This window comes from Planktomarina temperata RCA23 (assembly GCF_000738435.1).
GTDB classification, from domain to species: Bacteria; Pseudomonadota; Alphaproteobacteria; order Rhodobacterales; family Rhodobacteraceae; genus Planktomarina; species Planktomarina temperata.
The window spans coordinates 230687-343838 of the sequence record NZ_CP003984.1 but is presented as its reverse complement, the minus strand read 5'-3'; the positions used below and the strand labels follow the sequence as shown (position 1 = coordinate 343838).

The window sequence follows — 113152 nt, the reverse complement described above, 5'->3', positions numbered from 1 at the left end:
CTGATTTTGAAGCCTGCTTTCTGGCCTTGCTGACAGCGAAGCGGGAAGACAGCCCTGATGTGGATGCCATTGTCGCAGATATCATCGCAGATGTGCGCGCCCGCGGAGATGACGCGGTCATTGAGCTGACCGAAAAATTTGACCGGCTTAATCTGACGCCTGACACTTTGGCGTTTTCGCGCGAAGAGATTATGGCCCATTGCGCAACCGTGCCCACCGTCGAACGCGAGGCGCTGGAGCTGGCCGCAGATCGCATTCGTGCCTATCACGCCCGGCAACTGCCTCAGGATGCCCAATGGGAAGATGAAACAGGCGCAGAATTAGGCTGGCGCTGGACCCCCGTATCGGCAGCGGGTCTTTATGTGCCCGGCGGGCTGGCCTCCTATCCCTCTTCTGTGTTGATGAACGCAATTCCGGCCAAAGTGGCTGGGGTTGAGCGCTTGGCGATTTGCGTACCCACGCCAGACGGGGTCACAAATCCGCTGGTGCTTTTGGCCGCGCATATCGCCGGGGTCGATGAGATTTACCGCATTGGCGGGGCGCAGGCCATTGCGGCGCTGGCCTATGGCACCGAGACGATCGCCCCAGTCGACAAGATCACCGGGCCCGGCAATGCATTCGTTGCCGCAGCCAAGCGGCGGGTCTTTGGTAAAGTCGGTATTGATATGATCGCCGGACCCTCCGAAATCCTCGTAATCGCCGATGGGGATAATGACCCGGCCTGGATCGCAACAGATTTGCTCAGCCAAGCCGAACATGACGAAAGCGCGCAATCCATTTTGATCACCGATGATGCGGAATTTGGTGAGAAGGTGATGCAAGCCGTCACCCGGCAGTTGGAAACTTTGGAACGCCGCGTGATTGCGGGTGCATCTTGGCGCGATTTTGGGGCGGTGATTGTGGTCAATGATATGGCAGAGGCCGCGGCCCTGTCCAATCGGCTCGCGCCTGAGCATTTGGAGCTCTGCGTCGCGGATCCCGACGGCTTGGCGGCGCAAATCACCCATGCAGGCGCAATTTTCCTTGGCGCTTGGACGCCAGAGGCAATCGGGGATTACATTGGAGGGCCCAATCATGTGTTGCCAACGGCACGGTCCGCGCGATTCTCCTCCGGACTCTCTGTCATGGATTTCGTCAAGCGTACCACTTTGACCAAAATGACCCCGGCCTCATTGGCTGCCATAGGTCCTGCCGCTGAGGTTTTGGCCATTTCAGAAGGCCTTGAGGCGCATGGATTGTCAGTGCGCGCTCGGTTAGATAAACTGAACAGATAATGAGCTACATTTCAAAAATATCCCTGGACGACAGCAATCTCTCGCCCCCCACTCCTGAAATTGATCAAGAGCGGAAGGTGGCAATTTTTGACCTCTTGGAGGGCAACAGCTTTGCCTTGCCGGCCCGCGACGAAACCCCGCCACCCAGCGGGCCTTATGAGTTGGAACTGTCAATACGCGACCGGCGCCTGGTTTTTGATCTCACCACAGAAGATAAAGAGAAGGCCGCTGAATTTCACCTGTCCCTTGGCCCCTTTCGCCAAGTGGTAAAAGACTATTTTCAAATTTGCGAAAGCTATTTTGAAGCTGTGAAGACCCTCCCGCCCAGCCAGATTGAAACCATCGATATGGCCCGGCGCGGAATTCACAACGAAGGCGCGCGGGTCCTGCAAGAGCGCCTCAATGGCAAAGCCGATATTGATGAGCAGACGGCGCGTCGCCTGTTCACCCTTATTTGCGTTTTGCATTTCGGGGGATAGTTTAGATGTCGCGGCTTCCCCAATCTGTTTTGTTTTGCTGCGACCACAATGCCGTGCGCTCTCCGATGGCGGAAGGCCTGATGAAGAAATTCTACGGCCATGAAACCTACGTACAATCGGCGGGTGTTTTGGCCGATATGGATGTCGATGGATTTGCCATTGCCGTTTGCGCTGAACTTGGGATTGAGCTGGCACGCCACAAGACGCGGTCCTTTGATGAAATGCAAAAATTGGGCGATGAGCTCTCTTCTTTTGATCTCATCGTCGCGCTCTCCCCCGCCAGCCAACGTGAAGCAAAAGAGATTACACGCTTTTACGCGCTGCAAGTCGAATATTGGCCGATCACGGATCCAACCGCGACGGGCGAGACCCGCGATCAAAAGCTCGAAGCCTATCGTCAGGCCCGAGATCAGATCATTGAGCGACTGATTGCAAAATTTGGGGCCCCCAAAGAGGGTATCTAGGCACCATGACAGGCGATGATTTGCACCGATTTAGATGATTCTTCATCTTTGCGCCGCCCCCAAACGGGGTAAACCGGCCAAATTCACGCCTCACAGACGCGATTTCACAGAATTTACGCGGAATCTGACTTGAAAATTTGTGCAACTCCGCTCATTTAGGGGCACGCTTGGCATTAGGTCAGGCTTTTTTGAAGGAGAGACCATGGCGAAGGAAGAACCACTCGAATTTCCCGGTGTCGTAAAGGAGCTCTTGCCTAACGCGACGTTTCGGGTTGAGCTGGAAAATGGCCATGAGATCGTTGCAACAATGGCAGGCAAAATGCGCAAAAACCGAATTCGGGTTTTGACTGGCGATAAAGTACAAGTTGCGATGACCCCCTATGATTTGTCTAAAGGACGGATCAATTACCGTTTCAAGTAAACAACTGATCTTGGGATCAGGAAGCCCCCGCCGGCGTGAATTGCTGGCGGTCTTGGGCCTGCACCCGGCTGACGTGCGCGCACCGGATGTGGATGAAACCCCACGAAAGGGTGAATTGCCGCGCAGCTATTGTAACCGCATCACGGCATCCAAGGCCGAAGCTTTGCCTGCGGCTGCAGATGAGGTCATCCTCTGCGCAGACACCACGGTTGCGCTGGGGCGCCGCATCATGGGAAAACCCGCCGATAGAGACGAGGCGCGCGCCTTCCTGCAAAAGCTCTCCGGGCGTCGCCATAAGGTCATCACCGCCGTGGCCGTGAAAACCACTGAGCGTATTTGGCAAAAAGATGTGGTCTCAACCGTGCAGATGAAACCCCTCTCGCCGCAAGAGCTTGAGGGCTATCTGGCTACTGAGGATTGGCAAGGCAAGGCTGGCGCCTATGGCATCCAAGGACCTGCGGGCGCCTTCATCCCTTGGATTTCCGGCTCCTACCCTGCGATCATGGGCTTGCCCCTGCCACAGACCGTGCATTTACTGCAGGCCGCAGGGCTCAATATTTGGGGGCAATTATGAAGGGCAAGCAAGTTGTTCTGGGCCACATTGGCAAGACCAAGGTCGCAGCGCTTTTGGTCGATGGGATCGTGCAGGACGTTCTGGTCGAAGATCTTAATCGCCTGCCCCTCGGCAGTCTTTTACGCGCTGTGGTCGATCGCCCGGTGAAAGGCATCGGCGGCGTGATCCTTCGCCTGCCCAATGGCACAGGGTTCCTGAAGAAGGCCAAGGGATTGGCACCCGGTCAGACCCTCATGGTGCAAACTTCAGGTTTTGCCGAAGAGGGCAAAGCCGATCCGGTCACTCAAAGAATTTTATTTAAAAGCCGTTATGCGATTGTCACTCCGGATCAACCCGGTCTGAATATCTCGCGGCAAATCTCCTCTGATGATCTGCGCGATGCGCTCACGCTTTTGGCCAAATCCGCAATGAGCGGCTCCGATATGGGGCTTATCATCCGCAGCGCGGCGGCGGCAGCAGATCTTGAAGAGATTGGCGAGGACATTCAAACCATGCGCGCCACCGCTGAGGCCATCGCCGCGGAAACGGGGCCAGACCCCGAGGTTCTGCTCGAGGGCGATGATCCACATGTGCAGGCTTGGCGCGAATGGTCGGATGTGACAAATGTGCTGACCGCCGATGATGATCTCGAAGGCAGCGGAGCTTTGGATCAAATCGAGGCTGCACAGGAGGCTTGGGTGCCGCTGGGCAGTGGCGGCATGTTCATTGAGCGCACACGCGCCATGATCACCGTAGATATCAACACCGGCACTGACCTCTCACCTGCAGCGGCGCTTAAGGTGAACCTGGCCGCAGTAAAAGATCTGCCCCGCCAATTGCGCCTGCGGGGCTATTCAGGACAAATTGCACTTGATTTCGCACCAATGAGCAAACGAGATCGCAAACCGATCGAAGTGGCCCTGCGTGCCGCGCTGCGCAGCTGCCCTGTCGCCACTGAATTTGTCGGCTGGACTCCCCTTGGCCATGGCGAGCTGAAGCGTAAACGCGAGCGCCCTGTGGTGCAAGATGTCCTGATATGAGTTGCCCCATCTGCAAAAAGCCGACCGAACCAGAGCACCGGCCCTTTTGCTCTGCCCGCTGCAAAGACATCGACCTCAGCAAATGGTTGATTGGCGGCTATGTGATTGCAAATGATGATGAAAGCGATGGCTCTGAAGTAGAACCCGAAGCCGGCGACCCGGAGGTCTAGCCCCGCAGTGTAACCGGCCGAGGCAGAGGCCAGAGCATTTTAAATCCTGCAAATTTCATTTTCGACCTTTTTGCAAAGAAAATCCACGGAATCAGCTGGACAGTCCCAAGCGGGTCGCCTAAATACGCCTCAGCCTCGAGGAAGATCCTCACCCATGCCCGGGTAGCTCAGGGGTAGAGCAGTGGACTGAAAATCCTCGTGTCGGTGGTTCAAATCCGCCCCCGGGCACCACAAAATAAAACGAAAATAGACGTTTAACCTAGGTGGTCACACCAAGTTGTAGCTAGGTTATTCTGTCTAAATATAACCTTTTTGTCAAAGGGTGTGTGACCAGTGTGTGACCGTGAATGTGCGGACGATCACGGGCAGTGTGGGTGGGGTTACTGTGCCCAACCCATGCAATTGAGCCGCAGGACCACGGACCGGGGGCCCCTATCCCAGGGCCCCGCGCCTCGGACCACGGGGCTTTAGTATTAGCGTTGTAGATTCATTGAGGGGGAGTTTTGTTTGGTAACTGGATCGCCACTCACGCATCAATTTTAAGTTAAACCGTGCCGCTGCTCTCTCTGAGTGGCGTCAATTATTGAGCGCATAGAGTTAAATGTTACCTGCACTCCGAAGCGTGGTCTTATTAGTTTGACAGCAACTTTCACTTAATCCACTAAAGGCTCTATGGTTTGTACTTGCGGTTTTGTATTTAAAAATGATGGCCTGTCCTTATGGATTACCCAATACTTTTCCAAATTTGGGTATTTTGTCTTCCAATTAAATTTTATGAACCTTAAATCAAGATATTCTAAGCACGAAAACGCACACACATCTGCAATGTTAAAATGACCTCCCACAAAATATTTTTTATTACCAAGATGATCTGAAAGATATTTTGTTCCTTCATAAATCTTTTTTTCTTGCCTTTGAACCCAGTCATTACTGCGCAATGTTTCATTCCTAGAGTTTTCAAGAAAAACTAAAACGATTGCATCACAAACGCCATCTGCCACAGACTCAATCAGCCTTGCGCTGATATTATCTTGTGGATCTTTAGGGTACATGAGTTGGGCTTCGTTAATATGATCGAGGTATTGAACTATAACTTTGCTATCGAATAATGGTTCTTTGTTTTCCTCAATAAGAATTGGAATTTTCCCTAGTGGATTGAAGTTTTTCGTTATAGTACCCTTGTTCCAAGGAACATCTACGACCTCATTAAATTCAATATTTTTTTCACGCAGTGCGACCCGTACTTTACGTGCAAATGGACTTGGTGTGGCAATAACAAGTTTCATAAAAAGGACCTAAGTGGTGGCTGCATTCACGGTAGTCTAGCCGAAACTAACTAGGCATCAACCCGCAGTATGCATGTTGGCATGGGCAATATTGTCTTTTATGAGAACAACCGTGCAAAACAATGAATTTGCCTCGTTGTTTTTAATTTTTTTGTCTATTCTCGATGCGTGGTCCATAGCGGCATCATTAAGTTCCAAAACCGCATTATAAGCTTCATGCTGCTTAATACGATAAACATAAAACTGTACTACCTCTTGGCACGAGTAGTCTCCTGCGCTTATCCCCGATTGGATGGCCTCAATATTTGCATAGGCTAATGCGGGTTCCAATTCCTGATACCGATTGGAAAAATCATCAATACCAAAGGTATGAATAGTCTAATGAGCGTTTGTATTTTGAAATCTGTTCGTTGTCATGTTGAAGCGTGACTTGATCCAGATATTTATAATAAAAAACATAGCCAACACCTAAGATAACAAGAATTAATGCCAAGGTAGTTGATAGAAGAATTTTGAATATTTTTTCATGTGTCAATGCAACCTATCTACAGTCTGCTTTGTATTTTAGAGCTATTTAAATTAGCTTGAGCGTCGCAACCTTCGAATTGATAAAGGAATTGGTTAAGGTAAGTCTGAAATGGTCCTGCTTTTTAGGACAGCCTAGCGGCGTTGCTAGGATGTATCCGTTGGTTGATCATACCGCTATTTTTTCCTTTTCACCAGCAAAAATCCTTGATCTGGGGTTCGTTTTGCAAGGGCTGTGGGTGGGCGTTTGGCGTCGGTTGTCCCATGCTCAAAGAGACCTGATGTTGGCTTGTTTGGATGCGCCTGCCAAATTTATGTCTAGGATCGGGGCAGAGAAAACTCTAACATGTGCCTGACACGATGTGCGTAAACGGTTTCATGAAAGACAAATTCATATGAAAAAATTGGGGCTCGATGCTACGGATATCCGCATATTAAGTGCCGTTCAACAGCATGGACACCTGAGCAAGACGCGCCTTGCGGAGCTTGTGAACCTCTCACCAACCCCGTGTTGGGCACGGCTTGATCGTTTGAAATCCGCAGGTCTCATTCGCGGCTATCACGCAGATCTTGCCCTGGAGCGCATCATAGATTTCACCCAGGTTGTGGTGACCGTCGCGATGAGCTCGCACCGCAAAATTGAATTTGAACGCTTTGAGCTGTATATTCGAAACTTAGATGAAGTGACCCATTGCATCGCAACCGGCGGCGGAATGGACTATGTCATGACGGTCATAACGCCCAGTTTGGCCGCGTTTCAGCGCCTCATGGAAGAGATGCTCTCAGCCGATCTGGCGATTGAGCGCTATATGACTTACATCGCAACTCGCCAGGTCAAAAGCAGCTATCCTAATCTCGCAAAACTCACCACTGCATCTTAAATTCCCGGGCAAAAGACCAAATGGTCTAAGCCGGGCAGTAAATCAGTCTAATCTGCCGCATTCGGGTGGATTATCGGACTGTGAGCGTGACGGTATCGGATTAAATCTCAAGCAGAATTCACTTTTTCCTGGCCCGATTGGCCAGCAGTTCAGAGGGCGCAAAATGACACAGGCAGATGATTTTGGCTTCGGTACACAGATCCGCAAATCCCCTTACTTTGACGCAACCGTCCGATGGGGGGCACAGGGTTTTTCGGTCTATAACCACATGTATATCCCGCGTGATTTTGGGGACCCGGAACAGAATTTCTGGAACCTTGTGGATCAAGCGATCCTCTGTGACGTTGCCGTGGAACGTCAGGTTGAAATTACAGGGCCGGATGCCGCAAAATTCACACAGATGCTGACCTGCCGCGATCTGTCAAAGATGGCCGTTGGCCAGTGCAAATATATCCTGATCACCAATGCGGATGGCGGTATTTTGAACGATCCGATACTGCTGCGGTTGGCGGAAAATCATTTTTGGATTTCCCTGGCGGACAGCGATATTTTGCTCTGGGCACAGGGTGTGGCAGTGCATTCCGGCCTCAATGTACAGATCAAAGAGCCTGATGTTTCACCGCTGCAACTGCAGGGCCCGAACTCAGGCCTTATTATGCAAGAGCTCTTCGGAGACAGCATTACGGATCTAAAATACTACTGGCTGCGCGAGTTGGAATTGGAGGGGATCCCCCTGGTCGTGTCTCGCACAGGCTGGTCCAGCGAGTTGGGCTATGAGCTTTATCTGCGCGATGGGTCAAAAGGCGATCAGCTTTGGGAATTGATCATGGCTGCAGGCGCATCGCACGGGTTGAAGCCCGGTCATACCTCCTCGATCCGTCGGATTGAAGGCGGAATGCTTTCCTACCATGCGGATGCAGATATTGACACAAATCCCTTCGAGCTGGGATTTGATCGCCTCGTCAACCTCGATATGGATGCAGAGTTCATCGGCAAAGCTGCGCTGCGCAAGATCAAGCAAGAGGGCCCGATGCGCAAACAGGTCGGGCTGGTCCTCGACTGCGCCCCGCTGACCGGACCAAACACCACCTTCTGGGCCATCCAACAAGATGGCGCGACCATTGGAAAAGTGACCTCCGCAGTCTATTCCCCGCGCTTAAAGCAAAACATTGGCTTGGCAATGGTTGCCACCGATGCGGCCATTATGGGAGCCGAAGTGGAGGTTTTGACCAATACCGGAGCGGTGAAAGCCACTATGGTGGAGCGCCCATTCTATGATCCCAAAAAACAGATCGCAGCCGCGTAACATGCCATCGGCGGCCTGTCCTTGCATGAGTGCGGCAGGCCACCCATCTTTCCTATTTAAAACGAGATAGCCCTATGTCTGATCTTTCCATTGAGCTTCATTGGCAGCGCAAAACCCCTGTGTTTGCCACAGGAACCTATTCAAATTCTCACATCGTACAAATGAATCGATTGCATGAAATTGACGTGGATTCAGCTCCAGATTGGGGCGGTGATCCGGCGCATACCAATCCCGAGCAAGCTTTGGCCTCTGCCCTGTCCAGTTGTCACATGATGACCTTTCTCGCATTGGCGGCCAAAGCCGGATGGCCGGTGGCCAGCTATCATGACTATGCAGAAGCCCATCTGGGAAAAAACCCCAAAGGCCAGATGTCCGTCACCCGCATTGATCTGCATCCGGTCGTGCGCTTTGATACTGGTTTTGCGGTGGCCGATGAGAAATTGGCAGAGATGCAGGACCGCGCGCATCGCTATTGCTTTATTGCAAATACCCTGGCGGACAGCGTGGAAATCAATATCCGCTAAGTCTTGGCACAGAGCGCATATAGGCTCGGGCCACTTTTGGAATAATGAGGGGGGCTTTGAGCATCATCAAAGCCCCCGACTGTTTAGCCGAACATATCCGCGGTGATGCCTGCATACCAACCTTCGGATTCCTCGTAGGTGGCTTTGCGCACTTCGGCGGTCTCGCCAGTTGCTGAGATGAAACCATCGACCTTTGCAATCTTTTCATCGGTGGCTTCATAAGTTGCACCGACTTTCACACCATCATTGGTGTCAATCAAAGACCAGCATGTGTTCGAGAATTTCGCTGGGAAAACGCGAGATCCCGTCAACGCCCCGCGCACGGCATTGGCGCAGACCTTGGCTTGGCTATTTGCAGAGAAGCCTGACTTTGGCATGTCGCCTTGTTGAGAGGCATCGCCCAGAACATAGACATCCGCATCCGCTTTCGTGGACATGTCAATCGCGTTGACCGGGGCAAACTTGCCGTCGGTCACACCAGCAAGCTCGGCGATACGGCCCGCTTTCATGGCGGGGATCACGTTGCAGACGTCAACTTTGGTCACTTCACCATCAATTGTCACCGTCATGGCGCCGGGGTCCACCGAAACGTTTCCGCCGCCGAAATCATCGCCAATCCAATCGATCATCCCGCTGTAATGTTTGCCCCAACCTTCTTGGAACAAGCCTTGCTTCGAGAATTTCGGTTTCGGATCTGCCACAATGATCTTTGCGGTCGGATTATTAGCCTTCAGATAATGCGCCACCATTGAGACCCGCTCATAGGGCCCAGGAGGGCAGCGGTAGGGATTGGGCGGCGCGACCATGGCGAATGTGCCACCCTGGGGCATCGCGGCGATTTGCGCTTTGAGCAATTCTGTTTGTGAACCACCTTTGTAGGCATGAGGCATGGCGTTTTGCGACGACAGATCCCAACCGGCAACAGCCCCGTCGACAAAATCAATCCCAGGAGAGAGAATGAGCTTGTCATAAAGCACAGATGCACCACCGGCCAATGTCACTGTTTTCGCATCGCGGTCCACGCCAACAGCCCAATCATGCACGACGTTCACACCGCCGGCGGCCATTGTGCCGTAAGAATGTCCAAGATCATCAATGGTTTTGATCCCACCGAGATAAAGGTTCGAAAAGAAGCAGGTGTAATACATGCGAGAAGGTTCGATCAAGGTGACGTCAACCGCGCCTTTGCTGTCTTTGGCGATGTAGCGCGCCGCGGTCGCACCGCCGGCCCCGCCGCCAACAACCACAACCCGCGGCTTTCCATGGCCGCCGGCGAAGGCCATGGGCGCTGCCAAAGCGGTTGCCGCTGCTGCACCACTGCCCATAAATACACGTCTATTCAGTTTCATGTGTTCTCCTCCCAGAGTTTTGCCCGTTATTCCAGGTCACTAAAATACGCCGCAAGTGCTGCGATCTCTTCATCAGACAGACGCCCTGCCATCATTTGCATGACAGGGTGTGATCTAATTTTTTGTTTGTAGGCATGCATGGCGATCACAAAATCTTCTGTTGGCCAAGCGGTGATTCCAGGGATGCCATCATTGGACCCGCTGCTTTGATGACAGGTCAAACATTCGCTGGAGAGATATTCACCATATTCTGCGTCTCCCACCATGGCCAGTACCGAGGGATCAAGCTTTATGTCGATCCCCTGCCCTGTCTCTTGCATGTTTGACGCACCGATCGGACCGTTAGAAAACGACCGCAGATAAGCTATCAGATTTGCCCGATCTTCTGGATCCTTAAGGCCTCGGAAACTCATCCGAGTCTTGGCCACCAAAGATTTTGGACTCTCAAGAAAGCTGTCCAAAGTATCTTCAGACCAAACCAGCCCATCTTTCCCGGCTTGGATCATACTTTTCGAGTATTTGGCCCCTTCCAGCCCGCCGGCAGTGCGTCCCAAAATATCATTCAGTTGCGGGCCCACACGGTTTTTCGCCTGGTCGCCAACTTGATGGCACGATTGGCATTTCTTAAAAACAGCCGCGCCCAGAGCCGGATCTCCCATGCCGCTGGCCTGAGCCATTCCGGTTAAAAAGAAAGCCGCAAGCACAAAAAATGTTCCACGATTGAGGTGCAGGAACCCGTCCTCCCTTATTTACACCTGAACAGGAAACAAGAAACAAGCCAATAATGCAATCATAAATGCGCATGTATGAATGTAATATTATAAGAACTCTGCCCTTTGATCTATGACCCAAACCCTTCCTTTGAAAATTCGGTAAAATTTACAGGGCTTGTCAATCGCCGCATTTTGCATCTTCCTAAGCTGGCGTAAACTCACACAGGCTGCAATCCAAAGGGCCAGATTGGACAGAGATGACCGATAACATTCGCGGCATCGCGCTGAAAGTAACAGCGGTTTCGATATTCACCTTTATGATGGCGCTGATCAAAGCCACGTCGCAAGAGGTGCCGACCGGGCAACAAGTGTTCTTTCGGGCATTCTTCACGCTTTTGGTGGTGATTGGCTGGCTCTCGATACGCGGGGATTTTCCAAAGGCGCTGCGCACGTCCAATATTTTGGACCACACATGGCGCGGCCTGGCCGGCGCGGCCTCTATGTCCTTGCGATTTTTCGCTCTTGGGGTGCTGAGCTTTCCAGAGGTGGCCGCCCTGGGCTTTACCACGCCTTTGATTCTGACAGTTTTAGCCGCGTTGATCTTGGGAGAGACCGTGCGGGCCTTCCGCCTCACGACGGTGGCTCTGGGCTTCATTGGTGTGCTTATCGTCCTTTGGCCGACCTTAAACATGGACGGCGCGCGCAGCACATTAGAAATTATAGGTGCCACTGCAATCTTAGGATCGGCCGCTTTAGCGGCCTTGGCGCAAATTTTCGTGCGGCGGATGGTGGCAACAGAGGGGACCGCGCAGATTGTCTTTTATTTCTCTCTGCTCATCACCGTGTTGTCCTTGTTCACCCTGCCGTTTGGCTGGGTCAAACCCTCCTTTGAAGCAACCGCCATGCTGATCACCGCGGGTGTGATCGGCGGGATTGGACAGATTTGCCTCACCGCTGCCTATCGCAATGCACCCGCCTCAGTGGTGGCGCCTTTTGATTATACGTCGATGCTGCTGGCCTTGGCATTGGCCTATTTCTGGTTTGGCGAAATCCCAACCGCTTGGACCATAACCGGCGCCTTGGTCATCATCGCCTCCGGCGTGGTAATCCTCTGGCGCGAGCAGCGCTTGGGCCGCAACCGCAACCGCGGACAGGCCCCGCTATAGGCCAATCTAAAGCATAATTCCCGATCAAAAAAAATGTTTCGCATACCACGGTATACCATCGACCTTTGCATTCTTATTCGCTATGAGAGGGCAAATCTAGCCGCAAGGAATGCACAATGACTGATATTATTTATACAAAAGTTGACGAAGCGCCGGAGCTTGCCTCCGCATCCTTCCTCCCGATTCTCCAAAAGTTTTCCGCTGCAGCGGGCGTGACCATCGGCACCAAAGACATCAGCTTGGCTGGGCGCATCCTGGCGGCCTTTCCAGATTACCTCAGCGAAGAGCAACGCCAACCCGATGATCTGGCCGAGCTGGGCCGCTTGGTGAAAACGGCCGATGCCAATGTCATCAAACTCCCAAATATCTCCGCATCCGTGCCGCAACTGGTTGCAGCCGTGAAGGAATTACAAGCCAAAGGCTATGCGTTGCCTGACTATCCTGAAGCGCCGCAAACGGACGCCGAAAAAGCCGTCCGCGCAAAATATGATGCCCTCAAAGGCTCCGCGGTCAATCCGGTTCTGCGCGAAGGCAATTCTGATCGCCGTGCGGCCAAGGCCGTTAAGAACTTCGCACAAAACAATCCCCACCGCATGGGTGATTGGTCCGCCGACAGCAAGACACGCGTGTCCTCCATGAACGGTAACGATTTCTTTTCCAATGAAAAATCTGCCACCCTACCGGAAGATACCACCGCAAAAATCGTTTTGGAAACTGCCGATGGCGAAATCATCCTGAAAAATGATATCCGCTACACCGCCGGAACCGTGGTTGACGCCACCTTCATGAGTGCCGCGGCTCTCAAAGAATTTTTAGCGGCAGAAATTGAGAGCACAAAATCTGACGGCACTTTGTTCTCATTGCATCTGAAATCGACGATGATGAAGGTCTCCGATCCAATCATTTTCGGCCATGCGGTCAAAACCTTCCTCGCCCCGGTTTTCCAAGCCCATGGCAGCGCGCTTGCTGAGCTCGGCGTGAACCCCAATTTCGGTTTGGGTGACTTGCTCGAGCGCGTCAAAGACAATGCGGACATTCTCGCCGATATCAACAGCTGCATCGCCGCACGCCCGCCTATGTATATGGTCGACAGCGACAAGGGCATCAGCAATCTGCATGTGTCCTCCGATGTCATCATCGACGCCTCCATGCCCGCGCTGATCCGCGCAGGCGGCAAAGGCTGGGGTCCAGACGGGCAGGAATCAGACACCAATTGCGTCATTCCTGATAATTCCTATGCCCCAGTCTACGACGAGACCATCAAATTCTTTAAACAGAACGGCAAGTTGAACCCAGCTACCGCTGGCACGGTGCAAAACGTTGGCCTCATGGCTCAAAAAGCCGAAGAATACGGCTCACACCCGACAACCTTTGAAGTGCCAGAGGCCGGCACGGTCAAAATGATCCTGGCCGATGGAACCGTATTGCACGAACATACCGTCGAAGCTGGTGACATTTGGCGCTCGGCCTCAACCAAGAAAGCACCGATTGAAGATTGGGTAAACCTCGCGATTTCCCGGCAAAAAGCCGAGAATTGTAACGCGATTTTCTGGCTTGACGCCGACCGCGCCCATGATGCGGAATTGATTGCCTATGTCAAACCACTCTTGGACGCCAAGGGCGTGGCAGATAAGTTCGACATCATGACGCCACGCGACGCCACCAGGGCATCGCTTGAAATCATCACGAAGGGCAAAAACTCCATTGCCATCACCGGCAATGTTTTGCGCGATTACCTCACCGATCTGTTCCCAATCTTGGAATTGGCCACATCCGCAAAAATGCTATCGGTTGTAAAACTGATGAACGGTGGCGGTTTGTTTGAAACTGGCGCGGGCGGCTCTGCGCCCAAACACGTTCAACAGCTCAACGAGGAGAACCACCTACGTTGGGACAGCCTGGGCGAATTCTGCGCCTTAGGCGAAAGCTTGACCTTCCTGGCTGAAGCAAAAAACAACAGCAAAGCCCGTGTTTTGGGACAAGCCGTTGATGCGGCCACCCAGTCCATTTTGGACGAAAGCCGCTCGCCCTCCCGCAAGGTTGGTGAGCCTGACAACCGCAACAGCCATTATTGGTTCGCGCGCTACTGGGCCAATGCGCTTGCGACGCAAAACAGTGATGCAGAGCTCGCAGCCCATTTCGCGCCGATTGCAAAAGCTTTGACGGAGGGAGAGGAGGCCATTTTGGCGGAACTTGCAGCGGTTCAAGGTACGGCGGCGGATCTTGGCGGATATTATCGGACAGATGCCGATAAAACCGTTGCGGTGATGCGCCCTTCTGCCACGTTAAACGCCATCATCGACTAAACACGCAAAGACGACCGAGCGGGGCATGCATCCCGCTCGGCACAGCTTCAATTTTTCTCATCGCCTCCGGCGACCACAGCGGTCGGCTTTCGCATCAGGCGGCACTTCTGCGAACAATATTGCACCTCATCCCATGTCTTCGCCCATTTTTTGCGCCATACATAGGGCCGCGCACAGGTTCGGCAGATCTTCGAGGGCAGATCTGATTTCTTTTGCATTTTCATTTGTAATGCGCCCGCCGGCTCCCAAAATCATGCACCCTTTTGCGCCAGGCCCGGTAGCTGCCAGCTTTCAAAGTCTTGCGCATCAACAGCTTCACCTCTGCCTCGCGCAGCCCATGTAGGTTTCGGATATCAGAAAAAGACACATGGTCAGACAGGGCCATTTCAATAACCTCGCTGATGTCTTTTTCACTCAAAATCTTCGATGGGGCGCCCACAGTGTTTTTGTCCTCGTGCTTCACTTGAACGGTTTTAACTAAGATGCATCCGTTGAAAGAAAAGCCCAAGCGCAAAAGACTTTGAGATTTCAACATTGAGCGAAGCCTATGAAACCACAAGGATTTTAAAGTATTCCATTGTATTCCTTTACTTTTTACGACTCATCTCTAGTTTAACGGTCAACGGAAGCAGAAAAAAGGGACCGCAATGACAGTTCAGAACGCGCACCGCCTCGACCATACCGAAATCGACCGCATCGCTGCGGTGATGAATGACCGCTTGAAACACCTGACCTTTAAGAGCCGGAATTTAGACAATGCCTCAGCGATGAAACGTATCAATTCTGAGGTCTGCGAGATCAGTGTGCTTCTTGGCAAGCTTGACGCCCAGAAACAGGTCGGCGTGTAACCTCGCCCGATTTAGACACGCCCCCCGTGAGAGGACAGTACATGACAAAACCAAATGAAACCTTCACCCTGTCGGTCCGCGACTTGGAGATCATCGAAGACGCGCTTGGCGCAAAAGTGTCGCGCCGATCCCAGCGCATGATCGAAGCCGCAACGTCGCCGGACGCGTCTTTTCCTGACGAGATTAAGTCTGAGATCACCGAGTTGCGCGATTTGCTTGGACGTTTGTGGAACCAAAAAACCTTCTATCGCCCAACCGACCGTTTCGTTGGCGGCGGCTGAACGCGGCGACGCTTCGGCAGCGCGGCCGACAGGCCCTAGGGCGAGTGATCGATCAACTCAGCGTCGCAAGATCGGACAAGATTGGGCACGTGGGGCGGTCATCGCCGGCGCAGGCTTCGATCAGATGCGATAGGGTGTTGCGCATGGCCTGCAATTCTTTGACCTTGGCATCGATGCGCGTCAAATGTTCCTGGGCAATTTGCTTCACATCGGCACTGGCGCGCGTGTCATTTTCATATAATTGCAGCAAGGCCCGGCAATCTTCGATAGAAAACCCCAAAGACCGCGCCCGGCCCAGAAATGCCAATTTATGCACATCGCTCTCGCGAAAGCTGCGATATCCATTGGCGCTGCGCTTGGGCTGAATAAAGCCAATTTCTTCATAGTAGCGAATGGTTTTGATCGGCAAGTCCGCCATTTTTGCCACTTCACCAATATTCATATCGCGACCCTCCGTCTTAGCAATCCCTCACCTGGCTGCGCGAACATAGCGCAAGCGCAGCGCATTGGCCAAAACAAAGATGGACGACAGCGCCATAGCCGCTGCTGCAAGGATGGGCGAAAGGAGCATGCCAAAGGCCGGATATAGCGCACCGGCTGCCACTGGGATCAACGCCACATTATAGCCAAAAGCCCAGAATAGATTTTGCTTAATATTGCGCAGGGTCAGCCGCGACATCTCAATCGCGTTGACCACACCCAAAAGATCACCCGACATTAAGACGATATCAGCACTCTCAACCGCCACATCTGTGCCTGTTCCCAACGCAATGCCAATGTCTGCCGCCGCCAGCGCCGGAGCATCATTGATGCCATCCCCCACGAACGCCAATTGGCGGGCCTTGGTTTTCAGCTCCGCCAAAACGCGGCTTTTGTCAGCAGGAAGCAATTCTGCATGAACCTGATCGATGCCCAAATCTGCCGCGATTTGCAACGCGGCGTCCCGGCGGTCACCGGTCAACATAACCACCGTGATCCCGGCCGCTTTGAGCTGCGCAATCGCCCCTTGCGTCGACGGCTTCAGAGCGTCGGACACACCCGCAAGCGCAATCACCTGCCCCGCGCGCGCCGCGAAAATCACTGATTTGCCCTGGCTGGCCAAAGCCTCCGCCGAGCCATGATATCCCTTCACATCAATCCCGCGCTCCCGCATGAAGCGCTCTGTGCCAAGGATCACCTCCTCACCGGCAACATGGGCCGATAGGCCGAGACCCGCATAGGTTTGCCCGTCCTGGATTGGGAGCAAATCAAGGCCCTCTTCAGCTGCGGCCATCACGATTGCCCGCGCGATGGGATGATCTGATCCCTGTTCCACACTGGCCATCACCTGCAAGGCCGCACGGCGCCCAAGGCCATCTGCCACATCGAGATCTGTCAACACAGGTTGGCCGCGGGTTAATGTGCCGGTTTTGTCAAAAGCGATCACGTCCACATCTGCCAACAGCTGCAAAGCATCCCCTTTGCGAAACAAGACCCCCATTTCAGCCGCGCGGCCTGTGCCCACCATGATTGACGTCGGTGTTGCCAACCCCATGGCACAGGGGCAGGCGATGATCAGAACGCAAACCCCCGCCACAAGCGCATAGGGAAGCGCCGGTGCCGGTCCCCAAATCATCCAAACCGTGACGGTCACAAATGCCAAGGTCAAAACCATCGGCACGAACCAAAGGGTCAGACGGTCGACCAAAGCCTTGATGGGCAATTTCGCGCCCTGTGCTTGCTCCACCAGCTGGATGATCTGCGAGAGCGTTGTGTCGTGACCGACGCGGCGCGCCTCATAGATCACATGTCCCATGCCGTTGACTGTGCCAGCGGTGAGTGCGGCCCCCGTGGACTTCTCCACCGGTCGCGGCTCGCCGGTAATCATGCTTTCATCTATATAGCTTGAGCCCTCATGCACCACACCATCCACCGCCACACGCTCACCGGGCCGCAGGCTCAAGACATCCCCAACAACAATCTCTTCAATGGGACAATCCACAAATTCTCCCGCCCGGCGCACCTGCGCAGTTTTCACGCGCAGACCCAAAAGACTTTGAATGGCCTTTCCCGTGCGCCCTTTGGCGCGATTTTCGAGATCACGGCCAAAAAGGATCAAGACCACAATCAGGCTCGCAGGTTCATAATATACGCCCGACACCCCTTCGGGCAAAATTTGCGGCAGAAAGGTGGCGATGAGTGAAAAAGCATAGGCCGCACCCGTGCCCAGTGCCACGAGGGAATTCATATCAGGCGCCCCGCGCCAAAGCGCTGGAAATCCGCGGCGATAAAAATCCAACCCAGGCCCAAAGAGCACAGCGGTTGCAAAGATGCATTGAATGATCCAATTGGCCTTTTGGCCGATCACATCGGCAATCAACCTCTCAAAGCCCGGAAGGATATGACCACCCATACCGAGTATAATCACCGGTGCGGCCAGAAACACAGCCAGCCGGCTGCGCCGGCCATAGGCTTCGGCGAGCTGTTGTTTGCGCGCCTGCACTTGCCCATGGCTGTCCTCGGAATGCTCTTGCGCTGCATAGCCCGCCGCAGTGGAGGCCGCGATAAAATCGGCGCGACTGGCCAGATCTGGCGTATAGGTCACCTGTACCGTCTCGGTGGCAAGGTTCACATCTACCGCCAAAACGCCGGGCAATTGCCGCAAGGCTTTATCCACCCGCCCGGCGCAGGACGCGCAGCTCATGTTACTCACAGACATCACTAATGTATCAGGCGCGCGCATAAATCTCTCCTAGCTTCACCCCTCCTAAAGCCTCCACCCACTGGAGGGTCAAGCGAAACCTACACGCCGTTTAGCAAAAACAGATATGCGCTATTGCGCGGTCCATCCTCCGTCAATGGGAATGCTTGTACCTGTAACATTATGGGCAATCGGAGCGCAGAGCCAAACCGCCAAGGCACCAATCTCCGAAGGATCTGCGGTGCGCGCGGACGGTTGCTTTTCGGCCACCAATTCCGCCTTTCCTGCGGCCCGGTCACCACCATATTTCTCAGCCCGCGCCATGATCTGCGGTTCAATCAAGGGGGTATCGGTCCAGCCGGGGCAAATACAATTCACCGTCACCCCGCCAGTCTCAGCACTGCCCACAGCCGCATATTCCAATGCGGCCACTTTCGACAGGCCAACCAAGCCAAATTTCGCAGCCACATAGGGCGCTTTTTCTTTGGAGGCCACCAAACCATGTACGGATGCAATATTTATCACCCTGCCATAACCACGCCGCGCCATATTCGGCAAAGCCTGCCGCATCGTATGCAGGGCACCTGAGAGGTTGACCGCAATAATCGCGTCCCAGGTCTCGCGGGTCAAATCTTCTAAGCTAACAGTGCGTTGAATGCCTGCGTTATTGACCAATATATCCAAGGGGCCCCAATCCTCAACATCGGAGACCAAGGTTTCGATGGCATCGGGATCGCGCATATCCCCCTCAAAGAAGCGCACGTCACCTGCGCCAGCCGCGCGGATGATCCGGCTGGCCTCGGCAATCTGATCGGCATCCGCAAGCCCATGAAGCGCAATCCGCGCGCCTTGCTGGGCCAAAGCCGTCGCTATGGCCAGCCCAATGCCCTGAACAGAGCCTGTGACCAGCGCAACCCGTCCTGTAAGATCGTTATTCATCACCTTCTCCATTTTCCAATATAGTCCGAAGTTTTGTTTTCAAGATTTTTCCGTAATTGTTCTTGGGCAGCTCTGCCACAAACCGGTAGTCCTTGGGCCGCTTGAACCTTGCGATCTGCGCAATGCAATGCGCATCAAGCTCTGCGCGGGTCACCGCTTGCCCAGCCACCGGCACAACGAAGGCCACCACCACCTCGCCCCAATCGGCCTCCGGGCGTCCAACCACGGCCACCTCTGCCACATGTTCATGCTCCAGCAAGACCTCTTCGACCTCACGCGGATAAATATTCGAGCCACCAGAGATGATCATATCTTTCGAGCGATCATGCAGGGTGACAAATCCATCCGCATCCATCGCCCCCATGTCGCCGGTCCAAAGCCAACCCTCCCGGATCGTCTTGGCGGTGGCCTGCGGGTTTTGCCAATACCCGCGCATTACGATGCTGCCAGACACCAAAATTTCGCCAATTTCGCCAAAGGGCAGCGTTGCGCCCGCCGCATCAGCGATACGCACCAAAACCGGGCTCTGTGCCACGCCCACCGACCCCAAGCGCGCCTTCCAATTGTCATGGCTCCGGTCACTGACAAATTCACGGCGCAGGGCGGTGATGCCCATGGGACACTCCCCTTGGCCATAGACTTGCACAAATTTATCGCCCAAGACTTCGACCGCCTCCATAATATCGGCCATATACATCGGACCGCCGGCGTAGGTGATGGTCTTGATCCCCTCGCCTAGGCTGCCAGAGGCACGGGCCTGCGCCACCAAACGCTTGACCATAGTGGGGGCCGCAAACATCGAGATGTGACCAATGCGCGGGGCCAATTGCAAAATTTCCTCGGCGTCAAAGCCTTGGCTTTCAGGCACCACATGCCGCGCGCTTTTGATAACATGCATGAAATTATAAATCCCAGCCCCATGCGACATCGGCGCGGCGTATAGGATGGCATCCTGTGCGTGCACCTCATCGACGTCACTGAAGTAAGCAAGAGACATCGCGGTGATATTGCCAGCGGTGATCATCACACCCTTGGGCCGTCCCGTTGTGCCCGAAGTATAAAACAGCCAAAGCAGCTCATCAGCGCCAATCACCTCTGGTGCAGGCTGCGGGGTTTGCTGGCGCAGCTGGGCAAATCTGCGGCCCTGCACATCAAGCAGGTTTTTGAGGCAAGCAGGTGCGACCTCTTGCAACCCGGCCCCAGTATTTCTGGTGACAAAAACCAGCTCCGCCTGCGCATCTGCGATAATCCAAGCGGCTTCCTTGGCGTGTAATTTTGCATTGATGGGCACAGCCACAGCGCCGATGAACCAAATCGCATAGAGCGCTTCGAGATATTCGGTGCAATTGCTCATAAACACCGCAACCCTATCGCCCTTGCTGATCCCATATTGCGCCCGCAACCCGCCGGCTAAAGCAGCCACCCGATGCAAAAATTCCGCATAATCGGCCTCAAGCCGCGCGCCTTTGAACAAGGCCGGGGCCTGTGGCGTCAGCAGGGCCGTGCGGACAAGCCATTGCGCAGGGTTCATGGATAGAACTCCTGGACAAATATCACCTTTGGAAAATCTTGCATCTTACACCTCCGATGCATGAGCGCCGAAACTGGCCATCAGACCGCGCAGCTCGGCCAAGCCGCGCATACGCCCAATCAGCGGATAGCCCGGCGTGCTATGCCCGCCAAGATCACTGAGCAACTCTTGGCCATGATCCGGTCGCATTGGAATTTGCCAATCCGCACGTCCCTCGGCACGGCGGCGTGTTTGTTCGGCCATCAAGGCCCGCACGGTACCCACCATATCCGTATCACCCTCAAGATGGGGTGCCTCAAAGAAATCTGGCCGCGCAGCATCTGATCCGGCGATGCGTTTGGTATTGCGCAAATGGGCGAAATGGATACGCGGCCCATGGGTTTTGACAAAGGCGGGCCCATCAAAATCTTCCGCAACCCCCAAGGATCCAGTGCACAGCGTTGCACCATTGGCAGGCAGATCCACCGCGTTTAAGACCAAGCTGTAATCGGCACAAGAGGACATCACCCGCGGCAGGCCCAACAGAGAAAACGGCGGGTCGTCCGGGTGACAACACAGGCGCAGACCCAGCGCCTCGGCGCAGGGGGCGACTTCCGACAAAAAATCGATCAAATGAGATCTAAGCTGTGCCCGTGTGATGCCCTTGTAGCTGTGCAATAACGCGCGCACATCGCCCAAGCTCCAGCTGTCATTGGCGCCCGGCAACCCCGCGATAATATTGCGCTGAAGCTGTTTTTTCCCGTCATCAGAAAGGGCGTTGAATCGCTCCGCAGCCGCAGCGCGCTGGGCCTCACTATAGCTTTCAACTCCCTCTTCGCGCTGAAGAATATGCAAGTCGAAGACGGCAAAGTCGATCAAATCAAATCGCATCGCGGCGCCCCCATGGGGTTGCTTGGCGCGCAGATCGGTCCGGGTCCAATCTAAGATTGGCATGAAATTATAGCAAATGGTTGTGATGTTTGCGGCCGCGAGCGCTTCAAGGCTGGTCTTATAGGCCGTGATATGCGCCTGCATCTCAGGTCCTTGCGTTTTAATGGCTTCAGAGATCGGCAGGCTCTCCACGACATCCCATTCATAGCCCGCAGCCCGCAAAATCCTTTGCCGCTCGGAAATCTGAGCCGCGCTCCAGACCGTTCCCGGCGGCCTCTCATGCAGCGCGGTGACAATCCCTTCAACGCCCACTTGATGCAGTTCATCCAAGGGAATTTGATCCCCAGGCCCAAACCAACGCCAACATTGCTTCATGGCAACCATCCTTTGTAGAGCTCATGGCTCGGATCAAGTGGTAACTCCACCCGACGGCCGGTGCGGGCACTGTGGTAGATCGCCGTGACCAGCGCAACGGAGGTCGCCCCGTCTTCGAATGTCACCGCTTGGTTTTCATGGCCCGCCAAATCCAAAGCAATCTGCGCAAAAAAACCCTCAAAGCCAATCGGCTCATGCGGTGTTGTGCTCAAAGCCGCATCCAATTGCGCCTGCCTGTGTGGCGCGCGGGCCTGAAAGCTCCAGGGCTCGGCACCCGGCGCATAGGGGGCGGTGCCAGAGGTGGCTGTGAGATGCTTAAAGACAAACCGCAGCCGGGTTTCATCTGTGGCCGCGCCAAGCGTGATGCTGCTCGTGGCCAATGCACCTGAGGTCATGGCAAAGCTGATGCTGGCGCAATCTTCGGTTTCGATCTCATTGACACGCGTGGTGGTTAGAGCCGAAAGGCAGGCAATATCACCGGCGATATGGGTCAAGAGATCGTGATTGTGAATGGCATGTCCCAAAACCGCCCCACCGCATTCGCCTGCCCAGGTGCCGCGCCAAGGCACTGCATAGTAGTCCGCGCCCCGCGACCAATGGGTTTCAAGCGCAGCCACCTGCAGCTGTCCAGTCAAACCGCAAGTCATAAGATGGCGCAACTGAGCAAGCGAGGGGCCCCAGCGGTATTGAAATACCGGATAGACCTTGCGATCTGCAGCCTGCGCGGCCCGGCGGATTTCATCCACATCTGCCAAAGAGGTGGCCAGGGGTTTTTCACAAATGACATGCTTGCCAGCAGCTAAAGCCCGCTGCGTCACAGAGGCGTGCAAATGCGGGGGCAGGCAAATATCGACAACTTGCACCTGCGGATCCGCCAAAGCTTGATCAATGTCCTTCAACGCTCGAAAACTGTCGCCGTCTTGCCGGATGTCCTCTACCCGCGCCAGGTCTTGGTCCACAACAGCCCTGACGGTGAACCTGTCTTTCAAAGCGCGAAAGGCGGCCAAATGTTCCCGCCCAATGCCCGCGCCTAAGATGGCCACATTAATCATAACTCATCCGCCATCTGTTGCGCGCGCAGCGCCAATTCCATGACGGTGAAACAATGGGCTTGACGCATTGCTGTCTCACTGCGGTTCTCAATATCATAGGCCAAACGCGCAAAATAGGGCAGGCCCGCAGCGGAGGCATCGATTTTCTCACATCTGTCGCCATTGACCAAGATCACGTGATCCGTGCCTTTTTGCCCACCCACATCCACATATTTGCGCAGTTCAATATAGCCCTGCGTGCCCAGAATTGTCAGCCGCCCGTCGCCCCAATTGGGCAAGGCATCCGGCGTGAACCAATCCACACGAATATAACCCGTGCCCCGGTCACTGCGCAGATTGATCTCGCCAAAATCTTGCACCTCAGAATCACCGGGGTTTGCGTAATTGGCGGTGAACGCATGGGTCACTTCGGCCGTATCTGAGCCGGTGTAATGCAAAAATTGGTCAATCTGATGCGAGGCTATATCGGTCAAAATGCCACCAAAACAGGCCTTCCGAAAAAACCAATCGGGGCGTGTGGCGCGGTTGAGCCGATGCGGGCCCAGCCCCACGGTTTGCACCACCTGTCCAATCGCCCCCGCGGCCACCAGTTGCGACGCAAGAGTGCTGGCGGGGGTCTCGAAGCGTTCCGAAAAATTCACAGACCAAATCCGTCCGGTCTGCGCCACACAGGCTTTGATCTGCTCCAATTGCGCCAGCGTCGTGCAGCCGGGCTTGTCACTCATCACATCCATCCCCTGCTGCATCGCCTTGACTGTCAGCTGCGCGCGGTCAGATGGGATGGCAGAGATCAGGGCCAAATTGGCGCCGCATTCCAGCGCCGCTTGCAGGCTCTCAAATCGCGGCAAATGTGGAAATCTCTTGCGAAACCCGGGCAGGGTCTCAGGATCACCTTCGGTCCAATACCCTAGGCAGGTGACCCCGGCCTTGGCCATGTTCTCTATCATGCCATAGATGTGACGATGATCCAGCCCCAACGCGACGCATGTTAACCCCATTGCTGCACCTGTTGTTTCTGGCCGCTCTCACTGGACCGTTGCATTGCATCAATCACCGCGTGAGCTGCCAGCGCGCTTTGCCCAGTGGCCAAAGGTTGCCCCCCGCTCCGCAGAGCCTGGGCAAAGTCTTCGATCACGCTTTGGTGCCATTCATGGGTAAAGGCCATCGGATCTGCACCGCCGCCGGTGGCGCCCTCTGCTCCAACCCGCGTCTTGCGGCCGTCAAGATAAGAGATCTCAAGCACACCAGAGCCAACATGCGCCGCGGCTTTTGTGCCCTGCAACGCAATCGTCTCCGCCCCACCCGGATAGGCAGCCGTCGTCGCCAGAAGCGTACCAAAAGCCCCGCGTTGCATGTCAAATAGCGCGCCGGCCCAATCCTCCGCCTCTAAGTGGTGAAGTGCGGTTTGCCGCATCATGGCTTGCACCGCACTGATGGGGCCCAGCAACCAAATGGCCAAATCGAGCGTATGGATCGCCTGCGAAATCATCACGCCGCCGCCATCGCGCGCATAGGTGCCGCGGCCCGGTGCGTCGTAATAGCTTTGCGCCCGCCACCACTGCACGCGCAGATCCACGGTGCAAATTTCGCCCAACTCCTCGGCATCTAGGGCCGTCTTCAGGGCTTGGCTGGCCTCTCTGGCGCGGTGTTGCAGCATCATCGCGAGCGGAACGCCCGCCTGCGCGCAGATCTGCACAAGATCGGAGGCGGCTTGAACATCCCGTTCAATCGGCTTTTCCATCAAGATCGGCTTTCCCGCCGCCGCCAGCTCCTGCACAATATCGCGCCGGGCATTGGGGGGCGTGGCCAGAATAACAAAATCAATCGCCGGATCTTGCGCAATCTCCTGTACCGAAGCGAAGGCCCGCGTTGCATGACGGGCGGCAAAATCGGATGTTTTGGCTGAATCTCGGCCCCAAACACCGCTCAAATGCAGCTTTTCGGCGCTTTGAACCGCCTGAACATGCGTGGCGGCGACCATCCCCAAACCTATCAATGCAATATTCATCGCCCCCCCTGTCTTCCTTTAATTTTGACCCATTGCGCTGCAAAGATGCAAGCTGCAATATAAAGTCCAAAGGCAAATATCGCCGCCCGGGGGATGGACATGACAGGCACTCTAAGCACAACCGCTGAGCGACTGTATCTCAGCATGAAAGAGCTACCAATTGTGTCCCCCCATGGGCATTGCGATCCCAGTTGGTTTGCGCAAAACCAACCTTTCGCCAATCCTGCTGCGCTTTTGGTCACGCCAGATCACTATGTGTTTCGTATGCTCTATGCCCAAGGTATCCCCATGGCAGATCTTGGGATTGGCGCGCCTGGCGCTGAGGCAGATCCACGCGAGGTATTTCGCCTCTTCGCCGCGCATTGGCACTTGTTCCTCGGCACACCCACCCGGCTGTGGATGGAGTATGTGTTGAGTGAAACATTACAAATCTCGCAGCCCCTCACTGCGCAGACCGCAGATGCGATCTACGACGACATCTCGGAGCGTTTGCAGCAAGCGGAGTTTTTGCCCCGTGCACTGTTTGAGCGCTTTAACATTGAAACCCTCGCCACCACCGACTCAGCCTTGGATGATCTGGCCCACCACAAGAGCCTTCGCGCCAGCCATTGGCCCGGCCGGGTGATCCCAACCTTTCGCCCCGATGGGGTGCTCGATCCGCTCGATCCAAATTTCGCCGCTAACCTTGCGCAACTGGCAAAGATCACCGATCACAGCCTCGACAGTTTTGACAGCTATCTGGCCGCTTTGCGCATGCGCCGTGCGGAGTTCATAGACTGCGGCGCAACCGCCACCGATCATGCCATTGATATCTTGCACACCGAATGGCTCGCAGATCCAGGGCCGCTCTATCTCAGCGTGGCAAAGGGCACAGCCACCCAAGAGGAGGCCCGGCGCTTTTATGGCCATATGCTGATTGAAATGGCGCAGATGTCTATCGAAGATGGGCTGGTCATGCAGCTCCATGCGGGCAGTCGCCGCAATACCAACCGCACAATTTTAGACAGGTTCGGCCGTGACATGGGCGCCGATATCCCCCTCACCACCGATTGGGTGAATGGTCTGGACGCATTGCTCAACCGGGTTGGCAATTCAGCGGAGCTGCGCCTCATTCTTTTCACGCTCGACGAAACCACCTATGCGCGCGCTTTGGCGCCTATGGCGGGCCATTGGCCCTGCCTGCGGATTGGGCCACCTTGGTGGTTTCACGACAGCGCCAATGGGATTGCACGCTATTTTGATCAAGTGGTTGAGACCGCAGGTTATTTCAATCTTGCCGGGTTCAACGATGACACCCGCGCTTTTCTCTCCATACCGGCCCGCCATGACCTGTGGCGGCGCGGGGTGGCCCTGCATTTGAGCCATCAAATCGAACGTGGTGCTTTTGGCCTCTCGGGCGCAGAGGATCTCGCGCCGCTTCTGGCGGTTGACCTGGCGCGGCAAGCGTATCGGATCGAGGTTTAAATGCGGCAGATCGTTCACTTCGGCCTTGGCAATTTTGCCCGAGCCCATCTATTGGATTACACAGCCGATGCTGGCGGCGACTGGCAGGTCATTGGTGTCAATCTGCGCTCCAGCACCACACGCGATGGTCTGGCGGCACAGGACTATGCCTATGCGCTCAAGGTCCAAGGTGTTGGGGTCAAACAGATTGCAGTGATAAACACCATTCTTTTGGCCTCAGAGGGCCAACAGCCCATTTTACAGGCTATGGCACATGCCGATATCATCTCGGCAACTGTCACCGAAAAGGGGTACCATCTGGATCAACATGGCCAGCTTGACTTGCAAGACCCTGTGATCGCCGCTGATCTCACTAGCCTGCCCCTGCGCGGCCTCATCGGTTTCATTGCCCATGACCTTGCCCAAAGAGATCGGCCTGTCACGATCTTGAGCTGTGACAATCGCCCGGGCAATGGCGACGCCTTGCGTCAGGCCGTCCAGCAATTTGCGCAGGCAGCACATTTGACTATTGATTGGAGCCTGGCACGGTTTCCCAACGCCATGGTTGACCGGATCACGCCAGCAACCACCGACCTTATCCGCCAAGAGTGCAACGACCCAATGGCTGTGCCCACCGAGGCGTTTCGGGAATGGGTGATTGAAGATTGTTTTGCCGGACCACGCCCCGATTGGCCGGATGTGCAATTTGTCCAAGACGTGCGGCCCCACGAGCTGCGCAAATTGCGCATGCTGAACGGCGCGCATTCATTTCTCGCCTATGCCGGTCTCGCGCAGGGGTATGACTTTGTTCATGAGGCCATTTCAGATCTGCAATTGCGCCGCCAAGCCCTGTCTTTGATGATGGAGGCTGGCGCCACCTTGCCCCAAGACATCCAGGACCAAGTACCGGCCTATGCGCAAGCGCTGCTCGTTAGGTTTGACAATACGGAACTGGCCCATCGCTTGGATCAAATCGCAATGGATGGCAGTCAAAAACTTCCCTATCGAATTTTGGACACCCTGCGCCTGGGCGCTACACCCGTTATGATCTCAGCCGTACGCGCTTGGATGTCCTATTGCATCGCCCAAACCGCACTGGGTAAAAAGCTGAATGATCCTTTGGCAGAGGAAATCGCGAGGGCCGCAATCTCCGCTCGGCCAGAGCGCCAGTTGTTACAGCTGATTGGCGCAGAGGATTTGGCGCCGCTCATTTTGGAATGATCGCACCGCGATATTGCACCACCCGCGCCGCCAGCACATGCCCCGACTGGAGAGCCGCCGCTTGGCCCTTGCCCGACAAGAGCGCGCCCAAATAACCACCATTGAAGCTGTCGCCGGCCGCAGTTGTGTCCAGAACTTCTGTCACCGGTTCATATTGCGCCACAACCGGCTCCCCGAGGGATAAAGGCCCGCGTGCACCACGTTTCAGCGCCCCAGATTTGGCTTGTGTCAAAAACCGCTGCGCGACCTGTGCCTCTGTCTCACCAAACACTTCCATTTCATCATCAATCGATGGCAAAGAGATGTCGGCCCGCCGCCAAAACGCAGCTATGATTTTGCGAGCCGTCGCGCGATCCTCCCATAGGTGCGGCCTATAGTTGCTGTCAAAAATAACCTGAATCTGCGCCGCATTCAGCCACTCCAACAGGGCCAACCTTAAGGTTTGCGGTAAAATTGCAAGCGTGATCCCGGACAAATACAGGCCATCAAATTGCTCCAAAAAGTCAAAATCTGCATCTGAAAACATCTGGCGTGCGGCTGAGTCACTGCGCCAATAGGTGAAACTGCGCTCCCCATCTGGCGCGGTGTTAATGGCATAAAGCCCCGGTGATTTATCCGCGATACGCCGAATATTGGAATGGCCCAAATCATTGGCTGCAATAAAGTCCACAATGCGCTTTGAAAACATATCCTGCCCAAGACAGGTCACATAATCGACCGTTACGTCCGGCAAGCTGCGTTTGAGATAGATGGCTGTATTGAGCGTGTCGCCGGCCACAGCCAGGTGCGCCTGATCACCTTCCATCGACAATTCGATCATGGCTTCGCCTATGCAGGCAATACGCTTCATTTTTGCTCCCTGCGCCAAATGATCAACCCAGCGCTCATGATCACCATCGCCCCCAAAATTGTGCCCGCATCTGGAACCGTGCCGAACAATAGATAGCCCCAAATCGCGACGAAGACCAAAAAGGAATAGGTAAATGGCATCAGCTGATTGGCGGTGCCAAAGCGGTGGGCATTGGTCAAAAGCTGGTGACCGCCCCAGCCCAAGACCCCCAGGCTGACCAGCACAACCATGCCCCAAATGGTGTCAGGCTGTGTCCATGTCCAAATTGCAAAGGGTGCCATCAACGCTGTGCCGATAAACCCCATGTAGAACTGCATGGTCTCCACCGCCACAATGCCCGACAATCGACGCGTCATGATCGAATAGAGCGCCAGCGCGACCGCATTATACATAATCATCAGCATGGCCGGATGAAAGGCTGTCCCAAAGGGGCGCACAACGATCAAGACGCCGATAAATCCCAAGAAAATCACGCCCCAGCGCCAGGGCTCCACCCGCTCACGCAGAACGGAGACCGACAGAAAGCACACCACCACCGGGCTGGAAAACATTATGGCCGAGACCACCGTCAGGGGCAAAAACTGCAAGGCATAAAAGTTTGACAGGGTGGCAGAAACCAAGAGCAAGGCTCGGCTGATCACTTGCCAGACATGCCCTGTCTGGAACCGCTCGAGATTAAATCCGTCTTTAGAAATCACACCAATGGATATCACCAAATGCCCCGCATAGCGCATGAAGGCCAATTGAAAGGCCGAAAACCCTGCCATGGCCAACCATTTTGCACCGGTATCCACCCATGAAAACAAAAGCCATGCGGCCAGCATCAAAAGAATGCCAAGGCGCGGCAGGTCCGCCATGGATTTTGCGACAACCGCCATGGTTACGCTTGAAACCGCTTAACGTAAAAATCAACCATTTGACTAACCATATCCTCGGCTTGACCCATGTCACAAGCTTCATTGAGCGCGGCCAGTGGCCCTTTGGACATAAGGCTGTCGACACCAGCCTCTTCGGCCATGCGTGCGTAATATCCAACGTCTTTGGCGGCATTTTTGATTGCAAAAGCCAATTGTGACGGATCCCCATCCACCCCATAGGCTTTGACAAATCCCATCATGCCTGACTGGAGCGGTCCCGCCGCCATCACATCATAGAGCTGTGCGCGATCCACCCCAGCCACATCTGCCATAGCAAAAGCTTCTGCCATGGCATTGGCAATCGTCATACCGAAAAAGTTATTGATCAATTTGATCGTATGGCCAGATCCGACCGCGCCTAAGTAGAACACATTTTCGCCCTGATCTTGCAAAACAGGCTCCACCGCATCAAAGGCGGCCTTATCCCCAGAGGCCATAATATTGAGTAGCCCATCTTTGGCATGGGCCGGCGTGCGGCCTAATGGGGCATCTAAGAATTGCCCGCCGGCCTTAGCGACCTCAAGGGCAAGCGCGCGGCTGCTGCCCGGCAAAGAGGTGCCAAAGTCCACCACAACAGCCCCCGGACGCAGCCCAGCAATCACCCCATCCGCGCCGCGCATCCGGCTTTCAACATGATCAGACGTTCCCATGCACAACATGACGATGTCGCTGGCCTCAGCAACAGCCTTGGCCGTGCTGGCCTCTTGCGCTCCGCGGGAGATGGCACTGTCCAACTGACGGCGATCTTTGTTGCCCAATACCGTCAGCGCATAGCCGAGATCTTGCAGCCGACCCACCATTGCGCCCCCCATGAGCCCCAGTCCAATAAATCCAATTCTTGCTTTGCCCATGGTCGTCCCTTTTTAAAATTTTCTGAATGAGCGCATCACACCTGCACCCTGCCCATTTCAGATTGCCCGGCCAATTCAGCCTCTAAACTCAAAGCAACTTCCAAGGTTCTCGTGGCATCAGCCACATCGATCATTGGCTCTGCCCCGTCGATAACCTCTAAGAAATGATCCAACTGCGCGTCCAACGGCACTTTTACATTCTTCTCAGCGGTGGTGGAAATTTTTCTCGCCGCCTGCCCCCAATCTTCACCCTGCCATAGGGTCATTGAGGGGAAGCTCAAGGCCCCTTTGGTGCCCGTGATCCACATCATATCTTGATGGGTCGCTCCGATATTAGGATTTTCGCCGGTACCGGCCTCAAAGCCCCAAGGGCTTGGTGTGACGTCAGAAAAGGCAACCGTTCCAACTGCACCGGTCTCAAACCCAAATGCAATCGCACCGGTCTCGATCCGAACAGCGCCACGTTGCGACCGGCCCCGCAACGCTTTGGCTTGGACAATTTCACCAATCGCAAACCGCAGTATATCAATGTCATGCACCAGATTTATCATGACCGGGCTGCCGTCTTGGGTTCGCCAATTGCCCTGAAAATACGCATCAGGCTTGCGCATGGCCCATATCACCTGCACCGTCACCACCTCGCCGATCTGTCCGGAGTCCAAACACGACTTCAACTGCTGAACCACCCGATGATAGCGGCGGTGATGGCCCACGAGTGACGCAATTTTGTGGTCCTGTAAGACCTTCGCCAGCTCGCGCGCTTGCTGAAGACTTCCGGCCACAGGTTTTTCGATCAACATCGGCCAGCCCCGCGCGGCCGCTTCCATGCCATGGGCTGCATGCAAATGGGTCGGAGTGGCGATAATCACCCCATCCACCGACGCGGTGACCTCCGCCATAGAGGCAAAGCGCGGCGTATCAACGTCCAGCGACATATTCGGATCGGCCAATCCGACAAGGCTGCACCCGGGATGGGCTTTGACCGCCTCCAAATGCCGGAGGCCAATCAACCCGCCGCCAACCACCAAAATCCGTTTCACATGACTGCTCCAATTTGCCATGGAACAAATTCATAATCCCCGAGCCCCTGCGCCTCAGATTTAGTGACCTCACCGGAGGCCACGCGCAAAAACATCTCGTAGATTTCGCGGCCCTTTTGCTCAACGCTGACGCCTTTGGAGAGAATTTCACCGGCATCTATGTCCATATCTTCCGACATGCGCTTGGCCATTTCACTATTGGTGGCCACCTTAATCGTGGGTGCAGGTTTGGATCCAAACGCAGAGCCGCGCCCCGTGGTGAAACATACCAGATTGCAGCCACCGGCGATCTGGCCTGTGACCGAGGCCGGATCATAACCCGGGCTGTCCATGAAGGTGAACCCACGGCTGCGCACGGGTTCGGCGTATTTATACACCCCAGTCAGAGGTGACGTTCCGCCTTTTGCCGCCGCTCCAAGTGATTTTTCCAAAATCGTCGTCAAACCACCAGCCTTATTGCCAGGGCTTGGATTGTTATCCATGGAGCCATTGTTGCGCGCCGTGTAATCCTCCCACCATTTGATCAGACCAAGCAAGCGCTCACCCACCGCCGGGGTCACTGCACGGCGGGTCAACAGATGCTCAGCACCATAGATTTCAGGGGTTTCGGCCAACACGCCCGTCGCACCTTGGGCCGTCAACAGATCGCAGGCATAACCGAGCGCCGGATTGGCGGTCACGCCTGACCAAGCATCAGAGCCGCCGCATTGCAACGCGACCATCAAGTCAGAGGCCGGGCACTGCTCGCGGCGTGCTTGATTGGCAATTGGCAGCATAGCTTTGATTTTGGCAATGCCGAGCTCAACGGTCTGCCGCAGGCCTGCAACTTTTTGAATATTCATCGTTTGAAAGGTCTCGCTGTGCTTAAGCCCATAGGCCTCAAGCAACCAATCAATTTGGTTCATCTCACAGCCGAGGCCCACCATGAGCACCCCAGCATGGTTGGGATGTTTGGCATAGCCCCACATCACCCGCTGTAGAGCCTCAAACCCATCACCAGAGTCGGCCATGCCGCATCCCGTGCCATGCACAAAGGCGGCCACACCGTCCACATTTGGATACTCCGCCAGCACATCCGCCGTAAAATGATCCGCGATCATGCGCGCGGCAGTGGCAGAGCAATTGACCGAGGTGACGATGGCAAGGTAATTGCGTGTGCCAACCGTGCCGTTTTCACGGCGATAGCCCATGAAATAATCCTGCGTCGCGGCCGGTGCCACGGCGCGTAAATCTGTTGAGAACTCATAGTCTGTATCAGTATTGCGAAAGGCCACGTTGTGGGTATGCACGTGATCACCTGGCAAAATGTCACAGGACGCATAGCCGATGATTTGGGCATATTTGCGCACAGGATCCCCTGCGGCCATTGCTTGGGTGGCGACCTTATGGCCGGAGGGGATCGCGGAACGGATAGCGATCCGCTCAACTTCACTGTCAGGGGATAAACTGCGGGTCGCCGTCACCACCGTATCGGCTCGGTCCAATCGTACGAAATCCATCTCAATCCTTATGAGCAGCCCCACTTGGGTGGTCCAGTTTGGAAGTTAGTGCATGACTAGCCTTTGGTCCACCTGGATGTTGGCTTCTGGCGCAGGCGGTGTCAACTTCGGTTTCATTGGTGATATCACAGGGCAACACCAAAGCTTGGTTATGTTCCTCTGCAGTTTGCTGCAAGCGGTCCTTCGCGTCGGCCAACGAGGCCCACATGCCAGCCCTCTGCCAAGAACACCTTGGCACTTGCGCGGCCGACGCCGCTGCCTGCAACTGTGATGAGAATGGATGGCATGGTGAACTCCCCTTATGATTGCAGCCCCGAATTGGCGGTATTTTCACAAGTTGGCAATTTGGTATACCAAATGCAAGTATAATTCGCCGTCAAAAAAATGCGCGATGCCCCCATTCATGGGGCGACTGATTATCGGAAGCCCAAAAAGCTGACCTTGCGCATGAATTCTCCACGCACAACCATAGCATGGATCTCTGCATTTAGATGCCGACCGAAGGGGTTCATTTGCGAGCCATATGGTTGGAGTTATAGCCGTGAAGCCCACATTTTCATCACTAATCGGCGTGCTTATCGCGGTCCATGCGGTCAACGACAACTACGCACGTTGCAGCTTAGTCACATTAGATGCTGTCCATGGCATGCAAGAAGGCGATACGGTTCTCGCGATGCTTATCCAAAAAGGTGGCATCGGTTTTATGGCAGACAGCCCGATGCGATACCTTGTGAGCATACAAAACGTCCACTTGCCTGCGTGGTGCAAAGGTTTGAGCCACAATTGACCTATGCCGACTGGCCGAAGCATGTCGGACTTTATGCCAGCCTTGGCGACCAACTCGCAAAAAGCAGCACCATTGCAATGGCCGACATCTACGGTGTTGTCGTCGTGCCGTATTTCGAGAGTGGTCTCAAAGCTAGACGTTGTGGGCGCCGCTGAAACCGCGATGGCACCCAACGTCAGAAGCGGATTCAGCGAATAGCAACGCATTATTTAATTTACTGAGCGATGGCCGTGCCACAATGGACAACTGATCAGTCGCGGCCTTTGGCGGCCTCGACCTCCATGTCCATGCCGTTCATCCGCGCAACATGATCAATCAGCATCGGAACGTAATCAGCGCCCTGCCCCAAGGCCTCTACATGAGTAAAGTAATGTTTGGCTGCCCCTGCCATGACGTTTACCACGCCAGCCTCTGCAGCCATTGTATTTACATAGCGCAAGTCTTTGGACGCATTTTCGATTGTAAATTTATGAACCTCCCGATCCCGATCGACGGCGTAAGTCATGAATGTATCAAAGAACCCATTGGACAAGCGACTTGATCCAATCACTTCGCGCACTTTCGCAGGCTGCAAACCAACCGAAGCCCCTAAGACGGTCGCCTCAGCATAAAGCGCGGCGTAACCCATTGAAATGAAGTTCATCAGCAGTTTCATTTTGTGGCCACTACCAGTGCCGCCGACATGGGTGATGTTCCCTGCCCAGCATTCCAACACGGGTTTGATCTTGGCAAAGGTCGCCTCATCGCAGCCGACCATTGCATCAAGCGTACCGGCCTCGGCTTCCTTCGGCGTGCGCCCCAACGGCGCATCAACTAGCGTAGCCCCTTTTTCTGCCAACTCATCCACCAAAACCGCTGTTGAGTTGGGATCTGCCGTCGTGGCGTCGATAACGATAAGTCCGTCGCGCGCTCCCGCAAGAACACCGTCACAGCCACGGATCACCGCCTCAACTTGTAGTGAGTTCGACAGGCACAGGTGGATGATATCGCAGTGCTGCGCCATCTCGCGTGGGGTCGTCGCCTCTTGCGCGCCTTTGGCAATCAGACTTTCGAGCGGCTCGCGGTTACGGTTGCCTTTGATCCACATCGGATAGCCACATTTGATCAGATTACTCGCCATCCCGTGACCCATAAAGCCCACGCCAATAAAGCCAATTGTCATATCTTGCGCCATTTTTATTCCTCCAGGTGCGAGCCCTTGACAAGGGCGCATTAAATCACGTTGATGAAATGGTATACCATCACGGCAACGTTGCAAGCACGAAGCACATAATGTCATCAGTGCTAGGCACATAGGGGAATATGACATGAACATTCTGATACTAGGCGGTGGCGGTTTTTTGGGCCAAAAGCTGGCATTGAAATTAGGTGCCAGCCCGACGCTAAAGGGCAAGGCGATAACACAAGTTACGTTGGCAGACGTCATGGAACCGCCCACAATCGAAGCCCCCTTTCCTGTCCAAACCGTCACTTGCGATATCAGCGATGCCGCGTCAGTTGCTACCTGTGTGACAGCAAAAATTGATGTGATCTATCTGCTGGCCGCGATCGTCAGCGCCCATGCAGAAGAAGACTTTGACGCAGGTATGAACATCAACTTGTTCGGTACCTACAATGTGCTCGAGCGCTGCCGTGCCTTGGGAACAGTACCCATGTTGGTGTTCTCTTCTTCAATGGCTGTCTATGGAGGCGAGGCGAAGGATCCACTTGGCGATCACAGTTACCCCAATCCACAGACGTCTTATGGAATGCAAAAAGCAGCGGGTGAGTTGCTGATCAATGATTATTCGCGCAAAGGGTTCATCGATGGTCGAGCTTTCCGTCTACCGACCATATCCGTGCGTCCCGGCAAGCCGAACCGCGCAGCCAGCAGCTTCATGTCATCAATTCTGCGAGAACCGCTGAACGGCCGAGAAGCGATCTGCCCCGTTGAGGCGGACTTCTTACACTACTATCTTAGTCCACGCCGCTGCGTTGAAAATCTGGTCAAAGGTGCCGAATTGAACGCCGCAGACATAGGCCAGAACCGCGTCATGCAAATGCCTGGCAAGACATGGTCCATTGCTCAAGTCATCGACGCAATGACAGCCGTTTCAGGCCCTGAAGCAGCTAAACTAATCCAATGGGATCCGCAGCCCGATATTAAGCAGATCGTGTCAGGCTGGCGTTGGGACATCCACGCGGACAAAGCACTTCGTTTGGGCCTGAACGCCGACGACACATTTCAAGACAATATTCGCTACTACTTGGAAGACGACAAACCGAACGACTAATTCCGGTTCACAGTGCTCTTAAATGTTGCCAACGCAGCCGCTAACTCAGGGTGATCTTTGGCGTAATCTTCCACTCGCTCGCCTGCCTTTTGTGCGGCTGCAGCTTGGCGTAAACTAGTAATACCTGCAGCGGGTCCGTCCGGATGGCTCATGATCCCACCGCCTGCGCAGAACAGAAAATCGTCATTCCCGAGCAGTTCCATCGAGGGGCCTACTTGCCACGCGGTTTGACCAGAGGAAAATACCGGTAAAGCCACGTGTGGCCTAGCCTCGCTCAGGGGCGCTTGCACGGCGCGCGCGGAGTTAGTAACGACGTCATCATCCTCAGTGAACTTGTTGGCGAGACCGTTCACATGCAAATGATCGCTGCCCGCCAACCGCCACAGTTTTTGCATTACGGAATAGGCGACCCCTATGTGCGGCGAGCGCGACATCAAACCCCATCCATTGCGGTGAGCATGGATCGGAAGCGGGCTGTGGTCGCGCATCGCCCTCAGGCCAGCCATGCCGATAGAGTTTAGCGATATCATTGCACAGGTCGCACCAAGGCTTTCGAGCAGGTCAATGTTACGACGCATCGCGTCAATCTCGTCAGTGATATTGAAGGCATACATGACCTTGCGCCCTGACTTTTGCGCGGCACTATTCAAAACCTGCATCACCAATTTGGCGCGATCAGCAAACGGGCATGCGGGTCCGTTGCCTTGCAACTCGTCATCCTTGATGAAATCGATGTCCGCCTTCGCCAGATCACTAACAAGTTCGGCCGTTTGCTTAGCACTTAATCCAACGCTCGGCTTTACAATCGTCCCGATCATCGGCCCGCTTGGCACTCCCATCAGCTGTCGCGTGCCTGCGATCCCAAACTGAGGGCCAGGACACCCTGTTGCCAGCGCATTAGGTATACCAAGATCCACAAGCCGGATCGCAGAAAGTTCGGCCAGTTCAAATAAATTACCTGCAACAGTGGCAAGGATATTGGGCAAGGACGGGCCAAAGTTTTCCATCGGCCAACTAATGGTTACGCGGCCTTGCTCATAGTTCTCAGCACTTAACCTACACGGCAAAGCAGGATGACTAGAGGTGCCCGTGATTTCAATATGATCCAACCGCGCTGCGGAGCGGCCGCGCAATGCGTCGGTCTCAGATGCGAGACGCATGAAGGTGCCTGTCGATTGCTCACCAGCCATAACTTCAGCGGCGCGCTGTACGCCCACGGGGCTTTCGATTTCATAGGTTGCTTTCAAACGTGTCATTTTTGGCCACCTCCATTCAGAACCCATCCAAAGTAATCGCGGCTGCCCATCTGTCCGCCCTTCAGTGCCAACGTAAGCGGCCGCGTTCCGCCATGGGCAAAGCAAATTGCAGCGCCTGGAATGGTAGGGGCGGCGGCGGTAAGTGCATCGATGCCCAAGGCCCTGCACACATGCCCCGAGGTATCGCCACCCGAAACCACAGCGCGATCAAGTGCCGATTGATCGACGAGCCGCGCAAGGATACGTCCAAGAGAAGTGCCAATCTCATCGTTTATTTGTGCAAGATCGTCGCCAGCCGCCTCTCGTAATTGCATGACAGCCAGGTCATCTGTGCCACGCGCAGTATAGATTAGCGGGACTTGATCGCGCTCCAACGCGGCTTTCGCAGCAGCCAAAACACGGATTTCTTCGGCAGCAAGATCACCTTCACAAGCCCGTACAACATCCAATCTGATATCCACAAATCCGTTGTCTAGCGCCCATGCAATTTGATCCCCCGTAATTGGCGATACCGAACCTGACACCACAGCCATCCGCTTGGCGCGGCCAATGCCTTTGACGGCAGGTGACGCCGCAAGCACACCTGTCTTTTGGAAATACGCGACCAATGCATAGGCGATCCCTTGTGAGCCAACTACAAACCGATGCCCAGCGCCCCACAACAGCTCACCCGCAGACGTAACATCTGCGGATGTCATCTGATCAATAGTGATCCCACCCTGAGCAATGTCCATCGCAGCCTTAGCGCCTTCCAGATCACTCAAAACTTCAAAATTGAGGCAGTGCATCGCCATTTTGGTTTGTGCCGACAAATGCACTGCCACATCCGCTTCGCCCATAGGTGTCACGGGATGCCTAGCCATAACGGGGTGTCTGTCTAAACGGAAAACCCCTGCATCAGTTCCTGCAAACAGCTGCCCAAATGCTTGGTAACGGCGCATTTCAGGGGCTGCTATCATGACCGGGATTGTGTTGGTATCAAACGCCTTTGAACCGATGTCCATAGCTTTGCCGATTGATCCAATATGAGGTGCTGAATCGAGGGTTGAGCACGTCTTGTATTGCACCAATGTCGCACCTGTTTTTGCGAGAATATCGAATAGGACTGGCAATTCTTCATCCATACGATCAGCATCAAACGTACGTGCCATACTGGCGATACCGATCCCACGCATATCTGGAAAATCTTCCATCCGTTCTGGTGTTGGCGGGCGCAAGAACAACACTGCCGGCAAGCCAGCGAACGCCAGTACTTCCATGACGGCTGCGGCACCAGTAAAATCATCACCCAGCCACGCCAGAACAGGTTTTTCGCCAATATTCATTAGATCTATCAGTTTAGGTAATGCGTTGAATACTGGCGGCAATCTCGTCTGGCTCGAACACCCGCTTCCAGTCATCACGCATCAGGACAGGCTTGCCGAATTCAATCGCCTTGTTGCACGCGTCTGAAAACACTCCATCAACTTCCTCAAATATTACAGCACCAAGAATGTTCATATGGCCGAGTAAGAAGTCACGCGCAGCTTCCTTTGGCACGCCACGGCGTACAACTTCGTCCATGGCTTCACGCATGACGTCTAGCAAGGATGCGCAAACGGTTTCGGACAAGCCTGGCTCCAGCAAGGCCATCTGTTCGACCGTGACACGGTGGCTCCGCGCAACAGGCGCATAGATGGCGCGACCCACTTTTTCACCCAAAGCATAGTGATTCTCCGGGCCTTGCATCAGTGCGTTTACGATACCCTGTTCTGCGGCGATCCCACCGAAGTAGTCCTTCCGGCCAGCGTCTGTTTTTTCGTCGTTGTAAATCGGGGGATGGCAAGGGTGCGTAACAAAATAAGTAACGTCTTCACGAGCGGGTAGATGGCCAGCAAATGGACCCGCCGCATCAAGGCAGATAACCATCGCGCCACTTGGCACTTTGTCGATGATCGTAGCGGCGACGGCTTTGATAGCGGTATCTGGGACGGCCAGCAGGACGATGTCTGCACCCTCCATCGCACTGTCGATGTCGACGCAATCAACGCCCACAGTCTCTTTCAATCGAGCGCGTCCGGCTTCGGAGATTTCAACATGCGCCACGTCGAAATCGGTTCTCGCAAGGTTGGCGGCACTCCGTACACCCATCTTGCCGCCAGCACCCATAAGAACCAGTTTGTCAGTCATATTATTTCTCCATATTAGCCGTAGTCATAAGAACATGGTGATAATGTTCGGCCAGATCAGCAGGGTTGAAAGTGCCAACAGTTGCAAACAGATGAACGGCAAGAAACCGCGGAAGATATCTGTCAGCGAAATCTCGGGCGGCGCAACAGACTTTAGATAGAAAGCCGCGGGGCCAAAGGGTGGTGACAAAAAGCTGACTTGCATGTTCATACAGAATACAACGCCGAACCAGATCGGAATGTAGCGTGCTTCTATGCTGCCGAAGAGCCCGATTTCCTCAACTGGAAGTCGTACTACGATGGGTAGGAATACCGGCATAATCAAGAGCACGATACCGACCCAATCCATGAACATGCCCATGATCAAAAACACAAGCATCATCATCAATATGATACCCATCGTTGGCAGCTCTGCTCCAATGATCATGTTAGCTACATAGGTTGGTCCACCAACAAGCGTATAGGCAGCAGCCAAAGCTGCTGCACCGATTGTGACCCAGATAATCGTGCCTGTCGACTTAAGCGTACGGATCAAGCTGTCCCAAACGATATCAAACGTCATTTCGCGGCGGATGATACCGATGGCGAATACGGCGATCACACCCATGCCGGCAGCTTCAGTGATACCTGTAATGCCACCATAAATGGACCCTAAGACCACACCAATGACAACAATTGGGGCTATGAGTCCTTTACCCATTTTCCAACCACGTTGGGTACGTTCACGTCCAACGACCACGAACACAATTAAAGCAAAGATCACAAACGCGCCAACTATCCAAGGGATGTCAGCGACCATACCCAACGTGATCGGGTCTTCATTTTCGCGGATTGTATTGTCACCTGTCATGGTAAAAAAGACCGCGCGAAGGAACAAAACACCCGACACCCACATCGCAAAGCGTGAGATAAAGCCGAGGAACATCAAACCCTTTTCTGAGCCTTCGGGCTCGCCCGGGATTGGATCTGGCAAGGGGGCTAATGATGTGTTCGCTCGCGTGCGGATCAAAATATATAGAATGAAGAACGATGCTAGCATAAAACCTGGCAAAAAAGATGCGGTGAACAACGCCTTGATAGATGTCTCTGTTACAAGACCGTAAAAAATTAAAACTATCGATGGTGGTATCATGGTTCCCAGTGAACCAGACGCACAGATCGTACCAATAGCAAGATTGCGATCATAGCCAAGTCGTAACATCTGGGGCAAAGCGATTAAGCCAAGCAGCACAACTTCACCGCCGATAATACCAGACATCGCGGCCATTATTACCGCCATGATAGACGTAGCTATGGCGATGCCGCCACGCATCCGGCTCATCCAAACGTTGAGCGACGAATACATATCCCGCGCAATACCAGACCGCTCCAGCATTGCAGCCATGAATATAAATAACGGAACCGATATGAGCACATAATTCGTCATTTGCCGATAGACCGCCTGCCCCAGGACAGACAGCGGGCCACGCCCAAAATCACCCCATAAAAGATCAGGTGGGAACTTTAAAGAGAGGGTGACAACAGCCAAGAACGCCGAGGCAAACCCAAGAGGCATACCAATGGCCAACAGGGCGAACATACCCAGAAGAACGATAAGAGATAGTGTGCCAATATCGACCATTAGTTCTTTTCCTCAAGAGTACGGCGGATGTTTTCGATTTCCATTTCATCGATCTCGTCGGCCGGTGTGTGCGACTGCGGTGCCTTATTCCAATCGGCGAACAAGTTAGAAACAGCTTGAATGCAGACCAAGACAACAATGATTAGTAGTGCGGGTTTGACAATACCAGGGATAGGCGGATCCCAAGCCGTGCCAAAGGTCTCCATCCGCATGAAGCGGTTCTCGGCATCGGTATAGCCACCCCAAACAAGGGCGAAGGTGAAGGCAACGATCAACAGGACGGAGATACAGTCAGATGTTTTTTGCATCCACCAAGGCATTGTGTCGTAAATGATGTAAATTCGGATATGGCTACGTTGTTGCATGGCGTAAAGTCCTGCAAACAAAAAAACGAAACATCCGATCCACAGGGACAGTTCATTGGCCCAAAGTGTTGGCCGCGAGAATACGTAGCGCGAAACGACCTCGTAGAACATTACTAGCACAATAAAAGCTGTCATAATCATCGCAAGGCGCCCCAAAACCACGGACACAAGATCAAAAAAACCGTCAGGAGGCGTTTCAATTGCGCCTTTAGTGTCGGACAAAAAGATTGATGCAAAGATTAATGATATTGCTAAACAAGTGAGTGTTACCTGTACCAGCGGCTTTCCCGCAGGACGTATCATCTCAAACATACCGTAGGGTTCTACTGCGAACATTCGCTGCCCAACAAGAAACAGATAAAGCAAAAGTGTGAGGCCACAAAAGACGATCATTCCCGTCTTGATCGGCGCTCTCATGCGCCCTAAAAAAAGCGATTCTATCTGCATTTTTTGCTTCCTAATCTTTCTGTGATTGGACATCAAATTCGGGTCAAAAAAGGCGGGCACGGACTGCACCCGCCTTGATCATTAAGTGTTAGGGGCGGTCATCCAATATTACTTGATGAGACCCAGCTGGCGAAGGTAAACCTTGTGGCTTTCAACTAGCGCTGCTGCCTCCGGACTACGTGTGGCCCAATCGTCCCAAGCGGCCTGCGCTGCAACGCGGAATGCAGCTTTATCTTCAGTTGACCAATCATATAGGGTGACTCCCTGCTCTTGGAGCATAGCAGCCGCCTCAGTATTTGCCTTCTCATTCAACATTGCTATTTGGAACGATAACTTTTGCCAGGCCGTCTCCATGATGCGGCGCTGTTGTTCGGTCAGGCCTTCCCACACAGCTTGATTACAAGCGAGGTGGTCTGATGGCATAGAATGGAAACCAGGATAGTTCGCGTGCTTCACGATGTCGTAAAGACCTAGTCCCACGTTGTTGGCCAAGCCAGATGCATCCGCACCGTCGATGATACCCGTTTCAAGCGCAGTAAAGATCTCAGTAAAGTCCATCACGATTGGTGACGCACCCATTTTTTCGAATATCTCTGTCTCCATGCCTGGAGGTGAACGGAATTTCCAACCTACAAGATCTGCAGGGCCAGCAATTGGCTTAGAAGACGCAAACGACTCCTGACCATAAACCGCCCACCCAATCAACTGCATGCCCTGAGCGTTGTAGAGCTCCTGAGCCGCTTCGTAGCCGTCGCCATAGTATAGCCAGCTATACTGCTGCCAAGGGGTGTCGTACCCGCCCATGATGTCGCCAACGAATTGGAACGCGGGGTTTTTACCAGTTTGGTAAGCGCCGCCTGTTGCATCACAATCAAGAATGCCATTGATTGCAGCATCGAATGTTTCAACAGTAGCAACAACAGACGATGAATAGAACATCTCAATAGAGATCTCGCCTCCAGACATAGTTTGGACGTCATCTACCCATTGAGCCAACATCTTACCTGTAGGATGCTCAGTAGCATAGTGTGTTTGGATGCGTAAGGTTACGTCCTGTGCGAATGCCGCGCTAGCCAATGTAGCACCGGCGACGGCGGTCATAAGTAATGTTTTAAGCTTCATATTCGTTTCTCTCCCTTTGAGGCACTTTACGCCTAATTATTCTCACTAAACTTTGGAGTTAGTGATTTAAGATGGTATACCATCTCAGGAGATACCCTACTCATTTCCAAATCGGCACGCAACAGATTTCACTCATTTCTAAATCGACACGCAACAAATTTCGGTATACAACTTTCGAAATTTCAACTTATCAGAAAAAATGCTGGGAATAATGCAAGGGCCCCAAATGTCGGATCAAACTTTGCCAGAAAAACTTGCAAATCAGCTGCGCCGCGACATCTTGCGAGGTAATCTCACTCCTGGAGATTCTGTAAAAGAGCGCACCAGAGCTAATGATCTTGGCGTTAGCCGAACACCAATGCGCGAAGCAATCCGTATCGTAGCGCGCGAAGGTCTGATCACCTTACGACCTTCGCGTAGTCCCATAATTGCAATCCCGGATATCAAAGCCGTTACCGACGATGTCGAGGTTTTGATATCAATTGAAAAGCTATCAGGCAAATTAGCATGTGAGCGTGCGACTAACAAAGACATTGATGAAATTGCTGCAATCACGCAGCATATGTCCGAAAACTATAGCACTATAGACACCGTCGACATGTTCGAAATCGACATGAGTTTTCATTCTGCAATTGCTAAAGCATCGCATAATGAGCCCATCGCAGAAATCCACACTCGTTTCTTGGCGCGTCTTTGGCGAGCGCGTTTTCTTGCTGCAGTTAAGCGTCGGAATCGTAGTAATGTGATAGCGGAACATACTGCTATTCTAATGGCATTGCGTAATAGAGAGCCTTTGGCCCTTGATGCTGCCATCGGAAAGCACTTGGATCAACTATCACGAGATATCATTAGCGTGATCTCCCATGAAGGTCAAAATTTGAAGGCAGTGACAGATTAGGATGTAGGCCGAAGTTTGGGGATAAGCGGACTTTCGTGAAGGCACAAGCGGCGACACGTCAAAGCGAGGGGAATGACAATGAAGCAGCGAAGTAACGGTCTCGATGCATTCCAGATAGTGGTATTCTGATCGATGCCATTGACACCCAACCTCAACGCATATCTCTATTTCGAGACAGTCGCACGGCGCGGCACGCTTACCCGCGCCGCCGAGGAGCTTTCGGTCTCCCCTTCCGCTGTCAGCCAGCAGGTAAAACTTCTGGAGCAGCGGCTTGGGGTCAAGCTCTTTCGCCGTGACGGGCGCTTGCTCAGTCTGACCCTGGAGGGGGAGCAGTTGTTCCAGACTTCCAACACCGCCCTTAGGATGCTGCGCGATGCCGACCGGCATCTGGGCAAGACGCGCGATACCCATCGCCTTAATCTGCGGGTCACGCCCAGTTTCGGAGTGCGGTGGCTGGGGCCGCGTCTGGCTGACTTCGTAGCGCGCCACCCTGACTGGGAATTACGCGTCGATGCAGCACCGGACCCCACTGATTTCGAACGCGAGGTGATGGACCTCGACATCCGGTATGGCACGGGCGACTGGCATGGTTTGCACGCCCGCGCTGTTGTGCACGACCATGTGCTACCCCTGTGCAGCCCGGCATATCTTGAAAGTTTGGACGCATTGGATGACCCTGCCGAGATGCTCGATCAGGCTCGTCTGATCGACAGCGCACGGGCGATCTGCCAATGGGACTTCTGGCTGATGCACAACGGGATCGAAACCCGTGGCAACACTAAGTCGATCCTGATGGACCGCTCTTCTATGGCGCTGCAACTAGCCCTGGACGGGGCAGGCATCGTGTTGGAATCGCTTGCACTTGCATTGCCGGAAGTGACTGAGGGCCGGCTTGTTCCTGTCCTGCCGGAGATACCGGTGCTGATGTTTCCGTCGTATTGGGCAATCTGCCCGGCCCGTTTTCTCAACCGCCGTCCCGTAAAGCTTTTTCTCGGCTGGCTGGATACCGCAGTGTCGGAACATACTGCGCAGATCGAAACAGTGCTCGACCAACACGGATTGACGATCGAGGCATTCGATCTTGATCACGGCCAACTGGCGGCGCGATAGCTTCTTATCCTAATGAATGAGCGATCCGCCATTCACGTCCACTTCAGACCCTGTGACATAGGCCGACAAATCGGAAGCAAGGAACAAGGCACAGCCTGCAACATCCGACGCCTCACCGGCCCGGCCCATGGGAATACCCTCAAGTATCATGTCCATCATCTCGGCGGTCAACTTGCCCCCTGTGATATCCGTGGCGATGAAACCCGGACAGATCGCGTTGGAGCGGATGCCATCAGGCGCGAGTTCCCGCGCCATCGCTTTGGTCAGCCCCAGAATGCCGGCCTTGGCGGCCGAATAATGCGGTCCACCGAAAATCCCACCGCCGCGCTGTGCGGACACGGACGACATGTTTATCAGCTTGCCCGTCTTGCGCTCGCGCATATGTGGGATGACGGACTGGCTCATGTTAAGTGTGCCAAGCAGGTTTACGTCCATCACCGCGTCATAATTCTCGTGGCTGATATCCATGATCTTCAGCGGCTGCGTGATGCCCGCATTGTTCACGAGGATATCAATCTGCCCCAGTGCCTTGAGCACGGTTGCCACGGCATCATCACAATCCTGCTTGCGCGTCACATCGCAGGCCAGACCAATGTGCCCATGGCCGATCTCAGCAGCCGCATCCTCTGCCTGCGCCGCGTCCAGATCAAGGATCACGATCCTGGCACCGTGTTCTGCAAAGAGTTTCGCCATCGCCTTGCCAAGACCGCGTGCGCTCGCTGCGCCAGTAATGATTGCCGTTTGTCCGTCGAGAAGTTTCATGTGTTGGCGTCCTTTGTCGCGGAAATTTCCGCTTCAGTTTCGGTAACTCTGCACCCGGTCAGTGCCTCATAGGCGCGGATCACGGCGCTGTCGTCTGACCGTCCCAGTCCCATGCCACCCGCGCCCACCATCATCTGATAGGCCGCCGCAGCCAAAGGTACCGGCGCGCCACTATCGCGTGCGGATTGTACGACAAGGCCCAGATCCTTGATAAATATGTCGACAGTCGAGGTTGGGACCGGATCGGTCTGCATCATGCGCGGTGCGCGGTCGTCCAACATCCAGCTTTGGCCAGCAGAGCTCGAGACGATGTCTAGGAGCGTTTTCGGATCGCAACCCGCCTTGGTGCCAAATGCCATCAGTTCCGCAGCGGCCACCAGATGCACTCCGGCAGCCAGTTGATGCACGACCTTATAGGTTGCCCCATGCCCGGTGCGTCACCAAGACGGTGAACCTTTTTCGATATTGCCGCCAGCACCGCCTCGGCCCGATCAAACGCAGTGTCGGGGCCGGATGCCATGATGGTGAGTGTACCGCCGTCTGCGCCGACATGACCGCCAGACACCGGCGCATCCAGCATCAGGTGTCCTGCATCGTTCAATCGCGCCGCAATCGCCCGTGCCTCTGATGGGGCAACCGTGGAGGACAGGATGACCACGGCGTCTTTTGCCAGCGCATCCAAAACGCCATCGAAAAGCGCTGCCTCGGCCTGCGCGGCTGTCGCCACCATCACAAGCAACAGGTCACAACCCGAGACTGCATCCACCGCGCTGTCCTCGGCGATTCCCCCGGCGCCAGCGAACCGATCTCGCGCGGCTGTCGACAAGTCAAAACCACGCAGCGAAATGCCCGCCTGCATAATGTTGCGGGCCATGCCCTGCCCCATTGCACCCAGCCCGATAATCGCAGTACCACCCATTTTAGTCATCCATCCATATTTTGATCTGTGCAGTGATCCGCTCGACCGTGATACCGTACTGATCGTGCAGTGTGGGCAGCGCGCCCGCGTCAAGGAATTCATCCGGCAGCGCGATCTGTCGGAAGGGCACATGCACCTGCGCCCGCATCAACGCACCCGCGACTGCTTCGCCAAGTCCGCCGGTGATCGAGTGATTCTCGGCCGTCACGACCAGCCGTCCGCCCTTGCCTGCCTCGGCACAAATCATCTCTGCGTCCAGTGGTTTGATCGTCGGTGAATGCAGCACTGCACAGGAGACGCCATCGGCGGCCAGCGCCTTGGCCGCATCCAGCGCGCGCATTGTCATGAACCCTGAAGAGATGATCAGCACATCCGACCCATCATGTATCATCTGCGCCTTGCCAAGTTTGAACTGGTAGCCGTATTCGCCCAGCACGTTCGGCACCTTGCCACGCAACAGCCGCATGTAGACAGGGCCGGGCGAGTTCGCGATTGCGCGCGTCGCCTGATCAATCTCGACTGCATCGCACGGGTCCAGCACCGTCAGGTTCGGCATCCCGCGCATGATCGCCAGATCCTCAGTCGCCTGATGACTGGGGCCGTACCCAGTGGACAAACCGGGCAGCGCGCAGCAAATTTTGACCGGCAGGTTTTCCTCGGCAATTGCCATGGCGATGAAGTCGTAGGCGCGGCGCGCTGCGAACACGGCGTAAGTCGTGGCGAAAGGCACGAAGCCCTCACGCGCCAGACCGGCGGCGGCAGACATTAGCAGCGCCTCCGCCATACCCATCTGATAGAAACGGTCGGGATGGGCCTCGGCAAAGATATGCAGATCGGTATATTTCGACAGGTCCGCCGACAGGCCGACGATATCGTCGCGCGATTTCGCAAGATCGACCAGTGCGTGCCCGAACGGGGCCGCCACGGTATCGCGCCCTTCGGCATCCAGCGACGCGATCATGGCGCTGGTGGCAACCCTGTCGCCACCAGCCACCGTGCGGGGCGTATATTTTGATTTGCGGCGCGAGAAGGCGGGAATGGTCATAGCGGTTTATCCTCGTCCAGAAGGGCAATTGCCTTGGTCCACTCATCCGCCTCGACACGGATGAAGTGTGTGCTTTCGCGCTGTTCCAGAAACGGAATGCCCTTGCACATCTTGGTCCGGCAGATGATGACGCGTGGCTGTGCACCATCGTGGTTGCGTGCGTTGTCGAAGGCCCGAACCAGCGCGTTCAGATCGTTGCCATCGACCTCTTGGGCGTACCAGCCAAAGGCTGCCCATTTCGGCGCTTCCTCTTGCGTCGCCAGCACTTCCAGCGTCGGCCCATCGGCCTGCTGGTTGTTGAAATCAACGATGGCAATCAGGTTGTCGAGTTTCCATTGTACCGCTGACATGACTGCTTCCCAGGTCGATCCCTCCCCCAGTTCACCGTCCGACAGCATGTTGTAGACGAACGCGTTAGACTGCTTTCGTTTCAGCCCAAGAGCGGCCCCCACGGCGATACCCAGACCGTGGCCCAATGACCCGCCGGTGATCTCCATCCCCGGCGTATAGGCCGCCATACCCGACATCGGCATCCGGCTGTCGTCCATGCCGTAGGTCTCGATCTCGTCTTCGGGCAGGATACCGGCCTCGAGCAGTGCTGCGTAAAGTGCGATCGCGTAATGGCCGATAGACAGATAGAAGCGGTCGCGCCCCTCCCATTCGGGATCTTCTGCGCGGTAGTCCATGGCGTGAAAATAGGACGCCGCCAGCACATCCGCGACACCAAGCGCCTGTCCGATATAGCCTTGCCCCTGCACCTCTGCCATCTGCAGGGCATAGCGCCGGATTGCCCAGGCACGGCTGGCCAGGCTCACGTTGGAACCATTCATTTTGCTTCGATTTGGCAAACGGGTCGCCTCCCTATGGCACGGTCAATTTTGGCTATATTGCCACCGCGGTGGGTTCACACAAGCGGGAACTCGTTAACGACTATGAAGCACAGCTTAACAATACTGTGCGATATTGTGATGGTTTGACGCCCCCTCCCCTCGTATATTGCGTGCAACATCATTTCAAAGGAGCAATGCCATGAATTTGTCCACACTATTGGAAGAACGTGCGGCCGACGGGCACCCGGTGCGGATCGGATTGATCGGAGCTGGCAAATTCGGCTCGATGGTGCTGGCTCAGGCCCGGCACATCGCAGGTCTGCACGTCGTCGGGATCGCCGATCTGGATGTGGAAAAGGCCAGGGCATCGCTCGCGCGGGTGCAATGGGATGAGGAGCAGTTCTCAGCGGGCACTCTCGACGCGGCCGTATCATCCGGTGAGACGTGCGTCACGGACGATACAGCAGACCTTTTTGCCTGTTCCGAGATCGAAGTGGTGATCGAAGCGACCGGCCATCCCATCGCCGGCGTTCGCCACGCCCTCGCGGCCATTGATGCTGGCAAACATGTCGTCATGGTGAACGTGGAGGCCGACGTGATGTGCGGCCCGGCTTTAGCCGAGCGGGCGCGCAAGGCGGGCGTCGTTTATTCGATGGCCTATGGCGACCAACCCGCCGCGATCTGCGAACTGGTGGATTGGGTGCATTCCTGCGGCTTCGAACTGGTCGCCGCCGGTAAGGGCATGAACTTCTGCCCCGGCTACCGCTATTCGACGCCTGACACGGTCTGGGACTACTTCGATTTCACCGAGGAACAGGTCAATTCGGGTGACTTCAATCCCAAGATGTACAACTCCTTCACCGACGGGACCAAGGCCGCCATTGAAATGGCCGCCGTGGCCAATGCAACTGGGATGGACTGCCCGTCCGATGGGCTGGCCTTCCCGCCCGCAGGGCTGCAGGATCTGGCGGAGGTGTTCAAACCAGTCAGCGAGGGCGGACGCCTGGAAAAATCGGGTATCGTGGACATCGCCGCAAGCCGCGAACCGGATGGCCGCATGGTGCTGAACAACATCCAGTATGGCATGTTCGTCACCTTCCGCGCACCGAACGAATACACGCGCCAGTGCTTCAACCAATACGGTCTGTTGACCGACAAATCCGGCTGGTACGGCAGTATGTGGCGGCCGTTCCACCTGATCGGGCTGGAAACGTCTGTGTCGGTTCTGTCGGCGGCGTTGCGCCGGGAACCAACGGGCATATCGAAACGCTACCGCGCCGATGCCGTGGCCACAGCCAAGGGCGATTTTGCCGCAGGCGATATGCTGGACGGCGAAGGCGGCTTCAAGGTCTGGGCCAAGGCGATCCCCGCTGCGCAGGCCGTCGACCTTGGTGCGCTGCCTATTGGCCTTGCCCATCACGTCAAACTAAAAAGGGCGATCACCCGCGATCAGATCGTGACGCTGGATGATGTGGAGGTCATCGACGATCTGGACATCCACGCCCTGCGCACCGAGCAAAACCAACTGCTGGAAAGCTGACATGCCGAACATCCAGACCATGGCGGATGCAATCCGTTTTCTTGCCATCAACGCGATCCTGAACGCAGGCGAAGGCCATCAGGGCGTGCCCCTCGGCATGGCAGAGATTGCCGCGACCCTCTACGCCAACCACCTCAGGGCCGCGCCGAAAGACCCGCTTTGGCCTGACCGGGACCGGGTGGTGCTCTCGAACGGGCATGGCTCCATGCTGCTTTACGCGCTGCTGCACCTGTCGGGTTATGACAAGGTCTCGCTTGAGGCGCTCAAGTCGTTTCGCACACTTCACTCGGTCTGCGCGGGCCATCCCGAGATCGAACAGGATGCGGGGATCGAGATCACCAGCGGTCTGCTGGGACAGGGTATTGCCAGCGCCGTCGGCATGGCCGTAGCCGAGGAACGGCTTGCCGCCCGCTTTGGCCGTGATCTGGTGGATCACCGCACCTGGGCCTTTGTTGGTGACGGGTGTCTGCAGGAAGGCATGGGGCAAGAGGCGATCTCGCTGGCCGGGCACCTGCATCTGGGGCGGCTGACATTCCTGTGGGACGACAACCGGATCACCGATGACGGCGAAACCGCGTTGTCGATTTCCGAGGACATACCGGCCCGGTTTCGCGCCGCAGGCTGGCATGTTCTGGTGGTTGATGGGCACGACATTGTTGCGGTCGATGCCGCCATCACCGCCGCGAAGACTGATCCGCGCCCGTCGCTCATTGCCTGTCGGACGACGATTGCACGGGGCATCCCGCGCCTGCAGGGCCAACGCGGCGGGCACAGCGCGCCATTGACCTCGCAGGACGCCGAGGAAGCGCGGGCTGCACGCGGCTGGTCGCACCCAGCCTTTTACATACCGCAAGAGGTCTACGACGACTGGCACGGCGCGATGGACAGAGGCGCGCAGGCCCGCACCGACTGGTCCACGCGTCTGGCCGTACACCCTGAAAGCGAGGAGTTCACCCGCTGGATGTCAGGCACCCTGCCTGACGGGTGGGCCGATGCCCTGCCCGGCCCTTGCATGGAGCCGCGCGCCACGATCATGTCCTCCGGCGACGTGTGCGATGCATTGGCCGATACCCTGCCAGAAACCATCGTGCTGTGTGCCGATCTCGAAGCGCCGACCAATCACAAGCGCAGCCGCGCGGCCTTTACCCCCGAAAACCGCTCAGGAAGCTACCTGCACTGCGGCGTACGCGAGCACTTGATGGGGGCGATGGCGTATGGGATTGCCGCGCACGGCGGACTGCGCCCAGTCAATGTGACCTACCTGGCCTTTGCCGACTACGAACGACCCGCGATGCGCATGGCCGCCCTTATGGCATTGCCTACAACGTTCGTTTTCAGTCACGATTCAATTGGCGCGGGCAGCAACGGGGCGACCCACCAACCAGTCGAGACACTGGCAAGCTACCGCGCGATGCCGGGCATGCGAGTATTCCGTCCTGCTGATACGGTGGAGACAAGCGAAGCGTGGCAGATTGCGCTGGAAACCCCGGATGGTCCGTCGATGATGGCCTTGTCGCGGCAGGACGCGGTTCAGGTGCGCCGCGACACTTCCAAAAATCTAACTCGGCGGGGGGCATATATTCTGGCTGGGTCCGAACAAAATCGCGACGTGACCCTGATTGCCACGGGGACCGAGGTCGGGCTGGCCCTCCATGCTCGAAAGACGCTTGAGGCCCTAGGCATAAAAACCACCGTGGTCTCCATGCCCTGCTGGGAACTGTTCGAGGTTCAACCCCATTCCTATCGCTTGCAGATACTCGGCGGGGCCCCGCGCATCGCCATCGAGGCCGCGTTAAAGTTCGGATGGGAGCGCTGGCTCAGATATTCTGACCGGTTCATCGGCATGACGGGGTACGGCGCTTCAGCCAGGGCGCCTCAGCTCTACCAGCATTTCGGAATCACCGAGGAGGCAATTGTCGCTGCGGCGAAAGAAATGGCTGAACAATAATCCTACTGTCGGCCACCAGCAGCGCAATCAGATTTCTTTCGGAAGCCCCTTGTAAGAGGCGGCTGCAGGCAGCCAGATCGACTATAATTACCACCCCGACGGTACCGGCGCTCCGAAGGTGCTGCGCATAGAGCCAATGCTTTGGCACTCTTTATCGTAACCAATGCGCCGGCCTTACGAGCCTGTGATGCCACACGTCTAGATACCCCACCCAACTCGTGCCACGACGGCTCGCAGCAAAGGCTTCACGCCGACATCGCGCTGGAACCGAACATCTGGCCCGACGAGCCAGAAGAATTTCGGCCTGCCCCCTACAAAGACACCGAGCACGGCGGCGATTAACAGGCCAAGTGACCAAGGAACCCATGCAAAAGCAAGCGCCGTGATGCCTGCGACTAGTGCTGCAATAACACGAGGCCCTGACCGCACAAGTGGCGCTGTAAGCGCGATGAAACAGACAGGCGCCGCGAAATCAAGACTGAACGCTGTCGGGATCGCCTGACCGACCAGGGCGCCCATTAGCGTGAATCCGTACCAGAATGGACAGATCAGGGCCATGCAGCCAAAGTAGTAGGCCACCTTGGTCGGCGGTGTCATTTCGGGCCTGTCCTCTTAGGTGCGCACAGCGACGGCAAATGCCTGATCCACCATCAGGTAGGCCATTATGGCGCGTAGACCCAGCCGCGCATGACCGATCTGCGGGACGAGAGCAGCTGAATACATCGCCATGCGCAGGTTCACCGCAAGTGCAGTCGCGAGCGCGACAAAGACTGGAGCCTGATCTTGCAGGAGTGCGAGGGCTGTGAACTGCGATGCGCCAGCAATCACCAGTACCGACATTGCAATTGTCTGCAATATGTCCAGCCCTGCGTCGCGGGCGACTACACCAAACAGCATCGAATAAGGCACGACAATCAGAATGAAAGGAGCAGTTTCGTCAGCAATTGATGAAGGCAGATCGCAGATTTGATTTCATATCCAACAATATTCAGCAGCACAGCGACATATTAGAAGCCGCCCTAGCCGCAGACGAAGCCTTGACCCGCAAACGGATTCATGACCATTTGGCACGACATTTGACCGGCCAAACCGCCACATTAGCCTCAGAAAGTGACGCAGAATGACCCATCATCTTCTACAAATAGGGGGCATCACCCCAGACATGCGAGAGCGGCTTGAAGCGGCATTCACGATCTATCAATTGGATGATTTTGACCCGACCGCCATCACCCATGTGATCACAAATGGCCATGATGGCGTGAACCCGGAGCTCATGACCTCGCTGATCAATCTCAAAGTCATCAGCGGTTACGGCGTCGGTTATGATGCGATTGACGTCACCGAGGCGGTGCGGCGCAATATCCTTGTCGCTCATACGCCAAATGTGTTGAACCAAGAGGTTGCGACAACCGCGCTTTTGCTATTGCTGGCCTGCTACCGCGAACTTCTGCGTGATGATGCCTATGTCCGATCTGGCGATTGGCAGGCCAAGGGCAACGCCCCGCTCACCCGTTCGATGGACAAACAGACCGTTGGAATTTTGGGACTTGGCCGCATTGGTCAGGCCATTGCCAACAAGCTCGCGCCCTGGGATGCCACAGTTGTATACCACTCTCGCAGGAAAAAAGATGTGCCCTACCGCTACTTTGACAACCTGACCGAAATGGCACGCGCCTGTGATGCGCTCATCTGCATCACACCCGGCGGGCCCTCCACCCATAAAATCGTCAATGCCGAGGTATTGGAGGCCCTGGGGCCACATGGGACGTTGATCAATGTCAGCCGAGGATCTGTCGTCGATGAGGCCGCTTTGATCGCGGCACTGACAAGCGGCAAGCTGGGCTGGGCCGGGCTTGATGTCTTTGAAGCCGAGCCCGTGGTGCCTCAGGCGCTGCGCGATCTGCCAAATACTGTATTATTGCCGCATGTGGGCAGCGCCACAGTCGAAACCCGGGCGGCCATGGGTGCGCTCACCGTCGACAATCTGCTCCAGCATCTCAAAGATGGCACTGTGATGACACCCGTGCCGGAATGTGCAGATCTTTAAATATATTGCGGCCTGCACCCCTTCAGGCCGCAATACACATCACAAAAACAAACTTTTAAAACGATCAATACACAAGCGAAACCCGGCTTCAAAATCGCCATTGCCCGGGTGGTATACACTTTCAAACGACACCACCCCATCATAGTCATCCGCCCGCAGGGCCGCGGCGATGGGCGCGAATAGCTCGGCCAATTGCCCCTCCCCCATGCGCCGCACTTCGAGCAAGGCGCGTGGCGTGTCGACTTTGACATCCTTGATATGGATATGCCCAAGATATCCGCCCCGCAGTGTCTCATAACCATCTGGATAGGCCAATTCATGACACCAACAATTATTACCAGGATCCCAAAGGACCTTTAGGTGCGCTTTGGCGTCTAATTCGTCAATCAAACGGCGCGCCGTATAGTTGGAATTCACCAAAGTGCCATTGCCGGTTTCCACCACCAAGACCACCCCTTCGGCTTTGGCCAGCTCAACCGCTGGCGCGATCAGGGGGGGCATGCTGTCCCAGGCCCCATGGGCGACGTTCCAACGCTCCGCCCCATTCTTGCCCCACAAAATTTGTTCCTTGCGCTGGGTCATGATCCGCACCAAGGGCGATCCGACAATATGCGCCATCTCAATCACCCGCTTGAGCGCATCCATATGTGACACATGTAGCGCATCCCCGGGGCGATTGGCGGCACTCATGCCGGCGAATATATGCCGCGACAGGCAAGAGACCGGCTTGCCGCGATCGCGCAACAGCTGATCTATCGCCGCGATTTCCTGCGGGGTATGATCCCCCACTTCCGTATCGCCAACATATTGCAGCTCGGCATAGTCCAAATCAAACTCATCCATCACATCGACGGCATGGCGCAAATCGCGGCTGATCCCGTCGCAAATAACCCCGAGCTTCATGGCGCCACCTCGCGGTGCAACTCGGCGCCAACAATCTCCTCAATGACCCTTGTGCAGACCCAGTTGTCGCCATTGGGGTACTTGGCTTTCCCAGCGTGAAAAATTTGCATCGCAGAGCCGGCCGTATGAAGCGGCACGCCCAGCGCCTCACCCAATGCCATAGCAATCGTCAGATCCTTATGCATCGTATTGATGTGACTGCCCGTGCCCTCAAATTGCCGATCAATAATCTTTTCCAGCGCATTGTTCACCACCCCACAGCCCGCCGAAGAGGTGGAGAACACATCAAGCAGCACCTGCCCTGACACGCCAGCCTTTGCCGCCAGAGCGGCCGCCTCAAATGTTGCCGAAAATTGCGCACCGATCAGCGATTGCAGGCAGGCCTTCACCGTCTGCCCATCGCCCGGACGCTCGCCGACCCGGTGAATATTGGCAGAGACCGCTTCAAGAATAGGGAGGAAGCGATCCAAAATATCAGGTGGCGCGGCGGCCATAAGGGTAAGGCTGCCCCCCTGCGCCCCGGGAAATCCACCTGAGACCGGGCTGTCGATCAAATGCACCCCAGAGCCTTGCATTTGCGCGCCAATATCGCGCGCTTCCTGAGGTTTGATCGTCGCTGATAATACAATCGCACTGCATTGCGGCAAAGTTGCAAGCAGACCGTCAGGCGCAAATATAACAGTTTTCGCCTGCTCTCCCGTCATGACCATCACAAAGACCGCATCAGCCCCGCGCCCCACATCAGCGGGGCAGTCACCAAGCTGCCCACCCATCGCGCGAAATGCGTCTTGGCGCTGGGGCAAAAGATCGGCCCCTTGCACTTGAAACCCATGTTTCAATAAATTCTTCGCCAAACCGCTGCCCATATCGCCCAGTCCAACAACTCCTACAGTCTTCATAATTTTTCTCCCGTAATATGCAGGCGCGCAGAGGCTCCTACAGATAAAACCGATGCATAGCGCATCAAATTCACGGGGATTTCACGCGCATGTCTCAGCGCCGGGCGGGTCCGGAAGACACCCCGCTGCCCAGTTAAGTACATATAGGTAAATTGATTTTTTGAGCTCTCGCAAGTGTTTTCCACGAGAGCCCCGCGTTAGAGCGATGCTGTAATTCCACCGTCCACATAAAGGATATGCCCGTTGACGAAGCTCGCCGCATCGGAGGACAAAAACACCGCCGCGCCGACCAACTCCTCAACCGCGCCCCAGCGCCCGGCCGGGGTGCGTTTGGCAAGCCATGTGCTGAAATCTGGATCCGCCACCAATGCCGCATTCAAAGGCGTGTCGAAATAGCCCGGCGCGATAGCGTTGCAATTGAGCCCATATTGCGCCCAATCGGTTGCCATGCCCTTGGTCAAATTGCCCACGGCGCCTTTGGTCGCTGTATAGGGGGCGATGCCGGGGCGCGCGAGCGCGGTCTGCACGGATGCGATATTGATGATTTTACCGCCTTTGCGCGCGATCATATGACGGGCAACAGCCTGTCCGACATGAAAGACCGAGGCGATATTGGTCTGCAACAGGCGCTCAAAAGCATCGGGTGGAAAATTATGCAACTCGGTGCGATGCTGCATGCCAGCGTTGTTGATCAAAATGTCAATCGCGCCGACCTCCGCCTCAAAGCCATCCACTGCACGCCGTACAGCTTCGTGATCTGTTGCGTCAAACGCTAGGGAGTGCACAGTTGCGCCTTCATCGCCCAGCTCTTGCCGCGCGGCCTCAAGCTTGGCTTCATCGCGTCCATTAAGGATAATTTCCGCCCCCGCCCCGGCCAGTCCCCGAGCCAGAGCAAAACCAATGCCTTGGCTGGATCCGGTGATCAGCGCGCGTTTTCCTGATAAGTTGAACATTTCAAGCGACATTGCATTTTCCTTTGGTGCATTCCTCATTCAAGCTCTAGTCTACGGGGAAACATCATCTGGAGAAACACGAATGTTGCACAGCTGCTCATCAATCGTCATCCATGCCGCGGGTGACCTGCGCATTGAACCACAAGAGGTGGCCACCCCGGGCGCTGGTGAGGTGTTGATCCAAATGCAGGCGGGCGGCATCTGCGGCTCTGATCTCCACTATTATCATAATGGTGGGTTTGGACCGATCAAACTGCGCGAGCCGATGGTATTGGGCCATGAGGTCTCTGGCATAATTGGCGCGCTCGGAACAGACACCGGCGATCTGCAGGAGGGCCAGCTGGTGGCCATATCCCCCTCCCGGCCCTGTCATTCCTGCGCCTTTTGCACGAAAGGGCAGCACAACCATTGCCTGAACATGCGCTTTTACGGCAGCGCCATGCCCTTTCCTCATATCCAAGGCGCCTTTCAAGAGCACCTGGTCGTCAGCGCGGCCCAATGCGCCCCAGCAGACGGGTTGTCAGCGGCACAGGCCGCCATGGCGGAACCTCTGGCCGTGTGCCTCCACGCCGTTGCGCAGGCTGGGGATTTGACCGGCAAAACGGTGCTGATCACCGGCTGTGGCCCAATCGGTGCGCTGTGTATTTTGGCAGCCCGCCACGCCGGCGCCGCGCGCGTCATCGCAACCGATCTATCCGATTACACCCTCACTATGGCCCAGCTTTGTGGCGCTGATACCCCGCTCAATACAGCAATAAATCCACAAGCTTTGGAGGAGTTTCAAGCAGACAAAGGCCAGGTGGACGTGCATTTAGAATGCTCTGGCGCGCCGGCGGCACTGGCTGCGGGCGTGGCCTGTTTGCGGCCGCGTGGCATCTTGGTTCAGCTGGGGCTCGGCGGCGATATGACCGTGCCGATGCAGGCGCTGACCGCCAAAGAGATCACTCTGCGGGGCTCATTTCGTTTCCATGAGGAGTTTTTCACCGCCGTCAAGCTGATGCAATCTGGCGCAATCACCGTGGATCACCTCATCACCCATAGCTTCCCAGTCAGCGAAGCCGTGCAAGCTTTCACGACCGCCAGCGACCGCAGCCAGGCGATGAAAGTGCAGCTCCAGTTTTAGGCCTCGCCGAACCTGGGCCAAACCTGGCGCGCGGCTTTTACGTTTTCACCGCAACAGGCGGGTTGCCCGGTATGGGCAGGCCGCGCAATGCTTTGTTGGAGCGCATATATTGCGGCGCGTAGGCGGCCTCGGCGTTCAAGGCTTCTGCTGCATGCCAGGCCCAACGCGGGTTGTTGAGCATGCCGCGCGCGAGAGCCACCATATCGGCCTGCCCTGAACGGATCACCGCCTCTGCCTGATGCGGCTCGGTGATCTGCCCAACAGCCATCGTCGGCATTTGCGTCTGGCGGCGAATCTCCGCGGCAAATCCCGTCTGATAACCGGGCCCAACCTCGATAGTTTGCTCGGGCGAATTGCCCGCGCTTGAGACGTCGATAAAGTCACAGCCACGCGCTTTCAATGCCGCTGCGAATTGGGTGGATTCTGCGATATCCCAGCTGGAACGCGCCACCCAATCTGTCGCGGAAAAGCGCACGCCAAGGGCTTTATGCTTGGGCCAAACTGCGGCCACAGCGTCAAAAACCTCCAGCGGAAAGCGCATTCTTTTTTCCAAACTGCCGCCATAGGCATCAGTGCGCAGATTGCTCAAGGGGGACAGGAATTGATGCAAAAGATACCCATGCGCCGCATGCAACTCAGCCACCTCAAACCCAATACGATCAGCCCGAACAGCCGCATCAACGAAGGCCGCCTTGATCCGAGCCAGCCCCGCCTCATCTAGGGCCGCTGGAGTCTCCCAGCCAACAGGTGCATAGGGCGTGGCCGATGGGGCCTCGGTGGCCCAGCCTCTTGGGTCGGAGGCAGGAATTGGCTTGCCCCCGAGCCAAGGCAGATCGGTCGAGCCCTTGCGGCCCGCATGGCTCAACTGAATGCCCATCGTGGTGTTGCCAAATGTTTGACAAAAATCGACGACGCGTTTCAGACTGGCTTCCTGCGCATCTGTGCAAAGGCTCAAACAGCCCGGTGAAATCCGGCCCGCCATGTCTACGCCCACCGCTTCGGTAATAATCAAGCCAACGCCAGAGACCGCATATTGCCCCAGGTGCATCAAATGCCAATCCGTCGCGGCGCCCTCATCGGCACTATATTGGCACATGGGCGCCACAATGATCCTGTTGCGCAGCTCAATGCCGGCCAGAGTAATGGGTGAAAATAACTGACTGGCCATCTGGATCGCGCCCCTTTTTCATAGATTAAACGCTCCCAATTGAACACATTGGAAACCTCCACCAGCTTGCAAATTAAGTTGCAAAATAGCAAACCGTTATTTCCCTGCCAGGGTCCGCGACCCGTTTGCCCCCGGCTTATGCTAGGCCATTTGAACAGTAGGTTTGCGTTGGCGACGCGGACTCGGCACTCTTAGAGTAAGAATCAGCTGCCGGCGCCGCGCGCGCCGCAAAAGGACCGACATCCACCATGAATATTTTGTTCATCATGTATGACCAATTGCGCTTTGACTACCTATCTTGCGCCGGCCACCCGCATTTGCACACCCCAAATTTTGACCGCGTGGCCGCCATGGGCGTCAGGTTTACCAATGCCTATGTCCAATCGCCGATTTGCGGTGGCTCGCGCATGTGTTTTTACACCGGTCGTTACGCCTCATCCCACGGGGCGCAGTGGAACGGCTTCCCTCTCAGGGTCGGCGAAATGACCATGGGCGATCACCTGCGCAATTCCGGCATGGACTGCTGGCTGATCGGCAAAACCCATATGAAAGCCGATGCCGCGGGCATGGCTCGGCTGGGGTTGAGCCCCGACAGCGTGATCGGAGCACGTCAGGCAGAATGCGGCTTTGACACTTGGATCCGGGACGATGGGCTTTGGGCCTATGGTCCTGATGGGTTTTATGACGAAAAACGCTCGCCCTATAATGAATATCTCAGATCCCAAGGCTACCAATCAGAAAACCCATGGGCTGATTTTGCCAATGCCGGGGTGGGTGGCGATGAAATTGCCAGCGGTTGGATTTTCAGAAATGCCGATAAACCAGCCAATATTGCCGAAGAGCACAGCGAAACGCCTTGGTTAACCAGCAAGACGATCGAGTTCATCGAAACCCGGGACAAAGCGACCCCTTGGATGGCTCATGTCAGCTATATCAAGCCGCATTGGCCCTATATCGTGCCTGCGCCCTATCACAATATGTATGACGCCCGCCATGTGCCTCCGGCCAAGCGCCACGCGATGGAGCAAGAAGACCCCCACCCGGTTTTTGGCGCCTATCAGGGCAATAAGATTGCGCAAGCCTTCCAAAAAGACGAGGTCCGCCAAAAGGTGATCCCTGCCTATATGGGATTGATCAAACAATGCGATGATCAGCTGGGCCGGCTGCTCACCTATCTTGAGAACAGTGGCCGCCTTGAAGACACGATGATCGTGCTGACATCGGATCATGGAGATTACTTGGGCGACCACTGGCTCGGCGAGAAAGACCTGTTTCACGACGCATCGGCGAAAATTCCGATGATCATCTATGACCCACGCCCCGCGGCAGACAAGGCGCGCGGCACGACTTGCGATGCGCTGGTGGAATCCATTGATTTAGCCGCAACCTTTGTCGAGGCGGCAGGCGGGAAAGTGCCGGCGCATATCATTGAGGGCCAGAGCCTCATCCCCTGGCTGCATGGGAACCGCCCTGACTGGCGCTCCTTTGCGATCAGCGAATATGACTATTCCGCCACACCGCAGGCGGTGAAACTCGGGCTAGAGCCCCGCGACGCACGCCTTTTTATGGTCTTTGACGGGCGTTTCAAACTGATGCATGCAGAAGGTGGCTTTCGCCCGATGCTGTTTGATCTGAAAACCGATCCCGATGAGTTTATCGACCTGGCCAAAAGCGATGGGCACCAAGCAGAGATTGAACGGCTCTATGGGATGCTCGCACAATGGGGCCGAAGGATGAGCCAGCGGGTGACCAAATCAGATGAGGATATCAAGGCCATGCGTGGCCTCTCTCTTCGGCGCGGAATATTGCCCTTTTTGGCCGATGGAACCGAGGTGGATGCGGAGTTGTTGTCGAAATATCGCGGGACGGTGAAGGGCAAGACCGTGACGCGGCCAGACGAAGGTTGACCGAGGCTCACCCGTCGAAACACAAATCTATCGGCACACATGTTTGGGGTCTCTGTGCCGTATCATATGCCTGTGGCGGATCAAGAAGATAGGCAACCACCGGTGGGCCAGAAGGGCAGCTTTGCCTCTGACGGCTATCGCTCGCAGGCGGAAATCTCGGCAAAATCTGGGGAAGGCGCCGATGAGAGCTCTGTTTAAGAGGTTATTTTAGCCCATCGAAACGGGCTAAAATGCGTAATTCCAAAGCGGCAAGCAGGCGCTTACCTTTTGGATTATTACATTTTGTTCATTGTTGGTTCAGCTGCAACCGTGCGCGCTGCGCCGCTGTCGGCACCGTTGTTTGCGGAGCAAGCGGACAAAACGAGGGTCGCGCATACCAGAAGCATGGATCCAATTTTAGACATATTATTCCCTTTCCTAAGTGTGTTACTCTTCCACATATGTCAGTGTGTAAGGTTTATGGCAAGATAAGATGTGAATTGCCCAGCTGACATTCAAAAATTCGGGCAATTTTGCGTCAAACCTCGCAGCGTATCAAACACAAGAGTGTAAAATAATACTATACACCCCTACCCATTTCGAAAAGAGCAGTGCCTTGCCCATCCATCAGCCGCTCTACGCGCAAACGGTGGCCCAGCAAAAAAAGAGAAGTATTGGTGCGGTCGGGGGGACTCGAACCCCCACGAGTGTTACCTCACAGCGACCTCAACGCTGCGCGTCTACCAATTCCGCCACGACCGCGTGGTTTGACGCTGCATAGTCGAGGGCTGCCGGAGGCTCAAGAGGGAAAATTGCGCCACCTCAAAACTTACGCCCTCCCGCCACCGCGGCACGCGCCAGAAATTTGCGGCGATCCTTCAGGTGCCATCCCAAGAGGCAGGCCGCACCAGATATGATCACCACATAACCCATATCCGCGCTTGCATCGCCCAATACCGCTCTATTGACGAGGCGCCCCGGCAAAAAATTAAATAGCCCCGCAATCACCAGCCCATACCAATAGAGATTGGTCATGATGCGCCGGTGCAGGATCATGTTGCCCCGATAAATCTGCCGCATCGCCTCAAAAATTGACCAAAGTGTTAGGACTGACAGTAAATGGATCGGGCCAAAGCGTCCAAAGGCCTTCAAGCCTTCGATGAAAAAGGACGTTCCGGCCAAGAGGATCATCGAGAAAACCCAAAGGTATCCCGCCGCCCGGTGCAGCGCCTGCCGCGCATTGCTGTAGAGCGCGATGGGGCCGACGATAAAGGCGCAAAGTCCACAGATGACATGCACCACAATCACGGGATCAGAGTTGAAAAATTCTTGGAAATTCATCTTTACTCTCCTGTTTTTAATTCTTAAAATCCATCACACATCCGCATAACCACCCCAAGTAAAATGGCGTGAACCGCTCGGAGGCATTCGTGAACGACAGCTCAACGCAACAGGCGATGCGCGACATGCGGCGGGTGTTGGGACGACCAAGAACTTTTGGAGGCCTTGGCTTGGCCGCGGTCCTGGTCACGATCGTCCAACCCTTCGGGTTTCATGTCCCGGGCCCGATAGGTCTCACCCTGATGTACTGGCTGTTGATCATTGCCGTGACATTTCCTCTGGGATTTGTGATCAGCGCCGCCTGCGCGGCTCTCTTTCGCCACCGCTGGAGCGCCGCCCTGGCGGCCGCCTGCGCAATGGGCATAGCCGTGACGGTTTTAGCCTATGCGCTGAATATTGTGTTCCTCGGCTGGGGCATTTGGGAGCTGGAACGCTGGCGCGTTCTGACCGGCAGTGCCGTGCCCGTGGCGGCGCTCATCACCATTTTGATCCATATGATCCAAGCGCCAGTTGCGACAGCCTCAAGCCCGCCGCAGCCGCCAAAGGCTCCGGTGCCCCCCGCGCTGCTCAACCGGCTGCCATCGGACATGCGCGGCGCGATCCAACATTTATCCGCGGAGGATCATTATACCCGTGTCACAACCTCTCAAGGCAGCTGCCTTGTGCTGTTGCGGTTTTCTGACGCGCTGCAGGAGGTGGCACCCACCCCAGGTTTGCAAGTGCACCGTTCCCATTGGGTCAGCTTTGATGCCATTGACAAAGCCGAGCGCCGAGGGGACGGTGCCCGCCTAATCTTAGCAGGCGGCGCATCTGTCCCGGTCAGCCGGAGCCACATGCCACGTTTGCGTGCGAAAGGCATTGTGTGATGGTCGAATGGATCACCTCGGAAAATCCAGTGGGATATGAAGAGGCCGTGCGCTGGATGGAAGCGCGGGTTGCGGATATTTTGGCGGGCCGCGCCTCTGAGGCGATTTGGCTTTTGGAGCACCCTCCTCTTTACACGGCTGGCACCAGCGCCGATGCCAAGGATCTCACAGATCCGGATCGCTTTGACGTGTTTCAAGCGCAGCGGGGCGGGCAATATACCTATCACGGGCCCGGCCAGAGGGTGATCTATGTGCTGCTCGATGTTGGAAAGCGCGGGCGGGACGTGCGCAAGTTTGTGCAGCAATTGGAAGATTGGGTCATCCGAACCTTGGCCGAGTTCAACGTCACAGGCGAGATTCGCCCCGGCCGGGTCGGCGTATGGGTCACAAGGCCCGACAAGCCTCTGCGCCCCAGCGGCGCTCTGGCAGAGGATAAAATCGCGGCCATCGGTATCCGCCTGCGCAAATGGATCAGCTTCCATGGAATTTCCATCAATGTTGAACCCGATCTGGAGCATTTTTCCGGCATTGTCCCCTGTGGCATCGCGGAGCACGGGGTGACGTCCCTCGTAGATCTTGGCCTGCCGGTCACCCTTGCCGATGTTGATCTCGCCCTGCGCCGCAGCTTTGACGCGGTATTTTCAGAGCAAGCCGCCACGTAACGCGCATCGAAATCGGCGCTTGAGATTTGGCGCAAACCTATCGGGCGGCGCGGGCCTACCCCCTGCGCCATTTTAACCCATAGAAAACCTCCATCACCGCGTTGCGCTGCGGGCTTGTGGAATGTAGAGACTATAGCAGAAAGAGGCGGGACAGCTGCGAGTCGGCTGTTCTGTTTTGGTAGTCAATAAACGGGAGAGCCTGATGGCCGATGCAGCCGTACACGGACACGACCACGAAGATAACCGCGGTTTCTTCACACGTTGGTTCATGTCCACCAATCACAAAGATATTGGTATCCTTTACCTTTTGACCGGCGGCTTGGCCGGTTTCATTTCCGTCGCCTTCACCGTTTACATGCGGATGGAGCTTATGGAGCCAGGCGTGCAATATATGTGCATGGAGGGCGCGCGGCTCACCGCCGCTGCCGTGGGCGATTGTACACCCAACGGTCACCTGTGGAATGTCTTGATCACCGGCCACGGTATCTTGATGATGTTCTTCGTGGTGATTCCAGCGCTATTTGGTGGATTTGGAAACTATTTCATGCCCTTGCAAATCGGCGCGCCTGATATGGCCTTCCCACGCATGAACAACCTATCCTACTGGATGTATGTTGCTGGGACCACGATGGCGGTGCTCTCTGTGATCACCCCCGGCGGGAATGGACAAGCCGGCTCGGGCGTGGGCTGGGTGCTCTATCCGCCGCTCTCGGTCAATGAAGGCGGCATGTCTATGGACTTTGCCATTTTTGCGGTCCACCTCTCCGGGGCCTCTTCCATTCTGGGCGCGATCAATATGATCACAACTTTCCTGAACATGCGCACACCCGGCATGACCCTGTTCAAAGTCCCGCTGTTTTCTTGGTCAATCTTTGTGACCTCTTGGCTGATCCTCTTAGCCCTGCCTGTTCTGGCCGGTGCGATCACCATGTTGTTGACGGACCGCAACTTCGGCACGGCTTTCTTTGATCCGGCCGGCGGTGGGGATCCCATTCTTTACCAACATATTCTGTGGTTCTTTGGGCATCCAGAGGTTTACATTGTGATCCTGCCTGCTTTCGGCATCGTATCCCATGTCATTGCTACCTTCTCGAAAAAACCTGTCTTCGGCTATCTGCCGATGGTCTGGGCGATTATCGCAATTGGCGCTCTGGGCTTCGTTGTTTGGGCACACCACATGTACACCGTGGGCATGTCACTTACGCAGCAATCCTACTTCATGTTGGCCACAATGGTCATCGCGGTGCCGACTGGGGTGAAAATCTTCTCTTGGATCGCGACTATGTGGGGCGGCTCAATCGAATTTAAAACACCAATGCTCTTTGCAACGGGGTTTGTCTTCATGTTTACCGTCGGCGGCGTGACCGGCATCGTTCTGTCGCAGGCTGCGGTCGACCGGGCCTATCACGACACCTACTATGTGGTGGCACACTTCCATTATGTGATGGCAATTGCGGCCGCCTTTGGCATTTTCGCAGGGGTCTATTTCTACCTGCCAAAAATGGCTGGCCGTTGGTACAATGAAACCCTTGGCAAGATTCACTTCTGGATGTTCTTCATCGGCACAAACATCACCTTCTTCCCGCAGCACTTCCTCGGGCGTCAAGGTATGCCACGCCGCTATATCGATTATCCTGAGGCTTTTGCCTATTGGAACTATTGGTCAAGCTGGGGCGCCTTCCTCTCCTTCGCCTCCTTCTTGTTGTTCATCGGCGTCATCGCCTATGCAGTCTTTGCAGGGCGCCGGGTCACCGCGAACAACCCATGGAACGAATGGGCCGATACGTTGGAATGGACCATCCCATCACCACCGCCTGAGCACACTTTCGAAATTCTTCCAAAACAGGAAGATTGGGATAAAAGCTCCGCGCATTAATCGCCATGTGCTTGAAGCGATAGAAAAGGCCTCGGATTTCCGGGGCCTTTTTCATGTCATGCCTCAAACACTGGGGTCTTATGAAAAACCTCTGTATGACGCCATTTCAACAAAAAATGAGGGCAGCGCCGGCCTGGGCGGGCGCATCGTGTGGCCACCGGGCAAAGTGTTTTGGCCTGGCGGTTGAGTTACGCAGAGGCCTTTATGACATTATGGCGCAGTGGATCTTAGAGGTTTTCAGTTTACCTTCAGGCCATGCCCTATGAATGGTCCAGCCCTCCAGAATGCGCGCAGCTTGGCGCGGCATCCAGTCACCAGCCCGGTCTTCGGCTGTCGCTCAGCGCACATAATGCGCTCAGCCGGGAAGGGTTTGCTGGGTTCATTGGCGCCACTGCGGCCCTCATGGCTGTGCCGCTCTTGGCGTTTTTAGGCCATACGGTGCTTTGGGTCATCGCCGCAGCCCTTGGGAGCGCCCTTTGCGCGATTTGGCTGGCCCTCAAAGCCAGTTGGCGACGCGGTCAAGTGCGTGAAGAGTTTGAACTTTGGAGTGATCTGGCCATTTTGCGCCGCATCAACCCCAATGGTCAGTTGCAAGAATGGCGCGCTAACCCCTATTGGGTGGAGGTTCACATGAGCAAGGATGATGGGCCCGTTCCAGACTATCTCACCCTGCGCGGTGGTGGGCGTGTGGTGGAAATTGGCGCATTTTTGTCGCAAGAAGAGCGGCCGCTTTTGGCCGCTGATTTGCAATCGGCCTTTCTCAACGCTGCAAGGCAAGTGTGACTGAGGGGCTCAATCAGCCCCTGCGAAAGATGCGGGCCGATCAGCTCAGTTGCGCTTTCACCATGCCGCCAACTTTTCCAAAATCAAGCTGGCCTGTGTATTTGGACTTCAAAACGCTCATGACCTTGCCCATATCGCGAATCGAATTCGCCCCGGATGCGGTGATGGCCTCGGCAATCGCCTTTTCCACCTCTTGCTCGCTCAATTGCCGCGGCAAGAATTCTTCAACAATGACGATCTCAGCCCGTTCTTTTTCCGCCAATTCAAGCCGCCCGCCCTCTTCATAGGCCCGCGCACTTTCTTGGCGTTGTTTGACCATTTTGCTCAAAATAGCCAATAAATCGTCATCAGAGACCCCCGCATCGGTTCCCTCTGACCGCGCATCAATGTCGCGATCTTTAATCGCCGCATTGATGAGACGCAGTGTCATCAATCGCGTTGCATCCTTGGCCTTCATCGCTTCTTTCAGCGATACGCTCAAACGATCCCGCAAACTCATGATCCAATCATCCTCGATCTGTTAAGATCACAGTCTATAACCGCTGAACAATCGTTTTACAACGCCGATGGCGCCGCCTGACCCTTGACCCCCGACGCGTCAAGGACTAACACCAGCGCAATCTGCCAGGGGTATTTTCATGACAATGTCATCGAACCAAAAACCGACTGCTTGCCTTGTGCTTGCGGACGGATCCATTTTTTACGGCCACGGCTTTGGAGCCACCGGTACCACCGTTGCCGAGCTTTGTTTCAACACCGCTATGACAGGCTATCAGGAGATCATGACAGACCCCTCCTATGCCGGCCAAGTCGTCACCTTCACCTTCCCGCATATTGGCAACACTGGGATCACATCAGAAGATGATGAGACCGCAGATCCTTTTGCCGCTGGCATGGTGGTGAAATGGGATCCAACCGAGCCCTCAAGCTGGCGCGCACGCGAAGAGCTCGCCCCTTGGCTTGCCGCGCGCGGGCGCATCGCGATAGGTGGCATTGATACCCGCCGCCTCACCCGCGCCATCCGCCAACAAGGTGCGCCGCACGTGGCTCTGTGCCACAGTCCAGACGGCGTGTTCGATCTGGACGACCTTCTGGCGCAGGCCGAAGAATTCGCCGGTCTCGAAGGTTTGGACCTGGCCAAGGATGTCAGCTGCACACAGTCCTACAAATGGAATGAGAAACGCTGGGCTTGGCCGGAAGGCTATGTTGCCGAAGAGGCGCCCAAATATAAGGTTGTCGCCATTGATTATGGCGCAAAGCGTAATATCTTGCGCTGTCTGGCCTCCGTGGGCTGCGATGTCACTGTGCTGCCCGCATCGGCCACCGCAGAAGATGTTTTGGCGCACCAGCCCGATGGGCTTTTCCTTTCCAATGGCCCAGGCGATCCCGCCGCCACAGGAAGCTATGCTGTGCCGATGATCCAGGCGGTACTGGCACAAAGCACAATCCCCGTGTTTGGCATTTGCTTGGGTCATCAAATGCTGGCTTTGGCATTGGGTGCAAAAACCATCAAGATGAACCACGGACATCATGGCGCGAACCATCCTGTGAAGGATGTGCAAAGCAATAAGGTCGAGATCACCTCTATGAACCACGGGTTTACCGTGGACAGCCAATCTCTGCCTGAGGGTGTTTTGGAAACTCATATATCGCTATTTGATGGCTCCAATTGCGGCATTCGCATGGCGGATCGTCCGGTCTTCTCGGTGCAATATCACCCTGAAGCCAGCCCGGGACCCCAGGACAGTTTCTATCTGTTTGAAAATTTCGCAGCTGAAATGGAAAAGTCTCGCGCGGCCTAATTTCTTAAACCTTACCTTAACATCCAGCCCTCAAACTGTCGCAGCCAACCGCAGTTTGAGGGAAGGTCACTTTGGATTACAACACTCCTTCTTCCCCCACCGGCGCATTGCACCCCCCCCGCACCGGTCATTGGGATCCGCCGGATTTGCTGGAGTTCCTGACTGAAGCGAACCTGCTGCCCCCCGCGGCCTATCTGCAATTGCAAAACCGCGATATGGATGGCAACGCCTCTGAGAGCGACACATTAATTTCCCTTGGCCTCATTGACGCGACCCGCTTGGCGCAATTGCAAGCGGAACGTTTGGGGGAGGGTTATATCGATCTCACCTATTTCCCACCGAACCCAGATTTGCTCAAAATTCTTGGTCCGGCCAACGCCCTGCAAATGGGTGTGTTGCCTTGGCGCCTGAGCGCAGATGTGACTGTCATCTTGACCGATCGGCCCGAACATTTTGATGAAAACCAATCCTATTTGCGCCAAATATTTGGCCCGCTGCGCCGCGCCTTTACCTGCCCGGATCAAATGAGATCCTACATCACCACCACCGAAGACGCGGCGCTGATCCATCGGGCAGAACACCGCGTTGCCGCGCGTGAAAGCTGCCGCGATCTGAATTTCAAAACCTTTCATGTTGCCCTGTGCAGCTTGATCGCGCTGGTTGCCCTGGCGGGTGCCTTCGCTCCTGCTATTACATTTTTGGTCTTCGCCCTGTGGGGAACCCTCACTTTGATCGCCAATATGGCGCTAAAACTCGCCACCGCGATGCTGTTTTTACATCACGGAGCGCTGGCCAATCTTAAATATAGGGGCCGCACAACCGATGCACCCCTGCCCAAAATATCCATCATGGTGCCCCTGTTTAAAGAGAGCGCAATGATGAGCCATCTGCTCACGCATCTGCGCCAACTCGACTATCCGAAAAATCTGCTACAGGTGATTTTGGTGATGGAACGCGATGACATCACCACAGCCAAGACCCTCGCTGGCGTCAAACTCCCGCCGTGGATCACCACGATCAACGTGCCAAACGGGACCATCAAAACAAAGCCGAGGGCACTCAACTACGCCTTGGATCACTGCCGAGGGTCGATCATTGGCGTCTATGATGCCGAAGATGCCCCCGAACCGGGCCAACTGCGCAAAGTGGCCCGCCATTTTGCCGAAAGCGACGAGAAATTGGCCTGCGTTCAGGGCACTTTGGATTTCTACAATTCGCGCTCCAATTGGTTGTCACGCTGTTTCACCATCGAATATGCCACTTGGTTTCGCATTGTGCTACCGGGTCTTGCCCGGCTCAAGCTCCCCGTGCCACTCGGTGGAACAACCCTATTTTTTCGCCGGCATATCCTGGAAAAGCTCGGTGGTTGGGACGCGCATAATGTCACGGAGGATGCAGACCTTGGCATTCGCCTAACACGTTTCGGCTATCACACAGAGCTCTTGCCCACCGTGACCCTTGAGGAGGCCAATTGCCGCGGCTGGCCGTGGATACGCCAACGCAGCCGCTGGCTCAAAGGCTATGCGGTCACCTGGGCGGTGCACATGCGCGCGCCAAAAACCCTGCTGCGGGACCTGGGTCTTTGGCAATTTTTTGGTGTGCAATTGCTCTTCGCAGGAACACTGTCACAATTTCTATTGGCCCCAGTGCTTTGGACCTTCTGGCTGGCCTTTCTTGCTCTGCCTCATCCCCTGACGGGCTTCATGCCAAGCTGGGCCTTCTACACTTTGGGCGGGATTTATTTGATGTCCGAGGTCATCAACATCATCGTTGGCATGCTGGCCTGCAATCAGGCCAAGCACCGCCATTTGCTCAAATGGGTGCCCAGCCTGCATTTCTATTTCCCGCTGGGATCTATGGCCGCCTATAAAGGCTTTCTAGAGTTGCTCTACAAACCCTTTTATTGGGACAAAACCGCCCATGGCATATCGCTTGCCACTGCTCCGGCCGCTCCCCTTACCAGGCCTGAGCGCCCGCATCATGTTTCAGGCGGGTGACGAAGGCCTCGCTCAAATGCCGCTTCACCGCCTCATAGGCCGCCGGCCCATCCCGATTCGAAATTGCCAAAACAATCGCCTGATGCTCGTCCAAGGCCACAGGTCCCCGCCCCTCGACGGCAAGGGAGGTCGTCGCAAGGAGCGCCATGGAGCGATAAACCAAATCCAGCTGTTGCACCAAAAACCGGTTGTGCGACGCCAAATGCAATTGCTTGTGAAACCTCTTATTCGAGCGCGCCAAAGCGGCGGCATCCGACACCCGCTCGCGGTCTGCATCAATCATTTGTTGCAGCACATTGATCTCTTCAACCGACGCATGTTGCGCCGCCAAACGTGCCGCCAGCCCCTCAAGCTCTGTGCGCACCACATAGAGCTCAGCCATTTGATTGTGATCCAAAGAGGCAACAATCAAACTCCGGCCATCACGGGTCAAAAGGCTCTGCGTCTCCAGCCTTTGCAGCGCCTCGCGGATCGGTGTGCGTGACACGCCAAAACGTTCGGCCAATTCACTTTCCACCAAGCGACTGCCGGGCTTGTAGATGCCCACGTCAATCGCCTCCAAAATCAATCCATAAGCGTCCCCTTGAACGGGTCGGGATGCAGATGTTTCTAGCATAAATCGGCTCCTTATCGATCCTTTCGTCAACTATGGGCGAGCTGGCCGCGCCTCGCAAGCGTTTCGCCATTGAACCTGCCGCGCTATTTGGTACCAATTGCCCCATGGATTTTGACCAGTTTTCCCATATCGACACTTGGATCTTTGATCTCGACAATACGCTTTACCCGCCTAAGGTCCGGCTTTTTGATCAGATTGAAGAAAAAATGCGCCTTTTTGTCTCTGATTTTCTGGATGTTAGCCTTGAAGAGGCGGATGTGTTCCGCGCGCAGTATTGGCGCAGTCACGGAACAACCCTAGCGGGAATGATGGACCAACATGCCATGCCACCCGAGGCATTTTTGCATTTTGTCCATGACATAGATTTTTCACCATTGCCGCATTCGGCAGAGCTTTCATCGCTGATCTCCGCCCTGCCGGGTCGGAAAATCGTCTATACCAATGGCACGGAACCCTATGCGCGCCAGGTATTGCAGGCGCGTGGCTTGGAGCAAAATTTTGAAGCCGTCTACGGGATAGAGCACGCAAGTTATCGGCCCAAACCCCATGCTGAGGCCTTCGCAGAGGTCTTTGCGCGCGCGGCAGTGACCCCGCATTCCGCCGCTATGTTTGAGGATGACTCCCGCAATTTGCAGGTGCCCGCAGGCCTTGGGATGCGGACGGTCTACATCTCTCCCGACAGGGTCGCACCTGATTACGTCGACGCCGCGCATCAAGATTTGGAGGCCTTCTTGTCGCAATTGGTCGCAGCTTGCTTTTCAAAGCCAAGCGGCAGATTACATGAAGCTCATGGCCATATATAAAGACATTATAATCTCTGGCGGCGGCATCGCCGGGCTGACCGCCGCTGTTGCCTTTGGCGAGGCTGGGTTCGAGGTGCTTGGCGTCGATCCCACCGCACCTGTCACCGACCGAAGCCACCAAGGCGCCGATCTGCGCACCACCGCCTATTTGCAACCCGCGCAGGCCTTTTTGCAGCAAATTGGTCTTTGGCCTTTGGTCGCAGACCGCAGCGCACCGCTTCAGATCATGCGCATTGTGGATGCAGCCGGGGAGGCATTGGTCCGTAAGGATTTTAACGCGGCCGATATTTCAGATGCGCCATTTGGCTGGAACCTGGGAAATTGGGACATGCGCGAGGGGCTTTTGACACGGCTGGGCGCCCTTCCGAATGTCGACTTTCAGCCCGGCATTTCGACAATCAGCAGTCAGACGCGCAGCACCGAAGCGCGCGTTACTCTGAGCTCTTCAGAGCGTGTCTGTTGCAAAATGCTGATTGCGGCCGACGGCCGCGATAGCCCCATTCGGCGCGCTGCAAAGATCCGCGCGAAACGCACAGATTTTGGTCAATTGGCATTAAGTTTTGCGGTGAGCCACGACATCCCGCATGAAAATATCTCGACAGAGGTTCATAAAGCGGGCGGGCCTTTCACCTTAGTACCCCTGCCCGATTTCAATGGCAAACCCTCCTCCGCTGTGGTGTGGATGGACCGCAACCGCGCGATAAAAGAGATGCAATCCCAATCCATAGAGGCCTTTAATGCGGCCATAACCGAGCGTTCCGCCGGTGTTTTGGGACAACTGGAGGTGATCACTGCGCGCACCGCCTGGCCGATCATCAGCCAACTGTCGGATCATTTTTTTGCCGAGCGCACCGCTTTCATTGCAGAAGCTGCGCATGTGGTGCCGCCGATTGGTGCGCAGGGCTTGAACCTAAGCTTGGGGGATATTGAGGCGCTGCTTGACCTTGCCAAGGCCGCACCGGCGCAGATTGGTGAGGCTGATATGCTAAAGCGTTACCATCAAGCCCGCCGGCCGATTGCGCAATCACGGGTGCTCGGCGTCGGGGCGCTGAACCGCGCCTCCAAGGCCGAGGGCCCCATCGCCGCCAAGGCCAGGGCCTTGGGGCTGGACGCGATCCACCGGATCACGCCCCTACGCCGCCAGCTCATGCAGTTGGGGCTGGGTATCCGCTAGCGCGGGCTTACGCGGCGAGGACTTGATCCAAAGCCTGCTCTAGACGCGCCACGCTGGCGTCTACATCATAGAGCTTATCAAGGCCAAACAATCCCAGACGGAAACTGCGATACTCCGGACCCTCGTCACATTGCAGCGGCACACCGGCCGCGATCTGCATCCCAAGCGCGGCAAAAGGTTTGCCAGATTGCATCTCTGGGCTGCTTGCGAAACTCACAACGACACCGGGGGCGCCAAATCCATCAGCGGCAACGGAGGCAATGCCGCGCTCCGCCAGGGCTGCACGCACCCGATTGCCTTGCTCCCATTGAGCATCGGCCAATTTGCCAAAACCGTAATCCTTGGTTTCGAGCATTGTATCGCGAAACCCGGTCAAAGCATCGGTTGGCATTGTGGCGTGATAGGCATGACCACCGGCTTCATAGGTCTCCATAATGGACAACCACTTGCCCAGATCCACAGCAAAGCTGTTGGACTGGCTGGCTTTCACCGCTGCAATTCCGGCCTCGGACAGCATCACCAATCCCGCAGATGGAGAAGCTGACCACCCCTTTTGCGGCGCGGAAATCAAGAAATCAACGCCGACAGCGCGCATGTCCACCCAAGCACAGCCTGAGGCGATACAATCCAGAACGAACAATCCGCCGTAACTATGCACCGCATCGGAGACCGCTTTGAGGTAGTCATCTGGCAAGATCAAACCCGCTGAGGTCTCGACATGTGGTGCAAAAACGACATCAGGTTGATCCGACAAAATCTTGGCCACAACCTCATCGATCGGCGCAGGGGCAAAGGCCGCCTGCGCGCCATTGCCCACCCGCCGGGCCTTCATGACCGTTTCGCTGGCAGGAATTGAGCCGGCTTCAAAAATCTGGGTCCAGCGATAGGAAAACCATCCATTGCGCAGCACCATAACATTTTTGCCCACAGCAATCTGCCGCGCAACCGCTTCCATCCCATAGGTACCGCCGCCGGGAATCACAGCGACGCCATCGGCAGAATACACCTCTTTTAGAATGGATGAGATATCACGCATCACACCCTGAAATTTCGCGCTCATATGGTTGAGCGAGCGATCTGTAAACACAACAGAATATTCAAGCAGGCCATCTGGATCTACGGTATCAAGCAAAGCGGTCATTTGGGCATCTCCTTTAAGGTTGGCCCATTATAAAAACCTTGGCCACAGGATGCACGGTCTATTTTGGTATGCATCTAGAGCGGGCCAAGCAGACGCTCTTCACTCAAAAGCACATTCGCCTCCACATCGCCGATACCGCGCACGGTCATAATGCGGTGGCGCAGGACCCGCTCAAAGTCCGAAATATCCCGCGCCACAACCCGCAAGCGGTAATCATAGCGCCCGAGCACATGCTGAACGGTTTGCACCTCCGGGATGGCCGTGACGGCACGTTCAAAATCCTCAAGGCTGACCTGCCCGCGCGTGGCCAGTTTTACGCCCAAAAAAACCGTGACCCCGAATCCCAATGCCTCGACATTGAGATCCACCCGACGACCGGCCAGAACCCCCGCAGCCTGCAACCGCTTAATGCGCCGCCAGGTGGCCGGCTGGCTCAACCCCAATTGACGGCCCAAAACACCTGCCGATTGGGTGTCATCCCGCGACAAAGCCCGCAGAAGCGCAAAATCCTTGTCATCCCAGGCACTCATAGGGGCAGAGCTTCCGCAGTTTTCAGCGTCGCCACATGCATCAATGCCTCGAGCTCCGCGATATGTGGCAGATTGAGAATCTCACTGCGATACAGCTTTTGATAATCTGGCATGTCTTTCGCAATCACCGAAAGGCGCACATCCACGCGGCCCGAAAAGGTTTGTATGGCAATCACTTGTTTGATCCGGCGTGCTGCGGCTAGAAACTCATCAAAAGCCTTTGAATTTGTTTTGTCCAAAGTAAAACGCAGGCTGACCTCAACCCCATACCCCAACACCGCCCAATCAATCACCGCGTGCAAACCGCGCAATACGCCGTCTGCCTTCAACCGATCCAATCGGCGCGCCACAGTGGCCGGCTGAGAGCGGCAGCGTTCCGCCAGCTCCGATAGCGGTGCTGTAGGGTCAGATTGTAAAAACCGCAAAATGCGTCGATCAAGATCATCAAGCATGAAATTTTCATATATTAAAATAATACGAATTAAAACATGTATAATGCCGTTTTATTTAGCAAAATACATCCTTACGCTTGCGGTTCAAACTGATAGACACGCTCCAGAACACCCAACTATGAAAGGACGCCAAAATGCGCGTTTATTATGATCGCGATTGCGATGTAAATTTGATCAAAGACAAAAAAGTCGCCATCCTCGGCTACGGCAGCCAAGGCCATGCCCATGCGCTAAACCTGCGTGACAGCGGTGCAAAAAACCTGGTTGTGGCGCTGCGTGAAGGCTCTGCCTCTATCGCAAAGGCTGAAGGCGAAGGCCTGAAAACCATGGGCATCGCCGAAGCTGCCGCTTGGGCTGATGTCATCATGTTCACCATGCCGGATGAATTGCAGGCCGAAACTTACAAAAAATATGTCCACGACAATATCAGTGAAGGCGCTGCCATTGCATTTGCCCACGGCTTGAACGTGCATTTTGGCCTGATTGAGCCAAAAGAAGGCATCGACGTCATCATGATGGCGCCAAAGGGTCCGGGCCACACTGTGCGCGGCGAATACACCAAAGGCGGCGGCGTGCCCTGCCTTGTTGCCGTAGACAAAGACGCCTCTGGCAAAGCTTTGGAAATCGGCTTGTCCTATTGCTCCGCCATCGGTGGCGGCCGCTCAGGCATCATCGAAACCAACTTCCGTGAAGAATGCGAAACCGATCTCTTTGGTGAACAAGCAGTTCTGTGCGGCGGCTTGGTTGAGCTGATCCGCATGGGTTTTGAAACTTTGGTCGAAGCGGGCTACGCGCCAGAAATGGCTTATTTCGAGTGTCTGCACGAAGTGAAATTGATTGTGGATCTGATTTATGAAGGCGGCATTGCCAACATGAACTACTCCATCTCCAACACTGCGGAATATGGTGAATATGTCTCCGGTCCACGGATCTTGCCTTACGACGAAACCAAAGCCAAGATGAAAGCGGTTCTGACCGACATTCAAAACGGCAAATTTGTGCGTGACTTCATGGCTGAAAACGCAGTTGGCCAGCCCTCTTTCAAAGCCACACGCCGCATCAACGATGAGCACCAAATCGAAGCCACAGGCGAGAAACTGCGCGCTATGATGCCTTGGATTTCTGCTGGTAAAATGGTCGATAAATCCAAGAACTAGGCTTGTGATGGGCTATGGCTCACATTAGACCTTGGGGGCGCGGCGCGACTGGCCGGGCCCCTTTTCTTTTGCCTTCCACGAAAGCGCGCGCATGACATCTCCCGGAGTGATCAATTGGCTTCGTATTGCCTTTATCGCAATGATTTGGGGCGGCGCCTTTATGGTGGTGCGTATGGCGCTGCGTGATTTCCAACCGCTGACCCTGGCGGCAGGGCGGATCACCATCGGCGCCATCGCGCTCTATGGCCTGATGCGTTGGCGCGGCATTGCTTTGCCCAGCTTCAAAGACATCGCCCTCTGGCGCTTTGTCCTTTTGGTTGGGCTGCTGTCCAGCGCAATCCCCTTCGCACTGCTCAGTTGGGGCCAACAACATGTGCCCTCCGCCTTTGCCGGCATGACCATGGCAGCGCTGCCTATTTTCGTTTTGCCGCTGGCTCATTTCTTTGTGCCGGGCGAGCGGATTTTTTTACGCAAACTCATCGGCTTTGGCGTGGGTTTCCTGGGCGCCATGCTCCTGATCGGCACAAGCGGGCTTGGCGTGGCAGAAGGTCCCGTGGAAACGCTGGCGCGTTTCGCCTGCGTGGCGGCCGCTTTCTGCTATGCCTGCGGATCTATCGCCACGCGACAATGCCCGCCGATTAATGAGCTGGCCCTCTCCACCGGCTCGCTCATTTTGGCCGCTATGGTCTTACTGCCGATCGCCCTGCTGGTCGAAGGCCCGCCCAACCTGCCCAGTATCTCGGGTTTACTCGCGATTGGCTATCTGGGCCTCATTCCCACCGCATTGGCCTTTATCATCAAAGTTGCCGTGATCCGAAGCGCGGGGCCCTCATTCATGACACTCACAAATTACCAAGTCCCCGTTTGGTCCGTACTCGCGGGCAGCCTCTTTCTAGGGGAAACCCTTCCGGCGACACTCTTTGTCGCTCTGGCTTTGATCTTGTTGGGGGTGGCGATTATTCAAGCAGGTGTCTTGCGCCGCATCTTCAACCGCGGACAGCCGCCCAAAGTTTGAGCGCCTGAACCGTTTCGCGCACGTCATGCACACGCAAGATCTGCGCGCCTTGCCCAGCGGCGGCCAGGGCCACCGCAACCGAGCCTGCCATACGGTCCTGCGCCTTCTCTGCGCCAGAAATCGTGCCAATAAAGCGCTTGCGGGACGCGCCCAAGAGAATGGGGCACCCTAAGCCGTGGAATACCGCAAGACCGCGCAATAGCGCCAAATTATGCTCCAAGGTTTTCCCAAACCCAATGCCGGGATCAACAATAATATTTTGCCGCAAAATACCCTGTGACAGCGCAAACTCTATCCGTGCGGCCAAATAATCATAGACATCGAGTAGGACATCTTCGTAATCCGCCTTTTGCTGCATCGTTTTGGGATCACTGGGTGCGTGCATCAGGCACAGTGGCGCGCCACTGCGGGCCGCCACCTGCGCCATCTCACTGTCAAAACTCAAAGCAGAGACATCATTGATCCAATCGACGCCCGCCTCCAACGCGGCCGCCGCCACAGGCGCTTTGCGCGTATCAATTGACAAAGGCAAAGACGACACCTGCCGCAGATCAAGAATGGTGGGCTTGGTCCGGGAGATTTCCTCCTCCAATGCCACCAGATCGGCGCCGGGCCGGGTGCTTTCGCCCCCGATGTCAATAATATCTGCCCCCTCTTGCAGCAAGCGCACAGCATGGGCGCGCGCGCTTGCAGGGTTGCCAAATTGCCCACCATCGGAAAAACTATCCGGCGTGGTGTTCAAAATACCCATGACCTGCGGCCCTGCGCTTGCTTTTGTCCCCAAATCAGAACGCGCAGAGGTTAATCGATGCAATATGTCTTGCGGCACCTCATCGGCAGATATGAGCGCCGCCCGCCCCTGCCGCGATAGAACTTCAACCTTGGAAAAACGGCACCAGCCCCCTGCAAGCACATGCGTGCCCTGCTCTTCGACCAAGGGCCGATAATACAGCGTCATAGCAATGCCAAATCTGCCTGAGCCTGGCGGGCAATAGGCAAATTCCCTGTCGGAGTTGCGCCGACAAATACCAGCTGCGCGGCCTGCATTTCCTGCGCAAACCATTCGACCAGAGCAGAAATATCGACCATATCTGTTGGCGGACCATCGACGGCGTCCAAAACGATCTTTGACGGCGCCCAGAGGCTGATCTGGTCGTGGCGCATCCCCCAATCCAATTCTGTCTTGGTTCCCACCACCACACAGCGCGGATCGTGGCTGGCAAAAATCCAAGCATTTTGTTCAATCGCCAAAAGATCAATACGGCGCTGAACCATACGATGCGCCGCCACCTGCGGCGCTCTCGCCTCGGGCATGCCGACGCATATGATGACCGGGCGGGTGTTGTCTTCAGCCGCAGAGAGCCAGGCCTCCAAATGCCCCTCGTCGATCACATTATTTGCCAAAAATAGAACAATCGGATGCGGCGTTTCTTCGAGTCCCCGAAGGTTCGCATCAAAGACGCATGACTTTGAACGTACAATCTCCACACCCAAATTGCCGGGCCCACGATCCAGCTTTTCAATCCGCACAAAGACCCGCTGCGCTTGCGGCGCGAGCAATATACGCTCTGCAACACGTTCCGCCAAAGTTTCCAGCAAATTCAAGCGCTCTTCGGATAGGGCCGCTTCTATGGCCTCTGTGACCCGATCATAAGACAGAATGCGATCCACATCATCGTCGATCTCATCGCTCAAGGGCTGCACTTCCACCACCACATCAAACCGAATACGTTGCGTGGTGCCGCGTTCAGCTTGGAACGCACCAATTTCAACGGTCAGAATGTGGTCGCGTACAGAAATTCTGTCACAAGGCGCCTCTGCTGTCGCCTCTGACCGGGCGGAGGGATGAGCAAAAGCATGTTTTAGATCATCATCGGTCATTTTCGGCCTCTTGCCTTTTCCTCTTGCCCCGTCGGGCGTAGCGCAAACATTATTTCTCAGCAACGCGTCTAACGGGTTTATAGAATTTGTGTACCCCGATTGTGGCCACATGCTGAAAACTCCGCGCCCAAGACGGGGAAATGAAAGTGGCGTGATAAAAAGTGGCTCCTTTGGTCAAAGGCCGTGTCTTGCGGTCCATCGATACCCGCGCAACGCGTTTGGCTTTATCATAGGCTGACCCATTGGCGATATATTCCAACTTGCCATCACAATTATAACTAAATTGGCACGCATGTTTGCGCCCCGTGCCTTGGCGCACCACTTTGCAAATGCTGTTTGGAAACTTTGGGCTGTCGACGCGATTGAGAATCACTTCCGCCACCGCAAATTGCCCTTCGACCGGTTCCCCGCGCGCTTCGAAATAAATCGCTTCCGCCAAACAAGCCCATTGCTTGCCGCCAGTTGGCTTTGCCAAACTGCGCAGCCAGCGGCCAGAATATCGCACCTTAGAGCCCTTTGGACGCTCTTCAGGGCGCGGGGAAGTCAACACAGCGACGCGGCTCAAGGGCATTGCCGACACCATAGCATTTTCATGGCGCAGGGCGGCTTCTAACTGCACCGATGGAACTGCAGCGGATCGATCACTGGCCATGCCCGGCTGCAGGGCGAAAACCTGCAAAGCCAGCCCAATACAGATCGACATGACCGCGGTGCGTGAAGCTCCAAACCCCATTTATACCACTCCCAACAATTCGGGATGCTTTACTCAAATATGAGGGCTTCGTCCAGCGACCGCATAATTTGCGCAAAGCGATTTAATAAATGATTTTGAATCAGTTCTTTATCTTATCTGCAATAGCACATTGCGCAGCGGCCAGACGGGCAACGGGCACACGAAACGGCGAGCAAGACACATAGGTGAACCCACATTGCCGGATAAAGGCAATCGCCTCCGGATCGCCCCCATGCTCCCCACAGATGGACAGGACCACTTCAGGCCGCGCAGCTCGGCCACGCTCGGCTCCAAGCGTCAGCAACTCGCCGACACCTTCTTTGTCCAAGCGGTGAAACGGATCTTCTTCATAGACCCCCTGCTGAACATAAGAGGACATAAACCGCCCCGCATCATCGCGCGACAACCCATAGGTCATCTGTGTCAAATCATTGGTGCCAAAGCTCAAAAACTGCGAATAGGCGGCAATTTCACCGGCTCGCAAAGCCGCACGCGGGGTTTCGACCATGACCCCAAGAGAATAGCTAAAGCTTTGTCCACGTTCGACCCGCACCGCGGCGGCGGCGGCATCAATGCGCGCTTTGACCAATTCAACCTCACGACAGGCCGAGACCAATGGAATCATAATCTCTGGTGAGGCATCAACGCCACTGTCGATCGCCGCTTCAAATATCGCCCGCGCCTGCATCTCGTAGATTTCGGGAACCGTGATCCCAAGCCGCACCCCGCGCAGACCGAGCATCGGGTTATATTCCGACAATTGCTCCACCCTTTCGGTCACCCGCGACAGTGGCAGGCTGAGAGCTTCGGCCAAATCGCGCAACCCGCTACGATCGGCAGGCAAAAACTCGTGCAAAGGCGGGTCAAGCAACCGAATGCAAACCGGGCGCCCCTCCATTATTTGGAACAATTCGGTGAAATCGGCCCGTTGCATGGGCAAGAGTCGTTCCAAAGAAGCGGCGCGGTCCGCTTCGTTTTCCGCAAAAATCATCTCCCGCATCACAGTTAAGCGGTCCGCTTCAAAGAACATATGCTCACTGCGGCACAGGCCAATGCCGTCCGCCATAAAATTTTTGGCCGTTTGCGCATCACGCGGCGTATCCGCATTGGCTCTGATCCCAATATCGCGCAACTCATCTGCCCAGCCCAGTAAGGTTGTGACAGCGGTGTTGAGACCGGCTTCCACCGTCTCCACATGCCCCACCAATACCTCACCATGGGTGCCGTCCACAGTGATGACATCCCCTTCGCGCAAAATCTGTTGGTTGCGACCAATGACCGTCTTCTTTTGCCCGTCGATGCGCATGTCCGAGGCGCCAACCACGCAGGGTAAGCCAAGACCACGCCCGATCACTGCGGCATGGCTTGTGACCCCGCCCCGTTCGGTGAGAACCGCAACCACAGAGTGCATGCCGCGAATATCTTCTGGACCGGTTTCACGACGCACCAAAACAGCCGCCTCGCCGCGCGCGGCACTGGCTTGCGCGTCGGAGGCTGTAAAGACGATCTTTCCGGTCGCCGCCCCGGGGCTTGCGGCAATCCCCTTGGCCAATACGCTGCGCGGTGCATTGGGCGCCACTTGCCGGTGCAACAGTTCAGACAAAGCCTTTGGGTCAACCCGCATAAGGGCATCTTCGCGCGGGATGATCCCGTCGCGGGCCAGGTCCACGGCAATATGCACCGCTGCGCTTGAAGATCGCACGATACGCACCGCATCCAAAATCGCCAGCTTGCCACTTTCGAGCGTGAATTCAATTTGCATCTCTTCACGCAGGCGCTGCCGGGCCAAAACTGAATAGTCCAAAAGCTGTTTAAAAGCCTCGGGGCAGGTTTCTTCAAAGGACGGGCCACGCGGATCCTTGGTCAGATATAAAGATCCAACCTGACGATCCAAAGCCTCCCGCCCCTGAGATTGTCGCAGGTAGCGCCCGTGAATCTCGGGCAGGCCCGTGTCGGACGAGGCAAATTGTATCACACCCGAGCCACATTCGCCGCGGCCAACCCCAATGGCCATCGCCTGAACGACAAGCCCAAGCCCCGCATCCGCGGGGGCACCCTTCGCCTGGCGCAAAAGCCGGGCACTGGTGCCTTCCCAAGCCCGAGCCATAGAGCGCAACACATGGGCCAATTGCACATCCACCTCCTGCGGGAAGGGCTCATCGGCCTCGTCGCAATAGGTGGTCAAAGCCTTCATCACATCGCCCGCGGTCGGCGTTTCAGGATCATCGAAAGCGTCTGGATCCAGCCGCGCCACATGGGTCGCATAGGCGTTGATAAACCGCAGATAGAGGGTGGCCGCCGCCGTTTCACCGTGGCTTTCGCAGAGCTCTGAGAATTTCCGATCATTCATGCCAATATTCAAAATCGCGCCCGGCCCACCCCAATCAGGGCTTCCAGAAGACGGCCGCACGGAGAGCAAGGGCGCCGCGCCGAAATGTGGCAGGACCAAGCCAAGATCCAAAGCATGGCCCTGTGCCAAATCATGCACCGCCTTAAAGGAAAGGGCGACCGTTGTTGGAACCGGCATATCCAGCCGGATCAGGCGCTGCGCGCATTTGGCCCGCCCGCCATAGGCGGCGGCGGTCATTGGGGCTGTATTGGTAACCAATACAACAGGGGCGAAAGTTTGATCGTTCTGCACTGCGGCATCCTCATGTTCTGCTGCAGCATAGGCCCTTGACTGCGTAGTGCAAGAGGCACTTGTCAGCCTTCGACTTTGGTCAAATCAGCAACCGACAGGCAGGTTGTGCGAATCCGGCTCAAAAGGTTCAGCCGATTGCGACGGACCAATGTACTATCCGCATTGATCTTTACCGCTTCGAAAAACGCATCGATCGGACCACGCAATGTGGCCATAGCTGCCATAGCGGCGGCAAAATCCTGTGTTGCCATGGCGGGTTGAATCGTCTTATCCGCCGAATCCAACGCCGCGAAAAGCACCTTCTCCGCCTCGTTTTCCGCATATTTCACATCGGCGCCAAAGCTATATTCAACCCCATCCTTCTCTTCGGCTTGGCTCAAGATATTATTGGCACGTTTGAAACCTTGGATCAAATTTTCGCCATCATCTGTGCCCAGCGCCCCTTGCAGGGCCTCTGCCCGCTTGACCAAAAGTGCCAGATCGTCACTTTGCGGCATGGCGATGCAGGCATCAATCACATCATGGCGAATGCCCCGGTCACGCAGGTAGGTTTTGAGGCGATCTTGGAAAAATCCGAGCAAATCCGCGGCTCCAGCACCCGCGTCGGCAGCGGCCAGGCGATCCGCTAAAGGCAAAGTGAGGTGATTGTCCAAAATCAAGCGGATCACCCCCAAGGCTGCGCGGCGCAGAGCAAACGGGTCTTTCGAGCCAGTCGGCTTTTCATCAATCGCCCAAAACCCGGTCAACATGTCAAGCTTGTCGGCCAGCGCCACAGCAACAGAAACGGGCGCAGTCGGCACATCGTCAGAAGGCCCAAGTGGCGAGTAATGCGCTTCACAGGCCGCCGCAATGTCAGCCGACATGCCCGCTTTTTCGGCATAATAGCGCCCCATGAGCCCCTGCAATTCAGGAAATTCATAGACCATTTGTGAGCTCAGATCCGCCTTCGCCACCAAAGCGGCCTGCTCTGCCATATCCGGATCAGCGCCCACCACTGGCGCCAAGTCACGGGCCAATGCTGCAATACGCTTGATTCGCGCGGCCTGACTGCCCAGCTTGTTGTGAAAGGTGACGTTTTCCAAAGCCGCCTGCCAGTTTCCCATGCCCGCTTTTGCTTCGCGCAGATCGTTCTCCCAAAAGAATTTCGCATCGGCAAGACGCGCAGCCAGCACCTTTTGATTACCCTTCAATATCGTGGCGCCCTGATCGGCCGCCTCGATATTGGCCACGGTGACAAAGCGCTCAATGCGGCCTGTTTTCGGGTTGGAGACCGAGAAGAATTTTTGATGTTCCTTCATGGAGGTTTTCAAAACCTCCGGGGGCAGATCCAAAAATTCCTCATCAATTTGACCCATCAGAACAACGGGCCATTCCACGAGTCCTGCCACCTCAGCCAACAAGCCGGTGTCTTCCACCACGCTCTGGCCGAGCGCAAAAGCTTGGGTCTGGGCTTCCTGCCAAATCGCAGCTTGCCGCTCATCGGCCCGCAGGATCACTTTGGCGCGCTTCAGCTTGGTTTCGTAATCCTCAAAACCACTCACCGCAAAGGCATCTGGCGCCATGAAACGGTGACCGCGGGTCTGGTTGCCAGCTTTAATGCCGTCCACGTCGAGAGGGACAACCGAGACTTCGGCCTCATTGGACAAGACACAAAGGATCGATTGCAAAGGCCGCACCCAGCGCAGACTCCCAGACCCCCAGCGCATCGATTTTGGCCAAGGGAAATTGCGAATAGTCGCTTCTAACACCTCTGCCACAATCTCAGCCGCGGGGCGCCCGGGCTTGGTGATCTTGGCAAAATAGACCTGACCTTTTTTGTCATCGCGCACTTCCAGGTCATCCATAGACAAGCCCGCACCGCGCAAAAATCCATTGATCGCCTGCTCTGGCGCGCCGACTTTCGGACCCTTACGCTCTTCTTGCACCGTGGGGCTGGCGTCGAGCAAACCTTCCACAACCAAAGTGAGGCGTCGCGCTGTGTGAAAGGCTGACGCATTGGCATAGGTCAAGCCCGCCTCAACCATCCCATTGGTCAACAGTTTCTTGAGGTTCTGAGCCGCAGGGGCTTGCAAACCTGCGGGTATTTCTTCCGAAAAGAGTTCAATGAGAAGATCCGCCATTATTGATCCCTTTCCGGACAATCGTCAGAGGCCTGTGAGCCGTCATACAGTTTGTCGCCACACTCGTTGATTTGATGCCAAACAAAGCCGCGCCCGTCATCGTAAATTGCCACAATCCGGTCGATCCCAAACTCGAAATTCGCGGCCCCCAAATAGGCGGTCGCAATGCCGGCGTCGATGTCAGCGGCGATTTGGGCCGCGTCGAAACATCCAAACCACTCCGGCGCGTTGCGCGGCTCCGAACGCTCCAGCGTGGTGAATGTTTCGGTTAGCATGGCCGTGCTCAAAGGTGTTTTAAAACAGGCGCGATAGCGGATTGGGCTGCTGTCTGCGTCAATGCCCTCAAACTCCGTCACCGGAATGCGTGTTGGCGCGCCACTGACGATTGAGGTCAAGGCCACCTCGCCCTCGGTGAAGGTTTCATAATAGCCATAGACCTGCGCATAATAGACGCCAATCCCGAAGGCTGCTGTTATTCCTAAAATTCCGCCGCTGATCACTTTTCCACTGACAGCCATCAGGCCGCTCCCGCTGCTGAAGTCTGCACGAAGGCATTGGCGCATTTGGTCGCCAAACTCCGAACCCGGCCGATATAGGCCTGTCGTTCGGTGACGGAGATGACGCCGCGCGCATCCAGAAGGTTAAACATATGGCTGGCTTTGATACATTGATCATAGGCCGGATGGGCCATGATAATCCGCTTGCCGGTTTTGGGGTCAATCGCCTCTTGCGCCAAAATAGTCTCGCATTCTGCCTCAGCCTCTTCAAACTGGCGCAGCAAGACCTCGGTATTGGCCACATCAAAGTTCCAACGGGCGTATTCTTCCTCGGTTTGGCGGAAAATGTCGCCATAGGTCAAAGCGATAGGGGCGGAAGGGTCATTAAAGGGCATGTCCATCACATGATCCACACCCAACACATACATTGCCAAACGCTCCAGACCATAGGTCAGCTCCCCAGAAATCGGGTGACAATCATGACCTCCGACCTGCTGGAAATAAGTGAACTGCGACACTTCCATACCGTCACACCACACTTCCCAGCCCAAGCCCCAAGCCCCCAAGGTCGGGCTTTCCCAATCATCCTCTACAAAGCGGATGTCATGCAGGGCCATATCGATGCCAATGGCTTTGAGACTGCCCAAATAGAGCTCTTGCAAATTCGGCGGGCTGGGTTTGATGAGCACTTGATATTGGTAATAATGCTGCAAGCGGTTTGGATTTTCCCCATAACGCCCATCAGTCGGACGGCGCGATGGCTGCACATAGGCAGCCGCCCATGGCTTGGAGCCCAAAGCCCGCAGCGTGGTGGCCGGGTGAAACGTCCCAGCGCCCACCTCCATGTCATAGGGTTGCAAAATGGCGCAGCCCTGCGCGGCCCAATAGGTTTGAAGGCGCAAAATTATCTCTTGGAATGATTTTGGAGTGCTCATGTGTTCCTCGGCCGCTGATCTGGCGCCTGAATAGGCGCTGCACGGGCCAGCGTCAATCAAGCCACCGATGCCAAATCAGCGCAAATGCCAAAACTTTCCTGCACCGGCTTGATTTACGCGCCAATCCCACAAATAACAGGGCAAATTTTCAAAAGGTTCAAAGATGAGATCATCGCTTCTCTACAGCCTCATGGCTTTGATGTTGACCTGGGCACAGGCCGCTTTGGCGCAATCCACTCTGCCCCGGCAGGTTTGGATTCAGATTGAGACCCGACTGAATCTCGAGGCCAGTTTGGACAGTATTGAGATCTATGCCCGCGACTTGGACAACGTAAACGGATTTGAAATCAATGGAGGCTGGTTCGGCGTGGCCATCGGCCCATATGATCCAGAACAGGCCGATGCCGCTTTACAAAAATTCCGCGCCGAAGGGGTGATCCCCCGCACCAGCTTCACCACAACCGGCGCGTCCTTTGGCGCGCGCTTCTATCCGCCGGCTGTGGCGGCTCAACCCGCCGCAGACACTGATAGGGCCGCAAACACGGCCCCCCAAACCGCGCCGCCCACCGAAGAGCCCGCAGCAGAACAGCCAATCAGCCCGGCCGAGCAGCTGAAGCAAGCCAAAGCCTCAGAAAGTGCTATGACAGAGGCCGAGAAAAAATACCTGCAACGGGCACTCGCTTGGGCAGGGTTTTATGAAAGTGCCATTGATGGGCTTTATGGTTCGGGCACACGCGCTGCTATGAAGAGCTGGCAATATGCCAATGGCTATAACGCAACCGGTGTTCTAACCGCCGCACAAAGAGCTGAGCTTATCGCAGATTATCAGTTTTTACTGGCCGGTTTAGGATTTGAAGACGTGGTTGATGCGCAGGCTGGAATCACGCTGCGCCTGCCCAGCGCCCTTTTGGCCCCGGCCTCCTACGATCCGCCCTTTGCCACCTATGCCGCCAAAGACACAGGCTTGGCGCAGGTGATCCTCATCAGTCAACGCGGCGATAGAGACCGGCTTGCAGCCCTCTATGAGGTGATGCAAACCTTGAGCATCCTGCCCGAAACCGGCCCGCGCAATCTGGCGAAATCCAGCTTCACGATCGAAGCCTATGACGACCGGCTCCACACCACCGGCTTTGCCACATTGCAAGGCGGTGACATCAAAGGCCTGATTTTCGTGTGGCCGCGCGGGGACACGGCCCGCCGCGCGCGGGTGGAAGAGGAAATCTTCACAAGCTTTACATCTCTTTCCGGCACGCTGGGCGAGGCGCCCATTCTTAGCGCCGGTCTCACACCACAAGAGTCTCTGGGAGGCTTGACCATTCGCCAGCCAAGCTTCTCGCAATCGGGCGTCTTCATCAGCCGCGAGGGTCATGTTCTCACGGCGGCTCAAGACTTTTCGGAATGCGGAAAATTACAACTGCAAGATGGCCTCCCGCTCAGCATCGCGGCTCAAAACGCGGAACTTGCGGTCTTGGTTCCCGCGCAGGACGCGGCGGCCCCCTCGATTGGCCAGTTTGAGACCCGGAGCCCCTATGCGCCGCAATATGTTGCTCTGGGCGGTTATTCCTATGGTGGCAAACTCGGCGCGCCCTCCATCACCATGGGCCAATTGCAAGCGCTGACCGACCTCACAGGCCGTGCCGGTGTTTCCCGATTGGAGATCGACAGCCTGCCGGGCGATATCGGTGGGCCGATTTATGATCACTATGGATCTGTGATTGGAATACTGTTGCCGCCACCGCCGCAGGGATCTCGCCAACTGCCTGCAAACGTGCAGTTTATGGCCAATTGGCCCTTGATTTCTGAGACATTGATCGCGGCCAATGCAGCCGCCAGCACCGAAACGGAGACGGTTAAGTTGGAGCCTGTGGATCTCGCCAATCTTGCGCAAGAAACCGTCGCCTTGATTTCATGCTGGCCATAACCGGCCACAAGTATTTTCAAGTCTAACGCCCAAAGGGCGGGACATGCGAGGCCCAGTGGCCCCGCATTTTGTTATTTCACCGAAATACGGCCATCAAGATAGGGCGCATAGCTGCCCTGCTCGGCCATATATTCGGCCAAAACCACTTCGAGACCCGGGCCGTAATCATAGGCATTCAACCCGTCCCGAAACATTTTGTACCCGTCTCCGCCATTGCGCACATAGTTATTCGTCACAACAGAGTAGAGCGCCGCAGGATCAATCGGCACATAGCCGCCATCTTGCGCGACGAGTACCTCAACGATGCGCCCCTCATTGGGTGCAACCTTTGGGTCCCAAGTGTATTTCAGACCGGCCACCTGCGCAAAACGGCCCGCGACCTCCTCGACTTGGCTGACAGAATTTTCAAGCGCGTCAATCACCCCCTGCCCAGAAATCTGGAACGTTGCCAAAGTGTTTTGAAACGGCAGCACGGTGAGAACTTCGCCCATGGTCACCTCTCCAGCATCAATGCTGGCGCGCAGACCGCCTGAATTGGCAATGGCAATTTGCACGCCCTGATCGGCCACGCGCGCAAGCATCGCATCCGCCACCAGGTTGCCCATCTCACATTCTTGCACGCGGCAGACTGAGCGGTCGCCTTCAATCGCGGCCGCAGACATCGCCACGACTTGATTGCGGATCGCCTCCAACGGCTCGGCCGCCTCGGCAATGCGGTCCTTTGTGGCCCCATCTTCATCCACAGATCCATCCATGATCAGCGGCTCACCAATGGCCTCAAGGATGCGGCCGGCATCATCAAAGGTGACATTCAATTCACCTAAAAACTTGCCGTAGGCATAGGCTTGCACAATCGCCGTATCCCCAACCATTGTTGGATAAGCCCCATCAGCACGGTCATTTGTGTTGGACAGCAATGTGTTGGAATGCCCGCCGACGATCACATCGACGCCCGTGGTATTGGCCGCGACCCGCTGATCGACCAGATAGCCGGAATGCGACAGCACAATGATCTTATTGACGCCCATCGCCGTCAGACGATCCACCTCGCCCTGCACCGCTTCTGACGGATCGGAGAAGATCACATTCGGGCCGGGGCTTGCCAGCTCGTCGGTATCCTCAGGGGTGAGCCCGATCAGACCAATTTTCTCACCAGCCTGCTCAATGACCACTGACTTCTGGATCACATCGCGCAGCAGCGCCTCGCCGCTGATATCGGCATTGGACATTAGGATCGGGAAATTCACCGCATCGACAAAGCCGCGCAGCACTTCTGGCCCATCGTCAAACTCATGGTTGCCAACGGTCATTGCCGTATAGCCCATTTTGTTCATCATCTCGGCGGCCAGTTTCCCCTTATAGTAGGTATAAAACAAAGTGCCTTGGAATTGGTCCCCACCATCCACCAAAATCGAGTTGTCGGATCTGGCGCGCGCTTCGTTAATGGCCGTGACCAATCGGGCCGAACCGCCAAAGCACTTGCCTTCTGCATTATCTTCCTCACCGCAGCCGCTGTCATATTTTGACACCGGCTCAAAACGTGCATGGAAGTCATTGGTGTGTAAAATTGTTATCTTTATAATCGGCGACAGCCATCCCGGCACTTAAGGCCACAGCAGCTGCGCTGGCCAGCAATGTTTTCATCATCGTCATCCCCCTGAGTTAATCAATGAGCCATCGGCCCACATCTGCTGAGTCGAGTCAATTCCAACTGCTGGAAAAGCCCCTGCCCCGAAAGGACGGTTGACGATTTTCCCCTGACACGGCACAGGTGGGGGATGATGATTTACAAAATATTCCGTGCCGTTGAATGGCAGGCCCTGCAGACACAGGGCGAGACCCTTGGGGCTCCCGTCGATATCGCAGACGGCTATATCCATTTCTCCACAGCCCAGCAGGCCCAAGACACAGCCGACAAACATTTTGCCAATGCGGAAAATCTCTTTCTGGCAGCGGTCGAAACTGACGCTCTGGGCCCTGCGATAAAATGGGAAGTCTCGCGCGGCGGCGCTGAATTTCCCCACCTCTATGCCACACTCAAATTAACAAATGTTCTTTGGTGCCAGCCCCTGCCGCTGGTGGATGGACGCCATAAATTTCCCGAAGGCCTGACATGAGCCTGCGGGAAAAATTGGGCCTGAAGCTTCTGCATCAGTTGGATCCAGAGCGTGCACATGGATTGTCAATTCAAGCGCTAAAGCTGGGACTGGCCCCGCTGCACGGCGGCCCGGTTCAACGGGCGCGCCTTGAAACCTCTATGGGCGGCATTGCCCTGCACAACCCAGTTGGTTTGGCCGCGGGCTATGACAAAAACGCCGAGGCGCTGGCGCAAATGGCCAAGGCGGGATTTGGGTTTTTAGAAGTGGGCGCGGCAACCCCGAGGCCACAGCCCGGCAATCCCAAGCCCAGGCTGTTTCGTCTGACCAAAGACCAGGCGGTCATCAACCGCTTTGGCTTCAACAATCAAGGCATCGCCGAAATCGCCGCCCGTCTCGCGCAAAACCCAACCGCCATACCACGCGGTTTGAATCTTGGTGCCAACAAAGACAGCGCAGACCGAGCCGATGATTTTGGCCAGGTACTCACACAGGCCGCAGCCCATATTGATTTCGCAACGGTGAACATCTCTTCACCCAATACCGAAAAGCTCCGCGATCTTCAGGGAAAAGCGGCCCTAGAAGATCTGTTGGGCCGAGTGAACGCAGCCAATGCAAATCTGACCAACCCCCTGCCTATCTTCCTGAAAATCGCACCTGATCTGACGGATGCAGAAATCCAGGACATCGCCGATCTGGCGCGCGCAGCCGGGCTTGCGGCGATTATCTGCACCAATACCACGCTGGACCGGGACGGGCTTGCCTCTGCGCAGCGCAAAGAAACAGGCGGCCTGTCGGGGCGACCTTTGTTTGAAAAATCCACTCGCATTCTGGCCAAAATGCGCCAGGCCACACAGGGCGAGATCGATCTGGTGGGCGTGGGTGGTATTGGATCTGCACAGGACGCCTATGCGAAAATCACGGCCGGGGCCTGCGCCGTGCAAATCTATTCGGCCATGGTCTACCAGGGTCTATCCTTGGTGCCGCGCATTGCAAATGGCCTGGATCAGCTTTTGGCCCAGGACGGCCATGAGCGGCTCGATCAAGCCATTGGCACCACCACGCAAGACTGGCTCTAAAGCCAAAAGCCGGCTGATGATTAAGGCGCGGCGGCAACCCGTTCCAGCGCGGGATAGCGAAGCGCCAAACTGACACCGCGCAGAATGAAAAACCCATTCATCGCCATCCAAAGCCCATGGTTGCCGAAACTCGGCAAGAGCAAGAGCACAAGACCGCAGTAACCTAAAAACGACAGGATCATCATGTTGCGCATGTCCTTTGTGCGGGTGGCGCCGATAAAAACCCCATCAAGCATCCAGGCCAAAGCGCCCAAAAGGGGCGCGAGCGCCATATGCGGCAGATACAAACGTGCCGCCTGCTGCACAGCGGGATCTTTGGCCATCACATCAATCACAAAGGGCCCGACGATCCAAAATCCAGCGGCCATGACAATGGCCGAGCCAAAGGCCCAAACCGCCGTCACCGATGCGCCCCGTCGCAATTGCGCTACAGCCTTGGCACCCATAGCTTGGCCCACCAAAGACTCTGCCGCAAAGACAAAGCCATCCATGGCATAGGAGGCCAGATAAACAAATTGCAGCAAGACTTGATTGGCCGCCAAGGTCGCATCCCCGAGTTCGGCCCCAAAGAATAAAAAGCTAACGAAGCCCGCTTGCAGGAGCACTGAGCGGATTAGAATATCGCCATTCACCTGCATCATATAGATCACACGCCGCCGGTTAACGATCTGCTGCCACAAAAACAGCGCCAAACCGCGAAAGACCTGTCGGCAGAGGTAGAGGCCCAATACCAGCCCGCCCCATTCGGCAATCAAAGTCGCCACGGCCACCCCTTCGACCCCAAAGCCCAATCCGAGTACGAACCAGAAATCCAAAATGATATTTGTCACATTCATGAAAAGCTGAATCATCAGCACAGCGCGGGTGCGCTCTTGTGCAATCAGCCACCCGCTGAGGCCATAAATTGCAATCGCCGCCGGTGCCGACCAAACACGAATAGACATATAGGCCCGCGCCAAACCCTCAACTTCCTCAGAGGCTGGGGCAATCCAAAAGGCAGCAGCAAAAATGGGGATCTGAAACGCGATAAAACCTAGTCCGGCGAGTACGCCAATACCTGCGCTGCGAAAGAACAGCGCGCGGACCTCTTGCGCGTCCCCGCCGCCCAATGCTTGGCTGGTCAGACCCACGGTGCCCATGCGCAAAAAACCAAAGATCCAATAGAGCGCGCCCAAAATGATGGCGCCAATGCCAACCGCACCGATGGGCGCCGCTCCGCCCAATTGGCCAATCACGCCGGTATCTACCGCACCTAAGATCGGCACGGTCGCATTGGAAATCACGATCGGCAGGGCAATCGACAAAACACGCCGATGCGTTATGCCATATGTCGGGTCAGCCATTGCTCTGCGGCATCAAGAAATGTCCAGATGCTTGCGCGAAGAGGCGATCTCGATTGTCTTGCCAAGCCTCGACATGCACCGAAGCATAGCGCCGGCCCGAACGGTTGACCCGTGCCCTTGCATAGGCATCACGCGGCAGGCCGGTGCGTAGGTAGTCAACGGTAAAATCAATGGTTTTTGGCAGGACCAAGGCGCCGTTTTGGACCGCCTCGACATCCAATCTCTCCGCTTCGATATCATCCCAAAGCGTGCTCCAGGCCAAGCCGATGATCGCGGTGATCTCCAAAAAGGCCGCGGTTGCGCCCCCATGGAGCGCGGGCAGCATCGGGTTGCCAATCAGATTGTCATGGAACCCCATGGTTGCCGTCAACTCATCGCCATGCCGGTCAAAGCGCACGCCCAGAAACTCGATATAGGGCACTTGGCTGACGATTACGGACAAGGCGAGATCGCGACGACGTTTGACTTGGGTGACAGGTTCTGGCCGGCTCATGCGCTGGCCTTCGCAACAGTAAAAGCACCCGTCGCCGTAGCGACGGGGCGGCCTGTGTCTTCATCGCAGGCCGTGGCACGCACAAAGGCCACCGTTCGGGTGACATGATAGCACTCCGCAGTGGCCGTGATGGTCTGGCCTGGCGTTGCAGGCCGCATATAATCAATGCGCAAATCCAAAGTTGCCGTGCCCAGCCCCGCAAGAGGATGTGCCACCACCGCGGCCCCACCCGCCGTATCCATCAAAGCAGACACTGCGCCGCCGTGAATCACCTTTGTCACCGGGTCGCCAATCAGGGCGGAATCATAGGGCATGGAAATAATCGCACGACCATCACCCAGCTCTTCGAGCTGCATGCCCAATCGGCGAGAATGCGGGATTGCATCAATGAACTGACGCGCGGCTGTCATCTGGTCTTGTGTCATACAGCGGTTATTGTGCCTGCGCCGGTGATTGCCAAGCGCTTTATTTGCACTTGCGAATTATTCTCAATTGAAATACGAAAGCTGTCATGACCACAGACTCCAATGCGCAGACATTCATCGCGTCAGATATGCTCGGCCCATTTCGAAGCCGAAGACTGCTGGTCTTATGTGTATTTTTGGCTCTCGCGCTCGCTCCAGGACCCGTCGGGCATCTCACCCGTGGCTTGATGGTGGATGCCTATGTGCAGGTCTCAGCATTTGTCGCCGCAACCTTGCTGTTGTTTTACGGTGCGGAACGGGCGTTTCGATTTGATATCGGGTCAGCGCTGAAAAAATCCAAAGGGTTTCAAGTGCCTATGGCGGCACTTCTGGGCACCACGCCCGGCTGCGGCGGCGCTGTGGTTGTGGTGGCGGCTTATTCTTCGGGCAATGTCAGCTTTGGCGCCGTGGTCGCAACGCTGACCGCAACCATGGGGGATGCCGCCTTTCTGTTGATCGCAACCCGTCCAGATGCGGCGCTGGTTGTTTTGCCCCTGTCCTTTGTCGTCGGCATTCTGTCAGGATGGCTTGTCGATCGCTTCAATCGGTTTGATCTCACACCGAACACCTCTGGACATTGCGAAATTGCGCCGGTCATTGGGCGCACACGCTGGCAAGACTACGCATATGTCGGCCTGGCTCTGCCCGGATTAATCTTTGGCGTCACCCAAGTGGCGGGAGCAGACATTTTTGCACTTTATGGCACTGGTTTGATTTTCTCCGTCGCTCTTGCTGGCAGTTTTCTCGGGCTTTTCATCTGGGCAACCTCTCCGCTCAAAGCCATGACAAATATTGCCGATCACCCATTGACCCGCGTCGCAGAGGAGACCTCCTTTATCTCCATCTGGGTGATCATCGCCTATCTCAGCTATAGTTACGCCGAAACCTTTGGCGGGTTTGACCTGCGGGCCGCCTTTGGAACCATCGGGGTGCTGTTGCCGCTGATTGCGGTCTTGGTTGGGTTTGTTCCAGGATGCGGACCGCAGGTTTTGGTCGCCACGCTCTACCTTAATGGCGTCTTGCCCTTCGCGGCGTTGATCGGCAATGCGATCTCTAATGACGGTGATGCGCTCTTCCCAGCCATTGCGCTCAATCCACGTGCAGCTCTAATTGCCACAGGCTATTCGGCCATCCCGGCTCTTGTGGTGGCTTATGGGTTTTACATCCTCGCACCTGGCTTCATGAACTGATCTCTTGACCGTCCATTTCAGTGCAATACTATGCGAGTGGGGGAAACATGACACAAGAAAACCTAACATTCAAAGACATGTGCGCGCATTTCGATGTGACCCCGCGCACTCTGCGCTATTATGAATACATTGAGCTTTTGCAGCCCCAAAGGGTTGGTCGCGCCCGCTTTTACAGCCCGCGCGAAGTGGCGCGCATGACTTTGATTATGCGCGGCCGCCGATTTGGTTTTAGTCTGGAAGAACTGCGCCAATGGTTGCAGATCTACGACAAAGAAGGCAGCACGGCGCAGATGCAGGCCTGGATTCCAATCGCGCAAGAAAAATTAGCTCTGTTGAAACAGCAGCAAGAGGACATCAAAGGCGCAATTACAGATCTCTCGACGATGATTGACACGATTTCAGCAGAGCTGTCCTAGGCTCAAAATTTACAATAAATAGGCAAAATGCCGCCAAAAATTTGTATATTATGCCAATTTGCTTTACCTATCTCTTGATTAACGTCAACGTAAGGCATTGCTAGCAGCCCTATGATGAAACCTCGGTGGTGAAGAGATGGAAGAGACACAAACGATACAGCAAATGTGCGCGACCTTCGGCGTCACGCCACGCACCTTACGATTTTACGAATCCAAAGAATTGCTGTTTCCCAAGCGAGAGGGCACCCGGCGCCTTTTCACCCGCCGCGACAGCGCCCGGCTTAAGCTGATCCTGCGCGGAAAACGCTTTGGCTTTAGCCTCGAGGAAATCCGCCAGCTCCTGGATATGTATGACATTGGAGACGGGCAAGTCACGCAATTCCAAGAGACTTATCGCATTGCTTGCGCGCGCTTGGAGGATATGGAGCGCCAGCGCGATGAGCTCAATGAGGCAATTGACGAATTGAAAGCCCAATTAGACTGGGGCCGCCAATTGCTGCACCAAAAAACGCGCGCCACAGATTAAGTTTCCAGCCAAAGGATCCCCCATGCCAAGCTACAGCGCCCCCATCAAGGATCAGCAATTCATCTTGCACGAGGTGCTGCGGCTCTCTCAGTCCAATATTCCAGGCTACAGCGATCTTGATCCAGCATTCACCAAGGCAATATTAGACGAATCTGGCAAGCTGGCCAGTGCCGTCATGGCGCCCTTGAATGCGGTTGGTGATCGTGACGGCTGCACATGGGACGCAGGCAAGGTGCGCACGCCCGCTGGGTTCAAGCAAGCCTTTGAAGAGCTCAAATCTGGCGGCTGGGCTGGGATTGATATGCCGGAACAATATGGCGGGCAATCCATGCCCTCCGTGATCGGATCCGCAGTCACAGAGCATTTTATGGCCGCCAATCAAGCGTTTTCCATGTATCATGGCCTCACCCACGGCGCCGCCTCAACAATTTTAGCCCATGGGACAGAGGCACAAAAAGATCTTTTCCTGCCAAAGATGATTGCCTGCGATTGGACCGGCACGATGAATTTGACCGAGCCGCATTGCGGCACGGATTTGGGCCTGATGCGCACAAAGGCTATCGCGAACGCGAATGGCAGCTATGCGGTGACCGGCCAGAAAATTTTCATTTCAGCCGGAGAGCATGATCTGGCCGAGAATATCATTCATCTCGTTCTCGCCAAAATTCCGGGTGGACCGGAGGGCATAAAGGGCGTTTCATTGTTCATTGTGCCGAAATTTATTGTCACCCCCGAAGGCCGCCTTGGCCAACGCAACGGAGTGACCTGCGGGGCGATTGAGCGGAAAATGGGGATTCATGGCAATGCAACCTGCGTCATGAATTACGACGGCGCCACCGGCTATTTGCTTGGAGAGATGCACAAGGGCATGCGCGCGATGTTCACCATGATGAATGAGGCGCGCTTGGGTGTCGGCATGCAAGGATTGGCACAGGCCAGCGCCGCCTATCAAAATGCGGTCATCTACGCCAAGGAACGCCTGCAAGGCCGCGACGTCACCGGCATCAAAAACCCAGATGGACCCGCCGATCCGCTGATTGTGCATCCCGACATCCGCCGCAGCCTTATGGATCAAAAAAGTTTTATCGAAGGGGCGCGGGCGCTTGCGCTTTGGGCCGCCAGTCTGATTGATCAGGCACATCGTTTGCAAGACGCTGCCGCCGACGGGCTCATTTCGCTTTTGACCCCTGTGATCAAAGGGTTTTTGACCGATCAAGGCTATGCGATGACCGTGCAGGCGCAACAGGTCTTCGGCGGCCATGGTTACATCGAAGAGTGGGGCATGTCGCAATTCACCCGAGATGCGCGTATCGCAATGATCTACGAGGGCGCCAATGGGGTGCAAGCGCTGGATCTGGTGGGCCGCAAGCTGGGGCAAGAGGGTGGAAAATACATCATAGGCTTTATGGAGCATCTCGCGCGCTTTTGTGATGAGAATGCCAATGACGCAGCAATGGCCCCCTTCGTCGCCGGCATAAAAGCCGCCTCCAAAGATTTGCAGGCTGCGGTGATGTATTTCATGCAACACGGGATCAAAACCCCCCATCATGCCTTGGCCGGATCCAGTGATTTTCTACATCTGCTCGGCCATGTCTGCCTTGGCTTGATGTGGGGGGAAATGGCAAAGGCAGCCTCTACGGCACTGGAAACAGGCACGAAAGATCGGGCTTTTTATGCAGCAAAATTGACAACGGGTCAGTATTATATGGCCCGACACTTGCCGGCCACGGCGCTCCACCTTGCGCGGATAACCTCGGGCGGAGATACGGTAATGGCACTTGACGCGGAGGCCTTTTCTGGCTGACACTCCATTTGAGCAAAAAAACAAGATACAATCAGAGGTTTAAATGACGCTCAAATTACATTGCTTTGGCGAGAGCGGAAATTCCTACAAAGCAGCACTCACGCTTGAGCTCGCCGGCCTCGACTGGGAACCGGTCTTTGTAGATTTCTTCAGCGGCGGCGCGCGAACGGGCGCCTATCGGAGCCTTAATGTAATGGCCGAAGCGCCGGTGCTGGAACAGGGTGATTTTACCCTGTCGCAATCAGGCGCAATTCAACAGTGGGTGGTCGACCAAACCGGCAAGCTGGGTGGAGCGCCTGAGGATAAATACGAAGTGCTGCGCTGGGTGCTTTTTGACAACCATAAGATGTCCTCACAGGCCGGCGTTACCCGTTTTTTGATGAATTTCTTAGCCGAAGAAAAACGCCCGCAAGAGGCAATCAAGTTTATGCAGGGCCGCTTGCTTGGTGCCTATAATACATTGGACAGCCATCTCTTAGGGCGCGATTGGATCGTCGGCCAAAGCCTCACCATCGCCGATATCGCCAATTGTGGCTATCTATTCTATCCGGAGCCCTATGGTTTCATCCGTTCTGATTGGCCCAATATTGACGCTTGGCTCGGCCGGATCGAAGAGACGCCCGGTTGGAAACACCCCTATGATTTGATGCCAGGCAATCCCTCTGACCGGGCATAAAGGAACGATCTATGACTGAGGCTTATATCTACGATTGCATACGCACCCCCCGGGGCAAGGGGCGCGCCGATGGCAGCCTGCATGAGGTCACAGCCGCCCGGCTCTCTGCCGATCTGCTCAACGCGTTGCAACAGCGCAATCATCTGAACGGGCCAGTGATCGAGGATGTCATTTGGGGCAATGCCACGCAGGTGATGGAACAAGGCGGGTGTTTGGCCCGCACGGCGGTGCTGGCCTCGGATCTGGATGAGCGCATCCCCGGACTGTCAATCAATCGCTTTTGTGCCAGCGGCATGGAGGCCGTCAACCTTGCGGCCAATCAAATCCAAGGCGGTGCAGGCAGCGCCTATATCGCAGGCGGGGTCGAGATGATGAGCCGTGTGCCGATGGGCAGCGACGGGGCCGCCGTTGCGGTAGATCCCGCGATCGCCATGGCGCATTACTTTGTGCCGCAGGGCATTTCCGCAGATATCATCGCCACGGAATATGGCTTCACCCGCGCGCAGGCTGATCGTTTGGCCGTTGAAAGCCAGAAACGCGCCGCGCGGGCCATAGCAGAGGGGCGCTTTGACAACACATTGGTTGAGGTCAAGGATCTCAACGGCCTCCCCATTTTGACCCATGACGAATACCCCCGCCCCGGCACGGATATGCAATCACTGGGGGCTTTGAAACCTGCCTTCAAAGATATGGGCGAAACCATGCCTGGCTTTGATAAGGTCGCCCTGATGAAGTATCCGCATCTGGAACGGATCAACCATATCCATCACGCCGGCAACTCGTCTGGCATCGTCGATGGGGCGGCTGGCATCTTGATTGGCTCAAAAGCTTTTGGCGCGGCCCATGGTCTCAAACCCCGCGCGGTTATTCGCGCCACAGCTAAAGTTGGATCCGATCCTACGATCATGCTGACCGGACCGGTTCCCGTTACCGAAAAGATTTTGGCACAAAGCGGGATGTCCATTTCAGATATTGATCTGTTTGAAGTCAATGAGGCCTTCGCCGCAGTGGTGCTGCGCTTTATGCAGGCCTTCAATGTTGACGAGAGCCGTGTCAATGTAAACGGTGGCGCGATTGCCATGGGCCACCCGCTTGGCGCCACAGGTGCCATTATTATTGGCATGTTGCTCGATGAATTAGAGCGCAGCGGCAAGGGCACTGGCCTGGCCACACTCTGCGTCGCCTCTGGCATGGGCGCCGCGACGATTATTGAACGCATTTGAGACTAGAAATGGAGCATTCCCGTGGATGAAGTCGAATTTCAAGCTTTTTTAGATCGAATTTCCGCCTGTTGGGTCGATCGCGATTTTCAGACATGGGTTGATCATATCGCCTTGCCCTTCACCTCAATTACGCTCAACGGCCAGCTGTACAACGATTCAATTGAAAGCCTCCGAAAAGATTGGGATCTCTATTGCCAGGCGCTCGATACGCTGAAAATTTCGCAGATCATCCGAAAGGTCATGGTGATTGAAGCCAGCGAAGAGGACACGTTGATCGGCACCTATCAAACGCAAATGTTTGCCGAAGATCGGCGTGTTGTGGGACCCTATACCTCCTCTGCTATGTTAATCCATGATGGGAAGACTTGGCGGATCAGCTCAATAATGAACGCTCTGGGTCATCGCGATTGGACGACCCGGGAATACCTAACCTAGAGGCAGGATATATGTCCGATTTCACCCAATCCCTTGATGCCGATGGTCTGGCCACCATCACCTGGGACTGCCAGGCCCGGCCAATGAATGTCATGAGCAAGCAGGGTTTTGCCGATCTCAATGCTCTGATCGATGGGTGCCTCACTGATCCCATGGTCAAAGGGGTGATCATCACCTCCGCTAAGTCGGATTTTGCCGCTGGCATGGATTTGGCGGTGATCGCTGAGACAAAGGACATGCACCAAGAAAATCCCGCGCAGGGCTGTTTCGAGATGGTTATGGAAATTCACCAAATCCTGCGTAAAATTGAACTGGCAGGCATGGATTTCAAAACCAAAAAGGGCGGCAAGCCCATCGTCGCCGTGCTGCCCGGCACAGCACTTGGAATTGGGCTTGAGATCCCACTGGCCTGCCACCACATCATTTGCGCCGACAACCCAAAGGCGAAAATTGGCCTGCCAGAAATCAAGGTGGGTATTTTCCCCGGCGCAGGCGGCACAACACGCTTGGTGCGCAAAATGGGGGCGATGGCGGCAAGCCCCTATCTGTTGCAGGGCAAGCTTTGCTCACCATCGCAGGCCCAAGCGGCCGGGATCATTGATGCGGTCAGCACCACCCCGCTCGAAGATGCAAAAGCATGGATCTTGGCGGCAAAAGACACTGATTTGGTCAAGCCATGGGACGCAAAAGGCTATAAAATGCCCGGCGGCGCGCCCTATCACCCGGCCGGCTTTATGACCTTTGTCGGTGCGTCTGCCATGGTCAATGGTCAAACCATGGGTGTTTACCCAGCCGCGAAGGCGCTGTTAAGTGCGGTCTATGAAGGCGCCTTAGTGCCCTTTGACACGGCCCTAAAAATCGAGACCCGGCATTTCACATCGGTTATAATGAACCCCTCCTCTTCCAATATGATCCGCAGCTTGTTTCTCAACAAAGGCGCTCTGGACAAAGGCGCGGTGCGGCCCAAAGAGGTGCCAGATCAATCCGTACGCAAATTGGGCATTCTTGGCGCGGGAATGATGGGCGCGGGCATTGCACTTGTCTCGGCACAGGCTGGTATTGAGGTGGTGCTCATTGATCAAACCCAAGAGGCCGCCGATAAGGGCAAAGCCTATGTCGCCGACTATTGCGACAAGGGGATCGCGCGGCGCAAATCAACGCCGGAACACAAAGCGGCCCTGCTGTCACACATTACCGCGACCCCCAACCATCACGCTCTGACAGACTGTGATTTGATCGTCGAAGCCGTGTTTGAAGATCCGAACATCAAGGCAGAGGTGACCCAAAAGGTCGAAGCGGTCATCGGCCCCGACTGTATTTTTGCCAGCAATACCTCAACTTTGCCCATAACAGAGCTCGCAAAAGCCAGCACGCGGCCCGACCAATTTATTGGCATCCACTTTTTCAGCCCTGTTGAGAAAATGGCGTTGGTGGAAATTATCAAAGGCGCAGAAACCGGCAACCGAGCGGTGGCAAAAGCCTTGGACTTTGCGCGGCAAATTCGCAAAACGCCGATTGTGGTGAATGACGCTCGGTTCTTTTACGCCAACCGCTGCATCATCCCCTATATCAACGAAGGGCTGCGCATGGTGCAAGAAGGGGTTGAGCCTGCCCTGATCGAGAATGCCGCCAAGCTGATGGGAATGCCCCTTGGCCCGCTGCAATTGAATGATGAGACCTCTATCGATCTCGGGGTCAAGATCGCCAAGGCCACCAAAGCCGCCATGGGCGCAGATTACGACAATGCACAGGCCGATGAGGTCTTGTTTTGGCTGTTTGAGCAGGGCCGCCTTGGGCGCAAGTCTTCGGCCGGATTTTATGAGTATGATGCCAAAGGCAAGCGGCAGGGCCTCTGGCAGGGCCTGCGCGATCATTTCGGCAAAGAGGGCGGCAATCTGGAGCTATTAGATGTGCAGCACAGGCTCATGTTTGCCCAAAGCCTTGAGGCGGTGCGCGCATTGCAAGAGGGCGTGTTGATGGATGTGCGCGAGGGCGATGTCGGCGCGATTTTGGGCTGGGGTTTTGCCCCTTGGTCCGGCGGGCCGCTGTCTTGGCTCGACATGCTGGGTGCCGCCTATGGCGTGGCGCGCTGCGATGAGCTGCAATCACGCTATGGTGCCCGATTTGCCGCGCCCGAATTGCTCCGCACATTGGCAGAAGAAGGCAAGGGCTTTTACAGCCACTTCGCCGCTTGAATCCTCTCAGCTGCGGGCCACAGATGCCCTAATTGTCCGCCGCATTCGAACGAACAGCAATGACAATTCCGGTAACAATGATGACACCGATGCCGACAAACCCCAAGGCTCCAAGGCGATCACCGAACAACATCCAAGCGGTGGCGCTGGCGAAAATCAACATGGAATATTCAAAGATTGAGACATAGGTCACCTCGCCGATGAGATAGGCTTTCATGATGAACCCGATACCAATTAAGGAAAACACCGCCTGAATAGCGATCCACATCCAAACGCTTGCGGATGGCCAAACCCAACCCCTTGTGAGATAGCTGCTGGGATCTCCGGGGAAGACATGAAGGTAAATCACCCCCAAAGCTCCAAAGATCAGCATCAAAAACATATAGGACCAAAGCAAGGCCACAGCGCTTTCGCCTTCACACCATTTGCGCGTCGCCACATTGCCAAAAGCATACATAAGCCCAGCCGAAACCGGGATCAGATTGGCCCAGCCTAATCCGCCAACATCGGGCTTGAGCACCAAAAGCGTGCCCAGAAACCCTAGACAGGCCGTCGCGAGGCGAATTGGCCCAATGCGCCGACGCGACCAAACTGCATCGATGAACATCACCAAAACCGGTGCGGTGAAAAGGCCAGCCGCCACGGCCGAAATGGGAAAGAACCCCAAACAGCCAAAATAGACGAACATGGCGCCAGACAGGAACATATTGCGCCCCAAGACCGGCCATAGGCGCAGGGGTCGCAATGTCCAGCCAGCCAACAGACCGAAACCTACAATAGCCGGAACAGCGATCATGCTGCGCAGAAAGTGAAATTGCCACAGGCTCACTTCCACAGCGATATAGGTGATGAAGTTATCGATCACTCCAACAGTGGCCATACCGGTCACCATAAAGAGAATTGACGCAACTGTATTTGTTTTTTGATCCATTTGGTATGCATGGGCTCTTGAAATCATCTGCGCAAGCGCGATAGTGCGCAGAAATGGGAGGAATGCGACATGGGCTGGATGGCGGAAGAGACTGGGTTGGACAAATGCCAGGCAAATTATGTGCCGCTGACGCCTTTGTCGCATCTGCAACGCGCCGCCTCGGTCTTTGCCGAGCATATTGCGGTGGTCTACGGCTCCCATCGCGCCACCTACCGCCAATATCACGCGCGGGTCAGCCAATTGGCCAGCGCTCTGACAGGCCTCGGCGTCGAGCCCGGGGATGTGGTCGCAACGCTGCTCCCCAATATCACAGCGCAAATTGAAGCCAGCTTTGGTGTGCCCGCATGTGGCGCTGTCTTAAACACCATCAACACCCGGCTCGATGTCGACACGCTGACCTATATTTTCGAACATGGAGAGGCCAAGGTTGTTTTGGTCGACAGCCAATTTCTTACCCCGGTGGAGGCGGCAATTGCCGCTATGAGCACGCCCGCGCCGCAGATCATTGAGGTGGCCGATCAAGAGGCTGGCTTCACCGCCTCTGGCCGGCATCTGGAGTATGAAACATTGCTCACCCGCGGCGATGCTCTGGCCCCTTGGATCATGCCGGCGGATGAATGGGAGAGCCTAGCGCTCAATTATACATCCGGCACAACAGGCCGCCCCAAGGGCGTGGTTTATCACCACCGCGGCGCCTATTTGATGACTATGGGCACGCCGATCAGTTGGCGCATGACGCTCCAGCCGGTGTTCATGGCCATCGTGCCTTTGTTTCACTGTAACGGCTGGAACCACACTTGGATGATGCCCCTTTTGGGCGGCACGGTTGTCGGCTGCCGCGATATTTCAGCCAAGGCGATTTATGATGGCATCGCAGATGAAGGGGTAAGCCATTTCGGCGGCGCGCCCATTGTGCTCAACATGATCGTCAACGCCGCAGACGGCGAACGGCGCAGCTTTGATCATCAGGTTGAGGTCTTTACCGCCGGCGCCCCACCAGCACCGGCGACTTTGGCTGCCATCGGCCAATTGGGTTTTAATGTCACACAAGTCTATGGGCTCACCGAGACCTATGGGCATGTGGTGGAATCGCTTTGGAATCCGGCCTGGGATGCTCTGCCCGCCGAAGAGCAATCGGCCCGCAAGGCCCGCCAGGGGATCGCCATGCCGATGATGGATTTGACCACCGTCGTTGATGACAAAGGCCAGCAAATTGCAATGGATGGCGTGACACAGGGCGAAATCGTCATGCGGGGCAACTCGGTCATGAAGGGCTATTACAAAAATCCCGAAGCGACGGTGAAGGCTTTTGCTGGAGGATTTTTTCATTCCGAAGACATCGCCGTTCAGCATCCCGATGGCATGATGCAGATTGCCGATCGGATGAAAGATATCATCATTTCCGGCGGTGAGAATATCTCAAGCATCGAGGTCGAAGGCGCTATAATGGCCCATCCGGCCGTGAGCCTATGCGCCGTTGTGGCCAAGCCCGATGACAAATGGGGCGAAGTGCCCTGTGCCTTTGTTGAGTTGCTTGAGGGAAAATCGGCCACAGAGGCTGAGGTGATCGCCTTTGTGCGTTCCCGTTTGGCCGGGTTCAAAACACCAAAGCGTATCATCTTCCAAGAGCTGCCCAAAACATCCACCGGCAAGATCCAGAAATTCGAGCTCCGGGGCATCGCAAAAACAGCCTAGGGGCGAGCGGACATCAGCGCAAAACGGCACAGGCCATTGCCTAGATACTCGGATCAACCTATCTTGCGGAAAAGAGGCAGAGCAGGCCCACATGACCGCACTTAAAGCATATGAGCGGCTGGAATGTACCGGCCTTTGGCGCAGCGGCCCTGCGATGCAAAGGCGTGAGGTTGTTGTGTCTTGCGGCCAAGCCACCTTAATTTTGACGGATATGCAAAACCGCCCGCTGGCCCATTGGTCTTTGGCCGCGGTTGATGTCCAAACCCATAAAGAGGATGCAGCGACCCTGAGGCCCGCGCCGGGCTCGGAAGAAAGTTTGGAAATTTCCGACAAAACCATGCTTGACGCCCTGCTAAAGGTGCAAAAAGCTATTGATCGTAGCCGTCCACATCCTGGCAGAGTGCGTTTCATTCTTGCACTCTCAAGCGTCGTCCTTCTCAGCTTTGCAACCCTGATTTGGGGGCCGCAAGCCATGACCCGCTATGCAAGTAACGTCTTGCCTGAGGCCAAACGCATCCAGCTCGGCCAGGTGCTTGCACAGCGCATTGGCCAATTGGCCGGTCCTTATTGCACCAGCCCAGAAGGCATCCGCAGCGCCGCGCTCCTAGTGGAGCGCCTGGCACCGAATACCGCGCTTGAACTGCGCGTCCTCCCCGGGCAACGCGCCGCACCCATCGTTTTGCCCGGCGGCAAAGTGATAGTGTTTGACAATATGGTGGGGCAATCGGACGATCCGGCCGTGACGGCAGCCTATGTCGCCTCCGCCATTGCCACGTTAAATCAAGTCGATCCGCTCGGCATGTTCCTCGAAGACGCCGGACCATTGGTCTCCATCAGCCTGATCACCTCAAACGAGCTCTCAAGCCGGCAGGTGGACCAATTGGCCAAAATAGCCCTGTCAGATCAGCGCAGACCAGCATCCGCCGCACAGCCCCCCGCACCAACCGCCCTTCCCGCCCTTCCCGACGGCGCATGGCTCGGCCTACAGGCGATTTGCAACCCAGGGTGATATGGTGAGCGCTGGGAGAGAAGTTAGTACGGCCTTATTATTTTTGTCTCATTTTTCCGACGCCAAATTCCTCAAATTGCGACCAGGCGCTTTACCGCACCGCCCTAATAACATCCAAATTTTTTTACGAGTGTGTTTTCAAAAAACGATGCCCCAAGAATGTCACGTTTTGGCAATACAGGTGAAGTCATTTGAGTTTTCGCATTGAACTTCCGACAACTTCTGTCATATTTCCAGAGGGCCTGAATTTAAAGCCCGATCAGCGTTGTCTGGACTGTTAACCGCATCAGTGCCGGAAAACGGGAGGAAAGGAATAAGAATGAAATCTCCAAAAATTGTGGCCAAAGGTCGGCCAAAAGGCGATACATACTATAAAGATATTGCGAGCAATTACGAGAAAAAGCGCAAGAAACAAGCTTGGTGGCATGTCGAGCAGGAACAAATGGCGCAGCTCCTAGACCAGCTCCCAGATGGAATGTCGGTCGTAGACATCCCTTTTGGAACAGGCCGTTTCGTTCCGATGTACCGTAAAAAAGGGTTTAAAATTTCGGGATTAGATGCGTCTGAAGATATGATTTCGACAGCACAAAAAACATTAGGCTCTGATTTTGATGGAATTGATGCCCGCGTTGGAGATGCAGCGTCTTTACCATTCAAGGACAAAGAATTCGATTTACTCGTAAGCACACGTTTTCTGCGCGATATCGTTGTCTTCAGTGTTGCAAAGGAAATATTGCGTGAGTTTGCACGAGTTACAAAGAAATATGCAATTATCCAACTCGGTCACAACCGCAAAACAGGCTTCACCCCACATGAAAATAGTCCAATGGGAGGCTGGTTGTCGGAAAACGAACTCACCAAGCTCCTTAATAGTTATGGCTTTGAAGTCGTTGAAAAAAGTCTGGTTCTAGAGCATAACGACGAGGGAACAGATATCTATCATATCTTGTGCAAAATGGCACCGTAAATGTTGGTTGAGCTCTTAGGTTTGCCCGGTTCTGGCAAATCAACCTTGGTTAAAACATTGCTAGAAAAATCGGCCGACCACGCCATTAATATCGAAACATTAAACCAACGTGCCGAACGTGTTTTGCAACACCATAAAAGGAAACGTGGATATATTCGGCGAAAGAGGGGACGCGGATGGTTTTTCGCGACGTTTGAATTTGCGCATTGCTACCCAGAAATATTCAGAATCGTATTTGAAAATGCAATCTTACAGCAGGACAGAAATTTAGACTTTTTTGATCTCTTGGCTCAATATCACTTTTCCAAACAGGCCACAGACGCCGTGGGTCCTGCACTCTCTGATGAGGGTTTTTTGCACCGAGGCTCAGCGATTTTTCTGTATCCGAACACCTATTCGAATATCGACACCTATCTGAAACATGTCCCATGTTTTGACACGGTCATCCATATTGGATGCTCGATTGATTTGGCGATTGAACGGTGCAAATCGCGCCCCAAGGGGCTGCCAAAACGGTATCGGAGTTTTTCCGAACAGGAATTATCGCAATGTTATCAGAAATTGGAGCGGCTACATCAAACTTGTCTCGACCATCACAAGGACAGGGGGGGCAATATCATTCGGGTAGATGGACAAAAGCCCTGGGCCCAAACAACTCAGACAATTCTGGATATTCTATCTGACGATGGAGCCATAGGCGCCGTCCCTTTTGATATAGAGGTTTAGCGTGATGACAAAGAATATTCTCTTCATCAGTATGGACGACTGTGCGGCCTATTGGGACTATAGATCCGTATTCAAGGAAAAACTCCAAACGCCGAATCTTGATCGCATCTGCGAACGCGCAAGTGTATTTCGAGCCGCCTATTGTGCTGCCCCATTGTGCGACCCATCACGAGCCAGTCTTATGTCTGGCATAGCCCCGCATCAATCGGGCGTGGTTTCAAACAACGACTATGTCTTCAACCATATTTCCCCAAAACAGATGTGGAGTTTTGATCTAAAGACACACGGGTATTTTTGCTCCTCCGGTGGAAAAGTACATCATTACTTTGGTGCGATGGACGAAAAATATCACAAGGTCTTATATGATGATGCGCCAAAATCATTTCCGCTTTTCGACTGGACCCCGACCAAATTTAAGTCAGCCGTTGCGCTGGGTGGCCATCGCGGCGGATATGCAACCACAGATCCAGGCGAGGATTCACATTACTATGACGCGCATTCAGCCGACTCTGCCATTTCATTTCTGAATTCATATAACGACGCCGCACCGTTTTACCGCGAAGTCGGTTTTTACAGCCCGCACGGCCCTCGGGTGACCCCAATCCGGTTCAAAGACCTCTATAATGTTGATAATTTTACGCGTCCTGCCGAATGGGAGCAGGGATTTTCAACAAATGACTTTACAAAATATGAGCTGCGGGAAACGCCTGAACTGGCGAAGTCAGATCATAGCTGGTGGCAACATAGCGTTCGAAACTATTTTTCCGCTGTTAGCCATGTTGACTATCACATTGGTCGGGTCTGGGATGCGCTTCAAGCTTCACCACATGCTCAAAATACAATCGTTGTCATTCTATCAGACCACGGATTTCACCTTGGAAATCTAAACCGCTTTCAAAAGAAAACTCTTTGGGAACAGGCCGCCAGGGTGCCACTTATTGTTTTTGACCCCGCCAACCCGCAGGGGCAGGAGATTTATGATCCTGTCAGCTTGATTGATGTTGGTCCTACTGTTTTGGATTATACGGACAGTGTAGCACCCCGCAAGGATAGTTTAGGGAAGTCATTACGCCCATTAATTCGCGGCAGGCCCGCACCGCAAAGGGCTATTCCAACCTTCCTCCAAGATAATGTTGCAATTCGCTATGGGAAATATCGCCTTATTAGATATCGCGACGGCAGCACGCAGCTCTATAATCTCAAAAAAGACTACTGGCAGCAAAAAGTTTTGGGGATCGGACATCGCGGATTTACGCATATGGAAGCGCAACTCTACGAGACGTCCAAAGAGTGGGGCTTTGATATCCCAGAGCGAAAATTGGTACATCCGTTAGTGCCCATGGCAGAAATCGGAAAACCCATTCCAAACTACGGCCATAAAAACATTCCCCACGCAACCTTTATGGCAAATCTCAACACGGATACGGAAAACCACGCCATGAACACAGAACCGCTTTCAAAACACGGACAAAAACAGCCACTCGGCGTTTTGACCATGGTATACAAAGACTATTTTTTCTTGGAGCGCTGGTACAAATATTACAAAGATCAAATTGGTGCAGAGAATATCTACATTTATAGCCACGGAAACGACCCGAGGCACCGCGAGATCGCGCCCTTTGCCCATGGCATGAATGTCCCCAGAGACGAGTCATTTACATTATTTGAAGTCAACCGGTGGCGCATGATGGGTTTTTTTGCCAGCGCTATGTTAGAATTTTACCGTTACATGATTGTGTCAGACGTCGACGAATTTGTTATTGCTGATCCGAAAACCGGTGGAAACGTCTATGACTACATCCAAAAACACTACCTGACAGCGCAATCTCCTAAAAACATGTCTCCATTGGGATTGGAGATCATTCATATTCCAGAACACGAGCCACTCGCGATAGAGGATGGAGAAAGCTTCCTGTCGAGACGCCGTTTTTTCCGCCCTAATCGCAATTATTCAAAACCCTGCATCGTGGGCGGACCGGTTTCTTTTGGACCAGGTGGGCACAGAAATACGCTCGGACCCAGGCATATGCCCGAAGATCTTTATCTCTTGCACCTAAAGTACTTCGATCTGCCAACAATTGAGCGGCGCGCGCAACGGCAACTAGAAATCTTGCAAACTGCCGAAGACAGTGGCGGGATTGCGGTCAATGATCACCCTTGGGCACGGACTTTGCAAAATTATCACGCAATTATCCAGAATGCCGATTTCAAAGGAACCGATGTCGAATTGAAAAAATTCCGAGATCGAATGCGAACCAAGCAGACTGAAAAGTTTCCTCGTCAATACGTTTGGGGATACTTCAAGACTAAGGAAATTTATGAGCTACCGCAGCGATTTTCAACTGTTCTGTAGCCGGTTCCGTTCTGCTGAAAAATTGAAAGTTAAAAAGGGGGTATCCCCCTGAGATACATTCTATGATCATTATTGCATAAACCAATGCAATGTCCGCCAATTCTTCAAACAGTTCCCAGATGATGCAACCTGCCTAGAACACGTGTTCAACTCGCTGTTAGGTCAGGGTCACGAATGCCCAAAGTGCGAACGCGCCTGTCCTACCCCTCTAAAAGGCCTCTGCATAACGCTATTTCAACATGAAATGAGGGCAGCGCCGGCCTGGGCGGGCGCATATGAGCGGTGATGAAATCACTGCAAAATTTGAGCAATGTCCATATATACCACTATACCCAGATGGTGAATGCGCCTGCCGGGGGGCAGGCAGGCGCAGCCCGGTGTTACCACCGGGCAAAGTGTTTTGGCTTGGCAGTTGGGTTATGCAGAGGTCTTTTAATTGTTTGCCACTTCGTGGCGACTGATCGGGCGACGAGGTGGGTTTTTACCCTTGTCTGCAACAACAAGACGGCGGCCAACCGCCCGGCGCTTTCTGCGCGATCTGAAGCGTCCCTGCCCGGATGCGTCTTCATACAGTTCGGGCGGTTCAATGGTCGTGTCGAGGAGGTCTTGCAGAGCTATCATGTCCGATCCGATGAAGAAATCGAGGCGACGCTGCACCGTTACATTTGGTTCTACAACCAACAACTTCCGCAGTCAGCGTTGCGTAGCAGGCCGCCCTTGCAAGCGATGAAGGATTGCCATAAAATCAAACCGGAGCTGATCAAAAAGCAGCCGTACGACCTTCCGGGATGTGACAAATAATTAGGGGGCTGTAATGCCAGGATTTGAACTGATCGGCGAAGAAGAACGTGCAGCCCTAAATGAATTGATGGATGAAGGTGGCGTTTTATTTGCACATGGTTTCGGACCAATGCGCAAACGCTATCATGTTCGGGAATTAGAAGCAGCGTTTCGTGACAAACTAGGCGCGAATGATGCCCTATGCGTTTCATCAGGTACCGCGGCGATCAAAGTCGCGTTGAAGTCATTGGGTGTTACCTACGGGGACGAAGTAATCACGCAATGTTTCAACTTTATCGCGACGGTCGAAGCCATCGTAGACTGTGGGGCAACGCCCGTGATCGCAGGATCAGATGAGACCTTAAATATGGATCCTACCCAATTGGAAGGATTGATTACAAAAAAGACAAAAGCAATTATGCCGGTTCACATGTTAGGCGTTCCCGCACGTATGAATGAAATCAAAGCCATTGCTAAAAAATACAAACTGCCTGTGATCGAAGACGCCTGCGAGGCCGTTGGCGCAAAATATAATGGTCAATATGCTGGAACGTTGGGTGATGCAGGTGTCTTCAGTTTTGATTTTGGTAAAACAATAACAACTGGCGAAGGCGGCCTTGTGATTTTACAAAACGCTGAAATGGCCGAAAAATCGCGCTGGTATCACGATCACGGCCACATGAATCTAGAGGGTAGACCACGGGGATTAGATCGTGCAGGAATCACAGGCTTCAACTATCGTATGAGTGAATTGAATGCCGTCGTTGGTAAGGCGCAATTGGCAAAACTGGATTACATCTTAGAGGAATCTGGAAAACGCTTCAAAGTATTGTGTGATGGTGTCACGGTCCCAGCGTTTAAAAAACGCGCAATCCCAGAGGAAGCCGAACCTGCGTTTGACACCGTGATTTTCGAAGTCAAAGATAAAAATTTGCGCGATAGCACAATCGCCCTATTGAGTGACATGGGTTTTGGAACAAAAAATTTACCTGATGCTATGAATTGGCATTGCTCGGTATTTTGGGATCACATGGGGTTCGACACACGCACCCCTGCCGCGATGGAAACCCTCGCGCTTTTGGAACGACAAATCGCAATCCCCGTCGTTTTGGGCCGATCGGTCGAAGATTATGCAGCGCTTGCGGATGCATTGAACGCATTGGCAGACTAAGTTTTGTTAATCGTGGTACCAGCCCGGGCAGGATCCAAAGGAATTCCTGGAAAAAACACCAAAATCTTTCGCGATGCGCCTTTGGTGAATTGGTCATTTGCTGCTGCAAAATGGCTATCGAACAAATTAGATGCACAGGTTCTATGTACCACTGATGATCCCAAGGTGGCGGAGCTGGCTCGGGCAATGAATTTGTTGGTGCACAATCGGGCCAAGCAGTTGGCCAACGATACAGCCAGCATGGCGGAGGTAGTTCTGGATGTCTGTGAGGCCACGAACTCAAATAATTATATTCTGTTACAACCCACGTCGCCGTTACGGATAAAGGTCGATTTGGAACGACTGGTGTCAGCGTTGGAGAAGAATCCAACGGTCGTATCCTGTACCGCCCCTGCAGAAGCGCCAGAAGATATCATCGAATTATCATCTGGGCCGATCATAACTGGTCCCAAAACTGAAACACGCCAAGAGCGAGTCAGAGAATATCGTTTTGTGGATGGGGCGTTTTATGCTGGCTGTGTAACGAACCTTAAAAACGGGCTAGGTTTTTCACCCGCTGGCACAAAATTCGTAACACTATCCAATCCGATTGCTAATGATATCGATACACCCTTTGACTGGACGATGGCAGAAACCCAGCATGATTGGCTTGTATCGCAGGGAGTGGAATTTGTCCGTCCCTGAATTTGACCTCGTGATCGTGGGTGGTGGTTCCGCGGGGTTAGAACTGGCCCGCATGGCAACACGTGCAGAATTGAACGTTGCCTTGATTGAACAAGGTGTCAGCAGTGGGCGTCACATTTTCCAGCGTATTCCATTGATGGTCGGTAAAATTATAGGCAATTCGCGTTTTGTGGATGTTTGGCGATCTATCCCTTTGACGAGCGCTGGTGGATTTGCGCGGCCCATACTCGCTGGGCGAGGGTTGGGTGGATCCTCTCGGATCAATGGTAATGTAGCATATGCTGGGCCCCGCCATAGATATGCCCAAGTCTATGACAAAATTGGGTTAAATTTTTCAGATATCTTACGTGAGTTATCACCAGGAGCATCGAACGCTGCGCCGCGCGTTCACACATGGACAGATGGTCTGAGCGAACTGTTTTTGAAAGCGACGGTGGCTGACGGTGCCCGTTTGCTGGACGACCCTGATGATGATTTCTTTGGAGCATCACCCCTGCATGTGAATACGCGATGGGGTTTAAGACACAACCACTTGGAGGCATTTTACCGCCAAGCCAAAAAGTCAAAGCTCACGATCGTTCAAGGAACCGCAAAAGAATTAATCTTTACCGATAGTCGGGTTTCAGGAGTTGTTTTGGTAGATGGCGTTGAAATACACGCACAGGAAATCATTGTGTCTGCTGGTGCTATTGGATCCCCCACCCTTTTACTACAGTCTGGTATTGGTGATAGTGCGATGCTGCGTCGAGCTGGAATTGCGGGCAAATTGGATCAACCTCATGTTGGTCGACACCTAAAAGATCACGCAAATTTGCGCATCCCGTTTTCTTGCCCCGAACATGATACGCTGAATCAAAAAACCCGTGATTTTAAAGCGTTGGCTGAAGGGTTCAAATTTTTGACGGGTCAGTCTGACACCATTTTGCGCGGCCCAGGTGCATCAGCCGGTTTGAATGTCGAATGGGAAAATCCGTATCGCATTCAATTGGTACATTTCACCCAAGACCGATCACAAGTTGGC

At 55.1% G+C, this 113152-nt stretch carries 113 protein-coding genes, 2 tRNA genes and 1 pseudogene (2 of these 116 cut by a window edge); 59 read left to right on the top strand and 57 right to left on the bottom strand.

All coding sequences use genetic code 11. The annotated features are described in order from the left end of the window. The 8 genes from hisD to RCA23_RS01570 all read left to right on the top strand — a co-directional run. Positions 1 to 1274: the 3' portion of a histidinol dehydrogenase gene (hisD, locus tag RCA23_RS01605; protein ID WP_044048759.1), read on the top strand. 28 nt of this gene lie to the left of the window's left edge; the window shows 1274 of its 1302 coding nt (coding positions 29-1302); its start codon lies beyond the left edge, outside the window; its stop codon occupies positions 1272 to 1274. Next, complete coding sequence (locus RCA23_RS01600) at positions 1274 to 1753, top strand: UPF0262 family protein (RefSeq protein WP_044048758.1); 480 nt, start codon at positions 1274 to 1276, stop codon at positions 1751 to 1753. Before hisD ends, RCA23_RS01600 begins: the two co-directional genes overlap by 1 nt. A gap of 5 nt (positions 1754 to 1758) precedes the next feature. Further along, positions 1759 to 2217 (top strand): arsenate reductase/protein-tyrosine-phosphatase family protein, encoded by a 459-nt coding sequence (locus RCA23_RS01595; protein ID WP_044048757.1) that lies wholly within the window; start codon positions 1759 to 1761, stop codon positions 2215 to 2217. A 202-nt stretch (positions 2218 to 2419) separates the two neighbouring features. Next, on the top strand, positions 2420 to 2638 hold the full coding sequence (gene infA / locus RCA23_RS01590) for a translation initiation factor IF-1 (protein WP_044048756.1): 219 nt from the start codon (positions 2420 to 2422) through the stop codon (positions 2636 to 2638). Then, complete coding sequence (locus RCA23_RS01585) at positions 2598 to 3212, top strand: Maf family protein (protein WP_052376971.1); 615 nt, start codon at positions 2598 to 2600, stop codon at positions 3210 to 3212. Before infA ends, RCA23_RS01585 begins: the two co-directional genes overlap by 41 nt. Then, on the top strand, positions 3209 to 4231 hold the full coding sequence (locus tag RCA23_RS01580) for a ribonuclease E/G (protein WP_044048755.1): 1023 nt from the start codon (positions 3209 to 3211) through the stop codon (positions 4229 to 4231). The genes RCA23_RS01585 and RCA23_RS01580 overlap by 4 nt, the downstream gene beginning before the upstream one ends. Further along, entirely contained in the window at positions 4228 to 4401 is a 174-nt protein-coding gene (locus tag RCA23_RS01575) for a DNA gyrase inhibitor YacG (RefSeq protein ID WP_044048754.1), read from the top strand. The genes RCA23_RS01580 and RCA23_RS01575 overlap by 4 nt, the downstream gene beginning before the upstream one ends. Before the next feature lie 156 nt (positions 4402 to 4557). Further along, positions 4558 to 4632: transfer RNA gene (locus RCA23_RS01570), tRNA-Phe, on the top strand. A gap of 422 nt (positions 4633 to 5054) precedes the next feature. On the opposite strand, the gene RCA23_RS01565 is transcribed toward RCA23_RS01570, so the two are convergent. Together RCA23_RS01565 and RCA23_RS01560 are read right to left on the bottom strand one after the other, a co-directional pair. Continuing rightward, on the bottom strand, positions 5055 to 5687 hold the full coding sequence (locus RCA23_RS01565; protein WP_044048753.1) for a glutathione S-transferase N-terminal domain-containing protein: 633 nt from the start codon (positions 5685 to 5687) through the stop codon (positions 5055 to 5057). Positions 5688 to 5744: 57 nt separating this feature from the next. Further along, positions 5745 to 6017, bottom strand: coding sequence for an amidase family protein (locus RCA23_RS01560; RefSeq protein WP_044048752.1), 273 nt, complete (start codon positions 6015 to 6017; stop codon positions 5745 to 5747). Positions 6018 to 6607: 590 nt separating this feature from the next. Between RCA23_RS01560 and RCA23_RS01550 the strand changes: the two genes are divergently transcribed. The 3 genes from RCA23_RS01550 to RCA23_RS01540 all read left to right on the top strand — a co-directional run bounded on the left by RCA23_RS01550 (position 6608) and on the right by RCA23_RS01540 (position 8923). Beyond that, complete coding sequence (locus RCA23_RS01550; protein ID WP_044048750.1) at positions 6608 to 7093, top strand: Lrp/AsnC family transcriptional regulator; 486 nt, start codon at positions 6608 to 6610, stop codon at positions 7091 to 7093. 163 nt (positions 7094 to 7256) lie between these two features. Continuing rightward, the gene (locus tag RCA23_RS01545; protein ID WP_044048749.1) at positions 7257 to 8399 is read left to right on the top strand and encodes a glycine cleavage T C-terminal barrel domain-containing protein; all 1143 of its coding nucleotides are present in this window, start codon (positions 7257 to 7259) and stop codon (positions 8397 to 8399) included. A 74-nt stretch (positions 8400 to 8473) separates the two neighbouring features. Continuing rightward, complete coding sequence (locus RCA23_RS01540; RefSeq protein WP_044048748.1) at positions 8474 to 8923, top strand: OsmC family protein; 450 nt, start codon at positions 8474 to 8476, stop codon at positions 8921 to 8923. A gap of 83 nt (positions 8924 to 9006) precedes the next feature. On the opposite strand, the gene RCA23_RS01535 is transcribed toward RCA23_RS01540, so the two are convergent. Both RCA23_RS01535 and RCA23_RS01530 read right to left on the bottom strand, forming a co-directional pair. Then, positions 9007 to 10272: an FCSD flavin-binding domain-containing protein gene (locus RCA23_RS01535; RefSeq protein WP_044048747.1), complete on the bottom strand. Its 1266-nt coding sequence runs from the start codon at positions 10270 to 10272 to the stop codon at positions 9007 to 9009. A gap of 26 nt (positions 10273 to 10298) precedes the next feature. Then, positions 10299 to 10949 (bottom strand): c-type cytochrome, encoded by a 651-nt coding sequence (locus tag RCA23_RS01530; RefSeq protein ID WP_052376970.1) that lies wholly within the window; start codon positions 10947 to 10949, stop codon positions 10299 to 10301. A gap of 293 nt (positions 10950 to 11242) precedes the next feature. On the opposite strand from RCA23_RS01530, the gene RCA23_RS01525 reads away from it, so the two are divergent. Together RCA23_RS01525 and RCA23_RS01520 are read left to right on the top strand one after the other, a co-directional pair. Beyond that, on the top strand, positions 11243 to 12151 hold the full coding sequence (locus RCA23_RS01525) for a DMT family transporter (protein ID WP_044048745.1): 909 nt from the start codon (positions 11243 to 11245) through the stop codon (positions 12149 to 12151). Positions 12152 to 12267: 116 nt separating this feature from the next. After that, positions 12268 to 14457, top strand: coding sequence for an NADP-dependent isocitrate dehydrogenase (locus tag RCA23_RS01520; RefSeq protein ID WP_044048744.1), 2190 nt, complete (start codon positions 12268 to 12270; stop codon positions 14455 to 14457). Positions 14458 to 14504: 47 nt separating this feature from the next. Here RCA23_RS01520 and RCA23_RS16155 read toward each other — a convergent pair whose 3' ends face one another. Further along, positions 14505 to 14675, bottom strand: a complete 171-nt coding sequence (locus tag RCA23_RS16155; RefSeq protein WP_430903589.1) for a DUF2256 domain-containing protein — start codon at positions 14673 to 14675, stop codon at positions 14505 to 14507. Between the two features lie 2 nt (positions 14676 to 14677). Further along, positions 14678 to 14842: a DUF2805 domain-containing protein gene (locus tag RCA23_RS16690; RefSeq protein ID WP_236631417.1), complete on the bottom strand. Its 165-nt coding sequence runs from the start codon at positions 14840 to 14842 to the stop codon at positions 14678 to 14680. Positions 14843 to 15104: 262 nt separating this feature from the next. Between RCA23_RS16690 and RCA23_RS01510 the strand changes: the two genes are divergently transcribed. Both RCA23_RS01510 and RCA23_RS01505 read left to right on the top strand, forming a co-directional pair. Then, the gene (locus RCA23_RS01510; RefSeq protein WP_044048743.1) at positions 15105 to 15305 is read left to right on the top strand and encodes a hypothetical protein; all 201 of its coding nucleotides are present in this window, start codon (positions 15105 to 15107) and stop codon (positions 15303 to 15305) included. Positions 15306 to 15346: 41 nt separating this feature from the next. Then, positions 15347 to 15586: a hypothetical protein gene (locus tag RCA23_RS01505; RefSeq protein ID WP_044048742.1), complete on the top strand. Its 240-nt coding sequence runs from the start codon at positions 15347 to 15349 to the stop codon at positions 15584 to 15586. 52 nt (positions 15587 to 15638) lie between these two features. Here RCA23_RS01505 and cueR read toward each other — a convergent pair whose 3' ends face one another. From cueR to RCA23_RS01465, 8 genes are all read right to left on the bottom strand, one after another. Then, complete coding sequence (gene cueR / locus RCA23_RS01500; protein ID WP_044048741.1) at positions 15639 to 16028, bottom strand: Cu(I)-responsive transcriptional regulator; 390 nt, start codon at positions 16026 to 16028, stop codon at positions 15639 to 15641. Between the two features lie 27 nt (positions 16029 to 16055). Then, the gene (locus RCA23_RS01495; protein WP_052376968.1) at positions 16056 to 18308 is read right to left on the bottom strand and encodes a heavy metal translocating P-type ATPase; all 2253 of its coding nucleotides are present in this window, start codon (positions 18306 to 18308) and stop codon (positions 16056 to 16058) included. 90 nt (positions 18309 to 18398) lie between these two features. Beyond that, entirely contained in the window at positions 18399 to 19205 is an 807-nt protein-coding gene (locus RCA23_RS01490) for a 3-hydroxybutyrate dehydrogenase (protein WP_044048740.1), read from the bottom strand. Next, on the bottom strand, positions 19198 to 20736 hold the full coding sequence (locus RCA23_RS01485; RefSeq protein WP_044048739.1) for a class I adenylate-forming enzyme family protein: 1539 nt from the start codon (positions 20734 to 20736) through the stop codon (positions 19198 to 19200). The genes RCA23_RS01490 and RCA23_RS01485 overlap by 8 nt, the downstream gene beginning before the upstream one ends. Before the next feature lie 45 nt (positions 20737 to 20781). Continuing rightward, complete coding sequence (gene uxuA, locus RCA23_RS01480; RefSeq protein ID WP_044051172.1) at positions 20782 to 21981, bottom strand: mannonate dehydratase; 1200 nt, start codon at positions 21979 to 21981, stop codon at positions 20782 to 20784. After that, on the bottom strand, positions 21978 to 23033 hold the full coding sequence (locus RCA23_RS01475) for a Gfo/Idh/MocA family protein (protein WP_044048738.1): 1056 nt from the start codon (positions 23031 to 23033) through the stop codon (positions 21978 to 21980). The genes uxuA and RCA23_RS01475 overlap by 4 nt, the downstream gene beginning before the upstream one ends. Beyond that, a complete protein-coding gene (locus RCA23_RS01470; protein WP_044048737.1) occupies positions 23030 to 24031 on the bottom strand; it encodes a Gfo/Idh/MocA family protein in 1002 nt (333 codons plus the stop codon). The genes RCA23_RS01475 and RCA23_RS01470 overlap by 4 nt, the downstream gene beginning before the upstream one ends. Beyond that, positions 24022 to 25041, bottom strand: coding sequence for a Gfo/Idh/MocA family protein (locus tag RCA23_RS01465; protein ID WP_044048736.1), 1020 nt, complete (start codon positions 25039 to 25041; stop codon positions 24022 to 24024). The genes RCA23_RS01470 and RCA23_RS01465 overlap by 10 nt, the downstream gene beginning before the upstream one ends. A 99-nt stretch (positions 25042 to 25140) precedes the next feature. Here RCA23_RS01465 and uxaC point away from each other — a divergent pair, with 99 nt between their 5' ends. Together uxaC and RCA23_RS01455 are read left to right on the top strand one after the other, a co-directional pair. Beyond that, a complete protein-coding gene (gene uxaC / locus RCA23_RS01460; RefSeq protein WP_044051171.1) occupies positions 25141 to 26505 on the top strand; it encodes a glucuronate isomerase in 1365 nt (454 codons plus the stop codon). Beyond that, positions 26506 to 27705, top strand: coding sequence for a mannitol dehydrogenase family protein (locus RCA23_RS01455; protein WP_044048735.1), 1200 nt, complete (start codon positions 26506 to 26508; stop codon positions 27703 to 27705). On the opposite strand, the gene RCA23_RS01450 is transcribed toward RCA23_RS01455, so the two are convergent. The 5 genes from RCA23_RS01450 to RCA23_RS01430 are packed head-to-tail and all read right to left on the bottom strand — an operon-like array spanning position 27692 to position 32862. Next, positions 27692 to 28555 carry a sugar kinase gene (locus RCA23_RS01450; RefSeq protein ID WP_044048734.1) on the bottom strand — a complete coding sequence of 288 codons (864 nt, stop codon included), beginning with the start codon at positions 28553 to 28555 and terminating at the stop codon, positions 27692 to 27694. The two genes, RCA23_RS01455 and RCA23_RS01450, sit on opposite strands and share 14 nt — an antisense overlap. Further along, positions 28552 to 29433 carry a DMT family transporter gene (locus RCA23_RS01445; RefSeq protein WP_044048733.1) on the bottom strand — a complete coding sequence of 294 codons (882 nt, stop codon included), beginning with the start codon at positions 29431 to 29433 and terminating at the stop codon, positions 28552 to 28554. Before RCA23_RS01445 ends, RCA23_RS01450 begins: the two co-directional genes overlap by 4 nt. Before the next feature lie 2 nt (positions 29434 to 29435). Beyond that, complete coding sequence (locus RCA23_RS01440) at positions 29436 to 30323, bottom strand: NAD(P)-dependent oxidoreductase (RefSeq protein ID WP_044048732.1); 888 nt, start codon at positions 30321 to 30323, stop codon at positions 29436 to 29438. Between the two features lie 35 nt (positions 30324 to 30358). After that, on the bottom strand, positions 30359 to 31363 hold the full coding sequence (locus RCA23_RS01435; protein WP_044048731.1) for a Gfo/Idh/MocA family oxidoreductase: 1005 nt from the start codon (positions 31361 to 31363) through the stop codon (positions 30359 to 30361). After that, positions 31360 to 32862, bottom strand: coding sequence for a UxaA family hydrolase (locus tag RCA23_RS01430; protein ID WP_044048730.1), 1503 nt, complete (start codon positions 32860 to 32862; stop codon positions 31360 to 31362). Before RCA23_RS01430 ends, RCA23_RS01435 begins: the two co-directional genes overlap by 4 nt. A gap of 541 nt (positions 32863 to 33403) precedes the next feature. Between RCA23_RS01430 and RCA23_RS01420 the strand changes: the two genes are divergently transcribed. Further along, positions 33404 to 33649 (top strand): hypothetical protein, encoded by a 246-nt coding sequence (locus RCA23_RS01420; RefSeq protein ID WP_169701302.1) that lies wholly within the window; start codon positions 33404 to 33406, stop codon positions 33647 to 33649. Next, positions 33646 to 33804, top strand: a complete 159-nt coding sequence (locus RCA23_RS16365; protein WP_169701301.1) for a hypothetical protein — start codon at positions 33646 to 33648, stop codon at positions 33802 to 33804. The genes RCA23_RS01420 and RCA23_RS16365 overlap by 4 nt, the downstream gene beginning before the upstream one ends. A 95-nt stretch (positions 33805 to 33899) precedes the next feature. Here the strand turns inward: RCA23_RS16365 and RCA23_RS01415 are convergent, their stop codons facing one another. Then, positions 33900 to 34823, bottom strand: coding sequence for an NAD(P)-dependent oxidoreductase (locus tag RCA23_RS01415; protein ID WP_044048727.1), 924 nt, complete (start codon positions 34821 to 34823; stop codon positions 33900 to 33902). Positions 34824 to 34956: 133 nt separating this feature from the next. On the opposite strand from RCA23_RS01415, the gene denD reads away from it, so the two are divergent. Then, positions 34957 to 35922 carry a D-erythronate dehydrogenase gene (gene denD, locus RCA23_RS01410; protein ID WP_044048726.1) on the top strand — a complete coding sequence of 322 codons (966 nt, stop codon included), beginning with the start codon at positions 34957 to 34959 and terminating at the stop codon, positions 35920 to 35922. Here the strand turns inward: denD and RCA23_RS01405 are convergent. The 6 genes from RCA23_RS01405 to RCA23_RS01380 all read right to left on the bottom strand — a co-directional run bounded on the left by RCA23_RS01405 (position 35919) and on the right by RCA23_RS01380 (position 42901). After that, the gene (locus tag RCA23_RS01405; protein ID WP_044048725.1) at positions 35919 to 37178 is read right to left on the bottom strand and encodes a ribulose-bisphosphate carboxylase large subunit family protein; all 1260 of its coding nucleotides are present in this window, start codon (positions 37176 to 37178) and stop codon (positions 35919 to 35921) included. The two genes, denD and RCA23_RS01405, sit on opposite strands and share 4 nt — an antisense overlap. Then, a complete protein-coding gene (locus tag RCA23_RS01400) occupies positions 37175 to 38503 on the bottom strand; it encodes a four-carbon acid sugar kinase family protein (RefSeq protein WP_044048724.1) in 1329 nt (442 codons plus the stop codon). The genes RCA23_RS01405 and RCA23_RS01400 overlap by 4 nt, the downstream gene beginning before the upstream one ends. 13 nt (positions 38504 to 38516) lie before the next feature. After that, on the bottom strand, positions 38517 to 39347 hold the full coding sequence (locus RCA23_RS01395; protein ID WP_044048723.1) for a phosphogluconate dehydrogenase C-terminal domain-containing protein: 831 nt from the start codon (positions 39345 to 39347) through the stop codon (positions 38517 to 38519). Positions 39348 to 39371: 24 nt separating this feature from the next. Continuing rightward, on the bottom strand, positions 39372 to 40967 hold the full coding sequence (locus RCA23_RS01390; protein ID WP_044048722.1) for a TRAP transporter large permease: 1596 nt from the start codon (positions 40965 to 40967) through the stop codon (positions 39372 to 39374). Then, the gene (locus RCA23_RS01385) at positions 40967 to 41779 is read right to left on the bottom strand and encodes a TRAP transporter small permease subunit (protein WP_044048721.1); all 813 of its coding nucleotides are present in this window, start codon (positions 41777 to 41779) and stop codon (positions 40967 to 40969) included. The genes RCA23_RS01390 and RCA23_RS01385 overlap by 1 nt, the downstream gene beginning before the upstream one ends. 108 nt (positions 41780 to 41887) lie before the next feature. Further along, a complete protein-coding gene (locus RCA23_RS01380; RefSeq protein WP_044048720.1) occupies positions 41888 to 42901 on the bottom strand; it encodes a TRAP transporter substrate-binding protein in 1014 nt (337 codons plus the stop codon). A gap of 226 nt (positions 42902 to 43127) precedes the next feature. Between RCA23_RS01380 and RCA23_RS01375 the strand changes: the two genes are divergently transcribed. Both RCA23_RS01375 and RCA23_RS01370 read left to right on the top strand, forming a co-directional pair. Continuing rightward, positions 43128 to 43799: an FCD domain-containing protein gene (locus RCA23_RS01375; protein WP_044048719.1), complete on the top strand. Its 672-nt coding sequence runs from the start codon at positions 43128 to 43130 to the stop codon at positions 43797 to 43799. 132 nt (positions 43800 to 43931) lie between these two features. Next, on the top strand, positions 43932 to 44909 hold the full coding sequence (locus RCA23_RS01370; protein WP_044048718.1) for a LysR substrate-binding domain-containing protein: 978 nt from the start codon (positions 43932 to 43934) through the stop codon (positions 44907 to 44909). A gap of 9 nt (positions 44910 to 44918) precedes the next feature. On the opposite strand, the gene RCA23_RS01365 is transcribed toward RCA23_RS01370, so the two are convergent. From RCA23_RS01365 to RCA23_RS01350, 5 genes are read right to left on the bottom strand one after another with little or no spacing between them, the layout of a single operon-like run. Further along, the gene (locus tag RCA23_RS01365; protein ID WP_044048717.1) at positions 44919 to 45671 is read right to left on the bottom strand and encodes an SDR family NAD(P)-dependent oxidoreductase; all 753 of its coding nucleotides are present in this window, start codon (positions 45669 to 45671) and stop codon (positions 44919 to 44921) included. Further along, complete coding sequence (locus RCA23_RS16640; RefSeq protein WP_236631379.1) at positions 45668 to 46048, bottom strand: NAD-binding protein; 381 nt, start codon at positions 46046 to 46048, stop codon at positions 45668 to 45670. Before RCA23_RS16640 ends, RCA23_RS01365 begins: the two co-directional genes overlap by 4 nt. After that, a complete protein-coding gene (locus RCA23_RS16635) occupies positions 46030 to 46590 on the bottom strand; it encodes an NAD(P)-dependent oxidoreductase (protein ID WP_201770468.1) in 561 nt (186 codons plus the stop codon). Before RCA23_RS16635 ends, RCA23_RS16640 begins: the two co-directional genes overlap by 19 nt. A 1-nt stretch (position 46591) precedes the next feature. After that, positions 46592 to 47635, bottom strand: a complete 1044-nt coding sequence (locus RCA23_RS01355) for a transketolase family protein (RefSeq protein WP_044048716.1) — start codon at positions 47633 to 47635, stop codon at positions 46592 to 46594. Beyond that, positions 47632 to 48465, bottom strand: a complete 834-nt coding sequence (locus RCA23_RS01350; RefSeq protein ID WP_044048715.1) for a transketolase — start codon at positions 48463 to 48465, stop codon at positions 47632 to 47634. Before RCA23_RS01350 ends, RCA23_RS01355 begins: the two co-directional genes overlap by 4 nt. 199 nt (positions 48466 to 48664) lie before the next feature. Between RCA23_RS01350 and RCA23_RS01345 the strand changes: the two genes are divergently transcribed. Both RCA23_RS01345 and tkt read left to right on the top strand, forming a co-directional pair. Next, entirely contained in the window at positions 48665 to 50005 is a 1341-nt protein-coding gene (locus RCA23_RS01345; RefSeq protein WP_044048714.1) for an NAD(P)H-dependent oxidoreductase, read from the top strand. Between the two features lies 1 nt (position 50006). Next, positions 50007 to 51953 (top strand): transketolase, encoded by a 1947-nt coding sequence (gene tkt / locus RCA23_RS01340; protein WP_044048713.1) that lies wholly within the window; start codon positions 50007 to 50009, stop codon positions 51951 to 51953. Between the two features lie 198 nt (positions 51954 to 52151). Here tkt and RCA23_RS16900 read toward each other — a convergent pair whose 3' ends face one another. Both RCA23_RS16900 and RCA23_RS16895 read right to left on the bottom strand, forming a co-directional pair. Next, positions 52152 to 52550: a hypothetical protein gene (locus RCA23_RS16900; RefSeq protein WP_347721368.1), complete on the bottom strand. Its 399-nt coding sequence runs from the start codon at positions 52548 to 52550 to the stop codon at positions 52152 to 52154. A 15-nt stretch (positions 52551 to 52565) separates the two neighbouring features. Further along, complete coding sequence (locus tag RCA23_RS16895; protein WP_347721367.1) at positions 52566 to 52850, bottom strand: AzlC family ABC transporter permease; 285 nt, start codon at positions 52848 to 52850, stop codon at positions 52566 to 52568. 50 nt (positions 52851 to 52900) lie between these two features. Here RCA23_RS16895 and RCA23_RS16150 point away from each other — a divergent pair, with 50 nt between their 5' ends. Together RCA23_RS16150 and RCA23_RS01330 are read left to right on the top strand one after the other, a co-directional pair. After that, positions 52901 to 53077, top strand: coding sequence for a hypothetical protein (locus RCA23_RS16150; protein ID WP_174422397.1), 177 nt, complete (start codon positions 52901 to 52903; stop codon positions 53075 to 53077). Then, positions 53074 to 54000, top strand: a complete 927-nt coding sequence (locus RCA23_RS01330) for a 2-hydroxyacid dehydrogenase (RefSeq protein WP_044048712.1) — start codon at positions 53074 to 53076, stop codon at positions 53998 to 54000. The genes RCA23_RS16150 and RCA23_RS01330 overlap by 4 nt, the downstream gene beginning before the upstream one ends. A 39-nt stretch (positions 54001 to 54039) precedes the next feature. Here the strand turns inward: RCA23_RS01330 and RCA23_RS01325 are convergent, their stop codons facing one another. From RCA23_RS01325 to RCA23_RS01315, 3 genes are all read right to left on the bottom strand, one after another. Continuing rightward, positions 54040 to 54903 (bottom strand): sugar phosphate isomerase/epimerase family protein, encoded by an 864-nt coding sequence (locus tag RCA23_RS01325; RefSeq protein ID WP_044048711.1) that lies wholly within the window; start codon positions 54901 to 54903, stop codon positions 54040 to 54042. Next, on the bottom strand, positions 54900 to 55802 hold the full coding sequence (locus tag RCA23_RS01320) for an NAD(P)-dependent oxidoreductase (protein ID WP_044048710.1): 903 nt from the start codon (positions 55800 to 55802) through the stop codon (positions 54900 to 54902). Before RCA23_RS01320 ends, RCA23_RS01325 begins: the two co-directional genes overlap by 4 nt. A 197-nt stretch (positions 55803 to 55999) precedes the next feature. Beyond that, positions 56000 to 56767, bottom strand: a complete 768-nt coding sequence (locus tag RCA23_RS01315) for an SDR family oxidoreductase (RefSeq protein ID WP_044048709.1) — start codon at positions 56765 to 56767, stop codon at positions 56000 to 56002. A gap of 70 nt (positions 56768 to 56837) precedes the next feature. On the opposite strand from RCA23_RS01315, the gene RCA23_RS01310 reads away from it, so the two are divergent. Next, complete coding sequence (locus RCA23_RS01310; RefSeq protein ID WP_044048708.1) at positions 56838 to 57878, top strand: L-idonate 5-dehydrogenase; 1041 nt, start codon at positions 56838 to 56840, stop codon at positions 57876 to 57878. Positions 57879 to 57915: 37 nt separating this feature from the next. Here RCA23_RS01310 and RCA23_RS01305 read toward each other — a convergent pair whose 3' ends face one another. Continuing rightward, positions 57916 to 59046 (bottom strand): NADH:flavin oxidoreductase/NADH oxidase, encoded by a 1131-nt coding sequence (locus RCA23_RS01305; RefSeq protein ID WP_044048707.1) that lies wholly within the window; start codon positions 59044 to 59046, stop codon positions 57916 to 57918. 248 nt (positions 59047 to 59294) lie between these two features. On the opposite strand from RCA23_RS01305, the gene RCA23_RS01300 reads away from it, so the two are divergent. Together RCA23_RS01300 and RCA23_RS16360 are read left to right on the top strand one after the other, a co-directional pair. After that, on the top strand, positions 59295 to 60953 hold the full coding sequence (locus RCA23_RS01300) for a sulfatase-like hydrolase/transferase (RefSeq protein ID WP_044048706.1): 1659 nt from the start codon (positions 59295 to 59297) through the stop codon (positions 60951 to 60953). Positions 60954 to 61007: 54 nt separating this feature from the next. Then, complete coding sequence (locus RCA23_RS16360) at positions 61008 to 61151, top strand: hypothetical protein (RefSeq protein WP_169701299.1); 144 nt, start codon at positions 61008 to 61010, stop codon at positions 61149 to 61151. Between the two features lie 77 nt (positions 61152 to 61228). Here the strand turns inward: RCA23_RS16360 and RCA23_RS16825 are convergent, their stop codons facing one another. The 3 genes from RCA23_RS16825 to RCA23_RS01290 form a co-directional block, all read right to left on the bottom strand. After that, positions 61229 to 61357 carry a hypothetical protein gene (locus RCA23_RS16825; protein WP_268870335.1) on the bottom strand — a complete coding sequence of 43 codons (129 nt, stop codon included), beginning with the start codon at positions 61355 to 61357 and terminating at the stop codon, positions 61229 to 61231. Between the two features lie 250 nt (positions 61358 to 61607). Then, positions 61608 to 61694, bottom strand: a tRNA-Leu gene (locus RCA23_RS01295). A gap of 60 nt (positions 61695 to 61754) precedes the next feature. Beyond that, positions 61755 to 62273: a DUF2306 domain-containing protein gene (locus RCA23_RS01290; RefSeq protein WP_052376967.1), complete on the bottom strand. Its 519-nt coding sequence runs from the start codon at positions 62271 to 62273 to the stop codon at positions 61755 to 61757. A gap of 89 nt (positions 62274 to 62362) precedes the next feature. Between RCA23_RS01290 and RCA23_RS15880 the strand changes: the two genes are divergently transcribed. The 4 genes from RCA23_RS15880 (at position 62363) to RCA23_RS01265 (ending at position 66460) form a co-directional block, all read left to right on the top strand. Beyond that, positions 62363 to 63139, top strand: coding sequence for a LytTR family DNA-binding domain-containing protein (locus tag RCA23_RS15880; protein WP_052376966.1), 777 nt, complete (start codon positions 62363 to 62365; stop codon positions 63137 to 63139). Beyond that, positions 63139 to 63801, top strand: coding sequence for a lipoyl(octanoyl) transferase LipB (gene lipB / locus RCA23_RS01280; protein WP_044048705.1), 663 nt, complete (start codon positions 63139 to 63141; stop codon positions 63799 to 63801). The genes RCA23_RS15880 and lipB overlap by 1 nt, the downstream gene beginning before the upstream one ends. A gap of 202 nt (positions 63802 to 64003) precedes the next feature. After that, on the top strand, positions 64004 to 65677 hold the full coding sequence (gene ctaD, locus RCA23_RS01275; protein ID WP_044048704.1) for a cytochrome c oxidase subunit I: 1674 nt from the start codon (positions 64004 to 64006) through the stop codon (positions 65675 to 65677). A 255-nt stretch (positions 65678 to 65932) separates the two neighbouring features. Continuing rightward, entirely contained in the window at positions 65933 to 66460 is a 528-nt protein-coding gene (locus RCA23_RS01265; protein WP_044048702.1) for a DUF2244 domain-containing protein, read from the top strand. A gap of 40 nt (positions 66461 to 66500) precedes the next feature. Here RCA23_RS01265 and RCA23_RS01260 read toward each other — a convergent pair whose 3' ends face one another. Then, on the bottom strand, positions 66501 to 66959 hold the full coding sequence (locus RCA23_RS01260) for a GatB/YqeY domain-containing protein (protein ID WP_044048701.1): 459 nt from the start codon (positions 66957 to 66959) through the stop codon (positions 66501 to 66503). Between the two features lie 139 nt (positions 66960 to 67098). Between RCA23_RS01260 and carA the strand changes: the two genes are divergently transcribed. Next, positions 67099 to 68262 carry a glutamine-hydrolyzing carbamoyl-phosphate synthase small subunit gene (gene carA, locus RCA23_RS01255; protein WP_044048700.1) on the top strand — a complete coding sequence of 388 codons (1164 nt, stop codon included), beginning with the start codon at positions 67099 to 67101 and terminating at the stop codon, positions 68260 to 68262. A gap of 71 nt (positions 68263 to 68333) precedes the next feature. After that, a complete protein-coding gene (locus tag RCA23_RS01250) occupies positions 68334 to 70259 on the top strand; it encodes a glycosyltransferase (protein WP_052376965.1) in 1926 nt (641 codons plus the stop codon). On the opposite strand, the gene RCA23_RS01245 is transcribed toward RCA23_RS01250, so the two are convergent. Next, the gene (locus tag RCA23_RS01245; RefSeq protein WP_044048699.1) at positions 70219 to 70875 is read right to left on the bottom strand and encodes an FCD domain-containing protein; all 657 of its coding nucleotides are present in this window, start codon (positions 70873 to 70875) and stop codon (positions 70219 to 70221) included. The genes RCA23_RS01250 and RCA23_RS01245 overlap by 41 nt on opposite strands. Before the next feature lie 104 nt (positions 70876 to 70979). Between RCA23_RS01245 and RCA23_RS01240 the strand changes: the two genes are divergently transcribed. Both RCA23_RS01240 and RCA23_RS01235 read left to right on the top strand, forming a co-directional pair. Continuing rightward, complete coding sequence (locus RCA23_RS01240) at positions 70980 to 71678, top strand: pyrimidine 5'-nucleotidase (RefSeq protein WP_052377242.1); 699 nt, start codon at positions 70980 to 70982, stop codon at positions 71676 to 71678. Continuing rightward, positions 71665 to 72852 carry an FAD-dependent monooxygenase gene (locus tag RCA23_RS01235; RefSeq protein ID WP_044051166.1) on the top strand — a complete coding sequence of 396 codons (1188 nt, stop codon included), beginning with the start codon at positions 71665 to 71667 and terminating at the stop codon, positions 72850 to 72852. The genes RCA23_RS01240 and RCA23_RS01235 overlap by 14 nt, the downstream gene beginning before the upstream one ends. Before the next feature lie 7 nt (positions 72853 to 72859). Here RCA23_RS01235 and RCA23_RS01230 read toward each other — a convergent pair whose 3' ends face one another. The 3 genes from RCA23_RS01230 to RCA23_RS01220 all read right to left on the bottom strand — a co-directional run bounded on the left by RCA23_RS01230 (position 72860) and on the right by RCA23_RS01220 (position 74975). Next, positions 72860 to 73993, bottom strand: coding sequence for an aminotransferase class V-fold PLP-dependent enzyme (locus RCA23_RS01230; RefSeq protein ID WP_044048698.1), 1134 nt, complete (start codon positions 73991 to 73993; stop codon positions 72860 to 72862). 74 nt (positions 73994 to 74067) lie between these two features. After that, on the bottom strand, positions 74068 to 74523 hold the full coding sequence (locus tag RCA23_RS01225; RefSeq protein WP_044048697.1) for an Lrp/AsnC family transcriptional regulator: 456 nt from the start codon (positions 74521 to 74523) through the stop codon (positions 74068 to 74070). Continuing rightward, positions 74520 to 74975 (bottom strand): Lrp/AsnC family transcriptional regulator, encoded by a 456-nt coding sequence (locus RCA23_RS01220; RefSeq protein ID WP_044048696.1) that lies wholly within the window; start codon positions 74973 to 74975, stop codon positions 74520 to 74522. The genes RCA23_RS01225 and RCA23_RS01220 overlap by 4 nt, the downstream gene beginning before the upstream one ends. Positions 74976 to 75109: 134 nt before the next feature. Here RCA23_RS01220 and ilvC point away from each other — a divergent pair, with 134 nt between their 5' ends. Both ilvC and RCA23_RS01210 read left to right on the top strand, forming a co-directional pair. Further along, entirely contained in the window at positions 75110 to 76132 is a 1023-nt protein-coding gene (gene ilvC, locus RCA23_RS01215) for a ketol-acid reductoisomerase (RefSeq protein ID WP_044048695.1), read from the top strand. Positions 76133 to 76223: 91 nt separating this feature from the next. Beyond that, positions 76224 to 77147, top strand: coding sequence for an EamA family transporter (locus RCA23_RS01210; protein ID WP_044051165.1), 924 nt, complete (start codon positions 76224 to 76226; stop codon positions 77145 to 77147). On the opposite strand, the gene folP is transcribed toward RCA23_RS01210, so the two are convergent. The 7 genes from folP to RCA23_RS01175 all read right to left on the bottom strand — a co-directional run bounded on the left by folP (position 77119) and on the right by RCA23_RS01175 (position 85954). Beyond that, positions 77119 to 78105 carry a dihydropteroate synthase gene (gene folP, locus RCA23_RS01205; protein WP_044048694.1) on the bottom strand — a complete coding sequence of 329 codons (987 nt, stop codon included), beginning with the start codon at positions 78103 to 78105 and terminating at the stop codon, positions 77119 to 77121. The two genes, RCA23_RS01210 and folP, sit on opposite strands and share 29 nt — an antisense overlap. Further along, positions 78102 to 79028: a dihydroneopterin aldolase gene (locus RCA23_RS01200; RefSeq protein WP_044048693.1), complete on the bottom strand. Its 927-nt coding sequence runs from the start codon at positions 79026 to 79028 to the stop codon at positions 78102 to 78104. Before RCA23_RS01200 ends, folP begins: the two co-directional genes overlap by 4 nt. Before the next feature lie 49 nt (positions 79029 to 79077). Next, entirely contained in the window at positions 79078 to 79761 is a 684-nt protein-coding gene (locus RCA23_RS01195; RefSeq protein ID WP_044048692.1) for a cell wall hydrolase, read from the bottom strand. A gap of 100 nt (positions 79762 to 79861) precedes the next feature. Next, entirely contained in the window at positions 79862 to 82348 is a 2487-nt protein-coding gene (locus RCA23_RS01190) for a putative PEP-binding protein (RefSeq protein ID WP_169701440.1), read from the bottom strand. A 116-nt stretch (positions 82349 to 82464) separates the two neighbouring features. Beyond that, positions 82465 to 84522, bottom strand: a complete 2058-nt coding sequence (glyS, locus tag RCA23_RS01185; RefSeq protein WP_044048690.1) for a glycine--tRNA ligase subunit beta — start codon at positions 84520 to 84522, stop codon at positions 82465 to 82467. Further along, complete coding sequence (locus RCA23_RS01180; protein ID WP_044048689.1) at positions 84522 to 85040, bottom strand: DUF6446 family protein; 519 nt, start codon at positions 85038 to 85040, stop codon at positions 84522 to 84524. Before RCA23_RS01180 ends, glyS begins: the two co-directional genes overlap by 1 nt. Continuing rightward, on the bottom strand, positions 85040 to 85954 hold the full coding sequence (locus RCA23_RS01175) for a glycine--tRNA ligase subunit alpha (protein ID WP_044051164.1): 915 nt from the start codon (positions 85952 to 85954) through the stop codon (positions 85040 to 85042). The genes RCA23_RS01180 and RCA23_RS01175 overlap by 1 nt, the downstream gene beginning before the upstream one ends. Positions 85955 to 86117: 163 nt before the next feature. On the opposite strand from RCA23_RS01175, the gene RCA23_RS01170 reads away from it, so the two are divergent. Then, a complete protein-coding gene (locus RCA23_RS01170) occupies positions 86118 to 87875 on the top strand; it encodes a peptidoglycan-binding protein (protein WP_081870856.1) in 1758 nt (585 codons plus the stop codon). Between the two features lie 71 nt (positions 87876 to 87946). Here RCA23_RS01170 and RCA23_RS01165 read toward each other — a convergent pair. Further along, positions 87947 to 89522 (bottom strand): annotated as a pseudogene (locus tag RCA23_RS01165) (bifunctional metallophosphatase/5'-nucleotidase). Positions 89523 to 89653: 131 nt separating this feature from the next. Here RCA23_RS01165 and RCA23_RS01160 point away from each other — a divergent pair. Beyond that, on the top strand, positions 89654 to 89992 hold the full coding sequence (locus RCA23_RS01160) for a DUF952 domain-containing protein (protein WP_044048688.1): 339 nt from the start codon (positions 89654 to 89656) through the stop codon (positions 89990 to 89992). Next, on the top strand, positions 89989 to 91050 hold the full coding sequence (locus RCA23_RS01155; RefSeq protein ID WP_044048687.1) for a quinone-dependent dihydroorotate dehydrogenase: 1062 nt from the start codon (positions 89989 to 89991) through the stop codon (positions 91048 to 91050). Before RCA23_RS01160 ends, RCA23_RS01155 begins: the two co-directional genes overlap by 4 nt. 20 nt (positions 91051 to 91070) lie before the next feature. Here the strand turns inward: RCA23_RS01155 and RCA23_RS01150 are convergent, their stop codons facing one another. Genes RCA23_RS01150 through RCA23_RS01140 form a run of 3 tightly spaced genes read right to left on the bottom strand, consistent with a single transcriptional unit; the run spans position 91071 to position 93311 of the window. Beyond that, positions 91071 to 92393 carry an MATE family efflux transporter gene (locus RCA23_RS01150; RefSeq protein ID WP_044048686.1) on the bottom strand — a complete coding sequence of 441 codons (1323 nt, stop codon included), beginning with the start codon at positions 92391 to 92393 and terminating at the stop codon, positions 91071 to 91073. After that, positions 92386 to 92886 carry a PaaI family thioesterase gene (locus tag RCA23_RS01145; protein WP_044048685.1) on the bottom strand — a complete coding sequence of 167 codons (501 nt, stop codon included), beginning with the start codon at positions 92884 to 92886 and terminating at the stop codon, positions 92386 to 92388. The genes RCA23_RS01150 and RCA23_RS01145 overlap by 8 nt, the downstream gene beginning before the upstream one ends. After that, entirely contained in the window at positions 92883 to 93311 is a 429-nt protein-coding gene (locus RCA23_RS01140; RefSeq protein WP_044048684.1) for a PaaI family thioesterase, read from the bottom strand. Before RCA23_RS01140 ends, RCA23_RS01145 begins: the two co-directional genes overlap by 4 nt. 86 nt (positions 93312 to 93397) lie before the next feature. On the opposite strand from RCA23_RS01140, the gene RCA23_RS01135 reads away from it, so the two are divergent. The 8 genes from RCA23_RS01135 to RCA23_RS01100 all read left to right on the top strand — a co-directional run bounded on the left by RCA23_RS01135 (position 93398) and on the right by RCA23_RS01100 (position 101815). After that, positions 93398 to 94540, top strand: a complete 1143-nt coding sequence (locus RCA23_RS01135) for a putative manganese transporter (protein ID WP_044048683.1) — start codon at positions 93398 to 93400, stop codon at positions 94538 to 94540. A gap of 47 nt (positions 94541 to 94587) precedes the next feature. Then, positions 94588 to 94956 (top strand): MerR family transcriptional regulator, encoded by a 369-nt coding sequence (locus RCA23_RS01130; protein WP_044048682.1) that lies wholly within the window; start codon positions 94588 to 94590, stop codon positions 94954 to 94956. Positions 94957 to 95092: 136 nt separating this feature from the next. Continuing rightward, positions 95093 to 95482 carry a MerR family transcriptional regulator gene (locus tag RCA23_RS01125; RefSeq protein ID WP_044048681.1) on the top strand — a complete coding sequence of 130 codons (390 nt, stop codon included), beginning with the start codon at positions 95093 to 95095 and terminating at the stop codon, positions 95480 to 95482. Between the two features lie 22 nt (positions 95483 to 95504). Continuing rightward, positions 95505 to 97286 carry an acyl-CoA dehydrogenase C-terminal domain-containing protein gene (locus RCA23_RS01120; protein ID WP_044048680.1) on the top strand — a complete coding sequence of 594 codons (1782 nt, stop codon included), beginning with the start codon at positions 95505 to 95507 and terminating at the stop codon, positions 97284 to 97286. A 43-nt stretch (positions 97287 to 97329) separates the two neighbouring features. Then, positions 97330 to 97962 (top strand): glutathione S-transferase family protein, encoded by a 633-nt coding sequence (locus RCA23_RS01115; protein ID WP_044048679.1) that lies wholly within the window; start codon positions 97330 to 97332, stop codon positions 97960 to 97962. Positions 97963 to 97973: 11 nt separating this feature from the next. Then, the gene (locus tag RCA23_RS01110) at positions 97974 to 99185 is read left to right on the top strand and encodes an acetyl-CoA C-acetyltransferase (protein ID WP_044048678.1); all 1212 of its coding nucleotides are present in this window, start codon (positions 97974 to 97976) and stop codon (positions 99183 to 99185) included. A gap of 21 nt (positions 99186 to 99206) precedes the next feature. After that, the gene (locus RCA23_RS01105; protein WP_044048677.1) at positions 99207 to 99620 is read left to right on the top strand and encodes a hypothetical protein; all 414 of its coding nucleotides are present in this window, start codon (positions 99207 to 99209) and stop codon (positions 99618 to 99620) included. An 11-nt stretch (positions 99621 to 99631) separates the two neighbouring features. Continuing rightward, positions 99632 to 101815, top strand: a complete 2184-nt coding sequence (locus tag RCA23_RS01100) for a 3-hydroxyacyl-CoA dehydrogenase NAD-binding domain-containing protein (RefSeq protein WP_044048676.1) — start codon at positions 99632 to 99634, stop codon at positions 101813 to 101815. A gap of 28 nt (positions 101816 to 101843) precedes the next feature. On the opposite strand, the gene RCA23_RS01095 is transcribed toward RCA23_RS01100, so the two are convergent. Further along, on the bottom strand, positions 101844 to 102746 hold the full coding sequence (locus RCA23_RS01095) for a DMT family transporter (protein ID WP_044048675.1): 903 nt from the start codon (positions 102744 to 102746) through the stop codon (positions 101844 to 101846). Positions 102747 to 102815: 69 nt separating this feature from the next. On the opposite strand from RCA23_RS01095, the gene RCA23_RS01090 reads away from it, so the two are divergent. The 9 genes from RCA23_RS01090 to RCA23_RS01050 form a co-directional block, all read left to right on the top strand. Then, on the top strand, positions 102816 to 104441 hold the full coding sequence (locus RCA23_RS01090) for an AMP-binding protein (protein WP_044048674.1): 1626 nt from the start codon (positions 102816 to 102818) through the stop codon (positions 104439 to 104441). Between the two features lie 91 nt (positions 104442 to 104532). Beyond that, on the top strand, positions 104533 to 105450 hold the full coding sequence (locus RCA23_RS01085; RefSeq protein ID WP_052376963.1) for a hypothetical protein: 918 nt from the start codon (positions 104533 to 104535) through the stop codon (positions 105448 to 105450). Positions 105451 to 105769: 319 nt separating this feature from the next. Next, the gene (locus RCA23_RS01080) at positions 105770 to 106417 is read left to right on the top strand and encodes a class I SAM-dependent methyltransferase (RefSeq protein ID WP_044048673.1); all 648 of its coding nucleotides are present in this window, start codon (positions 105770 to 105772) and stop codon (positions 106415 to 106417) included. Continuing rightward, complete coding sequence (locus RCA23_RS01075) at positions 106418 to 107143, top strand: ATP-binding protein (RefSeq protein ID WP_044048672.1); 726 nt, start codon at positions 106418 to 106420, stop codon at positions 107141 to 107143. A gap of 4 nt (positions 107144 to 107147) precedes the next feature. Further along, the gene (locus tag RCA23_RS01070) at positions 107148 to 109496 is read left to right on the top strand and encodes a sulfatase-like hydrolase/transferase (RefSeq protein WP_044048671.1); all 2349 of its coding nucleotides are present in this window, start codon (positions 107148 to 107150) and stop codon (positions 109494 to 109496) included. A 285-nt stretch (positions 109497 to 109781) separates the two neighbouring features. Beyond that, the gene (locus tag RCA23_RS16355; RefSeq protein WP_169701298.1) at positions 109782 to 110297 is read left to right on the top strand and encodes a hypothetical protein; all 516 of its coding nucleotides are present in this window, start codon (positions 109782 to 109784) and stop codon (positions 110295 to 110297) included. Positions 110298 to 110310: 13 nt separating this feature from the next. Continuing rightward, on the top strand, positions 110311 to 111447 hold the full coding sequence (locus RCA23_RS01060) for a DegT/DnrJ/EryC1/StrS family aminotransferase (protein WP_044048670.1): 1137 nt from the start codon (positions 110311 to 110313) through the stop codon (positions 111445 to 111447). 12 nt (positions 111448 to 111459) lie between these two features. Next, a complete protein-coding gene (locus RCA23_RS15875; RefSeq protein ID WP_236631416.1) occupies positions 111460 to 112131 on the top strand; it encodes an acylneuraminate cytidylyltransferase family protein in 672 nt (223 codons plus the stop codon). Further along, positions 112118 to 113152, top strand: partial view of a GMC family oxidoreductase gene (locus RCA23_RS01050; protein WP_044048669.1) — the 5' portion only. 453 nt of this gene lie beyond the right edge of the window; 1035 of the gene's 1488 nt are visible here — the first part of the coding sequence; the start codon lies at positions 112118 to 112120; the stop codon falls past the right edge of the window. Before RCA23_RS15875 ends, RCA23_RS01050 begins: the two co-directional genes overlap by 14 nt.

Bases quoted from the DNA above. Each gene is read 5' to 3' on its own strand.
- RCA23_RS01600 (WP_044048758.1), top strand. From the start codon at position 1,274: ATGAGCTACATTTCAAAAATATCCCTGGACGACAGCAATCTCTCGCCC.
- RCA23_RS01595 (WP_044048757.1), top strand. From the start codon at position 1,759: ATGTCGCGGCTTCCCCAATCTGTTTTGTTTTGCTGCGACCACAATGCC.
- infA (WP_044048756.1), top strand. From the start codon at position 2,420: ATGGCGAAGGAAGAACCACTCGAATTTCCCGGTGTCGTAAAGGAGCTC.
- RCA23_RS01585 (WP_052376971.1), top strand. From the start codon at position 2,598: ATGATTTGTCTAAAGGACGGATCAATTACCGTTTCAAGTAAACAACTG.
- RCA23_RS01580 (WP_044048755.1), top strand. From the start codon at position 3,209: ATGAAGGGCAAGCAAGTTGTTCTGGGCCACATTGGCAAGACCAAGGTC.
- RCA23_RS01575 (WP_044048754.1), top strand. From the start codon at position 4,228: ATGAGTTGCCCCATCTGCAAAAAGCCGACCGAACCAGAGCACCGGCCC.
- RCA23_RS01565 (WP_044048753.1), bottom strand. From the start codon at position 5,687: ATGAAACTTGTTATTGCCACACCAAGTCCATTTGCACGTAAAGTACGG.
- RCA23_RS01550 (WP_044048750.1), top strand. From the start codon at position 6,608: ATGAAAAAATTGGGGCTCGATGCTACGGATATCCGCATATTAAGTGCC.
- RCA23_RS01545 (WP_044048749.1), top strand. From the start codon at position 7,257: ATGACACAGGCAGATGATTTTGGCTTCGGTACACAGATCCGCAAATCC.
- RCA23_RS01540 (WP_044048748.1), top strand. From the start codon at position 8,474: ATGTCTGATCTTTCCATTGAGCTTCATTGGCAGCGCAAAACCCCTGTG.
- RCA23_RS01535 (WP_044048747.1), bottom strand. From the start codon at position 10,272: ATGAAACTGAATAGACGTGTATTTATGGGCAGTGGTGCAGCAGCGGCA.
- RCA23_RS01530 (WP_052376970.1), bottom strand. From the start codon at position 10,949: ATGGCTCAGGCCAGCGGCATGGGAGATCCGGCTCTGGGCGCGGCTGTT.
- RCA23_RS01525 (WP_044048745.1), top strand. From the start codon at position 11,243: ATGACCGATAACATTCGCGGCATCGCGCTGAAAGTAACAGCGGTTTCG.
- RCA23_RS01520 (WP_044048744.1), top strand. From the start codon at position 12,268: ATGACTGATATTATTTATACAAAAGTTGACGAAGCGCCGGAGCTTGCC.
- RCA23_RS16155 (WP_430903589.1), bottom strand. From the start codon at position 14,675: ATGCAAAAGAAATCAGATCTGCCCTCGAAGATCTGCCGAACCTGTGCG.
- RCA23_RS16690 (WP_236631417.1), bottom strand. From the start codon at position 14,842: ATGGCCCTGTCTGACCATGTGTCTTTTTCTGATATCCGAAACCTACAT.
- RCA23_RS01510 (WP_044048743.1), top strand. From the start codon at position 15,105: ATGACAGTTCAGAACGCGCACCGCCTCGACCATACCGAAATCGACCGC.
- RCA23_RS01505 (WP_044048742.1), top strand. From the start codon at position 15,347: ATGACAAAACCAAATGAAACCTTCACCCTGTCGGTCCGCGACTTGGAG.
- cueR (WP_044048741.1), bottom strand. From the start codon at position 16,028: ATGAATATTGGTGAAGTGGCAAAAATGGCGGACTTGCCGATCAAAACC.
- RCA23_RS01495 (WP_052376968.1), bottom strand. From the start codon at position 18,308: ATGCGCGCGCCTGATACATTAGTGATGTCTGTGAGTAACATGAGCTGC.
- RCA23_RS01490 (WP_044048740.1), bottom strand. From the start codon at position 19,205: ATGAATAACGATCTTACAGGACGGGTTGCGCTGGTCACAGGCTCTGTT.
- RCA23_RS01485 (WP_044048739.1), bottom strand. From the start codon at position 20,736: ATGAACCCTGCGCAATGGCTTGTCCGCACGGCCCTGCTGACGCCACAG.
- uxuA (WP_044051172.1), bottom strand. From the start codon at position 21,981: ATGAAGCAATGTTGGCGTTGGTTTGGGCCTGGGGATCAAATTCCCTTG.
- RCA23_RS01475 (WP_044048738.1), bottom strand. From the start codon at position 23,033: ATGATTAATGTGGCCATCTTAGGCGCGGGCATTGGGCGGGAACATTTG.
- RCA23_RS01470 (WP_044048737.1), bottom strand. From the start codon at position 24,031: ATGGGGTTAACATGCGTCGCGTTGGGGCTGGATCATCGTCACATCTAT.
- RCA23_RS01465 (WP_044048736.1), bottom strand. From the start codon at position 25,041: ATGAATATTGCATTGATAGGTTTGGGGATGGTCGCCGCCACGCATGTT.
- uxaC (WP_044051171.1), top strand. From the start codon at position 25,141: ATGACAGGCACTCTAAGCACAACCGCTGAGCGACTGTATCTCAGCATG.
- RCA23_RS01455 (WP_044048735.1), top strand. From the start codon at position 26,506: ATGCGGCAGATCGTTCACTTCGGCCTTGGCAATTTTGCCCGAGCCCAT.
- RCA23_RS01450 (WP_044048734.1), bottom strand. From the start codon at position 28,555: ATGAAGCGTATTGCCTGCATAGGCGAAGCCATGATCGAATTGTCGATG.
- RCA23_RS01445 (WP_044048733.1), bottom strand. From the start codon at position 29,433: ATGGCGGTTGTCGCAAAATCCATGGCGGACCTGCCGCGCCTTGGCATT.
- RCA23_RS01440 (WP_044048732.1), bottom strand. From the start codon at position 30,323: ATGGGCAAAGCAAGAATTGGATTTATTGGACTGGGGCTCATGGGGGGC.
- RCA23_RS01430 (WP_044048730.1), bottom strand. From the start codon at position 32,862: ATGGATTTCGTACGATTGGACCGAGCCGATACGGTGGTGACGGCGACC.
- RCA23_RS01415 (WP_044048727.1), bottom strand. From the start codon at position 34,823: ATGGCGCAAGATATGACAATTGGCTTTATTGGCGTGGGCTTTATGGGT.
- denD (WP_044048726.1), top strand. From the start codon at position 34,957: ATGAACATTCTGATACTAGGCGGTGGCGGTTTTTTGGGCCAAAAGCTG.
- RCA23_RS01405 (WP_044048725.1), bottom strand. From the start codon at position 37,178: ATGACACGTTTGAAAGCAACCTATGAAATCGAAAGCCCCGTGGGCGTA.
- RCA23_RS01400 (WP_044048724.1), bottom strand. From the start codon at position 38,503: ATGAATATTGGCGAAAAACCTGTTCTGGCGTGGCTGGGTGATGATTTT.
- RCA23_RS01395 (WP_044048723.1), bottom strand. From the start codon at position 39,347: ATGACTGACAAACTGGTTCTTATGGGTGCTGGCGGCAAGATGGGTGTA.
- RCA23_RS01390 (WP_044048722.1), bottom strand. From the start codon at position 40,967: ATGGTCGATATTGGCACACTATCTCTTATCGTTCTTCTGGGTATGTTC.
- RCA23_RS01385 (WP_044048721.1), bottom strand. From the start codon at position 41,779: ATGCAGATAGAATCGCTTTTTTTAGGGCGCATGAGAGCGCCGATCAAG.
- RCA23_RS01380 (WP_044048720.1), bottom strand. From the start codon at position 42,901: ATGAAGCTTAAAACATTACTTATGACCGCCGTCGCCGGTGCTACATTG.
- RCA23_RS01375 (WP_044048719.1), top strand. From the start codon at position 43,128: ATGTCGGATCAAACTTTGCCAGAAAAACTTGCAAATCAGCTGCGCCGC.
- RCA23_RS01370 (WP_044048718.1), top strand. From the start codon at position 43,932: ATGCCATTGACACCCAACCTCAACGCATATCTCTATTTCGAGACAGTC.
- RCA23_RS01365 (WP_044048717.1), bottom strand. From the start codon at position 45,671: ATGAAACTTCTCGACGGACAAACGGCAATCATTACTGGCGCAGCGAGC.
- RCA23_RS16635 (WP_201770468.1), bottom strand. From the start codon at position 46,590: ATGGGTGGTACTGCGATTATCGGGCTGGGTGCAATGGGGCAGGGCATG.
- RCA23_RS01355 (WP_044048716.1), bottom strand. From the start codon at position 47,635: ATGACCATTCCCGCCTTCTCGCGCCGCAAATCAAAATATACGCCCCGC.
- RCA23_RS01350 (WP_044048715.1), bottom strand. From the start codon at position 48,465: ATGAATGGTTCCAACGTGAGCCTGGCCAGCCGTGCCTGGGCAATCCGG.
- RCA23_RS01345 (WP_044048714.1), top strand. From the start codon at position 48,665: ATGAATTTGTCCACACTATTGGAAGAACGTGCGGCCGACGGGCACCCG.
- tkt (WP_044048713.1), top strand. From the start codon at position 50,007: ATGCCGAACATCCAGACCATGGCGGATGCAATCCGTTTTCTTGCCATC.
- RCA23_RS16900 (WP_347721368.1), bottom strand. From the start codon at position 52,550: ATGACACCGCCGACCAAGGTGGCCTACTACTTTGGCTGCATGGCCCTG.
- RCA23_RS16895 (WP_347721367.1), bottom strand. From the start codon at position 52,850: ATGCTGTTTGGTGTAGTCGCCCGCGACGCAGGGCTGGACATATTGCAG.
- RCA23_RS16150 (WP_174422397.1), top strand. From the start codon at position 52,901: ATGAAGGCAGATCGCAGATTTGATTTCATATCCAACAATATTCAGCAG.
- RCA23_RS01330 (WP_044048712.1), top strand. From the start codon at position 53,074: ATGACCCATCATCTTCTACAAATAGGGGGCATCACCCCAGACATGCGA.
- RCA23_RS01325 (WP_044048711.1), bottom strand. From the start codon at position 54,903: ATGAAGCTCGGGGTTATTTGCGACGGGATCAGCCGCGATTTGCGCCAT.
- RCA23_RS01320 (WP_044048710.1), bottom strand. From the start codon at position 55,802: ATGAAGACTGTAGGAGTTGTTGGACTGGGCGATATGGGCAGCGGTTTG.
- RCA23_RS01315 (WP_044048709.1), bottom strand. From the start codon at position 56,767: ATGTCGCTTGAAATGTTCAACTTATCAGGAAAACGCGCGCTGATCACC.
- RCA23_RS01310 (WP_044048708.1), top strand. From the start codon at position 56,838: ATGTTGCACAGCTGCTCATCAATCGTCATCCATGCCGCGGGTGACCTG.
- RCA23_RS01305 (WP_044048707.1), bottom strand. From the start codon at position 59,046: ATGGCCAGTCAGTTATTTTCACCCATTACTCTGGCCGGCATTGAGCTG.
- RCA23_RS01300 (WP_044048706.1), top strand. From the start codon at position 59,295: ATGAATATTTTGTTCATCATGTATGACCAATTGCGCTTTGACTACCTA.
- RCA23_RS16825 (WP_268870335.1), bottom strand. From the start codon at position 61,357: ATGTCTAAAATTGGATCCATGCTTCTGGTATGCGCGACCCTCGTTTTG.
- RCA23_RS01290 (WP_052376967.1), bottom strand. From the start codon at position 62,273: ATGAATTTCCAAGAATTTTTCAACTCTGATCCCGTGATTGTGGTGCAT.
- lipB (WP_044048705.1), top strand. From the start codon at position 63,139: ATGGTCGAATGGATCACCTCGGAAAATCCAGTGGGATATGAAGAGGCC.
- ctaD (WP_044048704.1), top strand. From the start codon at position 64,004: ATGGCCGATGCAGCCGTACACGGACACGACCACGAAGATAACCGCGGT.
- RCA23_RS01265 (WP_044048702.1), top strand. From the start codon at position 65,933: ATGCCCTATGAATGGTCCAGCCCTCCAGAATGCGCGCAGCTTGGCGCG.
- RCA23_RS01260 (WP_044048701.1), bottom strand. From the start codon at position 66,959: ATGAGTTTGCGGGATCGTTTGAGCGTATCGCTGAAAGAAGCGATGAAG.
- carA (WP_044048700.1), top strand. From the start codon at position 67,099: ATGACAATGTCATCGAACCAAAAACCGACTGCTTGCCTTGTGCTTGCG.
- RCA23_RS01245 (WP_044048699.1), bottom strand. From the start codon at position 70,875: ATGCTAGAAACATCTGCATCCCGACCCGTTCAAGGGGACGCTTATGGA.
- RCA23_RS01240 (WP_052377242.1), top strand. From the start codon at position 70,980: ATGGATTTTGACCAGTTTTCCCATATCGACACTTGGATCTTTGATCTC.
- RCA23_RS01235 (WP_044051166.1), top strand. From the start codon at position 71,665: ATGGCCATATATAAAGACATTATAATCTCTGGCGGCGGCATCGCCGGG.
- RCA23_RS01230 (WP_044048698.1), bottom strand. From the start codon at position 73,993: ATGACCGCTTTGCTTGATACCGTAGATCCAGATGGCCTGCTTGAATAT.
- RCA23_RS01225 (WP_044048697.1), bottom strand. From the start codon at position 74,523: ATGAGTGCCTGGGATGACAAGGATTTTGCGCTTCTGCGGGCTTTGTCG.
- RCA23_RS01220 (WP_044048696.1), bottom strand. From the start codon at position 74,975: ATGCTTGATGATCTTGATCGACGCATTTTGCGGTTTTTACAATCTGAC.
- ilvC (WP_044048695.1), top strand. From the start codon at position 75,110: ATGCGCGTTTATTATGATCGCGATTGCGATGTAAATTTGATCAAAGAC.
- RCA23_RS01210 (WP_044051165.1), top strand. From the start codon at position 76,224: ATGACATCTCCCGGAGTGATCAATTGGCTTCGTATTGCCTTTATCGCA.
- folP (WP_044048694.1), bottom strand. From the start codon at position 78,105: ATGACGCTGTATTATCGGCCCTTGGTCGAAGAGCAGGGCACGCATGTG.
- RCA23_RS01200 (WP_044048693.1), bottom strand. From the start codon at position 79,028: ATGACCGATGATGATCTAAAACATGCTTTTGCTCATCCCTCCGCCCGG.
- RCA23_RS01195 (WP_044048692.1), bottom strand. From the start codon at position 79,761: ATGGGGTTTGGAGCTTCACGCACCGCGGTCATGTCGATCTGTATTGGG.
- RCA23_RS01190 (WP_169701440.1), bottom strand. From the start codon at position 82,348: ATGACCGCCGCCGCCTATGGCGGGCGGGCCAAATGCGCGCAGCGCCTG.
- glyS (WP_044048690.1), bottom strand. From the start codon at position 84,522: ATGGCGGATCTTCTCATTGAACTCTTTTCGGAAGAAATACCCGCAGGT.
- RCA23_RS01180 (WP_044048689.1), bottom strand. From the start codon at position 85,040: ATGGCTGTCAGTGGAAAAGTGATCAGCGGCGGAATTTTAGGAATAACA.
- RCA23_RS01175 (WP_044051164.1), bottom strand. From the start codon at position 85,954: ATGAGCACTCCAAAATCATTCCAAGAGATAATTTTGCGCCTTCAAACC.
- RCA23_RS01170 (WP_081870856.1), top strand. From the start codon at position 86,118: ATGAGATCATCGCTTCTCTACAGCCTCATGGCTTTGATGTTGACCTGG.
- RCA23_RS01160 (WP_044048688.1), top strand. From the start codon at position 89,654: ATGATGATTTACAAAATATTCCGTGCCGTTGAATGGCAGGCCCTGCAG.
- RCA23_RS01155 (WP_044048687.1), top strand. From the start codon at position 89,989: ATGAGCCTGCGGGAAAAATTGGGCCTGAAGCTTCTGCATCAGTTGGAT.
- RCA23_RS01150 (WP_044048686.1), bottom strand. From the start codon at position 92,393: ATGGCTGACCCGACATATGGCATAACGCATCGGCGTGTTTTGTCGATT.
- RCA23_RS01145 (WP_044048685.1), bottom strand. From the start codon at position 92,886: ATGAGCCGGCCAGAACCTGTCACCCAAGTCAAACGTCGTCGCGATCTC.
- RCA23_RS01140 (WP_044048684.1), bottom strand. From the start codon at position 93,311: ATGACACAAGACCAGATGACAGCCGCGCGTCAGTTCATTGATGCAATC.
- RCA23_RS01135 (WP_044048683.1), top strand. From the start codon at position 93,398: ATGACCACAGACTCCAATGCGCAGACATTCATCGCGTCAGATATGCTC.
- RCA23_RS01130 (WP_044048682.1), top strand. From the start codon at position 94,588: ATGACACAAGAAAACCTAACATTCAAAGACATGTGCGCGCATTTCGAT.
- RCA23_RS01125 (WP_044048681.1), top strand. From the start codon at position 95,093: ATGGAAGAGACACAAACGATACAGCAAATGTGCGCGACCTTCGGCGTC.
- RCA23_RS01120 (WP_044048680.1), top strand. From the start codon at position 95,505: ATGCCAAGCTACAGCGCCCCCATCAAGGATCAGCAATTCATCTTGCAC.
- RCA23_RS01115 (WP_044048679.1), top strand. From the start codon at position 97,330: ATGACGCTCAAATTACATTGCTTTGGCGAGAGCGGAAATTCCTACAAA.
- RCA23_RS01110 (WP_044048678.1), top strand. From the start codon at position 97,974: ATGACTGAGGCTTATATCTACGATTGCATACGCACCCCCCGGGGCAAG.
- RCA23_RS01100 (WP_044048676.1), top strand. From the start codon at position 99,632: ATGTCCGATTTCACCCAATCCCTTGATGCCGATGGTCTGGCCACCATC.
- RCA23_RS01095 (WP_044048675.1), bottom strand. From the start codon at position 102,746: ATGGATCAAAAAACAAATACAGTTGCGTCAATTCTCTTTATGGTGACC.
- RCA23_RS01090 (WP_044048674.1), top strand. From the start codon at position 102,816: ATGGGCTGGATGGCGGAAGAGACTGGGTTGGACAAATGCCAGGCAAAT.
- RCA23_RS01085 (WP_052376963.1), top strand. From the start codon at position 104,533: ATGACCGCACTTAAAGCATATGAGCGGCTGGAATGTACCGGCCTTTGG.
- RCA23_RS01080 (WP_044048673.1), top strand. From the start codon at position 105,770: ATGAAATCTCCAAAAATTGTGGCCAAAGGTCGGCCAAAAGGCGATACA.
- RCA23_RS01075 (WP_044048672.1), top strand. From the start codon at position 106,418: ATGTTGGTTGAGCTCTTAGGTTTGCCCGGTTCTGGCAAATCAACCTTG.
- RCA23_RS01070 (WP_044048671.1), top strand. From the start codon at position 107,148: ATGACAAAGAATATTCTCTTCATCAGTATGGACGACTGTGCGGCCTAT.
- RCA23_RS16355 (WP_169701298.1), top strand. From the start codon at position 109,782: ATGAAATCACTGCAAAATTTGAGCAATGTCCATATATACCACTATACC.
- RCA23_RS01060 (WP_044048670.1), top strand. From the start codon at position 110,311: ATGCCAGGATTTGAACTGATCGGCGAAGAAGAACGTGCAGCCCTAAAT.